Here is a 112,914-nt window from a genome sequence, read left to right as displayed (position 1 = left end):
GGGTTTCAGCGTTGCCTGAGCGAAGAGGGCGGTTTCGATGCCAGCGAAGCGGAGCGCACCTTTGTGCTGGGCCTGCGTGATGGTCTGGAAGGGCAGTTGCTGCCGGCGCTGATGAGCCAGTTCATGGATGAGGCGCCGGGGGTGAAGTTGCAGTCGCTCACCGTGAGCCGCCGGCAAATGGCCACCGAGCTGGCCAGCGGCCGGCTGGACCTGGCCTGCGATGTGATGCTGGCGTTGCCGGAAGCCATTGAGCACCAGGCGGTGCTGCACGGCCCGCTGGTGGTGATGATGCGCGATTCTCACCCGCTGGCCGAAGGCATGGATCTGCCGGCCTACCTGGCCGCCCAGCATGTGCTGGTATCGTCCCGCCGCGAAGGGCCGGGGCTGGAAGATTTCGGCCTGGCCCGCCAGGGCTACCGGCGTCATATTCGCTTGCGGTGTCAGCATTATCAGGCGGCGCTCAGCACCGTGCAGCAAACCGACTTGTTGCTCACCATGCCCGCCAGCCTGGCCGGGCAGCTGCGGCGCCAGGGCCTGGTGCTCAAGCCGTTCCCCGGCGAACTGCCCGGCCTGGAAATGCACCTTTACTGGCACCGTGACCAGAGCGCTGACCCGGCGCACAGCTGGTTGCGCCAGCAAGTGCTGGCGCAGTTGCAAGGCATGCAGAGCGAAATCGAGCTAAGCGCGCCTTCGTTGTAGGTGCTTTGTCGGGTTACGGCTACGCCTCTCTGTGCCCTTGGGTAAACACGACCTACCTAAAAGGGAGTTTTTGGTAGGTCGAATTAGCCTAAAAGGCGTAATCCGACAAAGCCGCGCGGTGCCCGTAAACGCGACGCTGTTCCTGCTTTGAAACATTTTCATAAGGTTCCGTTTATTGCTTCTCTTGCCGGCTTGCTAGTGTCAAACGGCGCTACAACGTTTGAAAAACTGATAAGAAGTGAAAAAGGGAGAGTAATGAAACATTCAATCAGCAAGTGGCTGCCGGGTGCTCTGGCAGTAACCGCCTTGTTCGGGTGTCAGACCGATCTGCCACCGCCGCCTCCGGCCGAAGCCATCTGGTTCAATGGCCCGGTCATCACCGTTAACGATAACGCCCCCGAGGCCCGCGCCGTTGCGGTGCGCGATGGGCGCATTGTGGCCGTGGGCGAGAAAGACACGGTGCTGCGTTATCAGGGGGACAGCACCACCCTGCACGATCTGCAGGGCAACACGCTGCTGCCCGGTTTTGTGGATGCCCATGGCCATGTGTCCTTTGTCGGTTTTCAGGCCATGAGCGCGAACCTGTTGCCGCCGCCGGATGGTGGCATCAGCAGTGTGCCGGAGCTGGTTAATACCTTGCAGGCCTTCGCCAAAACGTCGGAGCTGAACAAGCAGTTCGGCATTATTTATGGCTTCGGTTACGACGATTCCCAGCTGGCAGAGCAGCGTCACCCCAGTCGCGCAGAGCTGGATCAGGTCAGTGCCGATACGCCGGTATTGATCGTGCACCAGAGCGCCCACTTCGGTGTGCTCAACAGCGCCGCGCTGAAAAAAATCGGCATCACCGCCGACAGCCCCAACCCGCCCGGCGGTGTCATCGTTAAAGACCCGAAAACCGGCGAGCCCACCGGCCTGCTGGAAGAAAATGCCTTCTTTATGGCACTGGGAAAGTTGTTCCCGAAAATGAACGGCGAGCAAGCCGTGGCCATGCTCAAGGAAGGCGAGCGGCTGTACACCCGTTTTGGCTACACCACCCTGCAGGATGGCCGCAGCTCGCCGCAGCACGTGAAGGTGGCCATGGGTGCCGCCCAGGCCGGCGTGCTGAAAGCCGATATCGTCTCCTACCCGGATATCCTCAACGAGGGCGTGGACGAATTGATGGTGCCGCCGTTCTACCACAACGTGGACAGCACACCGCAGTACCATAATCATTTCCGCATCGGTGGCATCAAGCTGACCCTGGACGGCTCCCCCCAGGGGAAAACCGCCTGGCTGACCGAGCCCTATTACCAGCCGCCCCACGGCAAGGCCGATGACTATGCCGGCTACGGTGTGGTCAAGGATGGCAAGGTGGTAGAGGTGTACACCAAGGCCCTGGAAAACGGCTGGCAAACGCTGACCCATGCCAATGGCGACCGGGCCATCGACCAGATGATCATGGGCTGGGAAAAAGCGGAAGCGGCGGTGCCCGGTGTGGATGTGCGCCCGGTGCTGATCCACGGCCAGACCTTGCGCAAGGATCAGGTTGCCGAACTGAAAACCCTGGGCATCTTCCCGTCTCTGTTCCCCATGCACACCTTCTACTGGGGTGACTGGCACCGCGATTCCGTGCTCGGCCCGGAGCGGGCGGAAAACATTTCACCCACTGGCTGGGTGCAAGAAGCGGGCATGCGCTTTACCACCCATCACGATGCGCCGGTGGCCTTGCCCGATTCCATGCGGGTGCTGGATGCCACCGTGAATCGCACCACCCGCACTGGCAAGGTGCTCGGTGAAGCGCAAAAGGTCAGCGTGATGACGGCGCTTAAAGCGATGACGCTCTGGTCCGCCTATCAGCACTTTGAAGAAGCCAGCAAAGGCTCCATCGAAGTGGGCAAGCTGGCGGATTTTGTGGTGTTGTCGGATAACCCGCTGACGGTGGAGCCGCAAACACTGCACTCACTCACCGTGCTGGAAACCATCAAGGAAGGGGAGTCTATTTATCAGCGCAGCGAGGATGAGGCTGCCGCTGCGGCCACTGCGTTAGTGGCGCCGCCGCTGGGCGTGTCCATGGCGCAGGCGCAATGGCCGGCAAGTCATGGCCATTACGGTGCCGATGGCTGCTTCGGCCCGGCTCTAGAGCACATCTTCCATGCGCTGAGCGGCACCGAGCACTGAGCTGCTCAATGTTGGGTTACGGCCTTCGGCCTAACCCAACCTACAGGGGGCAATGTCGGGTTACGGCTACGCCTCTCTGTGCCCTTGGGTGAACACGACCTACCTGAAGCGTGGTTTGGTAGGTCGTATTAGTCCGGAGGACGTAATCCGACAAAGCCTCTTAACCCGCCTGGGTCGGCAACAATGTCCCGGCCCAGTGCGGGTTCTCTTCCAGCCGAATATCCCTGGGCTCCACGCTCTCACCGCAATGGCCGCATTGCAGTTTGGCCTCCAGCGGTTCGCCGCATTGGCGGTGCACGCGGGTCAGTGGTGGGCCGGCTTCGTCGGCCAGGTATTTGTCGCCCCACTGGGCCAGGTGGGCAATCACCGGGTAGAGGTCGCGGCCCATGGTGGTCAGCCGGTATTCGTGGCGCAGGGGGCGTTCCTGGTAGGCGACTTTCTCCAACACTCCGCCCTCGGCGAGCTTGCGCAGCCGGTCGCTGAGCACATGGCGGGTGACGCCCAGCCGTTGCTGGAAATCATCAAAACGGCGCACGCCGAGAAAGCAGTCGCGCAGCACCAGCAGCGTCCAGTTATCGCCAATAATGGCCAGCGAACGGGCCAGTGAGCAGGGCTGTTGGTCGATGTCTTGCCAGCGCATAGTAAACCTCCGGGAACATTTTCTGATCATACCTGCTTGACGGGTTCCCAAAAAGAACCGACTATCAGTTCCTAATTGGAACTAACTGTTTGTAGAACGAACCTGTTGGAGGCCCCATGCCAGAATCCGCCGTAGTGGTAATCGGTGCCGGTGATGCCACCGGCGGCGCCATCGCCAAACGCTTTGCCCGCGAAGGCTACACCGTCTGCGTCACCCGCCGCAGTAAAGACGCCTTGGCGCCGCTGGTGCAGGAGATCGAAGCCGCCGGCGGCAAGGCTCGCCCGTTCGGCTGTGATGCCCGCGATGAAGACCAGATGGTGGCGCTGTTCGACACCATCGAAAAAGAGGTCGGCCCGGTGGAAGTGGTGGTGTTCAACATCGGCGCCAACGTGTTCTTCTCCATTCGCGAGACCACTGCCCGTGTCTATCGCAAGGTCTGGGAGATGGCCGCCTTCGCCGGTTTCCTCGCCGGCCGCGAAGCCGCCCGCGTAATGGTGCCGCGCAACAAGGGCACCATTATCTTCACCGGCGCTACCGCTTCATTGCGCGGCGGCAAGGGTTTCTCCGCCTTCGCCGGTGCCAAGTTTGCCCTGCGCGCGTTGGCGCAAAGCATGGCACGGGAGCTGGGGCCGGAAGGCATTCATGTGGTCCACCCGATCATCGATGGTGCCATCGACACCGCCTTTATCCGCGACAACTTCCCGGCCAAGTATGCCCAGAAAGAACAGGATGGCATTCTCAACCCGGAACACATCGCCGACACCTACTGGATGCTCCACCAACAACCCCGCGACGCCTGGACCCACGAAATCGACCTGCGCCCGTGGATGGAAACGTTTTGAAGAACGCAGCACGCAACAAAAAGCAGTTACAAGTTGAAAGTTCAAAGTTAAAACGCGAAGTCCGCCCAAGATCACTCAAAGGCCTTGGCTTCGCGCTCAAACCGTTTGAAGCGCGGGCACGATATAAAAGAACATGGTGATTCTTCTCGCGCTTTTGAACTTTGAGCTTTGAACTTTTAACTCCGCCCATCGCGCCGCGTACCCGCAGTGCACAGAGAGCGTCGCTCCTACATGACAATCAGAAAGGACAAGAACCATGACCCAAAAAATCGAATTCCTCTTCGACGTGGGCAGCCCCACTGCCTACCTGGCCTGGAGCCAACTGCCTGCCCTGTGTGAGCGCACCGGCGCCGAGCTGGTGTATGTGCCTGTCCTGCTGGGCGGCATCTTCAAGGCCACCGGCAACAACCCGCCCGGCGCCGTGCCCGCCAAGGGCATGTACATGATGCGCGACCTGGCCCGCTACTCCGCGCGCTACCAGGTGCCGCTCACCATGAATCCGCACTTCCCGGTGAACACCATCACCCCCATGCGCATCGTCACCGCCGCCATCGGCACCCCGGAACAGGACGCCGTGATCACCGCCCTCTACAACGCCATGTGGCGCGAGCCCTGCAAACTGTCTGAGCCGGAAGAAATCACCCGCGTGCTCACCGCCGCCGGCCTGGATGCGCAAGCCTGGCTGGAAAAAGCCGCCAGCGACGAGGTGAAAGAGCAGCTCAAGGCCAATACTGAAGCCGCCGTAAAGCGAGGCGTGTTTGGCGCGCCGACCCTGTTCGTGGGCAATGAGATGTTCTTCGGGCAGGATCGGCTGGATTTTGTGGAAGAAGAATTGAAAGGCAGTTAATAGTTAACAGTGAATAGTTAATAGCGAAAATCAAAAACAGGAGTCGAATGTCCGGGGCGGACACAGCTTGCATCTGTAGGAGCTATGCTTGCATGGCGAACCGGCGACCCGATAGATGAGGCCGCAAACAGCAATCCCACCATCGCCGTTTGTGGCCGGCCCTTAACCTTCCATCAGTCCCGGCCAACGTCGCGCGCACCCATTGCGATGCCTTGCCTGCAAAATACGCAATTATTTGCTATCGTCGCCGATCTTTTGTCGCTGACGGATGCGTGCTGATGCTGAAATGGATTTATGGTGTGTTGATTGCGGCGTTTGTCGCGATTGTGGTTGGCGGTGTGGTCACCAAGGCCAAGGATTCCTGGCAGGCGCATCAAAATGCCATCGCCTCCATGCAGGAAAGCCAGATCAAGCACCGCCAGAAGCGCGATGAAGTCCGTGATCGCATTGCCCGCACCCAGGCCAAACCCACCCTCAGCGATCATGATCGCTGGCTGATCGCCCATCTGGGAAAAGCCCTTGATCGCCTGGACAAGGTCGTCGAGGGTCAGAAGGCCAACTCTGGCTTTGTTCACCGCAATATCCTGCGCAGTTGGGCAGGATATGGAACGCTGGCCCTCGCCATGCTGGTCTTCGCGTTCTGCCTCCTGCGCCCCGGCAAAGGGCTGACCCGTGAAGAGCGGCAGTGGCTGGCGGGACATCCGCGAGATATCCCCGGCCTGCTGCTCGACCCCGGCGCCTACCGCAATACCGCTGCCCCCACCCGCGGTGGCAGCAACTTTGTCACCGGTCGCATCCGGCAGGTCAAACCCGACGTGTTGCGCGTCACCGGCAGCCGGGCACTCAAGGGCATGGGGCTGGCCTTTCTCATTGCCCCGCAGGGCGGCCTGGCGGTAGAGCTGTACTATATTGTCGACGCCCTGTTCGTTGTCGGTATTCCCTTCGAGCAAATGAAATGGGGCGGCACCATGCAGACCCTGATGCTGTCCATCTCCTTCACCCTGGCCGGCCTGTTCGTGCTGTTCTCCACCACCAGCAACGCCCGCCTGGACCGTCGCCAGCAAACCATCACCCTGCCCGGCGACAACCGCACCCTGGCGTTCAATGAAGTGGAATCCGTCCAACTCAACCAGGTGCTCACCACCGGCGAGCGCAGCTTCGTAAACAGCCAAATCCAGCTGAACCTGCGCAACGGCGAATCCCTGTCCCTGCTCAGCCACGCCGGCAAGGAACAGATCTACGTGGACCTGATCCGCACCGCCCTGTTCCTGGATAAACCGGCGGTGATCCCGGAAGCTTGATTGGAGATTGATAGTGCTGGCTAACCTGGGGTTGGTTGTCGCTATTAATTATTCACTATTCATTATTAATTGCTTTTCAGCTCGCGCGTTTCCTTATACGCAAATATTGTGTAGATTCGGAACGGGATCACAAATAAAACCGGTCAGCCAGGGTGGCATGGCCTGCGAAAGCGAATCGGGGGAAGGGATGCCTGTTTGTTTATCCTTATGCTGGCCTGGAGCTGGCTTCTGCAATGTTTCCCTTCTCTGGCTCGATGCACGAGGCAATCTCCCAGATTTCCGCAATTTGATAAAATATTATGTGCTTTGGAGTAGGAGGTAACGGACAGGTGATTACCGAAATTCGCATGGATTCAGTGGCGAGTTTTAAGCAAGCTACGTCGCTCGTTACGGATAAGAAAATAAATCTTATCTATGGACTAAACGGAACTGGAAAATCAACAATCTCCAGTTTCCTGTATGAGCCCAGCAATCCTGCATTTACCTTGTGTAAAAAGGTGTCCGAAGAATCGGTTCCAGTTCTCGTTTACAACCAAAATTTCATTCGAGATAACTTCTATGTTGCGGATAATTTAAAAGGCATATTCAGTCTTTCAAAAGAGAACAAAGAGGCTGAGAAAAAAATAGCCAATGCGACAAAGAAGCAAGAGAAGATTAAGCAGGATCTACAAGGGAAGCGCAATGAAAAGGAATTAGTAAAACAGGGATTTTTGCAACAAAAAAATCAGGCTATAGAAAAAGTTTGGGACATCAAGAAAACTTATGCTGGTGGTGATCGAGTTCTGGAATACTGTCTCGAAGGTCTAAAGGGACAAAAAGACAAGCTTTTTTCCTATCTTCAAGAAATTCCGAAACCAGCCAGTGAACCGAAAAAAGACGTTCAAACAATCCGGCAGGAAGTAGAAGCACTCAAAGGTGATGATGCTCAGCCGCAACCACGCCTGGCAAACCTGTCTTTTGCTGCTCACAGCGTCGAGTCTGACCCAGTGTTCGGAAAATCCATCCTGGGGAATGCCGATAGTGAGGTTGCGGCTCTAATTGAGAGGTTAGGGAATTCGGACTGGGTAAAGCAAGGTCTTTCATACTTTCCAGAGAGCGTAGGTGATTCAAATGCGCAATGCCCCTTTTGTCAAGAAGCAACGATTTCGGAGAAATTTATCGACAGCGTGAGGTCGTACTTTGATGTGACCTACGAGCAGAATCTAAACGAGCTTTCACAACTTCTAAAGGCGTACCGAGATGCGGTTGACTCATTGCCAGGGATGAGTTCTTTTACCGACCATCCATTTGTAAAATACCGCAAGGACTTCATAACCAACAAATATAATTTGCTTGTAGACGCACTGCAGGATAATTCTCGCAAGATTGAAGAAAAGTTAAAGAGCCCAAAGGTTCCGGCTACGTTATCCGACACGACAGGATTGATAGCCGATTTAAACTCAGTAATCGATCAGATTAACTCTGAAGTCGACGAGTACAACGATAAGCTCAAGAACCGTGAATCTGCTCTCGAAAACTTACGCAACGAATTTTGGCAATTGATGCGGTGGCAGTATGACCAAACAATGGCAAGGTTTGATGCGGACTGGCGGGATGCTAATCAGAAATCGAAAGGCTTAGATATAGAGATCGGGAATATTGATGATGAGCTGGCTAAGATCAGGAGAGAAATTGCGGATGCACAAAAGCAGACTGTGAATATTGATCAAGCGATTACTGCTATCAATGCAGGTTTGAATGACCTAGGCATAGATGACTTCAGCGTACAGAAGCACTCTGACAATCTCTATCGCGTGGTGCGCGCTGGTGATTCCAAAGACGCATTTCACTCTCTAAGCGAGGGAGAGAAGATGATGATTAGCTTCTTGTACTTCTGCGAGCTGTGTAAGGGTAAGGCTAGTGCAGAGGATACACACGCTAAGCGCATCGCGGTAATAGATGATCCAATCTCGAGCCTTTCTCATGTATTCATCTTCAACGTAGGGCAGCTCATTCGTTCGATATTCTTCAAGGGGGAGCAGTTCAGTCAGGTTATTGTCCTGACTCATAGTCTCTACTTCTTCTACGAGATGACAGATCCGAATCACGAGCGCCGTAAGGAAACACAGAAATTGTTTAGGCTTTCAAAGCCCTCTTCTGGAAGCGTCATCCAGGAGATGAAATACGAGGAAATTCAGAATGACTATCAAGCGTACTGGTCCGTTGTTAATGACCAGTCTCAACCGCCAGCACTTATCGCAAACTGTATGCGCAATATAGTCGAGTACTTTTTCAACTTTGTTCGAAAGAAAGACCTGAATAAGGTTTTCCAGATGCCGGAACTCCAAGATGCGAAGTACCAAGCCTTTTGCCGGTACATCAACCGGGAGTCGCATTCACTTGGCCAGAACATCATAGATATGAAGGAATTTAACTATGACGTCTTCAAGGAGGGTTTGAGGTTGGTTTTTGATAAAACGGGCTACCTGGACCACTATAAAGCCATGTCTAAATGCTAGGGTTACGAGGTTCAGGTCTTACCCCGTGCGCTCCAGAAAACGATGATTTTTCATCAGTGAGGGTTGTTGCGAGAAATTGATGAAGCATCAGATTGACGAGGTGGTGCTGGAAAGATACCAAAAGCGAGTCGAAATCACCTCGGCCTGTGTCTTCTTTGTCGCCGCCGTTCTTCTCTACCTGATGACAGACAGTTTCTGGGCTGTCTCTGTCATTCCCCTCTATCCCCTGGCTGCCAAAATATTCTGGGAAGCATTGACCGCCTATCTCGATGATGTGGATGAGTGGCGCGACTGGGAAATAGAGAGAACACCCCAAGGGTTGCGTTTCCACTACAAGCATACGGGAAGCAATGTGCTTTTTTCTGACCTGTCAAAGGTAAAGGTCGATTCAAAGAATGGTGAGATTACGGGCCTGACACTGACATTGAAAAACGGGCAGCGTATCGGCGTGAACTGGTACAACGATATGAATGCCCTGTATCAACACCTGCTTTTCGGTGTCGACAAGAGTGTGGAAATTATAACCTGATTTTTCGTCTTCGCCGGCGTCCATCTATAAGAATGCCCTTGCTTCCAAAGAAGACAAGGGCATTCTTTTCGCAACTCGCAACTCGCAACTCGCAACTCGCAACTCGCAACTCGCAACTCGCAACTCGCAACTTTTAGCCTTTTATCGCCTTCTCCATAAACGGCGGCAACACCAGCGCCCCTTTATGCTGGGCGGCAGTGTAGTACTTCGTCTCGAACCCTTTCCCGGTCGCATCCCCTTCGCGGAACTGGCTCACGTCGGTGTTCTTGCCGGCCAGGGTGCAGCTCCACCAGCCGCTGGGGTAGACCGGCTGCGGGAAGGGCAGGGTCTGGGTGGAATCGAACCCGGCTTCGCGCATGTTCTTGTGAAGATCCTTGATGATGGTATCGCTGTGCAGCAGCGGGGATTCGGACTGCTGCACGATGATGCCGCCATCGGCCAGTACGCGGTGGCAATCGCGGAAGAAGTCAGCCTTGAACAGGCCTTCCGCCGGGCCCACCGGGTCGGTGGAATCCACGATGATCACGTCCACGCTGCCGTCGTCACAATCGCGCATGTATTGCACACCGTCTTCGAACAGCAGTTCGGCGCGGCTGTCGCCGTTGGACTCGCACAGTTCCGGGAAGTATTTCTCGGAGTAGCGGGTGACCATTTCATCGATGTCGATCTGGGTGGCTTTTTCCACGCTCGGATGCCGCAGCACTTCACGCAGGGTGCCGCAGTCGCCGCCACCAATAATGATGACGCGCTTGGGGTTGGCGTGGCTGAACAGCACCGGGTGCGACATCATCTCGTGGTAGAGGAAGTTGTCGCGGGTGGAGAGCATGGTGGCGCCATCGATGGTCATCAGGTAGCCGAAGGTGTCGGTTTCCCACATCTCGATGTGCTGATACTCGGTCTGCACTTCTTCCAGCTTTTGTTTCAGACGCAGGCCGAAAGCGGTGCCGGCGGTGTCGAAGTGCTCGTAAAACCAGTTGTTCTTGGGGGTGCTCATGGGCGGTTCCGGTGGAGGCAAATGGGGGTGTTCGACGGGTGAACGATAGTCGCGATTGTAAGTCCTATCGTGCGCCTGTCAAAGCAGGAAAAAGGGGTGCGAGTGCGGCGCCCCGGCAGGCATAATGCCCCCAGATAACTCCTTTATTCAGGACCCGTAATGACCGACAACTCTCCCTTGCCCGCCAGCGACATCTATAACGTGGATCGCTGGGGCGACAGTTACTTCCGTATCGACCACTTGGGCCAGCTGTGTGTGCGGCCCAATGGCGAGCAGGGCGGCCAGGCCACGCTGGAAGCGGTGCTGGAAAGCTGCCGGGCGGCCGGGTTGCGGGCGCCGGTGCTGGCGCGCTTTTCCGGGATTTTGCGCCAGCGGGTGAAGCTGCTGGCCGGCGCCTTCCGTGAGGCCATCGATAGCCAGCAGTATCAGGGCGACTACACACCGGTGTACCCGATCAAGGTGAATCAGCAGCGCCGGGTGGTGCACGAGATCCTGCGTGCCCGTGATGAAGGTGAGCGGGTGGGCCTGGAGGCGGGCTCCAAGCCGGAGTTGCTGGCCGTGCTGGCGTTGTCCAACCCGGGCGACACTATTGTCTGCAATGGCTACAAGGATGCGGAGTACCTGCGCCTGGCGCTGATGGGTGAGAAGCTGGGCTTCCGCGTGCATATCGTGGTGGAGAAAATGTCCGAGCTGCCGGCGCTGCTGGCGCTGGCGGATGAGCTGGGCGTGTCGCCGCGCATTGGCCTGCGGGTGCGGTTGATGAGCATCAGCAAGGGCAATTGGCAAAATACCGGTGGCGAGAAATCCAAGTTTGGCCTGAGTGCGCCGCAGCTGATGGCGGCCATCGAGCATTGCCGTGCCGCCGGGCGGCTGGACTGCGTGAAACTGCTGCATTTTCACCTGGGCTCCCAGGTGGCGAATATTCAGGATATTAAAGCCGGCATGCGCGAAGCGGCCCGTTACTACACCGAGATGCGCGCCCTGGGCGCGGCGGTGGAAACCGTGGATGTGGGCGGTGGCCTGGGGGTGGACTATGAAGGCACCCATTCGCGTTCCTATTGCTCCATGAACTATGGCGTGGCCGACTATGCCCGCCATATCGTGCAGACCCTGCAGCAGCAGTGTGCGGAACACGGTGTGCCGGAGCCGAACATCATTTCCGAATCCGGCCGGGCGCTGACTGCCCACCATGCGGTGCTGCTGGTGAATATCACCGACCAGGAGCAGATGGCCCCGGTGGCAGTGGATGCGCCAACCGCCGATGACGCGGCGGAGCTGCAACAACTGTGGGAACTGCAGCAGGCGCTGGCCGGTGAGCCGGGCAATCTGCTGGAGCGCTTTTCGGAAGTGACCGGTGCCTGGCAGGACATTCACCAGCGCTATATTGCCGGCGATCTGGGGCTGGCCACCCGCGCCCGTGGCGAGCAGCTGTATATCAACTGCCTGCTGGCCCTGCGCGGCCGCCTGAATCCGCTGCGCAAACAGCAGCGCGAACTGCTCGACAGCCTCAACGAAACCCTGGCGGACAAGTTGTTCGTGAATTTTTCCGTGTTCCAGTCGGTGCCGGATGTGTGGGGTATCAGTCAGGTGTTCCCGGTGCTGCCGCTGTCGGGCCTGGACAAACCCGCCACCCGCCGGGCGGTGATTCAGGACATTACCTGCGATTCCGATGGCCGCATCGACCAGTTTGTGGATGGCGAGGGCGTGGAAGCCACCTTGCCACTGCCGGAACAGCTCAACGGCCACCTGGGTATTTTCATGGTGGGCGCCTACCAGGAAATCCTCGGCGACATGCACAACCTGTTCGGCGACACGGATTCCGTGGATGTGGACGTGGATGACAACGGCAACATCGTGCTCGACCATGCCATTCACGGCGATACGGTGAGCTCGGTGCTACGCTATGTGAACTACGATACCGACAAGCTGCTGGCGTCCCTGGAGCAGCACTGCCGCCAGGCGCATTTGAATAATGCCGAGCAGGAAGGCTTTATCGAGCTGGTACGCGAGGGGTTGGCAGGGTATACGTATCTGGAGTAGCGAAGCGCCGTTCATGTAGGAGTTCCCTTCCAGGGGACGAACCTCGCGAAGCGAGGCGACAGAGGATTCAGGGATTCCGCAATGCCATGAATGAAGTCTGTTGTGTGCGGTAGGCCTGATCGCCCTGCGGGCGATTTCCTTGCTGCGCAAGGTTCGTCCCCTGGAAGGGGACTCCTACAGGTGCTTCGTAGCTAGCGGCTAGCAGCTCGTAGCTAGAAGCTAGATTTTTTTCAGCCAGCAAGGAGAGCAGCATGCGTTATGAACTCTGTGCCAGCCAGGATCTACCGGAAGGACAAAGCCGTGCCATGAAGGCGGGGGACACCAAGTTGGTGGTGTACCACCTGAGTGATGGCTTCTACGCCACCCAGGCCCGCTGCACTCACATGTTTGCCTCACTGGGCAAGGGCAAGATCCTCAAGGACCAATGTGTGCAGTGTCCGCTGCACCGGGCGAAGTTTGATATCCGCACCGGTGAAGTCTCCGAGTGGGCGAATTTCCCGCCGGGGGTACAGATGCTGAATGTGGTGCGGGGTGAGAAGGCCCTGGAAACCTGGCCGGTAACCGAAGAAGACGGCCAGCTGTACGTGGAGATCTAATGGTAAACCCGAGTAAGGCGCAGCAGGAAGCTGCGCTGGCGCGACTGGAAAAATTCAGCCGCTTCACCGACAGCAGTATTGGTATTCCCTTTACCAAGTTTCAGATTGGCGCCGAAGCGATTATTGGCCTGGTGCCGATCGTTGGTGATGCGGCGGGCCTGGTGCTGGGCAGCTATGTGCTGGTGGAAGCTCACCGCGCCGGGGCCAGTAAGGGTGTGAAGCTGCGTATGCTGCGCAATATGGGCATCGACTTCGTGGGTGGCTTGCTGCCGGTGGTGGGCGATGCCTTTGATGCCATCTATAAGGCCAATACCCGCAACACCAAGCTGCTGAAGAATTACCTGGAGAAGCAGCTGGAAGTGGAGCCGCCACCGCCGCCGTTCCCCTGGTGGACATTGATCTGGTTAACGGTGCTATTTGCCATAATCACCGGCGGTTTAACCCTGATTCTGTAATCACAGGCCGGCGCGCCCGCGCCGGCATTCCCGTTTTTTCTCTGCCTGGGCAGGGGGGATAAGGGGCGGGCTGTCCGACAATAAGTGGCCCGAAATAACCGGGTTTGTTTGCGCTTGCTTACCGTGCAGCCCTTTATTATAGATAAATCCTCTTCTTTCTTGTGCCTTTATGCGGGTCTTTCCTTGCCGGGGAATCAATCCGAATTGAATCCGAACAAGCATTCGCTTTATTGTGTCATCCATTAATGTAACGGTGGGCAGGGTAAGCAATGCGTTGCCTGCTGCTGCCGCTCCCTTTTTGTATTGGCTGGCGTTGGCCTTACGTGGACAGGTGACCTTTATGAGTACTGCAACCATTCATCAATACGCGCCGAAAACCGCCGGGAAAGCCCCCGAGGTGCCCATCCGGCATATGGATTTCAAATTTGATGCCAAGGATCTCGACACCACCTTCTTTAAAGATACGGAGTTTGCCACTGCGTACTTTCAGGCGCTGTCTATCTTCCTGACCTTTGGCGAAGAGCTGGTGATCGATACCGCCCGTTATCACCGTCAGTTTCTCAAGGACCCGGTGTTGAAGCAGCGAGTGACGGCGTTGATTGGCCAGGAAGCCATTCATTCCAAAATGCACGACGAGTTTAACGATACCCTCGCCGAGCATCGCTACCCGGTGGCGCTGTACCGTTTCCTCGCGGACAACGTGTTCGAGTACGGTTTCAAGAAACTGCCTAACCGCATGCAGCTGTCCCTGATGGCGGGGATTGAGCATTTCACGGCGGTGCTGGCGGAATACATGATGAAGAATGAAGAGGTCTTCTACGAAACCGGTGATGAAAAGCAGCGCGCCCTATGGATGTGGCACATGCTGGAAGAGTCCGAGCACAAGGACATTGCCTATGATGTCTACGAGACTCTGTCCGGTAACTACCCGCTGCGGGTGAGCGGCTTTGCGCTGGCGGCTTTTACCATCATGTTCCTGGTGCCCCTGGGTGGCGCCGCCATTCCGGTGTATCGCAAGCCGACCAAGTTGCTCAGCCTGCGTTACTGGAAAGACGTGAAAACCAGCCTGGTGTTTCTGGTCGGCCCGAAAGAGGGCGTTTACGGCAGTACGGTTAAACACATTCTGGATTACCTGCGCCGGGACTTTCACCCCAATGACCACGACACCACGGCCTACCTTGAGTATTACAAGGAGAAGCTGCTGAACCCGAAAACCGGGCTGCTGTCGCCGTATCTGGTCAAGGAATTCGTGCCGAAACTGCGCGCCTGATTTCCGTGGCGCGCCCGGTTCGGGGCGTGCCGCCGATAACCTGTTGAGATAATTGTGATGATGACTTTTTTGAAGCAGCGTTTTGCCAAGCCAAGCAAAAACGCCTACGCAGTGGTGACCGGTGCCGGTAGCGGCATCGGCCGCAGTTTTGCACTGGAACTGGCCAAGCGTGGCGGGGCCGTGGTTTGTGCGGATGTGAATCTGGAAGCGGCACAGGAAACCGTGGCGCTATTGGAAGCCCAGGGCGCCAAAGGTTTCGCCATTCACTGTGATGTGGGTGAGGCGGAACAGGTTAAAAAGCTGGCTGAGGAATCCGAAGCCTTGTTGGGGCACCCGGTGACCATGGTCATTAACAACGCTGGAGTGGGCTTGGGTGGCAAGTTCGATGAGTTGAGCCTGGATGACTGGAAGTGGTGCATGCACGTGAACCTGTGGGGCGTGATCAATGGCTGCCACTACTTTGTACCCGGTTTCAAGAAACAGGGGCATGGCGCCATTATCAATGTGGCATCGGCGGCGTCGTACACGGCGGCACCGGAAATGAGTGCCTATAACGTGACCAAGGCCGGTGTGCGTGCCCTGTCCGAAACCCTGTTCTCGGAATTGGCCAGGGACAACATTCGCGTGAATGTGCTGTGCCCGACGCTGGTGCCGACCAACATTATCAAGAACGGTCGCATCCCCGGCCGTTACTCCAAGCTGGCGGACCATGCGTTGATGAACTACGCCATGACCACCAGTGACGATGTGGCCAAGCTGACCCTGAACCGTCTGGACAAGGGCGAGCTGTACACCACGCCTCAGGTGGATGCGAAGTTGTTCTGGATGATGAAGCGGGCGTCGCCGAACTTTTACGCCAAGTTCCTGGGTTTCTCTTATCGCTTTGTCAGTAACAAGGGGGCATAACCATGGCCGCTGCAAAAAAGACCAAGACCACGGCGCGAAAGGCGCCGGCAGAAAAAATTTATGATTCCTTTATCGTCGGTGCCGGCATTTCCGGTATCGCCGCAGCGATCAAGCTGAAAAAGGAAGGCTATAACGATTTCAAGATTATCGAGAGGGCAGACCGCGTGGGCGGCACCTGGCGGGAAAATACCTACCCGGGCTGTGGTTGTGATGTGCCGTCCTCGTTGTATTCCTATTCATTTGCGCTGAGCAGCAAATGGAGCCACCTGTTTGCCAAGCAGCCGGAAATTCTCAGCTATCTGGAAGATGTGAGCGCCAAGTTCGGCATCACCCGGCTGATTCAATTCAATACCTCGCTGGACGGCGCCACCTGGGACGAAAGCCGCCACCTCTGGGTGCTGGATACGTCCAGCGGTCAGTACCTGGCACGGACCGTTATTTTCGCCACCGGGCCGATTACCGAATCCAAGATTCCCGCGCTGCCCGGGCTGGAAAGTTTCACCGGCGAGATGTTCCATTCCGCCAAGTGGAACCATGATTACGATCTGACCGGAAAGCGGGTGGCGGTGATTGGTACGGGTGCCTCGGCAATCCAGTTCGTGCCGCAGATTCAGCCCAAGGTGAAAGAGCTGTTCGTATTCCAGCGAACCGCGCCGTGGGTGCTGCCCAAGCCGGACCTGCCGCTGGGCGACAGAAGCAAGCGCACCATCGAAGCGTTGCCGGTGATTCAGCGTGGCTGGCGCAAGGCGGTGGCCACTTCGTTGAATGTGATCAACTTTGGTCTGCGTAATCCCAATGTGTTGAAGCCCATCAGCACGGCGGCGAAACAGTTGCTGCGGGTGCAGGTGCGTGACAAGGCTCTGCGCAAGGCGGTAACGCCGGACTTTACCCTGGGCTGCAAACGTATTCTGTTTGCCAACGATTACTATCCGGCGTTGCAGGCGGATAACGCTAACCTGATTCCCCATGGTCTGGTGGAAGTGGATGGCAATACGGTGGTTGCTGCCAATGGCGAGCGCCACGAAGTGGACGTGATTATCTGGGGCACCGGTTTTGAAGTGTCGCACCCGCCGATTGGTAGCAAGGTGGTAAATGCCAACGGTGATCGCCTGTCGGACCTGTGGAAAGACACGTCACCGGAGGCGTATCTCGGTGCGACCATGGAAAATACGCCGAATGCCTTCCTGGTACTGGGCCCGAACGTTCTGGTGTATGACTCCTTTATCGGCCTGGCCGAGGCGCAGCTGGACTACATCATCGATGGCCTGAAGAAAGTGAAAAACAAAGGCATTGGTAAAGTCACCATTCGCCCGGATGTGCTCAAGCAGCACAACGACAAGGTGCAGAAGTACCTGAAAGGCACGGTGTTCAACAGCGGTGGCTGCAAGAGCTACTATCTGGACCAGAACGGCCGCAACTTTGCCGCCTGGCCCTGGTCACTGGCGGAGCTGAAGAAAAAGCTGAGTGCCTTTGAGCTGGATGACTATGAAGTGACGTACCTCAATGAAGAGGTGCTGCGCAAGGCATCCTGACAGCACGGTATTGGTAAAAAGATAACGCACGGTCTTCGGGCCGTGCGTTTTTTTGTGAGTGCGATGTCGGATTACGGCCTTCGGCCTAATCCGACCTACAAAAAACTCGCATTCTTATTCGTAGGTCGTGTTAGGGCGTAGCCGTAACCCGACATCTGTCTGTTGGCATTCGTCTAATTCGACCCACAAAACACAATGCCTATCCGTAGGTCGGATTTACCCAGGGCACAGAGAGCCTGAAAGCCGTAACCCGACATCTTGATTTCAATGCATGGCCTGCCCGAGCTTTTCCAGATACTGGCGCATGCCGCTGAGTAGCGGTTCGTCCAGTTGTTCGGTTTGCGCCTGCATGTGATTGAGCCATTGTCCCTGGTGGTCGTTGTGGTGCCACTGGTGGTAGCAATACACGTGCAGCAGGAAAGCCTGCAGGAAGGCGGGTTTTTCCAGGTCTTCCTCGTTGGCCAGCGGAATGCGCGGGAACAGTTCGTGGAGCTTGCGGGCAAAGGCGCCGGAGGCCATGCCGATCTGTTGGCCCTGGGGGTTATGCACCGGGGTGCTCAGGTAGCCGCAACTGGGCGAGCGGGCTTTCAGCACAAAACCACTCAACGGTTGTTGCAGGGTGGCAGCCACGTTTTCCAGGGCGTCGGTGACATCCTGCTGGGGCTGGTCCACGCCCCGTACCCGCAGTTGGTCGTCGAGCTGCACCACCTGAATGGGCGGGCGCGGCACAGGCAAGCCAATGGCCACCTCCGGGCAGGTTTCCCGAAAGCGCAGCAAGGGTCCCAGCTGGTGGACCAGAATAGCGTTGTGTTTGTGGTCGCCGTCGTAGCGCACTTTCTGCCCGGTGAGGCAGGCGCTAACGCCGACAACGGGTTTTTCCCATTCCTGCTGCGGCAGGTCGAAGCCCATTTTTCCCAGCAAATCCGTTAGCATGGCAGGTCTCCCTTCTTCCCCAAAGGTGACAGGTTATGCAAGGCGTTTTTCTGGATACCGATACTCTGGTTCCCGACGAGCTGGACTTCACCGCCTTCGACAATATGTTGTCGTGGACGCTCTACCCGCAAACCCGCCCGGACCAGCGTGTGGCCCGGCTGGACGGTGTCCAGGTAGTGGTGACCAACAAGGTGGTGCTCGATGCCGCCACGCTGAAAGCCTGCCCGTCCCTCAAGCTTATCTGCATTTGTGCCACCGGTACCAATAATGTGGATCTGGATGCCGCCGCCGCCCAGGGCATCACCGTGTGCAATGTGACCGGTTATGCCCGCGCGTCGGTGGCGCAGCATACGATGGCGCTGTTGTTGTCGCTGGCGGCCCGGCTGGTTCCCTACCATGAGGATGTGCGTTCGGGGTGCTGGAGTCAGGCGCCCCAATTCTGCCTGCTTAACCATCCAATGACGGAATTGGCCGGGAAAACCTTTGGGGTGATTGGGTATGGGGATCTGGGGCGTGAGGCGGCCCGCCTGGCGGAGGCCTTCGGCATGACGGTGCAGGTAGCTGAATCGTTTCAGGCCGCGGGGAATCAGTCTGGCCGGGTGCCGATGGCTGAACTGTTGCCGGCGGCGGATGTGATCAGCCTGCATTGCCCGTTAACGCCGCAGACGGACAAGCTGGTGGATGCGGCGTTTCTGTCGCAGATGAAACCCGGCGCCTTGCTGCTCAATACCGCCCGCGGTGGTTTGGTTGATGAACCGGCGCTGGCGGACGCGCTACGCAATGGCCAGCTCGGTGGCGCGGGCCTGGATGTGCTCAGCAGCGAGCCGCCGCCGGCGGATCATCCGTTGCTTGCCGACGGCATCCGCAACCTGCTGATTACCCCGCACAACGCTTGGGGCACCCGCGAATCCCGGCAGCGGGTGCTGGATGGCGTGGTAGAAAATATTCGGCAATGGCAGGCGGGCTCGCCCATTAACGTGGTGAATTAGAAAGATAGTGACGAGCTGCGAGAAGCGAGTTTCGAGAGGCAAAAAAGCGGGGTTGAAGTTTTTTATTGTGAATTTCGCGACTTGCTTCTCGTCACTCGATCCTGCCTTTAACGCTTTTTCTTTAACCGGTTGGCGAGCATTTTATCCATGCCGCGAAACAGGGGTTGCGGCAGGCGCGTGACTGGCCCCGGTGCGGCGGCAAGCAGGACGCTGCCAAGCTTGCCCATGGGGCGGGCGATACGCGCCGGGCGTTTTTCGCAGGCTTCCACGATCCAGCCCGCCGCTTTTTCCACGTGCATCATCGGCATGTATTTATAGATGGCCGTGCGCGAGGACATGGGGGTGCGCACCATGGGGAAGTACACCACGGTGGTGCTGATACCTTGATGGCCCATCTCCGCTTCCAGCGAGCGGGTGAAGGATTCCAGTGCGCTCTTGCTGGCCAGGTAGGCGGAAAACAGCGGAATGGGAATCTGCGTGGACAGGCTGGAAATATTCACCACATGGCCGTGGCTCTGCTGCGCAAAGCGGGGCAGGAATTGCAGGGTCATGGCCACGGCGCCGATATAGTTCAGCTGTATGGTGCGCTGGTAATCGTGCAGGCGGTTGAAAGATTGCTCGATGGGGCGGCGAATGGAATGGGCGGCGTTATTCACCAGCGCATCAATGCGGCGGTGCTCCTCAAGAATACGTGCCGCGCAGGCTTCAATGGCCGTGTTGTCGCTGAGGTCGCAGGGATAGATAAAGGCGGTGCCGCCCTGTTCCTGAATGGTTTGCTGAACCTCTCGAAGCTGCTCTTCCCGGCGCGCTACCAGGCACAGCGTGGCGCCTTTTCTTGCCATGATCCTGGCCGCTTCCGCGCCGATGCCACTGGAGGCGCCGGTGAGTACAATGGTCTGGCCTTTGAGTTTCATGCATACCCCTTGAATGCTGTGCGGTAAAAATACAGACCGTCGAGTCTGCCGTGTTCGGCATTAGGGGCCAAGGTCTAAAGGGGACGAAGATGTGGTTTCAGGACATTGTCACGTTGCCGGCGCAACGGCGCGGTTGCCATCTGGTAACGCGGGAGGTGGTAACTGCCTTGCCGGTGCTGGCGGAGATCGAGGTGGGCTTGCTGCATCTGTTTATTCAGCATACCTCCGCCTCGCTGACCATCAACGAAAATGCGGACCCGGATGTGCGCGGGGATCTGGAGCGACACCTGAATGTGATGGTGCCGGAGAACGCGCCGTACTATGAACATACCCTGGAAGGGCCGGATGATATGCCCGCGCATATCAAGAGCGTACTTATCGGCCCGTCGCTGACAATCCCGATCCGGGCCGGGCGGCTGGCGCTGGGGACCTGGCAGGGCATTTATCTGTGCGAGCACCGCGACCACGGTGGTGCACGGCGGGTCGTGGCGACCATTCAGGGGGAGTGAGGGAAAAAGCAGTCTCGAGCTACGAGCTTCGAGTTGCGAAAATCAAAGAAAAAACCACTGCGCCCGTGAGGGGGCGGATTCTGCTCTTCGAAACTCGAAACTCGAAACTCGAAACTCGAAACTCGTTTTTCGTTATTCCGCAATCCATTGCAGGAATTCGCGGCGTTCTTCTGCGGTGGCCTGTTTCCACTGGGCTTTCAGGGTGTCCAGGTAGCTGGCTTCCGGGGCCACGGTGGTGCTCTTTTTTGCGCTGGCAGCGGTGGCGCCGGCGGCGGCACCCGCTGCGGCCTGGGGGGCCACGCTGTTAGTGCTGGCGGTAGTGACTTCTTCGCCGGTGATCGGGGCCAGGAAGCCGCGATTGAGGATCAGCCCGGATTCTTTGGCGTCTACTCGTTCGCCGGTCTTGGTGTTTTCCGCCCAGCCGTAGAAGCTGTCTTCCATGGCGCGGGCCTCTTCCACGTCTTGTGGGGTGTTGAAGCCCAGTTGCCATTGGTCGCCACCCTTGCCGTCGATGACAAAGTTGGCCGGGTTGGTTTTCACGATTTCGTGGTTGTCTGCATCCAGCTGCCACAGTTCCTTGTAGTAAGCGAGGATTTCATAGCGACCGGGGGCCAGTTTCAGTTCCTTGAAATCGCTGGCGAAGAAGGTGTTCACACCTTCCACTTCCTTGCCGTTGATGGTGAACACTTCAATTTCGCTGGGTACCTTCACGGTGAGCACCTGGCTGTCGGCTTTGGCCGGGCCGTCGTACAGCTGGACTACCGGGCTGCGGGCACAGGCTGCCAGAAACAGGGTGCAGAGGGTGAGGGTAAGCAGGCGCAGGGACAACATGACTTCTCCTTGGGAGCGGGTTGAGGGGCGCGAGCCGGCCAGTCTGGCCGGCATCTGTGTCATTTATGTGACAAGTGGGGCCGGTGTGGCATCAGAATCCCCAGGTGTCGATCTTGCCGGGGGGCTGGTTGCGGTTCAGGGCGGTCAGGCCCCGGGCGCAGCGTACGATCCACCAGATGGTGATTACCACCATCAGCAGCCAGCCAATCAGGGCCAGGGTGGTGATGCCGGCGATGAACCAGTACAGCAAGCCGATCCAGAAGGTGCGGTACTGGAAACGAAAGTGCTCGCGCAGTGGTGGCGCGGCGTCGCCGGCATGAAGGTGGGCAATGATGACGCCGACGATGGCCGTGAGCCCGCCGGTGATCAGGCCGACCAGGTGCAGGACGTAGACGATACGTGCCAGGCTGGCGGTGCTGGTGTTACTCATTGTTGGGCCTCTTTGGTGGCGGATGTGCTGGCGGGGGCGCCCTTGGCGGGAGCCGGCCTGCCGGTGGCATTACAGGCCTGGGTGCAGCCCTCCAGGGTTTCAAACGGCACGCTACCCTTGCAGCCGCCCCAGATAAAGGCCTGACAGCTGCCGCTGTCGGCATCGTAGTAATAGCGCTGGAATGCGGCTTTGCACATGCCGGATTCCGGTGGCTGGGAGCAGGCATCCGGGAGTGCGGCGGTGCCGGGCTCCTGATTGTTCTGGCAGCCACTGAGCAGGGTGGCTGCGGCAATCAGGGCGGTAATGAGGGGAAGCAGCAGGGGTCGCATGGCAGTTCCTTTATGGGTTTCCGGTTCCCTCCGTGGGGCCGGGTATTCTCCGTTGCTGCTACTTTACCGGACTCTGAAAGCGGCGGTAACCGGTTCATGTTCTCGGTGGAAAATCTGCACTATGCTGGTGCTGTCAATGTGTTGCGCAGGGGAAGAGCGGTGAGACAAGGATTGCGGATTATCAGCCTGGTGGGTGGGCTGCTGGCGGTGCCGGCCTGGGCACAGGATGCTCAATACATGTTCCTGCAGGCGGGCAAGCTGCAACTGAATGATGAGGACACCACGGTGACCGCCAATGGCGCCACGCTGGATGGGGACTACGATGATCTGCCGTTCTTCACCGGCGGGGTGCAGAAGATTCTGGGAGGCGGCGATCGTTTCCGTTACGGCTATGAGGGCGGTGCGGTGATCAGCTGGCAGAACGATTCGGTGAATTATTCGGGGGTGGTGAATGGTGGCGCCACCGTGAATATCAAGGTGGACAACGAGATGTTTCTGTTTGGCACCATGTTGGGTGGTTACGGGGATATCAATTTCAGTGACCGAGCGCGGCTGTTTTTGTCCGGTGGCCCCATGTTGCTGATGGGCTCCCTGAAACAGGAGCAGGATCGGCCTTACCCCCAGCCGCTGAGTACGGCGGTGGTGGTGAACGGGGATGACCGGGATTTCAGTTTTGGCTATGGGGCTTACGCCTCGCTGGGGCTGATCTTTTCCGTGGGTAGCACATCCGAGTTTGGATTTGTGGTGCGCGAACAAACGGTAGAGATGGACTTCAACGATGCCATCGCGGATTTCCCCTACGATGGCACCCAGTACATGCTGAGTTTTGGCTACAAGATGTAGTTACGCGTTTTCTACGGAGTTGCTGTAGGAGCTTGCTTGCAAGCGAATGCCGGCTTTGATCTGGCCAACCCGGTTCGCCTGCAAGCAGCCTCCTACAATGATCAACAGCCTGTTGAGAGCCGAGCGCAGCGAATAAACGCCTTCCAGGGTGCGAACCGCACAGCGTTCGCAGTACGATCCATCTTCTTACCAACTTCAAGCCTGTCTGCCGAGGGTGGAACCTGGGCGCTTGCCGCCTCGCTGCGCTCGGTTCGTCCCCTGGAAGGGAACTCCTACAGGGGGCGAATGGAACGCAGCGAGAATGTTCTGTGCCGTGCGGTCCAAAGGGAGCACGGGCCGAGCATTGTGACCGTTAATCCGCCCGCATGTGTTTCTGGTCCCGGGGCAGGGTGTCGCCGCGCAGGCGGATCACGGCTTTTTGCAGCAGCAGGTTGTTGGGCAGGGTGTAACGGTGGCCCAGCTCATCCTGAATGGTGATGAAGATCAGCCCCATGTGACGAATCTGCCCGGTGACGGTGTTGTCGCCGTCCAGCAGGCGAATGCGGTCGCCCACTCTGTAGGGTGCGCTGAAGAACAGAATGATGGCGGCGGTGGCGTTGCTGAGCATGGACCAGCTGGCAAACAGGGCCACGCCGAGCAGTGCCATCAGCGAGGTGGCAAACACCATCAGGCCGTCGCCTTTCAATCCCCACAACACCCCAATGGCTATCAGGCCGATAATCAGGCAGGCGCTGTTGATGACCACCGCTGTCTGGAAGATACGGGCGCGGGAGTAATTGCGGCGGCGACCCAGCCGCTTGGTGATGCCGCGCAACAGGATGGACAGGGCCCAACCCAGAATCGCGATGACGACGGTGAGTCCCCATTTCATTACTACTGAATCCATGTTCTATCCGTGCTTGCCTGAAACAAAGGGGTTGTGGGTGCGTTCGTGGCCGATGGTGGACATGGGCCCGTGCCCGGGAATAAAGGCGACGTCGTCATCCAGGGTCAGCAGCTGTTCCTTGATGGCGGTGATCAGGGTGTCGAAATCCCCCTTGGGGAAATCGGTACGACCAATAGAACCGTTGAACAGCACATCACCGACCACGGCCAGTTTGCTTTCACGCTGATAGAACACGACGTGGCCGGGGGTATGGCCGGGGCAGTGGCGTACTTCCAGCTGGGTGCTGCCCACCGTGACGGTGTCGCCGCCTTCCAGCCAGCGGTTCGGGGTGAACGGTGGCGAAGGGGCAAAGCCCATCATCTGCGCTTGCTGGGGCAGCATGTCGATCCAGAACTGGTCATCCCGGTGCGGGCCTTCAATGGGCAGCCCCAAAGTTTCGGCCAGCTCGGCCACGGCGCCCACATGGTCCAGATGGGCGTGGGTCACCAGGATCTTCTCCGGGGTGCCGCCCACCTGCTTCAGGGTTGCCAGTATCTGGTTCAGGTCGCCGCCCGGGTCGACGATGGCGACCTTGTCGGTGGCTTCGCACTTCAGGAAAGAGCAGTTCTGCTGAAACTGGGTGACCGGCAGGATGGCGTATTTCATGGCTGTCTGTGCGGTGGAAAATGAGCCCGTAGTATAGCGTTAATCCGCCGGGGGATTCATTCCCCTGCGGGCAATGGGGCAAGGGTAAATATTGGCAAATTCTGACGTAGTGACGGTTTGCGGCTGACGTCTTGGTGGTATTTTAACGGTCTACATAACTCACTAAGGAAGGGAATCATGGATATGGAGCAAATCCAGCCGTATCTGGACAAGGCAATCGAGCTGAGTATGGCCTATCTGCCGAAGGTGGTGCTGGCGGTGGTTACGCTGGTGGTCGGCTTCTGGGTCATCAAGCGGGTGATCAAGGGCATGAACCGGGTGCTGGGCCACAAGGCGGTGGACGACACCCTGCAAAAGTTCATGACCAGCTTTATCGACGTGCTGTTGAAAATTCTGTTGCTGGTGGCTGTGGYGGGTATGGTCGGGGTGGAGACCACCTCGTTTATTGCCATGCTCGGTGCCATTGGCCTGGCGGTGGGGCTGGCGCTGCAGGGCAGCCTGGGCAACTTTGCGGGCGGGGTGCTGATTCTGTTCTTCAAGCCGTACCGCCTGGGGGACATTATCGAGGCGCAGGGATATACCGGGCGAGTTTGGGATATCCAGATCTTCAACACCATCCTGATTACCTACGACAACCAACGCATCGTGATCCCTAACGGTCTCATGTCCAATGGCTGCATCAAGAATATTTTTGTGGAGCCGCAGCGGCGGGTGGATATCGAATTTGGTATCAGTTACGGCGATAGCATTGAGCAGGCCCGGGCGGCGATTCAGACGGTCATTGATAATGACGACCGTATCCTCAGCGGTGAGCAATTCGACCCGAATATTTTTGTCTCCGCCCATGCGGACAGCAGCATCAATATGCTGACGCGGGTGTGGGTGAATTCGGAGGATTACTGGCCGGTGTATTTCGGTTTGTTCGAGCAGGTGAAATACGCCTTTGACAAGGCGGGCATCACTATTCCGTTCCCGCAGCGGGATGTGCATTTGTTTCAGCAATCATAAAGGCAGCTTCGAGCTACGAGCTGTCAGCTTTGAGTAAAAACTCGTCGCTGGTAGCTCGTAGCTGTAGGCGAAGCCGTGCTGATTTATCGCTTCTCCAGTACCACCGGCAATCCATCCTTCGGCATGATCAGCGGGACCTGCTGGGTAGGCAGTTCGTAGCCGGGTTTGACGCTGACGCGGTAACGTCTCAGGAACTGGAACAGGAATGTCTTGGTTTGCAGTTCGGCAAAGTTCAGGCCCAGGCATTTGTGGTGGCCGCCGCCGAAGGGAACCCACTGGTAAAAGTGCTTCTTGTGTTCGGCGCGTTCGTCGCTGAAGCGTTCCGGGTCGAAGGTGGTCGGGTTGCTCCAGTACTCTTCCATGTAATGGGTGTAGAGCGTGGACACGTTGACCATGGTGTTTTTGGGCAGGGAGTAGCCCTGGTATTCCACATCCTTGACGGTGCGACGGGGGAAGGTGGTCAGTGCCGGGCGCATGCGCAGGGTCTCGCGGAATACCCAGCCGGTTTTTTCCATTTTCCCCAGGTCGTCATAGTCCAGGGTGTCCTTGCCCAGCCCTTCCATTTCCTTGACCAGTACATCCTGCCAGTGAGGATGTTTGGCCAGCATGTAGATAATGGAGCACAGGGTGCTGGTGGTGGTGTCGTGGGCGGCGAACAACAGGAAGATCATGTGGTTCATTACGTCCTGATCAGAAAGGCCGCCTTCCTCGTCGGCCGCCTTGCACAGTTCGCTGAAGAAATCCGGGGTATCGCTGGCGCGTTTCTGGGGGATCAGTCCGGTAACGAAGTTTTCCAGGTAGCGGCGGCCTTTCATGCCGCGGTGCCACAGCAGCCCGGGGATTGGCAGGCGCACCACCGCCAGTGAGGCGTCGGTGGCGTCGATAAAGGACTGGTTCACCTTGTCGGATTCCGGGCCCATTTCCAGGCCGAAAAAGATTTGCGCGCCCACGTCCAGTAACAGCGCCTTGATGTGATCCAGAAACTTCAGGGTTTCTCCGGTTTGCCAGCCTTCAATCTCGCTGCCTATATGGCTGTTCATGCGGTCCAGATAGCTGGCCAGTGCCGGCTTCTTGAATGCTTGCTGCATGATGCGGCGGTGAAATTTATGGTCGGCAAAGTCGCGCAGCATCAGGCCGTCGGTAAACAGTTTTTCCAGAATCGGGTTCCAGGCGGCGCGGCTGGAGAACGCATGCTCCGGATCCTTGAGTACAAATTCGTTGGCATCCGGCCCGAGCAGGGTGACGCCGCGCTGAAACAGTACCGACCCCTTGAAGATCAACCCATATTTGGCGGCCTGATCGTTGACCAGTTTGTGATAGTCCTTGAGAAAAGGGACCGTAGAGCCAAGCAGAGGCCAGCCATAATCACCCGGTATGTCTTCCAGCTTTCGCTGGGGCATGCGAGGAAGGTTTGCGGCCTCTTGTTGGGCAGCTTCCATACGGTTCATGACGTTCTCCGATAAACATCTTGTATTGATCCGTTTCCATGGTCTCTGCGCGGCGCCTGGCACAAGCCTTCACTACCACAGAACACCTTCTTTCATCGGAAGTAGACCAACAACACCTCTCTTGCAGAAAATGTCCTGTGGCAGCAAATTCATGCGCCATGCATCCACGCAGATACCATGGAAACGGGTCCATTGAATCTACCCCCCGGATGTAATGCAGAACAGAGGCTGTCGGCAACGGTCAAATCGTGCTGTGCTGTCCAGCCGCCCTGGCATGGCACGTGCTAGCATTGCGGCATTGTTAAGGAGAGATGTGTATGTCCAAACCTGCGGCTGAGTTCGAGCCCCTGGCGCTGGCAGTGCTGACGGTGAGTGATACCCGCACCCCGCAAACCGATACCTCTGGTGACCTGTTGGTGCAGCGCCTGGAAGGCGCGGGCCATACCCTGGCCGCTCGCCAGATCGTCAAGGACGATGTGTACCAGCTGCGCAAGGTGGTATCGGACTGGATTGCCGACGAGAACATCCAGATTATTCTCACCACTGGTGGGACCGGATTCTCCGGCCGGGATTCCACCCCGGAGGCACTGGCGCCGCTGTTCGACAAGACTATCGAAGGGTTCGGTGAGCTGTTTCGTCAGGTGAGCGTGGAGGACATCGGTTCTTCTACCATCCAGTCCCGCTGCCTGGCCGGGCTGGCCAATCGCACGGTGATTTTCTGTTTGCCCGGTTCCAACAATGCCTGCGCCACCGGTTGGGACCGCATCATTCAGGAGCAGCTGGATGCCCGCCACCGCCCCTGTAATTTTGTGGCCCAGGTGCGCCGATAAAACTGCCGCTGCGACGGCACCATGGAGGAAACGTGCAGGAATCCAAACAGACATTGATGCCGGTGGCAGAGGCGTTGGCGCGCCTGCTGGATGCGGCGCGCCCTTTCCGGGCGGTCCGGGAGATCCCGCTGGCGGATTGCCAGGGGCAGTATCTGGCTGAGGCGGTGACCTCCCAGGTGGATGTGCCGGCGTTTGATAACGCCGCCGTGGATGGTGTAGCGCTGCGTTATGCGGACCTGGACGAGCCGGGGCTGACCCGGCCCATGCCGCTGCGGGTGGCGGCGGGGGATACGCCGGCGACCCTGGCGCCGGGGCAGGTGGCGCGCATTTTCACCGGTGCCCCGGTACCCGCCGGGGCAGATACCGTATTGATGCAGGAAGACTGCGAAATCGCGGAAACTCGGGTGCGGTTGCCGGGCAAGGACACGGTTACTGCCGGACAGAATATACGCCCGGCGGGGCAGGATGCCCACTGCAATGAGGTCGTGATGCAGCGTGGCGAACGGCTCACGCCCCAGGCGGTGGGCCTGATTGCTTCGGTGGGGATCGCGGCGGTAAAAGTGAATGCGCCGCGGATACTGGTTCTTACCAGCGGTGATGAAATTCAGTCGCCGGAAGAAACACCGCTGCCGGGAAAAATTTTCGACAGCAATGGCCCGCAGCTGATGCAGCTGTTACAGCAAAGCGGGTTTGTGAATGTGCAGCGCGAGCACCTGCCCGATGATCCGGCCATTATCCGCAATACCCTGACCCGGGTACTCACCGATTCAGTGCAGCGCCCGGATGTGATTATTTCCACCGGTGGTGTGTCCGTGGGTGAAGAAGACCATTTGCGTGCGGTGCTGGCGGAGCATGGCGAACTGGATTTCTGGCGGCTGGCGATAAAGCCGGGTAAACCGTTTACTTACGGCCGTATTGATGACATTCCATTTTTCGGTTTGCCGGGCAATCCGTCCGCCGTGCTGGTGTGTTATCTGATGCTGGTGTTACCCACCCTTCGGCGCGCTTGTGGTGCCGATGTGGTGTTGCCAACCGCCATGCCGTTACCCGTGGATTTCGCCATCAACAAACCGGCCAGGCGGCAGGAATATCTGCGCGTGCGTTGTGTGTCTGACTCCGGCCAGCTGATCCTGCAAAAACATCCCAACCAGAGCTCCGGCATGCTCAGTTCTGCAGTGTGGGCGGACGGCCTGGCGGTGGTGCCGGTGGGCGGCACGGTATCGTCGGGCGATACGTTGGCGTTTTTTTCGTTTTCAGGATTGTTGGCGGGGTAGTGCGGGTGTTGTCGGGCACCAAACCACTGCGTCCCGCTCCGCAGCCATCAAATCCGCTATACTGCGCGCTCAATAAAGGAGTGTTACATGACCCTGGAATCCTCGTTGCTTGCCCGTGCCGATTCATGTTGTGAACTGTGTGGTGCGGGTAATGCCCTGGCGGTGTATGCGGTGCCGCCGGAATCGGATGGCACTGCCGAGCAGAGTGTGCTGTTGTGTGAAACCTGCCAGACCCAGCTGGATAACCCGGGTAATGAAGACGCCAACCACTGGCGCTGCCTGAACGACAGCATGTGGAGCCCGGTGCCGGCGGTGCAAGTGTTGGCGTGGCGTATGTTGACGCGCTTGCAGGCAGAAGGTTGGCCGCAGGACCTGCTGGATATGTTGTACCTGGATGACGACACCCTGGCCTGGGCCCAGGCCAGCGGTGAAGGCCAGACGGAAGACGCGCGGGAATTGCACCGCGACAGCAATGGCGCCGTGCTGGAAGCCGGTGATTCGGTCACGCTGATCAAGGACCTGAATGTGAAGGGGGCTAATTTCACCGCCAAGCGGGGCACCGCCGTGCGCAATATTTCCCTGGTTCAGGATAACCCCGAACACATCGAAGGCCGGGTAGAGGGTCAGCGCATTGTGATCCTGACGCAATTTGTGAAGAAAAACTGATGCCGCACAGTCTGATTCTCGGCGGCATTCGTTCCGGCAAAAGTTCACTGGCGGAAAACCTGGTCAGTGAGCAACACGATCCGGTGGTGTATGTGGCGACGGCCACCGCCGGTGATGGTGAAATGAGCGACCGTATTCGTCGCCATCGTATGCGGCGCCCGGCGAGCTGGGGGTTGGTGGAAGAGCCGTTGCATCTGGGCGCCTTGCTTAACCGCCAGGCCACGTTGTCACCGGTTCCCTGCGTCTTGGTCGATTGCATGAGCCTGTGGGTGAGTAATTTGCTGCATGCCGGGGACGCGGCGTTTGTCCGGGAGCGGGACAGTTTTCTTGGGGCGCTGGGGCAGTATCCCGGCAATGTGGTGGTCGTCAGCAATGAAGTGGGGCTGGGGACCATTGGCATGGACCCGTTAACCCGTCGTTTCGCCGATGAGCTGGGCTGGCTGAATCAGTCGCTGGCAAAAAAATGCGATACGGTGCTGCTGTCAGTGGCAGGGATTGCGCAGACGTTGAAAGGTTAAGCAGTAAAAAGTTGAAAGTTCAAAGTTGAAAAGGAAAACCGGCGATGATGGTTGTGGGAAGCGATGCTTGCATCGCGAATATAGACCATCAATCGCGGGTAATACGCCTTTAAAGTGGAAGGGACTTGTCCGCGTTTCAACTTTAAACTTTCAACTTATCCCCCGTGCCTTATAAGACAGCTCAAGGTGCCAAATTCGGTTTGATCCAGTCGTATCGTCGAACGACATGCGTAGGGCACCTGGAAGCCGGCCATGGCTTTGCTGGGGGCCATGCTCAGTACGTGGGCCAGCACCATGCGAATGACGCCGCCGTGGCAAACCAATAGCACGCGCTGACCTTTCAGCGTTTCCTGCCATAGCGCCCAGGCTTCACCAATGCGTTGATGAAAATCCTGAACGGTTTCCGCATTGCTCGGTGGGTGGCTTTCTGCATCGCGCCAGAAGTTGGCCTGATGATCGCCGTATTCCTGGGCCACCTGTTCACGGGTTTTGCCTTCCCAGTCACCGAAGCTGATTTCCTTGAAATCATGGGCCACGGTGAAAGGCAGGTTTTTTTCGCGGGCCAGTTCGGCGGCAAATTCCCGGCAGCGTAACAAGGGTGACGTGAGGATGTGATCCCACTGATCCTCCACCTGAATGGCGTCACGCATTTGCTGCCAGCCCAATTCGCTCAGAGGGTCATCCTTGTGGCCCCGATACATCTGACCGCCAGCCGGTTCACCGTGGCGAATCAAGTCAAAAAAGGTGGTGCTCATTGGTATCTGTTCCCGCTAACGTAGGTCGTATTAGGCGTCGTCGTAATCCGACAATTTATCCGTTTTGATTGCTTACACTGGCGTCGGCAAAGGTGGCCATCCGGTTGTGCAGCGCGCAGGCACTGCGTAATAACGGTACCGCTACAGCAGCACCACTGCCTTCACCTAATCGCAAGGACAGATCCAGCAAAGGCTTGGCATCCAGTGCTTGCAGCAGGCGCTGATGTCCGGGCTCCTGTGATTGGTGAGCGAACAGCAGCCAGTCCCGTAATTCCGGGCGGAGTCGGCAGGCGGCGAGGGCCGCAGTGGAGACAATAAAACCATCCACCAATACCGGGATGCCACGGACCGCGCAGCCAATAAAGGCACCGGTCAGAGCGGCGATTTCAAAGCCGCCCAATGAGGCCAGTGTCGCCAACGGTTCGGATTGTTTTTCGTGACGTGCCAGCGCCTGTGTAATCACTTCGATCTTGTGGGACACCCCTTCCGGTGTCAGCCCGGTGCCGGGTCCGGCGAGGACGGCCGCGTCTTCGCCCAGCAGTGCGCAGGCCAGGGCAGCGGCGCTGGTGGTATTGCCAATCCCCATTTCACCCCCGATAAACAGGTCGGCCTGGCGGTCGGCAGCCCGTTGGGCGGCGCGGTCCCCGGCGGCCAGAGCGGCGTGCAACTGCGTATTGGTCATGGCCGGTTGGCGGGCAAGGTTGGCCGTGCCCGGGGCGACGTGTTCATCGATGACGCCGTCTTCGATGGGCGGTGGTGTGACGGTGCCCAGATTGATGACTTCCAGCTCGGCGCCGAGCTGTCGGGCCAGCACGCTGATGGCGGCGCCGCCAGTGACAAAGTTGGCAATCATCTGCCCGGTGACGGCCTGGGGAAAGGCGGAGATGCCTTCTTCGCAAACGCCATGGTCGGCGGCAAAAACGGCCATGCTCACTTGTTCTGCCTGGGGCTGGTCCGTGGCCTGCAAGCTGGCCAGCTGGACGGCCAAAGACTCCAGGCGACCCAGGGATCCGGCGGGCTTGGTGAGCTGGGTCTGGCGGTGCAGGGCGGCGTGCCGATGGCTTTCGCTGGGGGCAGAAATGGGCTGTTGCCAGGGCAAAGGCGTGCTCACGGGTGTCTCCGGTCGGGGCGGCACAGGGCCGGAAAGCGGCAAATCCTCTGCCCCGCGACCGGGAGTGTCAAGTACACTGCCCCGCATCGATGCCGAGCAATGACACTGAAATCATGCTTTCTGTTTCCCTGATTAGCGCTGCGGTGGCGGCGGTTTTGCTGGATGCGCTGGCGGGCGAACCGCGTTGCGGGCATCCGCTGGTGATGTTTGGCCGGTTGGCCGGGTGGCTGGAGTTGCGCTGGAATGCGGACGCATCGGGCGGTGTGCTCCATGGGGCTGCTGCGCTGTGTCTGTTGGTGACGCCGGTGGTGTTGTTGATTGTGTTGCTATTGGTGGTACTGCCGGGATGGGCCGGCTGGCTAATGCAGGTGGTGGGGCTGTGGCTAGTGATTGGCGCGCGCAGTTTGGCCGACCATGGCCGTGCGGTCGCCGCACCGTTACGGGCGCAGAATTTGCCCGTGGCGAGAGAGCAGGTGGCGCGGATTGTCAGTCGCGACACGCAAGCGCTGGATGCCAACGGGGTGGCACGGGCGGCCACCGAATCCATGCTGGAAAACGGTGCCGATGCGGTGTTCGCCAGCCTGTTCTGGTTTGTGCTGGCGGGCTTGCCCGGCGCGGTGCTGCACCGGTTGGTGAATACGCTGGATGCCATGTGGGGCTACCGCACCGAGCGGTTCGAACGGTTTGGAAAACCGGCGGCGAGGCTGGATGATCTGCTTGCCTGGCTGCCCTCGCGGCTGACGGCACTGAGCTATGCGCTGGTGGGCGGATTGCACGGGCGCTGCCGGTTGGCGTTGCGCTGCTGGCGGCAACAGGCCGCTGCCTGTGATAGCCCCAATGCGGGCCCGGTGATGGCTGCCGGCGCTGGCGCGTTGGGGGTGCAGCTGGGCGGCGGTGCGCCGTATCACGGCGGCTGGAAAGACAAACCGTTGCTGGGTGAAGGCCGCACAGCAGATGCGGACAGTATCGATGCGGCCATTGTGCTGGTGCGGCGTAGCCTGGTGCTGTGGCTGGTGGTACTCATCGCGGGGGCGTTGCTGTGAGTGTGTCCCCGCAAGGCTTGGAGCACGGTGGGCGCCTGAATCAGGCGGTACGGCAGTGGGGCATTCCCCGCAGTGACTGGCTGGATCTGTCCACCGGCATCAGCCCGTATGGTTATCCCGTGCCGGCCATTCCTGAGTCGGTCTGGTTGCGCCTCCCGGAAGAGGATGACGGCCTGGACGCGGTGGCGCGTGATTGGTTGGGGCTGCCTGCGGGTGCCGGTTGCCTGCCGGTGGCGGGGAGCCAGGCCGCGCTGCAAACCTTGCCGGCCCTGCGATCGCCCTGCCGGGTAGGCGTTGTGGCACCGGCCTACGCCGAGCACGCCAGCGCCTGGCAACAGGGTGGTCATGAGGTGGTGTTGCTTGGTGTGGAGGAGGCTGAGGTGACGCTGCCGAGGCTGGACGTGCTGGTGTGCGTGAACCCGAATAATCCCACCGGAACCTTGTTGCCGGCCGCCACACTGCGGTGCTGGCACCAGCAGCTGGCCGCCCGCGGTGGCTGGCTGGTGGTGGATGAAGCCTTCCTGGAGGCCAGCAACGGCAAGTCGTTGGTGGGGGAGGCGCATCAGGCCGGCCTGATTGTGCTGCGGTCGTTGGGAAAGTTTTTTGGCCTTGCCGGATTACGCGCCGGGTTGATGGTCGCTGAACCGGCGCTGTGCCTCGCCTTGCAGCAGGCATTGGGGCCTTGGGCCATGAGCCACCCGGCGCGGTATGTGATGGCGCAGGCGATTCAGGATCAGGCCTGGCAGCAACAGCAGCGCCAGCGGTTGCGTGAGGATCGCCAGCGCCTGGATGGGTTGCTGAGTGCCGCCGGGCTGTCCCCCCAGGGTGACAGTGACCTGTTTGCCTGGTGTCCCGGCGACCAGTCGCAGGAGCACTTCGAGGCACTGGCAAGGCAGGGCGTGCTGGTGCGGTATTTTGCCGAGCCGCAAGCCCTGCGGTTTGGCCTGGCAGGGGGCGAGGCGCAATGGGAGCGTTTGCGCTACGCTCTGTCTGCGTTGGCTTGAGAGTTTACTCAAGCCAACGTGAGCCCCTTTCATAAAACGTTTTTGTGTTTGCTTGTTCCCCCGGCCATTGGTATTTTCGCGCCACCTTCCGGTGCCTTCCCTGAACGCAGGGCGGGTTAAACGGGAAGTCGGTGAGAGTCCCTGGCTCTAAATCCGACGCTGCCCCCGCAACGGTGATTGAGTGAACGACAGTCGAAACGCCACTGTGCTTTTGCATGGGAAGGCGACTGTCGAGAGGTTGCTCCTCGCTCATCAGCCCGGAGACCGGCCAGAAGGTAAGGAAGTCCGCTGCGGCTTCCAACCAGGTGTTGCGGTGGGCGATGCGGGGTGCGTTGGCGTGATGGCGCCTGTCTCCCTGTGCTTGTTCTGCTGCGGCTAAATCCAGGCCGTGCGGGTGGCACGGCAGAGGGGGATCTTCCAATGTTGTTTCGTTCCGTTGCGGCCTGCGCCGCGATGTCTTTGTCTGTGTGGCCGCTGCTTGCCTATGCCGAGCCCGCACAGTCCGATGATTCTGCTGCCCTGCAGGTTTCCATGCTCGATCCGGTGGTGGTCACGCCCACGTTGACCAGCCGCACTACGGAGGCTTCGTTGTCGTCGGTGACGGTGATCGATGAAAAGCAATTGCGTGAGCGCCAGCCGCAGGACATGACCGAGATGCTGCGTGGGCAACCCGGGGTGGATATCACCGGTAACGGCGCCTTCGGGAAAGCCACCAGCGTGTACCTGCGAGGAACCGGCAGCAGTTCCACCTTGCTGATGGTCGATGGGGTGCGGTTGCGTTCCGCCACCGCCGGCAGCCCCTCCTGGCAGTTTTTGCCCACCACCCTGATTGACCGTATCGAAATCGTGCGTGGCCCCCGTGGCAGCCTGTATGGCGCCGATGCGGTGGGTGGCGTGGTTCAGGTCTTTACCCCGGGTGCCCGCCATCTGAACAATGAACAAAGCGGCTGGATGGAATTGGGCGGTGGTTCCTTCAATAGTCGCCGGGTCGCCGCCGGTGCCCAGGGCGAGCAGGATGGCACGCGCTATAACGTGGCCGTGGACCGCTTCGATACCGATGGCACGGAAATCCGTGAAGGCAGCGAAGATCGCGGTTACGACAATACCTCTGCGGTGGCTCGCCTGACCCACCGTTTTGATAACGACGCGGAAATCGGCGTGTTCGGTTTTCGCGCGGCGGGCAGTACCGAATTTGAAGGCAGTACCCCCGAGCAGGAAAAAGTGACTGACTACGCCATGCAGATCGCCGGAGTGAAAGGGCAGCTGTGGGTGACGGAAAACTGGCTGAGCAAACTGATTCTCAGCGATGCCCGTGACGACAATGAAAACTTCACCGACGGGGACCGGGACAGTATCTTCAACACCCGCAGCCGGGCAGCGAACTGGCAGAACGTTTTTGCCCTGGGGGATCACCAGCTCGTGGTAGGTGCCGATTACTTGCAGGACCTGGTGGACAGCACCACGTTGTATTCAGAAGAGGAGCGTGAAAACACCGCCGGTTTTGCCCAGCTGTTGCTGAACTTTGGTGCCTTCGATGTGCAGGCCAGCGGGCGCTACGATGACAACGAAGCCTACGGCAGTGAAACCACCGGTGGTCTGGCGTTGGGCTACAAGCTGGATGCGCATCACCGTCTACGGGCCAGCTATGGCACCGCCTTCCGCGCACCGACGTTCAATGACTTGTACTTCCCGGGCTTTGGTAATGATCAACTAGACCCTGAAAGTTCAAAAAGCACCGAAGTGGGCGCAAGAGGCCAGTACCGGTATTGGTACTGGGACATTGCGGCCTACCAGACCGACGTGGATGACCTGATTGCCTATGCCTTGCAAGGGGGGCGTTACGCACCGTTCAATGTGAACCGGGCGCGTATTCGGGGTGCCGAAGTGGCCGTTGGGGTGGATATCAACCAGTGGCGTGCCGGCGCGGCCTTTACGGCTCAGGATCCCGAAGACCGGGACACCGGTTTGGTGCTGCAGCGTCAGTCCCAGCGCAGTTTCCGTTTTGACCTGGACCGGGCCCTGGGCGAGTTTTCCCTGGGCGGTAGTGTGGTGCTACAGGGCCACCGTTATAACGATGCCGATAACGACGTGCGGCTGTCCGGTTTTGGTCTGCTGGATTTGCGGGCGGGCTGGAATTTCGCGCCCAACTGGTCCACACGTCTGGCGGTGAAAAACGTGCTCGACAAGGAATACACCACCGCACAGAACTTTGCTGGGTGGAACTATATGAACGCAGGGCGTTCGGTAATGTTGAGCCTGCGCTACGATAGGTAGTGCAGAGGTTCTCAACATCAGATGGAGTGAGTGGATGCGAGTATTACGCTGGGGGGTGTTGTTGCCGATGCTGGCCCTGTTTCATACGGCAATGGCGGCGGTGTGTGTCACCGACGATACCCAGCGCGAGCTCTGTCTGAAAAAACCGGCCAGCCGCATCGTGGCTTTGTCCCCCGGTGCCACCGAATTGCTGTTTGCGGCGGGCGCGGGCGGACAAATGGTCGGGGCGGTGAGTTTTAGTGATTACCCGCCAGCGGCGAAAAAGTTACCGCGGGTAGGCAGCTACAAGCGCCTGGATCTGGAGGCGGTGTTGGCGCTGAAGCCGGACCTGATTGTGGCCTGGCACAGTGGCAATCCGTTGCCCCAGGTGGAGCGTCTGCAGGCCCTGGGTCTACCGGTGTATTACAGCGAACCGCGCCGGTTTGCGGATGTGGGTACCACGCTGGAGCGGTTTGCCCGGCTGGCGGGGACGGAACAGGTTGGGCAGGGCGCGGCGGATGCGTTCCGTGCCGGCATTGATGCCCTGCGTGAACGTTACGCCGATGCGTCAAAAATCAGTGTGTTCTACCAGGTGTGGGAAGAGCCATTGATGACGGTGAATCGTGAGCATCTGATCAGTGAAGCGATTCAGATATGTGGCGGCGTAAACGTGTTTGCCGATCTGCCCACGCTGGCGCCGCGTATCAGCAAGGAGTCGGTGCTGGAGAAAAACCCACAGGCCATCGTTGCGGGTGGCATGGGCGAAGATAATCCCGGTTGGCTGGATCCCTGGCGGCAATTTGCCACCTTGCAAGCGGTGAAAAACGACAATCTGTTTTTTGTCGCGCCCTCCACATTGCAGCGGCCCACGCCGCAAATGCTGACCGGTGCCCGTACTTTGTGTCGGCATCTGGACTCTGCCCGTGCCCGTCAGTAAGCAGCGGGCAATTCCCGCCCTGTTGGGGCTGGCCAGTCTTGGGCTGTTGGCGTTATTGCTGTCGGTGGCGGTGGGCAGTGTGTCGATTTCGCTGCAGGACCTGTGGGCGGTAGCCACCGGCGGCGGCAGTGAACTGTACCGGGAGCTGATTGTGTCGCTGCGGATGCCCCGTGCGTTGGCAGCCTTTTCTACCGGGGGGTTGTTGGCGTTGGCCGGTGCCCTGATGCAGGTACTGTTGCGCAATCCGCTGGCGGATCCCTATGTGTTGGGTATTTCCGGTGGTGCGGCCGTTGGTGCGCTGGGGGCCATGCTGGTTGCTGGTGGGCTGGCGCTGGTGTCCGGTTCAGCGTTTGCCGGCGCCCTGTTGTCCACCTTGCTGGTATTTGGGCTGGCGCAAGGTGGTGGCGGCTGGACTCCCACGCGCCTGTTGCTGACCGGCGTGGTGGTGGCAGCCGGCTGGGGCGCGGTGATTACGTTCATGTTGACCATGAGTCCGGCGGATCGGCTGCCGGGCATGCTGTATTGGCTGATGGGTGATTTGAGTTATGCCCGTGCGCCCTATGGGGCCTGGCTGGTATTGATTCCGGCGGTGCTGCTCACGCTGCCGCTGGGGCGCAGTCTTAATGTGCTGGCGCGGGGGCCGTTACAGGCGGCGGCGCTGGGCATTGCGGTAAAGCCGCTGGAGTGGCTGGTGTATATCCTCGCCAGCCTGCTGACCGCAGTAGCGGTGACCACGGCGGGCAGTGTGGGCTTTGTCGGCTTGATTGTGCCGCATATGCTGCGGCTGTTGCTGGGCAATGATCAGCGCATCATCCTGCCCGCCAGTGTGCTGGCCGGCGGTACCTTGCTGACCGTGGCCGATACCCTGGCGCGCACGGTGATGGCGCCGGAACAGTTGCCGGTGGGGGTGATTACTGCCCTGTTGGGGGTGCCCACTTTCCTGTTTTTGCTGCATCGAAACCGCTGATGGATTGGCAAAGGCATTGCCCGGAACCTGTGTCACCAAACGGAGAGCGCCATGGCGGTGCTGGACATTGAAAATCTGATTGTCGATATCCCGGGCCGTGCGGATGGTGAGCCTCTTGGTTTGCAGGTGAAATCCGGCCAGCGTTGGGGCGTATTGGGGCCGAACGGGGCGGGCAAAACGTCATTGCTGCATACCCTGGCGGGGTTGCGGCCACCCCGACGTGGCCGGGTAAGTCTTAACGGGGAGCCCTTGGAAAATCTGTCGCGGCGCCAGATTGCCCGGCAGGTGGCGGTGGTGTTCCAGGAGCGCCAGGACAGCTTCCCTGCCACGGTTATGGAGACCGTGCTGATTGGTCGCCACCCTTTTTTGTCTGCCTGGCAACGCGAGAGCGCCGAGGATATTCGTTTCGCTCAAGAGGCCTTGTCTGCGTTGTCGCTAAACCTGCTCAAGGATCGCCTGGTGAGTACCTTGTCCGGCGGCGAGCGGCAGCGGGTGTCCATTGCCACGGCGCTGACCCAGCAACCAACGATCTGGCTGGCGGATGAGCCCACCAACCATCTGGACTTGCATCATCAGGTAGCCGTTATGGAATTGTTGAATCAACAGGCGGATAACGGTGCGGCGGTGTTTATGTGCCTGCACGATCTGAACCTGGCCGCCCGCTGGTGTGATCACCTGCTACTGCTCTATCCGGACGGCGAGCTGTGCTTCGGCCCGGCGCACACCATGCTGGTGCCGGAGGCGCTGGAACGTCTTTACGATCAGAAGATGGTGGTGGCGCAAGTCAATGGTGCGCCGGTGTTTGTCCCGGGCTAGCGCAGCCAGCGTAGCTGGAAAATCAAACGTAAATGAGTCCTACGATGGCAACCTTATTAAATGCCACGGTGCCCGCGGCGCTGATTAGCGCACCGGGTTCCGGGCAGGGTAAATCCCTGATTACCGCCGCGCTGGCAAGGCTGCACCGCAATGCGGGGCGCCGGGTTCGCGTGTTCAAGTTCGGCCCGGACTATCTGGATCCGATGATTCTGGAGCAGGCCAGTGGCGCGCCGGTGTACCAGTTGCAACCGTGGATGACCGGGGAGGATGAATGCCGCTGGCGGCTGGCGCAGGCTGCGCAAGAGGCCGATCTGATTCTGGTCGAGGGTGCCATGGGGCTATTCGACGGCACGCCATCCAGTGCGGATCTGGCGGTGTTGGCGGGTATCCCCGCCTTGCCGGTGATCGACGCCTGGGGCATGGCGCAAACGTTCGGTGCCGTTGCGTTGGGGCTGGCCCGTTATCGCGATGATCTGGTGGTCAACGAAGTGATTGCCAACCGGGTGGCCAGCCAACGTCATGGCGATTTGTTGCAGGAAGGTATGCCTGAGGACGTGACTTTGCTGGGCTCGGTGCCCCGGCATCCGGCCATGACCTTGCCCGAGCGTCATTTGGGATTGGTGCAGGCCAGTGAGCTGGCGGATCTGGATGCGCGTCTGGATGAGGCGGCAGCCGTATTGCAGGGGGCAGGGCTGGACCGGTTGCCGCAGCCGGTGCGTTTTTCCGCAACAGCGCCTGAGCCGTTGCCGCCCCTGCTGGACGGATGCCGTATCGGCATTGCCCGTGATGCGGCCTTCGCCTTTATCTATCCGGCGAATCTGGATGCGTTACGTCAGATGGGGGCAACCCTGACGTTCTTTTCCCCATTGCAGGATGCCGCGTTGCCCCAGGTGGATGCGCTATGGCTGCCGGGCGGTTACCCGGAACTACACGGAGAAGCCTTGGCCATGAATACCGCCATGGGCGACGCCATTCGCGACCACCACGCGGCTGGCAAACCGGTTCTGGCGGAGTGTGGCGGCTTGATGAGTTGCATGGCAACCCTGATCGATGGTGATGAAAAACGCCATGCCGGTTTCGGGCTGTTGCCGGGTGAGGCGGCGCTGACGAAAAAATTGCAGGGGCTGGGTATGCAGGCGCTGGCAACCCCCCAGGGTGAACTGCGTGGGCATACTTTTCACCACGGCTGTCTGACCACACCGTTAACGCCGGCGGCTTTCAGCCAGAAGCAAACCGGTACGCAAGGCGAGCCGGTCTATCAGGATCAGGGCCTGGTGGCGAGTTTCTTCCACGGTTATTTTCCGTCGGCCCCGCAAGTGGTGGCGGATATCTTTAACGGCCACTTTCGCGCTGAAGTGATTTTTTCAGATCAGGATCCCCTTTCCCGCACAGGAGAAGACCATGCGTGACGATGCGAAAACCCCGGAGCGCCATGCCTGGCGCATGGCCAAAAAACAGGAAATCATGCGCGATCGTATCGCCAATGCCGACAAGGATCAGGGCATCCTGCTGGTCCTGACCGGACCGGGAAAAGGCAAGAGTAGCTCTGGCTTCGGGATGGTGGCTCGGGCGTTGGGGCATGGCATGAAAGTGGGCGTGGTGCAGTTTATCAAAGGTGCGTTCAGCACCGGTGAAGAAGCCTTTTTTCGCGACCTGCCCAATGTGGATTACCACGTCATGGGTGAAGGCTATACCTGGGACACCCAGGATCGCGATCGCGATGTGGCCGCGGCCCGGGCGGCCTGGGAGATCGCCAGAAAGATGTTGCAGGACGACAGCTACCACATGGTGTTGCTGGATGAACTGAACATTGCCCTGCGCTACGACTACCTGGACCTGGATACCGTCCTCGATGACCTGCAAAGCCGCCCCGCCATGCAACACGCCATCGTCACCGGCCGTTACGCGCCGCAAGAACTGATCGAACTGGCTGACACGGTGACAGAAATGAAAGTGGTGAAGCATGCGTTCAAGGATCTGGGGGTGCGGGCGCAGAAGGGCGTGGAACTTTAGTTGACAGTTGATAGTTGGCAGTTGACAGCGAAAGGCAAAAAAATGGGAAGGTGCTGAGGGTGATGTGTTGAAGGCGGGGAGTGAAGCGGGTTTTAACTGTCAACTGTCCACTATCAACTGTCCACTGACATTGATGGTCCAGGGCTGTACCTCCGATGCGGGGAAGAGCACGGTGGTGGCGGCGTTGTGTCGGTGGTTTGCGAAGCGAGGATATTCAGTCGCGCCATTCAAGCCGCAGAACATGGCATTGAACAGTGCGGTGACAGTGGACGGCGGGGAGATTGGTCGCTCTACTGCTTTGCAGGCGTTGGCCTGTGGTGTTGAACCGCATAGCGACATGAACCCGGTGTTGCTCAAGCCCCAGACAGACATGGGCGCGCAGGTCATTATTCGTGGCAAGGTGCTGGGCAATATGCAGGCGCTGGATTATCACGCTTATAAAAAGACGGCCAGTGAAGCGGTGCTGGCGGCCTGGAAAGATTTATCGGCACGCTACGACGTGATTATTGTGGAAGGGGCAGGGAGTCCGGCTGAGATCAATCTACGCGAAAATGATATTGCCAACATGGGCTTTGCCGAGATGGTGGATTGCCCGGTGATTCTGGTTGCCGATATCGATCGCGGCGGTGTCTTTGCCCATCTCACCGGTACGCTGGATTTGCTTTCCGAGAGCGAACAGAAACGCACCCTGGGGTTTGTCATCAACCGTTTCCGTGGCGACCTTTCCTTGCTGCAAGGCGGACTGGACTGGCTTGAAGATCGCACCGGTAAACCCGTGTTTGGCGTGCTGCCCTATCTCCATGGCCTGACCCTGGATGCGGAAGATGCGGTGGATGAGCAGGGCGAACACGAAAGTGATGCACTCAATGTGGTGGTGCCGCTGTTGCCGCGCATGAGCAACCACAATGATTTTGATCCTCTGCGCCTGCATCCGCAGGTCAACCTGCGTTTTGTGAAAATGGGCGAGCCCTGGCCGGCGGCGGATCTGGTGATCCTCCCCGGCAGCAAGGCCACCCGTGCGGACCTGGCCTTCCTGCTTGAACAAGGTTGGGACAAGCAGATCGAAAAGCACCTGCGTTACGGCGGCAAGGTGCTGGGCATTTGCGGTGGTTTTCAGATGCTGGGCCAACAGATTGATGATCCGGATGGGCTGGAAAGTGATGCGGGCAGCAGCGTGGGGCTGGGCTGGCTGGACATGAGTACACGTCTGGTTGCTGGCAAGCAGTTGCGTAGCGTTGATGGAATTTTTCTACCTGCGAACACCTCTATCCACGGCTATGAAATTCATAATGGCGTTAGTCAGGGAGCGGCCCTGTCACGGCCCATGCTGCAACTGGGTGACCATGAAGACGGCGCGATCAGTAAGGATGATCAGGTGATGGGGTGTTATTTGCATGGTCTGTTCGACAATGCTGGCGCTGCCAAAGCGATTTTGCAGTGGGCCGGGCTGTATAGCCACGAGGCTGTGGACTATGACGGCCACCGACAGCGAGACCTCAACCGGTTGTGCGCCATGCTGGATGCGCATGCAGACATGGCGGGATTGCTTGCAGCGATGAATAAGCCGCCAAATAAATAGGCGTGTGAAATCTGGCGTTTCCCCTTGCTGGTGGTTGTGCTAAAACAATCAAAGCTCAAGGATCGGGTGCTCGCTTACTTCACCTCTGGAGATATTGATGCACAAGGACGCGGTGCATGCAGGGCAGTCTGCCTACACGCCATTTTCCCTGAAGCTTTATGACCAGGCTGTTCTCGGCCTTTCCTGTCGCTGGGTATGGAAATGCCCATCCCGCTCCCTTCTTGTCCATTATCAGGAAAACATTAGCGCTAATCATCTGGATGTGGGTGTTGGTACCGGATATTTTCTGGATAAGGTCCGCTTTCCTGTGCCCTCGCCGCGGGTGGTGTTGATGGATCTGAACCCACATAGTCTGTCCTGCTGTGCGCAACGTATAGCGCGTTATCAGCCGCAGATCCTGCAACGCAATGTACTGGCTCCCATTGATTTTGACGGCCCGAGGTTTGATTCCCTGGCCATGAACCTGTTGTTCCATTGTCTGCCTGGCAGCTTGCCTGGAAAAGCCGTGGCGCTGGATCATCTTTTGCCGCTATTGAATCCGGGAGCACGGGTGTTTGGTGCCACTCTGTTACAGGGGCGTGTGCCCCGCTCTTTGCCGGCCAAAGGGCTGATGTCGCTGTATAACGCCAAGGGGATTTTCTCCAACCGCAACGACAGTGCGGCGGCCCTGTGTGAGGCGCTGGAGTCGCGGCTGGATGAGGTTCAGGTGCGTGTTGAAGGTTGTGCGGCGTTGTTTTCGGGGCGTCTGCCCACGTAAACGTTGATAGTGAAACCATGCATGGGCAGGCGAGAGACAGTCCTGCCCGGACCAAAGGAGAAGGGACATGATGAGAAAAACGGGTGTGCTGGGCGCGGCTATGGTGCTGGGGCTTGCCGGTGTGGCTTCCGCCCAGGAAGCAGGCAATGCGGCGGCCCAGGCCAATAACCCGCTGGCCAACATGACGGCCTTTAATATCCAGGACTACTACATCGGCGAACTGACCGAATCGGATGAAAGCGCCAACCAGGCCTGGTTTCGCTTTGCCAAGCCGTTTTCGGTGGGGGAAACCAACTGGATCATGCGGGCGTCACTGCCTATCAGCACCCTCCCCACGCCTCCCCGGGGAGAAAAGGAAACCGGCATCGGTGACCTCAATGCATTTGCTGCCTATTTGATTGATACCGGTAACCCGGCAGTGAGTTTTGGTATCGGGCCGCAGATCACCGCCCCGACCGGTAAGGAAGAAGTGGCCAGTGAAAAATGGTCGGCCGGGTTTGCCAATGTGCTGTTCAATGCCAGTTCGCCGAAATTCCAGTATGGCTATCTGCTGACCTGGCAAGAGAGTTTCGCTGGCGATGATGATCGTGCTGACGTGAATATGGGGGCCTTCCAGCCTTTTGCCATCTACCAGCTTGGCAAGGGTAACTATCTGCGTTCCGCGCCGATCTGGGTGTACAACTTCGAAAACGACAATTACAGCGTGCCCCTGGGGGTTGGGGCGGGCAAGGTTATCAAGAAAGGGAAGACCGTCTATAACCTGTTCGTGGAGCCCCAGTTTTCGGTGGCGGATGACGGCCCCAATCAACCCGAGTGGCAGGTGTTTCTCGGTTTCAACATGCAGTTTCTTTAGGGAAAAGCCCGGGCGTTATCTGCCTGGTACACAGTCAAGCACAACGAAAGAGAGGATGTGATGAAGAATCTGGCCTTGTTATTCAGCGCTGGTGTTGTGGCCAGCCTGGCGGCTTGTAGCCATAACACAACAGCTGAGGCGCCTCCCCAGCCGGCACCGGTGGTGGAGGAGTCGCAGCAGGAAGCCCAGCCTGATCATTATTCCATGCTGGCGGAAGTGCCTTTCAATGGTGGCTACCCCTCCGACGAGGCGGCCAGCACCCTGAATGACGAACTGTTTTTCCAGCGAGCGGTACAAGCCTATCTGTGGGCGTTGCCGGCGGTGAACATGTTCGCCATGAAAGAAGGGTTGGGGAAAAGGTTTGGTGAGGGTTACAACGTGATGAGCGTGTTTGAAAAGCGCCTCAAACCCAATACCGTGATTACCACGCCCAATTCCGATGTGATTTATGGCCTGACATTTGCAGACCTGAGCAAGACAGGGCCGCTTGTTATTGATGCGCCCCCCAAGTTGCAGGGGTTGATGGATGATTTCTGGCACCGTCCGCTGGAGGGGCCAACAATGGGTGACAGGCAGTTTCTGGGCGATATCGGCATTCCCGGCCCGGACAAGGGGAAAGGCGGAAAATACCTGATTGTGCCTGAGGACTACGACGGGAAAATCGATCGCGACAAGTACTTTGTTTATACCAGCAAGACCAACGGCGTCTTCATTTTCCTGCGGGGCTTTTTCTCATCCGTGGATGACCTGCAACCCGGCGTTGATGCCGTTGAGGGTATCAGCATCTATCCCCTGGAGGGCGAGCGTAAGGCCATGAGTTTTGCCCGTGCCTCGGATGTGCCCTCCAATGCCTTGTTTGCCCATGATGCCAGTTATTTTGACATGCTGGACCGCTTGATCCAGAGCGAGCAACTGGACCAGGTCGATCCCTATATGCATGGGGTGTTGGCGGAGCTGGGTATCAGCAAGGGCGAGTCGTTCTCGCCCTCTGCCGAGCAGCGCGAGTTGCTGGACAAGGCAGCGATGACCGCCTGGAAAATGGCCAAGAACATTGCCGCCAACTTTGACCAGGAAAAAGATGCCCTGTGGTGGGACGATCGCCAGTGGGTAGCACACGCCAAGACACACCAGGATGATTTCTGGCATACCCTGCTGGATGAAGAGTATCGCAACCGGGAAACCGGTTATACCGATGTGGATGCCAAGGCCCATATGTTCATCAACCACTACTCCATGAGCAGCGGCATGATGTCATCGATTCCGGGGCTGGGCGCGAAATATGGCAATGCCTACAAGGATAGCGAGGGCAATTACCTGATGGGGGAAAATACCTACACCATTGATCTCCCTGCGGATGCTCCGGCAAACCTGTTCTGGTCGCTGACACTCTATGATGCAGAAACCGCATCGGGGGTGGATGCAGAAGGCCAGGTTTATCCGTCGCTGAACTCCATGAATGACCTGGAGTACAACGATGATGGCTCAATTACTTTCCACGTCGGCCCTGAAAAACCAGCTGATAGCAAGAACTGGCTCAAGACAGTCCCTGGTAAAGGCTGGTTTGCCATCATTCGCTGGTATGGCCCCACGGAAGCCTTCTTTAATCGTGAATACAAGCCGGGCGATTTCGTGAAGGTAGACTGACATACCTGTCTGCCCGGCCAGTTGATGGCTGGCCGGGCATTATCTAGTTGTGGAGTAGCACCATGGGAAAGAAAGTGATCTCAAGCATGGCTGCGGTTGTGCTGGCGTTATGGATGAGCGGTTGTAATGACAAGACAGAAGAAGCCGCTGGAGAGAAAGCGGCATCATCTTCGGGGGAAATAAAGACTGAAGGTGCAGTAGAGACGGATACTGGAGTGGGCAAGAATGGCATAGCGTTACCCAGTAGTCCGGCCTTCGTATCCGAGGGAGGTGAAGTGGCCACCATGGACAACGTGGTGCGTGCTGAAACGGCAAAATACCTCGCAGCAGAAACCATACAGAGCGGCCCGAATACCTTCCGCCATGAGCGCGAGGGGATTGATCTGGACAACCAGACGGTGATCCGCTCCAACTTTGACGCCATTTATTCCTATGGGGTGTTTGATATCTCTGATGGGCTGACCATTACGATCCCGGACTATGACCTTCTGCAGTTGGTTCAGGTACTGGATGAGAACTCCGTGACCATTGGCGTGGCCTATCCGGGGGATACCCTGACGCTGGACAAGAGTGATGTGTCCTACGGTGATCATGTCTACCTTTTCATGCGCACCCAGCCGCGTAGCTATGACGAAAAGGGGATGGAGGAAATGCGTCAGCGACAGGATGCCGTAACGGTAAAAGCCGGTTCAGCGAAGCCGTATGTCTCGGAAGTGAAATACGATGTGGATTCCTTCAACAAGCTGCGCGGGGAGCTGATCACCCGGGCGGTCACGGAAGGGGTTATCGAGGAAGGCTTTATTGATGACATCAAGGATATCAAGACGCCACAGTACCAGATGATCAATCTGGCCGGTTGGGCGGGGCTTCCCGCCAAGCATGCCTACTACTTTGTGGTACTGCCCGGTGATGAAGCGGCAAAGAATGGTGAGCCCAGCAGCGTGACCTTCATGCCGCCCAATTTGCGTTACGAGGACTCGGGTTACTGGTCGATCACCATCTACGATGAAAAAGGCTGGGTGGTGACAGAGCCTTTCAATACCAACAGTAACAAGGCGAAGAAAAATGCCGACGGTTCTGTCACTCTCAACTTCAATGGCGCAGAGGGTGTAAAAAACAACATCCAGGTGAAGGAAAACTGGAATGCCCTGTTCCGTTGCTACCTGCCGGTGTCAGTAGAGGAAATGGTGGAATACCGGAAGCACTTCACCACCCAGAACAAGGTGCTTGCCGTCGATTCCTGACGTTGTTTGAGGCGCCCTAGCGCATGGGGTGGACGGTGACTCGTTCGCCCCAGAGTTCAGAGAGCTGCCGGTGAGCCAGGGACGGTTCGGCGCTGCTCCAGAACGTGGCGCTGCCTGCTTGTGGGCTATCGGATAGCAAATTGTGCATCTGCAGTCGCCGCACGGTTTCGCGGGCGACTGCCATATCGGTATTGACTACTTCCACGTGGGCACCCGCTGCCCGGCGAATCAGCGGCGCCAGAAACGCATAGTGGGTGCAGCCCAGGACGATATGATCCGCCCCTTTCTGGATCAGTGGCTGTACATAGCGGGCGACCAGGGTTTGGGTCGCTTCGCTGTCCAGCGCCAGCGCTTCGATCTGTTCAACCAGTCCGGGGCAGGGCTGGATTTCCACGCGTACGTTTTCCGAGAACAGCCGGCTCAGGTTGTTGAACGATTCACTCTTCAGTGTCTGGCTGGTGGCCAGTACGCCAATAACCCCACTTTTACTTTGCAGGGCGGCGGGTTTGATACCTGGCTCGACGCCGATGATGGGCAAGGTGTAATCGGCCCGCAGCTGCCGGATAGCAGAGACCGTGGCGGTATTACAGGCGACCACGATGGCTTTTGCCTGGTTTTCCATGAGAAACTGGGTAACCGCGTCCGCTCGTTGCCGAATGTAGTGCTCGGACTTTTCCCCGTAGGGCGCGTGGATGGAGTCCGCCACGTAGAGCAGGTTTTCGTTGGGCAACAGCTCACGAATACGGCGGGCGATAGACAAGCCGCCGATGCCGGAATCAAAAATGCCAATGGGGCCGGGGTGGGTCATACGACTATTCGGATGGAAACGAAGGCCCAAGGATATACCAAGAAAGGCTGGTATAGGAGGGTAGAGGGTACGCCGAAGTCAGCCTTTCCATGACGAGGGCATCTTTATGCTCGCAGGCGTGAGGGGGGTTGAGTGGAACCTGTTGCAGCCGCGGAGCGGCACAAAAAAGGCTCCCGAAGGAGCCTTCTATGCGAGCTGTCAGCGATCAGTGATCGTGACCTTCCGGGCCATGTACGTGGCCGTGCTCTTTTTCTTCGTCGGACGCTTCGCGTACGTCGGTCACTTCCACGGCGAAGTTCAGGGTTTCACCTGCCAGCGGGTGGTTGCCATCGACGGTCACTTCATCGCCTTCAACGGCAGTGATGGTGAAGATGCGCTGGCCGGCTTCGGTCTGCGCCTGGAACTGCATGCCCGGTTGCAGGTTGTCTTCGTTGCCTTCAAACGCGGTTTTCGGCACTTGCTGAATCAGCTGCTCGTGACGCTCGCCGTAGCCTTCTTCCGGAGTCACGGTGACGTCCAGCTTGTCGCCCGCGGCCTTGCCGACCAGAGCGTTTTCCAGGCCCGGAATGATGTTGCCGGCGCCGTGCAGGTACGCCAGGGGCTCGCCACGCTCGACGGAAGAATCGATGGTTTCACCGGCGTTGTTGGTCAGGGTGTAGTGGATGGACACTACGGCATTTTCAGAAATTTGCATGGAAACCCTTTAGGGGTAGATGAATTCGGAATAAGAGGCGTGGCGGTCATGACGTTTTTCATGTCCTGACCGCGCCCTGTATTCAGGTCGGCGGCCATTCTAACAAGACCGGCAAGGGCCTGACCAACTGGAGCCGGGCTGGCCCGACAGGCGTAAGGGGGCGCCGATTCTCCGGGTTGGCCCTGCATTTGCTACAGTACCGGCATGAAGCCTGATGTTTACACTGATAAGCCGGTACTGCAGGACCGATTCGGGCGCACGATTGATTACGTGCGCTTGTCGGTGACGGACCGCTGTGATTTCCGCTGTGTGTACTGCATGGCGGAGGATATGACCTTTGTTCCCCGCGCTCAGGTACTGACCCTGGAAGAGATGGGCAGGTTGGCACGGGTGCTGGTGCAGCTTGGGGTAAAGCGTATTCGCCTGACCGGTGGAGAGCCGCTGGTGCGCCGGGATGTGGCGCGGTTGGTGCGCGATATTGGTGCCATTGGTGGGCTGTGTGAACTGAATATGACCACCAATGGCGCCGGCTTGCCCCGTCACGCGCAGACGCTGAAAGCCGCCGGAGTGACGCGGCTCAATATCAGCCTGGATTCCCTGGACCCGGCACGTTTCCGTGCATTGACCCGAACCGGCGATCTGCAGCAGGTGATTGCCGGTATCGATGCGGCACGGGCCGCCGGCTTTGAGCGGATCAAGCTCAACAGTGTGATCATGCGCGGCCGTAACCAGGATGAAGTGCCGGCGCTGGTGGATTTTGCTCTGGAGCGGGGGCTGGATATCGCGTTTATCGAGGAAATGCCCCTCGGGACAATCAGTGAACACGACCGGGAATTGGCGTTCGTGTCCTCGGCAGAACTGCGCGAACAGCTGTCGGAACGGCTTACGTTGGTGCCGCTGGTGGAAAAAACCGGGGGGCCAGCGCGTTATTGGCAGGTGCCGGGCAGTGGCAGCCGCATTGGCTTTATTTCCCCCCACTCACAAAACTTTTGCCATTTGTGTAATCGGGTGCGGATCACCGCCGAGGGGCGTATGCTTTTGTGCCTGGGCCATGAGCACAGCGTGGATCTGCGCGCGGTGCTGCGCGCCTACCCGGATGACGATACCCCCCTTCGCGAAGCCATTGTGGATGCCATGGCCATCAAGCCCGAGCGCCACGATTTCAGCCTGGATCCGGGTGAGCAATTGGTCCGATTTATGAATATGACCGGTGGTTAGACCGGTGGTTAGCGTGCAAGTGAGTTGCAAGCTGCGTGAATGCATAAATGCGTAAATGAAGCGAGAGACCATGAAATCCCTACCTGAACTGTTTTCCAACAATGAAAAATGGCGCCACGAAATCGAAGAGCGCCACCCCGGCTTCTTCAAGGCGCTGGGTGAACAGCAGAACCCGGAATATCTGTGGATCGGTTGTGCCGATTCCCGGGTGCCGGCTAATGAAGTGGTGGGCATGATGCCCGGTGAGCTGTTTGTTCATCGCAATGTGGCTAACCTGGTCAACCACACCGACCTGAATCTGCTGTCGGTACTGCAATTCGCCGTGGATGTTTTGAAGGTGAAGCACATCATGGTGGTGGGCCATTACGGTTGTGGCGGGGTGAAAGCCTCCATGGAAGATGAGCCCCATGGTTTGATCGACAACTGGCTTCGCCAAGTGCGGGAACTGTACCTGCGCAATCGCAAGAACCTGGCCGAGCTGCCGGATGACCAGGCGCGCCTGGACAAGATGTGCGAGCTGAATGTGGCCCGACAAGTTATCAATGTGTCCAATACCACGGTGGTGCAGGAAGCCTGGCGCCGTGATCAGGAACTGACCATTCACGGCTGGATTTACGGTATCGGTGATGGCCATCTGCGGGATCTGGATATCCAGATTCAAAACAATGGTGAGCTGCGCAGCCTGGAAACGGACGAATACGATAATTGTTCCGGTTAGCGGTTACGCCTGGCCCTCGTCAGGGCCAGGCGGATGATTGCTGTTTGTGGTGCTGTGTTTGATGGTGTAAATGGTGGTGTTAGTGATGGTGCCCGGCGCCACCATGGCCGCTGCTTCCATGATCATGCCCGGTTGGCGGCCTGTCTGAGTCGCCCAGCAGTGCCTGCCAGTCGCTTTCGCTCAGGGAAGGCAAGGCGCTGAGTAAGGCCACCATGTCCCACAGGCTTTGTTCATCGTGGCTTTTGCCCCAGGCGGGCATGCCGCTCATTTTGATGCCGTGCTTGATGACCCAGTACGCGCCTTTCGGGTCATGAATGCCGTGTTCCGCCAGTGCAGGCGGTCGCGGATACATGCCTTCACGCAGTTCGCTCTCCTCGATCCCCGGCGCCAGGTGGCAGCCCACGCACATGGCCTGGTAGTGCTCTGCGCCGCGGTGAATGCGTTGCGGGTCGTCCAGGTCGTTGGGCACCGGAATATGTTCTGCACGCAGGTCAATAGCGCGGTGGCGAGCGCTACTGATGATTCTCTCGGTCACGTTCCAGTGCGGTTCGTCGGCCGCAAAGTTGTAGCTGCCTGTAACAATGACCATGCCGATGATGGCGGCTGCAAGCAGCGCGATAACCAGCAGCGTGCTAATGACGGTTTTCATCGTGTTCTCCCTGACAATGAAAAAGTGGGAGGATGCGCCGGCCATGGCGGCCGGGCACATCCGTGGCAAGATCAGAACCAGAAACGGATGCCGGCAACAAGGGTGCCTTGTTCCGTTTTCCCGCCGACAGCCCGTGTCATGTCCGCCGTGTCGCCGTACTGTTTTTCCCAATTGACGCCGATGTAGGGGGCGATTTCACGGCGAATTTCGTAGCGCAGGCGTAGCCCGGCTTCGATATCCGTGAGGCCGTTACCGAGGCCCAGTTCCTTGTCTTCCTTGCCGTAAAAATTGGCCTCTATTTCCGGAACCAGCACCAGCTTTTGGGTGAGCAGCAGTTCGTACTCTGCCTCGACTCGCAGATTGGTGAGCCCGTCTTCACCCACGAACAAATTGGCGTCCACTTCGAAAAGGTAGGGCGCGACGCCCTGAACACCGACGCTGGCCCAGTCCCGGTTGGGGTCGTCCGGTTGCCAGTCCCGCCGCACACCCAGCTGCCAGTCCCAGAAGGGCGCAAAGGCCCGGTTCCAGGCAAGGCGGGTTTCTGCGCCCTCGGTACCGGCATCCTCGTCGTCGTGCTCCGGATCCATTAACCGCTCGCCTTCGGTGCTGAAGTACAGCTTGTTCAGGTCGCCGCCATGCCAGGCGCTGGCTTCCCAGGCCATGACGGTGCCTTCATCGCTGTCACGGGCTTCCAGCTGATCGACGATGACACGGGTGAAACGGGGTTCGTTTTTACTCATGGCCAGGGCTGGTGAGGTGGCCGCCAGTGTGAGGCTGCCTGCCAGGAGCGTCATCAATGTTTTCATGAGCGGTGCCCTCCATGATCTTGGTTATGTGTGCCGTGCATGCCTTGTGCCTGAGTGTCAGGCGTCGACGCAGCGGCGGGGCTGGTGCTGCCATCAACCACGCGCACTTCCCGGAACATGCCTGCTTCCATGTGATAGAGCAGGTGGCAGTGATAGGCCCAGCGCCCAAGGGCATCGGCGCGTACCAGGTAGCTGAGTTTTTCGCCGGGTTTGACGGTGATGGTGTGCTTGCGCAGCAGTTTCCCGTCCCCCAGTTCCAGGTCGCTCCACAGGCCGTGCAGGTGGATGGGGTGGGTCATCATGGTGTCGTTCACCAGGGTGATGCGTACACGCTCGTGGTGGAACAGTTCCAGGGGCACGGAATCGGCAAACTTGATGCCGTTAAAACTCCACATGTACCGGTCCATGTTGCCGGTCAGGTGCAGCACGATTTCCCGGTCCGGTTGAAGACTGTCGATGGGGTTGTCGGGAGTGCTGCCGAGGGTTTCCATGTGGGCATAGGTGAGCACTTTCCAGGGCCGGTCACGCAGGCCAATACCGGGATCGGAAAGCATGTCGCCGGGCGCCATGGCGCGCATGTCGACGCCGGGGCCGAATTCACTGGCGGGATGTTCGATGGCGCTGTCACGCGGTGGCAGGTCCGGGTTGTTGCTGTCGACGGCAAAAGGAACGGGGTCGGCATGGGCGGTGCCGTGGTGCGCCATACCCCCCTTAGTCATATCGCCATGGCCCATGCCGTGATGCTGCATGTGGTCATGGTTCATGGTGTCCTTGTCCATGGCCTTTTTATTCATGCTCCCATGGTCCATCGATTGATGGTCCATGGCGCCCATGCCCATTTCGGTGTGACCCAGCGGCGGGGGCGCGTCCATCTCAGGGACCACAGCGGAAAGGGCAGCATCCGGTGTTAGCGTACCGCGTACGAAGCCACTGCGGTCGATACTCTGGGCGAACAAGGTGTAGGCCTGATCGGCTTTCGGGGCCACGATCACATCCAGGGTTTCGGCCACGCCCAGCCGGCATTCATGGAAATCCACCGGTTTTACCGGTTGGCCGTCCATGGCGACCACGGTCATGTCGAGGCCGGGAATGCGAATGTCGAAGAAGGTCATGGCGCTGGCGTTGATAAAGCGCAGGCGGATGCGCTCGCCGGGTTTGAATTGGCAGGTCCAGTTATTGGCGGGGCTCTGGCCATTCATCAGGTAGGTATAGGTGTAACCGGTCACGTCCGCCAGGTCGCTCTGGCTCATGCGCATGGTGTTCCACATGTGCCGGTCCTTGAGCGTTTCGATTACCCCTTTGTTGCGGAAGTCACTCAGCGTGTCGAATACGGTGCGTTCATTGAAATTGTAGTAATGGCTGAGCTTTTTCAGGGTGGCGTAAATATGCTCAGGGTCTTCATCGCTCCAGTCAGAGAGTAAAACCACTTCGTCACGGTCCGCTGTGTGTGGGTCAGGGGCGCGCGGATGAATGACAATGGCGCCATAGATCCCGGTTTGCTCCTGAAAGCCGGAATGGCTGTGGTACCAGTAAGTGCCGCTTTGTTTCACGGTGAAGCGATAGGTGAAGGTTTCACCGGGGGCGATGCCATCGAAAGAGAGCCCGGGTACGCCGTCCATCTGGAAGGGCAGAAGAATGCCGTGCCAGTGGATGGAGCTGGTCTCAGGCAACAGGTTGGTCACCTTGAGGGTGATGGTGTCACCTTCATTCCAGTGCAGGGTGGGGCCGGGGATGCCGCCATTAATGGTGGTGGCCGGGCGGGTTTTACCGGTGATATTGACGTCGACGCCGCCCAGGGTCAGGTGAAACGTATCACCGGTGAGAATCGGGGCGCCGGTGTGGCCCTGGCTGGCCAGTAGTTGACGGGCGTTGAGTCCGAGCCCCAGCCCGGCGGCACCCAGTGCCAGGCCCTGCACGAAACGACGTCGTGGCAGGGAAATCTGCGATTGCGTTTTCATTGGAATACTCCTGTTTGTTTGAGAAAAAAATCAGCTCAAACAGACAGGGACGGTGGGCGTAACGGCAGGCGATGAATACCGGCGTGAATCGTTGTAATGAGGGAGTCCGTGCCGGGGGGCGAGGGGATAAAGGCATTCGCCACAAAGGCAGCGTCACTGGCGGCGGTGATCTGGCACAGGGTAATGCACTGGCAGCTGTCGCTGTCTTCGCAGCCGTTCATCTGCATCTGCATCTGCATCTGCATCTGCGTCATGTCGTGGCCGGCGGTCATGTCACCATTGGCCGTGTCGGCAGAGTGGTGACAGTGTGTCATGGAGGAGGGCGGCATGGGGCTGTCGGTAGCCGTGGACATGGCCATGGTGAGTGTATTTGCAGACAGCAAGCTGCTCACCACCATCAGGGTGGCGGCGAGTAAGGTGGCGATAATCGCCCGGCTCTGTCTTTTCAATACACTCGACATACTCGCATTATTGACCCTGGGGTTACCCCAAGGTCAAGCGGTTCTGGGTCAAGGTGTTGATGACCACGCTGGCAGAAATGATCACCAGTAGCACGGCGGTGGCGCGCTCCACCCAATGGTGGTGTTCACGTAACCAGGGCAGCAAGCGGCTGCGCCCCAGCATGATGGCCACCAGAATGTACCAGCCGCCATCGATGAACATGGCGGTGAGTACGATCTGGACCCGTGCAGCGTGGGCCATGTCTGCTTCCAGGAACTGGCTGAACACAGCGAGAAAAAACAGCGCGACTTTGGGATTGAGGAAGGCCACCAGAAAGCCATCCCGGGCGGCGCCATGAAGCACGTTGCTGCGCTCGCCTGAATCGGCGGGGGGCAGGGGCACGCGGCCTGCCTGCCAGCTTTTCCAGGCCATCCATAACAGGAACAGGGCCCCGGCCAGGGAAAAAAGCTGCTCCAGTACCGGGTAGCGACGGAACAGGATGGCCATGCCGGTGACGGTGGCTGCCGCCCAGATGCCGATGCCCAGGGCGTGGGTCACGCCTGCGATCGCGCCGGCCCGATGGCCTCCGTGTAGGGTATGGCGGGTCACCACCGCCAGGCTGATGCCGGGGGCCATGGCCCCCAGGGCACAGATGCTGGCCAGCAACAGCCAGTCGTAAAAAGGGAGCATTCAGGATCTCGTTACACGCAAAGCAGACACTTTAGAGGGTTGCCATGACAGGTTGAAGAGAGGGGGCAGCTTCGAGCTGCCAGCGTTGAGCTACGAGTGAAAACAGCACGATCTTAAACACTTCTGGGTCGCGGGCAGGGCCCAGGCTTTATAGCTAGACCCTCCCGCGACTCGAAGCTGGTAGCTCGCAGCTAGAGGTTCCTTAATTCCCCGGATGGTGGCTGAACACCTCGGTGCCGTTTTCATCAAACAACAGCACGTCGTAGGCGTCTTTGCGGTCGCCCATTTCCATGCCGGGTGAGCCCACCGGCATGCCGGGGACGGTGAGGCCTTTGCCTTCGGGGCGTTCTTCCAGCAGGCGGTCCACATCGGCTGCAGGCACGTGCCCTTCAATGGCGTAGCCGTCGATAAAGGCGGTATGGCAGGAGCCCTGGCCGGGCAGAATGCCGGCTTTTTCCTTGATGGATTGCAGGTTCTGTTGCTCATGCACGTTGACCGCGTAGCCGTTAGCTTCCATGTGTTCCACCCAGGCGCCGCAGCAGCCACAGGTGGGGGATTTATACACTTCCAGCACCTTGTCAGTGGCTGCTACCTGTGCGGCCGGTTGGCCGGCAGAGGGGGGTTCTGCCGGTGCCGTCGCTTCTTCGCCACAGGCAGCCATCAACAGGGTAGTTAAAACAACCAGTATTTTTTTCACGGCAAGTCCTCATCATTGTTTGCGTGTTGCGTGTTGCGTGTTGCGTGTTGCGTGTTGCGTGTTGCGTGTTGCGGTCAGTCTACTATCAGTGTGCCTTGGTACATCTGCATTTGGCAGGTGAATCGGTACGTTCCCGCCGGCAGATTATTCAGTGTCAGCGTGGTGGTTTTGCCTGTTTCCAGAAATTCACTGGTGTCGAGCCCCTGAAATATTACTTGCTCCGCGCAGGGTGATGGATCGCGCCGTTCGAAATGCAGGGTTAGCGATTCGCCGGCGTTGGCGCGAATCGATGCCGGAGTATAGACCCCGTCTTCGACAATAATGGTGGCTTCGTGGGTGGCTGACGGTGCGGCGGTTTTGCGCCGCGATAACCAGAACCACCAGACCACCAGCGCCATCAACATCAGGCCGGCCAGATTGACGAGAATATTCATGGTGTCGCCTCCCGGGGTTTGTGGGCGGTGAGTATGACGGACTGCTTGTGCATGGTGTCGCCGAGTACATTGACGCTGTCTTCCGCGAAGGTGGCCAGCGTGGTGTCGATAAACCCGGCTTGTTCCAGGGCGTGCTGCAGCTCTGGTCCGTGGTAGGTGGAAAAGCCATGCTGGAATACGGGCAGGCTGGCCATGCTGTTGTGATCACGCAGGCCCAGCACCAGGGTGCCGCCGGGGCGCAGCAGCAGGAACAAGGCGTGCAGGGCCGGTGCGAGCGGTTGCCAGAAATACACCACGTTCACCGCAACGATGCGGTCCATGGAGGCGGGCGCCAGGGGCGCGTCGGTGAGCGCGCCGTGGATAAAGGCGGCGCGGGTTTCGCCCAGGTAACGTTCCCGGGCGCGCAGCACCATGTCGCGGGAAGCATCCAGTCCGGTGTAGTGCAGATTATCCGCCTGCGCCAGCAGGCCGGGAAGGTGGCCGGCTCCACCGGGACCAATTTCCAGAATCCGGTCCCCGTCGGCGGGGGCCAATGCCGCATAGGCGGCGAGAATCACCGGACTGTTACGGTCATCCATGTTGTCTGCGACTGTGTTGCCTTCCTCGCCGTTGGGGTGGCGTAGTTGGGCGGCAAGTTGTTCCGGCGTCATGGGGGCGTCCCGTTCGTGTGTTTGGGTTTGAAAAACCGCAACCGGTTGGCGTTGGTGACCACGGTGACGGAGCTTAGCGACATGGCGGCCCCGGCGATCACCGGGCTGAGCAAGCTGCCGGTGAGGGGGTAGAGTATGCCGGCCGCCACGGGCACGCCCAGGCTGTTATAGACAAAGGCGCCAAACAGGTTCTGTTTGATATTGCGTACCGTGGCTGACGAGATCGCCATGGCATCGGCCACGCCATGCAGTGAGCCCCCCATCAGGGTGATGGCTGCGGATTCGATGGCCACGTCGGTGCCGGTGCCAATGGCAAAGCCCACATCCGCCTGGGCCAGGGCCGGGGCATCGTTGATGCCATCGCCGACCATGGCTACGTTGCGGCCTTCGCCCTGCAGGGCCTGCACTTTTTTGGCCTTGTCTTCCGGCAGCACTTCCGCCATCACCTCATCCACGCCGGCTTGTTCGGCAATGGCGTTGGCGCTGGCGGCAATGTCGCCGGTAATCATGATGACCTTTAGTCCCTGTTCCTTAAGCCGGGTGATAGCGGCTTTGGAGTCGTCTTTAATACGATCCGCGACACCGATGATGCCGAGCAGGGTTTTATGCTCCGACAAGAACAGCGGCGTGGCGCCCTTGTCGGTGAGGGGCGTGCTGTCGAGGTTGATGTTCACCCCTTCATTCTCCAACCAGCGCCGATTGCCCAGTCGATACGCCTTGCCATTGAGGGTGGCAGTGACTCCCTTGCCGTTCAGGGCCTGAAATTGAGTGACGTCGTCCAGCGATACTTCTCGCTGTTTGCTCTCGTTGAGAATCGCTGTGGCCAGCGGATGTTCCGAACCGCTTTCCAGGCTGGCCGCAAGTTTGAGCACGGTATCTTCCTGTTGCCCCTCTGCGCAGATGATATCGGTGACGGCAGGTTTGCCTTCGGTGATGGTGCCGGTCTTGTCGAGAACGATGGTGTCCAGCTGGCTGCTGGTTTGCAGGGCTTCCCCCTGACGAATCAGGATGCCGTATTCTGCCGCCTTGCCGACACCCACCATTACGGACATGGGTGTGGCCAGGCCCAGCGCACAGGGGCAGGCGATGATTAGCACGGTGGTGGCGCTGATCAGCATGTGTGTCAGGCGCGGTTCCGGGCCCACATTGAACCACACCAGCGCGGCGGCGATGGCGATCAGCATGATGGTGGGGACAAACACCGCCGATACCTGATCGGCGAGGCGGCCGATCGGGGGCTTGCTACCCTGGGCTTTTTTTACCAGCGTGACGATTTGTGAAAGGGCGGTGTCTTTGCCCACGGCGGTGGCGGTGTAGAGCAAGGAGCCACCTTCATTGAGTGTGCCGGCGCTGACGTTGTCGCCTTCACTTTTACTGACGGGCATGGGTTCGCCGGTGAGCATGGATTCATCGATGCGGCTTTCGCCTTCTTTCACCGTGCCGTCCACGGCGATTTTTTCACCGGGCCGAACCCGGAGAATATCGCCGGTCTGAACTTGCTCCACGGGGATGTCCCGCTCTTCGCCATCGCGGACCACCCGCGCGGTTTTGGCACCCAGATCCAGCAGCCGTTTCACCGCAGCGCTGGTTTTGCCGCGGGCGCGCACTTCCAGTGCCTGGCCGAGATTGATCAGGCCGATGATCATGGCGCTGGCTTCGAAATACACATGCCGGGCCGCTTCCGGCAGGGCGCCGGGCAACAGGACGACCACCATGGAATAGAGCCAGGCCGCACCGGTGCCCAGTGCGATCAGGGTGTCCATGTTGGCGTTGTGGTTTCGAAATGCCTTCCAGGCGCCGACAAAAAAGTGGCGGCCGGCGGTGGCCAGCACCGCCAGAGTAAGCAGGCCGATAGCCAGCCAGATCCACTGACTGGTTTGCCCGGCGCGGACCATCATGTCGCCGCCCAGCAAGCCCCAGGCCATCAACGGGACACCCAGGCCAAGCCCGAGCCCCATGTGGCGAAGAAGGGTGTGGTAGTGGGCCTGTTCGCGGGCCTCCTGCTGTTCCTGCTGATCTGCGCTGTTATCCAGCAGCTCGGCGCCATAACCGGCATCGGTTACCGCGCTGATCAGCGTCTCGGTGCTGGCGGTGCCGCTGACCTGAACGGTGCGATCGGCAAAATTCATGTCGGCCTTGTCGACACCGGGTGTGTTGCGCAGGGCATTTTCAATGGTGCGCACACAGGAGGCGCAGGTGGCGCCGCTGATGCTGAGTCGCACCGATTGGGCGGGGGTAACAGCGGCCTTTTCCGGTTTATCGCGACAGTGTGCGTCCTGATCATGCTGATCGTCGTCGGTGCCGTAACCCGCCTGTACCAGTGCGTCCAGAAGAGCGCTTCTGGAGGCGGTTCCTGTCACGGTGACCTGCTGGGCATGCAGATCCACGGTCACGCTTTCTACACCGGTAATCTGTTCCAGTGCCGCGTTGATGGTGCGGCTGCATCCCTTGCAGGTGGCGCCACTGACAGGCAGGGTCTGTGTCCGTGTTGGCATTGGCATGGTGGCTCCTGTGACGCGGTGTGATGCCAGAAGGTGATGTCAGTTTGTATTGTGAACCTGTGGGTAACCCCAAGGTCAACGACATGCTATAAATTGCTGGTTACATTGAAAATTTTTATAAAAACGTCATAAAGGCGGAACCATAACAACGCAAACCGCTCAATAAGACCACATAGTGTGGCCATCTTGGATGCCGAATTTTTCGATATCAGTGAGGACGATTTATGTTTAAGAAAACATTGCTTGTGTCAGGTATTGCTCTGGCAGTTTCTGCCCCGGCCATGGCGGCGCAACAAACTTCCGCCGTCCGTGATAACGGTTTTTCCTACAGCTACGGCCAGTTGGCCTATGATCGCTGGGACCTGGATAACGATGTGGACGTGGACGCGCTGAGTGCGGAAGGCTCCTTCGCGCTGGATGAGCACTTGTTCCTGCGTGGTAGCCTGGGTTTCTTTGATGGCGACTATGGTCGCAATGGTGATCTCGACGGTAGCCAGATTTCTGGTGGTGTGGGCTTCCACACTCCGTTGCAGCGTGGTCTGGACTTCGTGACCAGCGCCGACATTATTTATGATGATCGTGATTATGATCCGGGCAACAACGACGATGAGATCGGTTTCGAAGTGCGTGGTGGTGTGCGTCATGCCACTACCGACAAGCTGGAACTGTCCGGTGGTCTGGCGTATCAGGATCTCTATGATGATGACCTGGGCGTTTACGGCCAGGGCCTGTTCAAGGTAAGCCAGGCGGTTGACCTGGGTGCACGCGTCATTGTTGGTGGCGATCGTGACACCTATGGCGTGTTCGGCCGCTACAACTTCTAAGCTCCGTTCCCGGACAGTCTGTCTGGAAGGTAAAAGCCCCGCCGGGTGAGAGCCCGGCGGGGCTTTTTTGTGTTTACCGTATGGCCCGGCTCGCCCGCCTTCTTGGGGCGATGTTACCCGCGCAAGATCTTCAGCCGAATAATGTCGAATTACGCCTTAATTCGGGCTGCCCTTGCCGGCGTCAGGCATCTGGCGGGTGATGCTGACTGTGGTAAGCCAGGCTTTAATCGGGGCCCAGCCTTTCTCTTCGCTTTGCTTGATTGAGCCGGCGATGCCCGGGTTGATCTGGTCCCAGCGGGCTATAACAGCGGGATCCATGGCCTGCACTGCATCGAGCAACGCGGTTTCATTAACGGCGAGGCTGAGAGCGGGGACCAGCAGCCCGTCTTCCTGTTCGCTGGTCAGGTCGTGCAGTTGTTGCCAGTGCGCCAGGGTCTGCATCAGGCCGCATTGCAGTGCCAGCCCGTTCAGGGGGCGGTTCAGCAACAGCTGCTGATGGTCGGCCAGCAGTTGTTCGCCGGCCAGTTTCAGGTACTGGCGCCGCCGGGCGGGAATGCCTTCTTCACCGGTGAACGCTGCCAGCGCTTTGGGGCTTTCGGTGGTGCCGTTGAGTACCACGCTCAGGGCGGCAAAACCGAGGCTGGCTTCCGCCGGGTCGGTGGCGCCGTGTTGGCGGCGCAGGTTCTGGCGGGTCAGCTCCAGATAGGGATCACTGATCAGCCCGGATTCCGGCCACTCGGGCAGGGCATCCAGATAGCCGGGGTATAGCGGCCAGCTGTCCAGCCGGGCCAGGGTCGCCTGCCGGTTAGCGCTCCCGTCCTGCTGGCAGGCACGGCTGGCCAGCAACAGATACTGGCTGGCAAAGCTCTGGTACCACTGCGCCAGGGCGTCGCGCAGTGCGGTCAGGTTTTCCTCGTTCGGGCTTTGCTCGAACCGGGTTAGTGTCTGTTGCCAGGCTGTTGCAGTGGTCGTGAAACGCTCGTCAGCCTGTTGTTGCCACTGTGCAGCGGGAATCTCTGTCAGGGCGCCGTCACTGACTGGTCGAGGTGCAGACCCGGCGTCGTCACTGGTGTTTTTGTCGCAGGCCAGCAACAGGCTGGCCAGTAATGCCATAAAGAGAAAACGCATAAACAATTCCGGTTAGCGCAGGCTGATCACGGGCCAGCCCTGTTCCCGGGCTTCGCGCTCAAGGGCGCTGTCCGGGTCCACGGCCACCGGGTTGTCGACCTTGCGCAGCAGCGGCAGGTCGTTATGGGAGTCGCTATAGAACCAGCTGTTCTCCAGGGTTTCATCGTTGGCGTTCAGCCATTCCGCCAGCCGCTCCACCTTGCCTTCGCGGTAGCTGGGGGTGCCGGCCACGTTGCCGGTATAGCGCTCGCGGCGGCACTCTGCGACGGTGGCAATCAGGTGGTCCACACCCAGCCGGTCCGCCAGTGGGGCGGTCACGAAGTCATTGGTGGCGGTGATGATCATCAGGGTGTGGCCCTGGTCGCGGTGTTTCTGCAGCAGGGTTTCGGCCTTGGGAAGCCACATGCTGTCGAGCTTTTCGGCGAGAAACTGTTCACGCCAGAAATGCAGCTGGGCCATATCGTTGTCGGCCAGCACTTTCAGGGAAAAACGCAGGTAAGCCATGATATCCAGACGGCCATTCTGGTAATCCACGTAGAACTGGTCGTTGGTTTCCTTGTAGAGCTGCTGGTCAACAATGCCTTTCTCTACCAGCCAGTCTCCCCACAGGTGGTCGGAATCGCAGCCGATCAGGGTGTTGTCCAGGTCGAAAATCGCGAGTGTCATGGCCTCTCCTTAAATGAAGGGGTCATTTTATGCGAAGCCGATGACAAGTCATACCGGCGGATTCATTGAGTCCGGGGCTCCCTGCGTTTGTTTTGGTGCGTTTGTTGCACGGTTGTGCATTGATCGCAGGTTGCCCGGCAAGGTTTAATGGGCTGACAAGGAGCCAGAGTCCACGATTGCGCGTGGATTCGAAGAGACAACATGACAGGCATTATTGATGACAAAGGGTTTCGGCTGAATGTCGGGATCATTATTGCCGGCCAGGATGGCCGGGTTTTCTGGGGTCGCCGGGTGGGCAACCGTGACGCCTGGCAATTTCCCCAAGGTGGCATGATGCCCGGGGAGTCCCCGGAAGAGACGCTGTTTCGTGAGCTGGAAGAAGAAGTGGGGTTGTTGCCGGAACATGTGGAGATTATTGCCAGTACTGAAGGCTGGCTGACCTATCGTTTGCCGCGCCGGTTTCTGCGCCGGCCCCGTAATCGTCCGCATTGTATTGGCCAGCGGCAGAAGTGGTTTTTGCTGCAGCTGACGGCGGAGGAGCAGGCCATCGACCTGTTCGCCAGCGATAGTCCGGAGTTCAAGGACTGGCGCTGGGTCAACTACTGGTATCCGATTCGCAAGGTGGTGCATTTCAAGCGCGGGGTCTATGCCCGTGCCTTGCGTGAACTGGCTCCGGCCCTGAAGAAAGGGACGCCAGGCGGGCGTTCCCCGAACCCGTCTACCTCTGGAGACTCGTCCGATGCTTGAGACCCTGCGGCGTATTGTTCAGGAAGTGAACAGCGCGGCGGACATCCCCAGCGCGCTGGATTTGATGGCCAAGCGGGTACGCGATGCCATGGGCACGGAAGTGTGCTCCATCTACCTGCGCGACGAGGAAGAGCAGCGTTATGTGCTGATGGCCTCGGAAGGGTTGAAGCAGGAAGCGGTGGGCAAGGTGAGTCTGGGCTTGTCTGAAGGGCTGGTGGGGCAGGTGGGTCTGCGTGAAGAACCGATCAACCTGGAAGACGCTTTTACTCACCCCAAATTCCATTATCTGGCGGAAACCGGGGAGGATGCCTTCCATGCTTTCCTGGGTGTGCCGGTGATGCATCACGGCAAGGTGCTGGGGATCATGGTGGTCCAGCAGCGCGATGTTCGCCGTTTCGACCAGAGCGAAGAAGCCTTTCTGGTGACGATCTCCGCCCAGTTGTCGGCGGTGATTGCCCACGCCCACGCGTCAGGGGTGCTGTTCGATCAGTTGGGCGGGGGCGCCGATCTGCCCAGTTTCTATGACGGCCTGCCCGGTTGCCCCGGGGCGGCTATTGGCCATGGCGTGTTGCTGTTTCCGGAGGCGGACCTGGCTTCCGTGCCGGATCGGGTCGTTGCTGATGTGAGCGATGAAATTTCCCGGCTGGACGATGCGCTGGTGCGCGTGCGTCAAGAGATCCGTGATTTGGCCGAGCGGGCCTCTCGCTCGCTGGGGGCTGAAGAGCAAGCGTTGTTTGATGTCTATCTGCGCATGCTGGATCGCCACGCCCTGCCGGCGGAAGTGATTGCCCAGATCCGCGAAGGGCAGTGGGCCCAGGGCGCCTTGCGCACGGTGGTTGATGCCCATGTGCGTAATTTCGAAATGATGGATGACCCCTACCTGCGTGAACGGGCGGCGGATGTGCGTGACCTGGGCCGCCGGGTGCTGGCTCAGCTGCAGAGCCAGACCCGGCGCCATGTGATTTTTCCGGACGAGTGCATTCTGCTCGGCGAAGATATTTCTGCGCCCATGCTGATGGAAGTACCCCGTGAACGGGTGCGCGGCATTGTTACCACACGCGGGTCACGGAATTCGCACATGGCCATTGTGGCCCGTGCCATGGGTATCCCCACCGTGGTGGGGGCGCAGAATCTGCCGCTCAAACAAATGGATGACAAGGAAATCATCGTCGATGGTTTCCGTGGCCGGGTGGTGGCCAATGCCTCCCCGGAGCTCAAGCAACAGTTCCAAGGAATCATTGCCGAGGAAGAGAGCCTTCAGGCCGGGCTGGAAAAGCTGCGTGACGAACCGGCGCAAACCCTGGACGGCTCGCGGATCAAGTTGCAGGTGAATACCGGTCTGATGACCGATATCAACCGGTCACTGGAACGGGGGGCCGAAGGGGTGGGGCTGTACCGCACGGAGATTCCGTTCATGGTGCGCGACCGGTTCCCGTCGGAAGACGAGCAGCGGGTGATTTATCGCGAGCAGCTGGCGGCGTTTGCCCCGCATTCGGTGACCATGCGCACCCTGGATATCGGTGGTGATAAATCCCTGAGTTACTTCCCCATAGAGGAAGAAAACCCTTTCCTGGGCTGGCGGGGTATCCGTGTCACCCTGGACCACCCGGAAATTTTCATGGTGCAGGTGCGCGCCATGATCAAGGCCAGTGAAGGGCTGAACAATCTACGCATCATGCTGCCCATGATCACCAGTGTGATCGAAGCAGAAGAGGCCCAGCATCTGATCCACCGTGCCTGGCTGGAAGTGCGCGATGAAGGGCTGGATGTGCCCATGCCGCCGGTGGGAGTGATGATCGAAGTGCCGGCTTCGGTGTATCAGGCCCGCGCCCTGGCCCAGCGGGTAGACTTTCTTTCTGTAGGGACCAACGATCTGACGCAATACCTGCTGGCGGTGGACCGCAACAACCGCCAGGTGGCGGCGCTTTATAATTCCTACCACCCTGCGGTACTGCATGCCCTGCTGCATGTGGTGGAGCAGGCCCGCGAAGAAGATACGCCTGTGTCGGTCTGCGGGGAGATGGCAGGGGAGCCCAGTGCGGCCCTGTTATTGATGGCCATGGGCGTGGACGTGCTCTCCATGAATGCGTCCAACCTGTTGAAGGTAAAAGCCGCTATTCGTCAGGTGAATATCAGCTTTGTCCGCCGCCTTCTCAATGAAGTACTGGCCATGGATAACGGTGAGGTGATTGCCTCTTACGTGGACTTGCAGCTCACCAAGGCCGGGCTGGGCGATTTGTTGCGAAATCGCAAGGTGTTGTCCTGATACACCGAGAGTGTCGGCGTTAAAACAATAAACCGGGAGAGAGTCATGAAGCGCGCGTTCTTGTTGATCGTGGTGGCGTTACTTGTATTGCTGGCGGTGCTGTTGTTCAACACCTTGAAAGTAAAAGAGCCCAACGAAACGGTTATCCCGCTGCCGGTTTTTGAATCTGGATTGAACGAATCCGAGATGACCGCACGTCTCTCCCGTGCCCTGCGATTTGCTACCTTGCCGGATCAGCCGCAAGCCTTTGATGGTCTTCATGACTTTCTGCGTGAGTCTTTTCCCCTGACCCATGCAAGACTCACCCTGAAAACGTTCGGCCATAGCCTGCTCTATCACTGGGATAGCGGAAAAGACTGCGCGCCGACGTTGCTGTTGGCCCATCAGGATGTGGTGCCGGTGTCATCACCGGACGCCTGGGAGCATCCGCCTTTCGCCGGTGTGGTGGATTCACAGTTTGTCTGGGGCCGTGGTGCCATGGATGACAAGGGCAGCCTGATGGCGATCCTGGAAGCCACCGAAGCCTTGTTGGCGGACGACCGTGCACCGGCCTGTGATGTGTGGCTGGCGTTTGGTCACGATGAAGAAACCGGTGGCAGTGAAGGCGCCAGCCGCATGGCGGACTGGATGACAGAGCAGGACCTGCGCTTCGGCCTGGTGCTGGATGAAGGCGGCATGATGTTGCCCGGCAGCACCCTGGGCATTGAGCAACCTGTGGCGCTGATCGGCATTGCCGAGAAAGGCTACATGACGGTGACGCTACAGGCCCACGCCGAACCGGGTCATTCGTCCCGTCCGCCTGCGAAAACCGCAGTGGGGGATCTGGCCAGGGCGATTGCCACCTTGCAGGATAATCCTCGCCCTGCCGGGTTGAGCGAACCTACCCGCAAAATGCTGCAGCAGGTAGCGCCGTACCAGCCGTTTGCCAAGCGAATGGTGTTTGCCAATCTATGGTTGTTTGAGCCCTTGATCGTCAAACAACTCTCCGGCAAACCGGAAACCAATGCCCTGGTTCGCACCACCATGTCGCCGACGCTGTTGCGTGCCGGGGTCAAGGATAATGTGCTTCCCGCCACTGCCGAAGCGACCATCAATTTTCGCCTGGCGCCAGGGGAAAGCCGGGAATCCTTGTTGGCTTATCTGGAACAGCAGTTGCCGGATTCGATCACCGTGACGCCCCAGGACACCTTTCTGTCTGAACCGTCAGCGACCAGCGATATTCCTTCACCCGCCTTTGAGCGTCTGGCGGGCCTCGCCCGGTCTTTGCCGGAGCAACCGGTGGTGGCGCCTTTTCTGTTGATCGCCGGCACGGATGCGCGCCATTACCAGGCCGTGTCCGATCAGATTTTCCGCTTTATGCCGGTTGCCCTGAACCAGGATGACTTGCCACGCTTCCATGGCCACAACGAGCGCCTGTCCAGAGCACAGTATCCGCGAATGGTGAGCTTTTATGCCGGGGTGATGTTGGGCGCGGAGTAAGGGCAGGCCGGTTTCAGGACCGGCCGGCAACAATGACAGTGGCTAAGCGTTGCTGAAACTGTGATTCGGATTGCCAGCGGCGTGGCCGTCCGGTTGCCACACCTGTTCCAGCATTTGCGGCCCCTGTTCACGGTCCAGAATTACGGCGCTGCTGGCGCGGGTGCCGTAGGTTTCCGACTGGATAAAGACGGGCGCCACCAGCCGCTCAAGCTCCACCCCGACGCCGGTGTCAGGCAGTTCGCTGTCGCTGGGCTGATAATGATCGTTAACCACCTGCAACAGCTGCTGCAGATTTCCGCCCGCGGCGATGGCGTCGGCCAGGTTCTGTTTGGCCCGCTCCACCTTGGGCCAGGGATCGTCCAGCAGGCCATTGCTGAGGCCGTGAATCCCGGGCTGGACCGCCTGCGGCGCCGCGCCACGGTTGCCCAGATACCAGAGGCTGTCGCGGGTGCTGTCTGCGCTTACCGTGCCCACCAGCAGGTTGAAGGCGCCGTAGTGATGCTGCTCTTCTGCGAGGGTGTGGCTGAACTGTTCCGGGCTTTGCTGCCCTTCCAGAAAAGCGAAAGGCAGCAGGCCCCGGGAGCGTTCGCCGGGCTGGCGGTCGGTGATCGGCTCGCGGTAATTGGTGACCACGGCAAAGCGGCCATTACGGTGGATGCCCAGCCAGGTGCCGCCGGCGGTTCGGTCCAGCCCGCAGAAGATATCCCCGCGCCAGCGCGCCGCTTCCGCCGGCCGCGCATGAAACTCATCCCGATTGGCGGCGACTTTTAATGGTGTGTTTGATTCAGGCTGCCAGTCGAGCAGAACAATGCACATGGGGTTTCCTTCTTTTGTCTCTCGCACGCCTGACGCCAGCAACGCGGCTGGGTTGTTGTTTCAACGGTTGGGTCCCTGACGGATTTCAGCATCGGGCCTCGAGCGCCCGGCGTTCAGCGTTCCACCGTGCTAGCATACCTGCCTTGCCACGAGTTGTGTTGGAGAGGCTGTGCTGGAACTGTTTTTGATCTGTCTGGGCGTGGGGGTGGGCGCTGGCCTGCTGGCTGGGGCGCTGGGCCTGGGCGGTGGCGTGGTCATCGTGCCGGCCCTGATTTTCCTGTTTCACGGCCTGGGGTTTCCTGACGAACTGGTCGCCAAAATGGCGGTGGCCACGTCCTTGAGTACCATCATCATTACCTCCATCAGTGCCGTGCGCACCCACCATAAAGCCGGCTTCGTGCGCTGGCCGGTGGCATTACGTTTGGGGGCAGGCATTGTGCTGGGTGCCTTCGCCGGGGCATTCATTGCCGATGCCATGAAAGGGGAACTGTTGACCCGTCTGTTCGGTCTGTTTGCCATGCTGATTGCCCTGCAGATGTTGCTGGTGGGGCGTAAAACGGTGGATGAAAGCCTGCCGCAACGGGTGCCCGGGGCGCCGGGGCTGGGCCTGGCCGGGTTACTGATTGGGACCGGTTCCGCCATTTTCGGTATCGGCGGCGGCTCGTTGACGGTGCCGTTTCTGAGTTGGTGTCGATTGAAAATGCAGGAGGCGGTGGCTATTTCCTCCGCCTGCGGGCTGCCCATTGCCATTGCCGGCACGCTGGGGTTTGCGGTGGCTGGCTGGAATGAGCAGCACCTGCCCGATGGCGCCCTGGGCTATGTGTTTTTGCCCGCCACAGCCGGTATAGTGCTCACCAGCTTCCCGTTTGCGCGCCTGAGTGCGCGGCTCAGCCACCGGCTGCCGTCCGCCACCTTGAAGAAGGTCTTCGCTCTGGTGCTTTTTGTGCTTGGCCTCAAACTGGCTTTTGGATAACAACCTATGGAATTCCCGCAGATCGATCCGGTGGCATTCGCCATCGGCCCCCTGAAAGTGCATTGGTACGGCCTGATGTATATGTTCGGCTTCGCCGCCGCCTGGTTGCTGGGCATGTACCGGGCGAAGCAACCGGGGTCCGGCTGGACCAGGGATCAGGTGGGCGATCTGGTGTTTTACGGTGCCATGGGCGTGATCGTCGGTGGCCGGCTGGGCTACGTGTTCTTCTATAATTTCGACAAGTTCCTGGCCGACCCGCTGTGGCTGTTTGCGGTGTGGACCGGGGGCATGAGTTTTCATGGTGGCGCCATCGGGGTGCTGGTGGCCTTCTGGCTGTTCGCCCGCAAAACCGGCAAACGGTATTTTCAGGTGGCGGACTTCATGGTGCCCATGGTGCCCATCGGGCTGGCCACCGGGCGCTTTGGCAATTTCATGAATGCCGAGCTGTGGGGCCGCGCCAGTGATGCCCCCTGGGCCATGGTGTTCCCCACCGACCCACTGCAGATCGCACGGCATCCTTCCCAGCTTTACGAAATGCTGCTGGAGGGTGTGGTGCTGTTTCTGGTGTTGTGGATCTATTCGGCCAAGCCTCGCCCGGCGGGGGCGGTGACCGCCCTGTTCGGTATCGGTTATGGCTGCGCGCGCACCTTTGTGGAATTCTTCCGGGAGCCGGACGCCCACATTGGTTATCTGGCTGGCGGCTGGTTGACCATGGGCATGTTGCTGAGCATTCCGATGATTATTCTTGGTATTGCCATGCTGGTTTGGGCGTATCGAAACGATGAGCGAGGAGTGAAGTCATGAAGCAATATCTTGATCTGCTTCGTCACGTCCGCGAGAACGGCACCTACAAGCAAGACCGTACCGGTACCGGCACCTATGCGGTGTTTGGCTATCAGATGCGCTACGACCTGAGCCAGGGTTTTCCCATGCTCACCACCAAGAAGCTGCACCTGCGCTCGATTATTCATGAGCTGCTGTGGTTCCTGTCCGGTGAAACCAATATCCGTTACCTGAAAGAAAACGGGGTATCCATCTGGGATGGCTGGGCGACCCCTGAGGGCGAGCTGGGCCCGGTGTATGGTGAGCAGTGGCGTAGCTGGAAAACCCCGGACGGCGGGGTGATTGACCAGATCAGCGAGGTGCTGGAGGAAATCAAGCGCAACCCGGACTCCCGGCGCCTGGTGGTCAGCGCCTGGAACCCGGCGGTATTGCCGGACCCGTCCATCTCGCCGGATGCCAATGCGGCGGCGGGCAAGCAGGCGCTGCCGCCGTGCCACTGCCTGTTTCAGTTCTATGTGGCCGACGGCAAGCTCAGCTGTCAGCTGTATCAGCGCAGCGGCGATATCTTTCTGGGGGTGCCGTTCAATATTGCCTCCTATGCCCTGCTGACGCTGATGATGGCGCAGGTGTGTGATCTGCAGCCGGGCGATTTCGTGCATACCCTGGGCGATGCGCACCTGTACTCCAATCATCTGGAGCAGGCCGACACCCAGCTGGCCCGCACTCCCGGTCCGCTGCCGACAATGACGCTGAACCCGGCGGTGAAGGATCTGTTCGCGTTCACCTTTGACGATTTCACCGTCAGCAATTACGAACCCGCCGCGCACATCAAGGCGCCGGTGGCGATTTAAGAGACGCCTCACGCTTCACGCAACACGCCAGCACGCGTGATGCATGAAGCGTGTTGCCTGCTGCGAGGTTTAAATGCCCATTCGACTTTCCATGATGGTCGCCAAGGCCAGCAATAATGTCATCGGCCGGGATAACAAGCTGCCCTGGTATTTGCCCAATGACCTCAAGTACTTCAAGCAGGTTACGTTCGGCAAGCCGGTGATCATGGGCCGCAAGACCTGGGAGTCACTAAGGGGGCCGCTGCCCGGGCGCACCAATATCGTGATTACCCGCCAGCCGGATTATCAGGCCGAGGGCGCCAAGGTGGTGGCCACCGTGGAGGACGCCATCACCATGGCGGAGAATGTGGCATTCATCGAAGGGCAGGAAGAAGCGGTGATCATGGGGGGGGCCGAAATCTATGCATTGGCGTTACCGCAGACCCAGCGACTCTACCTCACCGAAGTGCATGCCGAGGTAGACGGGGATACATTTTTCCCTGAGTACGAGGCCTCCGAGTGGCAAGAAATCGGCCGTGAAGATTTCGCCGCGCAAGGGCCGAACCCTTACGATTATTCCTTCGTGGTCTACGAGCGAAAATAGCGGCGCGCTTGCTGCGAAGCGACCCTCACCAGGGTTCTCCCACTCTCAAACGACAAAACCCCGCCGAAGCGGGGTTTTTGCGTGTTGCCTGAAGCAGGCAGCGTGAAGCGTCTCTTGCTTACTTGCGCTTCATGGAATCGAAGAATTCCAGGTTGGTCTTGGTCTGCTTCATGCGGTCGATGAGGAATTCCATGGCGCCGATCTCGTCCATGGGGTGCAGGACCTTGCGCAGAATCCACATCTTTTGCAGCTCGTCTTCACTCACCAGGCGCTCTTCACGACGGGTGCCGGATTTGCGGATATTCATGGCCGGGAATACGCGCTTCTCTGCTACCTTGCGGTCCAGGTGCAGTTCCATGTTGCCGGTGCCTTTGAATTCCTCGTAGATCACTTCGTCCATCTTGGAGCCGGTGTCGACCAGGGCGGTGGCGAGGATGGTCAGGCTGCCGCCTTCCTCGATATTCCGCGCGGCGCCGAAGAAACGCTTGGGTTTTTCCAGGGCGTGGGCGTCAACACCACCGGTGAGCACCTTGCCGGAGCTGGGCTGTACGGTGTTGTAGGCACGGGCCAGACGGGTGATGGAATCCAGCAGAATCACCACGTCCTGTTTGTGCTCCACCAGCCGCTTGGCTTTTTCGATCACCATCTCGGCCACCTGCACGTGACGGGCCGGTGGCTCGTCGAAGGTGGACGCCACCACTTCACCGCGCACCGTCCGTGACATTTCTGTCACTTCTTCCGGGCGCTCGTCGATGAGCAGTACGATCATGTGGGTTTCGGGATTGTTGCGGGCGATGGACTGGGCGATGTTCTGCAGGAGCATGGTCTTACCGGCTTTCGGCGGGGCGACGATGAGGCCGCGCTGCCCTTTGCCGATGGGGGCTACCAGATCAATCACCCGGGTGGTGATGTCTTCGGTGGAGCCGTTACCGATCTCCATGACCAGCCGCTGGGTCGGGAATAGCGGGGTCAGGTTCTCGAACAGGATCTTGTTCTTGGCGTTTTCCGGGCGGTCAAAGTTGATTTCGTTGACCTTGAGCATGGCGAAGTAGCGCTCGCCATCCTTGGGGGGCCGGATTTTCCCGGCGATAGTGTCACCGGTACGCAGGTTGAAGCGACGGATCTGGCTGGGAGAGACGTAGATGTCGTCCGGGCCGGCCAGGTAAGAGCCTTCAGCGGAACGAAGGAAACCGAAACCATCCTGCAGAATTTCCAGCACACCATCGCCGTAAATGTCGGAGCCATTCTTGGCGGCGCGCTTGAGGATGGAAAAGATAACGTCTTGTTTGCGGGTTCTTGCCAGGTTCTCGAGGCCGAGTTCCTTGGCAATGTCCAGAAGTTCTCCAATCGGCTTCTGCTTCAGTTCAGAAAGATTCATTGGCGTCTAATTTGGTGTCTTTGGATGAATTGAGAGGATGCACCACCGCGGTGCTGCAGTTGTTTTGATAATCCGGTTTATTCGGAATCTGGCCCGGCAAGCCAAAAGAGGGCCATAAGGAAAATAGGTAACCAGAGGTTCCGAGGACTAACTAAAGGGGGTGCTTTATTAAAGCTGGTTCTGGAATCTATCACTGTGGGGACCCGCATGCAACACGCAACATGTAACACGCTGCAAGCAGGAAAACCCTCCCCTGAGGGGGAGGGTTGGGGCGTGTCGGCTTTCTTAGAGGGTGCTGTCCAGGAATGCGGTCAGCTGGCTCTTGGACAGAGCGCCCACTTTGGTGGCTTCCACGTTGCCGTTCTTGAATATGGTCAGGGTGGGGATGCCACGCACACCGTACTTCTTGGGCGTTTCCGGGTTGTCATCAATGTTGATTTTGGCAATGGTCAGCTTGTCACCGTACTCGCCGGCCAGTTGCTCAAGGATCGGCGCGACCATTTTGCAGGGGCCACACCACGGAGCCCAGTAATCGACCAGCACGGGGCCGTCTGCGTTGATGACCTGGGCTTCGAAGTCCGCGTCGGTCACGTTGATAATCTCGCCGCTCATTGAATTCTCCTGATATAAAGGTTTCAGAGACCCGGGACGGTTGCCAACAGGCCTCTGCGATGGGGAATAATATCAGGTTGCGGGTGATGAATTTCAAGCGAGGCAGTTAATTATCGCTGTAGTTGCTGCCTATGACATCGTAACGCCATGATTTTTGGATAGAATCGGCCCAAAGGAAGGAGTGACTATGGAGCATGGCGAACATCTGGCGGCCATTGATTTGGGGTCGAACAGTTTTCATATGGTGGTAGCCCGCCAGGCGCAGGGGGAAGTACAGATCCTCGACGGGCTGTCTGAAAAGGTGCAACTGGGGGCGGGTCTGGACCGGGAAAACCGCCTGGACGCGGATACCCAGGAGCGGGCGCTGGAGTGCCTGGGCCGGTTTGCCCAGCGCATTGCGGGGATTCCCCGCGGTAGCGTGCGGGTGGTGGGGACCAATACCCTGCGCCAGGCTCGCAATGCCCGCGAGTTTATCCGCCGCGCCGAAGCGGTTTTGGGTCACGATATCGAAGTGGTGGCTGGCCGTGAGGAAGCGCGCCTGATTTATCTGGGGGTCGCCCACACCCTGGCGGACGACGCGGGGCAGCGGCTGGTGGTGGATATCGGGGGCGGCTCCACCGAGCTAATCATCGGGGAGCGATTTGAATCCACGGAAACCGAATCGCTGCATATGGGCTGTGTCAGCTTTGCCCAGCGCTTTTTCCCCAATGGCGAGATCACCGAAAAAGCCTTTGACCGGGCGGTGACGGCGGCACGCCAGGAGGTGCTGTCGATTCATGCCAATTACCGGCGCCTGGGCTGGCAGCAGGCGGTGGGTGCCTCCGGCACGATCAAGGCGATCAGTCAGGTCTGTGTGGACAACGGTTGGTCGGAATTCGGTATCACCATGGAGGGCATGAAAAAAGCCCGTAAGCGGGTGATCAAGGCGGGTGCCGTGGACAAGCTGGATCTGAAAGGCTTGCGTGAAGATCGTCAGCCGATTTTCGCTTCCGGGCTGGCCATTCTGTACGGCATTTTCGAGCAGCTGGACATCCAGCAGATGGATGTCTCCAGTGGCGCGCTGCGGGAAGGGTTGCTGTATGACCTGCTGGGGCGTTTCGGCCACGAGGATGTGCGCGACCGCAGTATTCAGGCGCTGATGAACCGTCACCATGTGGAAAGCAGCCAGGCCGAACGGGTCTGCGCCACGGCGCAGGCGCTGTATGGGCAGGTGGCCAGTGATTGGCAGATTGAAGGTAATGAGGCGGCCGACACGCTGCGCTGGGGAGGGCTGCTCCACGAGGTCGGGCTGGCGGTGTCGCACAGTCAGTTCCACAAGCATGGCGCTTATCTGGTGACCAATTCCGACCTGCCGGGTTTTTCCCGTCAGGAACAGCAGATGGTGGCGCTGATGGTGCGTGGTCACCGTCGCAAGGTGCCGTTGGCGGCGCTGGCGGAATTGCCGGACGATGAGCAGACCGGATTGTTGCGGTTGTGTCTTGTGTTGCGTTTGGCGGTGCGTTTGCACCATGCACGCAGCGATGAAGATGTCCCGGAGATTCGTTTACAAGCTCGTGATGAACGGCTTGCCATCACTTTCCCGTCGGGTTGGCTGGAGGAGCACCCGCTCACCCAGGCGGACCTGGAGCAGGAACACGACTACTTCCAGGCGGCAGGCTACCAGCTTGTATTGGCGTGAGAATAAAACAGCTATTCAAGAGGGGGTCCCGCTTCGGGCGGGGCACCCTCTTGAAAGCTAGACGCTAGACGCTAGAAGTCGTCTTACCCTCCCAGCGTATCCAGCAGGTCCTGTTGAGCAATAAAACGCTCTTCCCCGTCTTGTGGTTGCGCCCGCTGGTAACTGCCATCGGATTGCAGTTCCCAGGCGCGGGTGTTGTCGCGCAGATAGATATGCAGGCCCTGTTCCAGAATCTGTGCCTTGAGTGCCGGATCATTCACCGGGAAACAGGTTTCCACCCGGTTAAACAGGTTGCGGTCCATCCAGTCGGCACTGGAGCAATACACCAGGTCGTCACCGCCATGGTGGAAATGGTAGATGCGGGTGTGCTCCAGAAAGCGGCCGATAATGGAGCGTACGCGGATGTTTTCCGACAATCCGGGGATGCCGGGTTTCAGGCAGCAGATGCCGCGCACGATCAGATCAATCTCTACGCCCGCCTGGCTGGCCCGATACAGGGCCTGCATGATGTTTTCTTCGGTCAGTGAATTGAACTTGGCAATAATGCGCGCCGGTTTGCCGGCCAGTGCCTGTTCCGTTTCAAACTCGATCCACTCGATAACAGAAGGGTGCAAGGTGAACGGCGAATGCTTCAGCTGCTTGAGCCGTGCCGCCTTGCCCATGCCGGTCAGTTCCTGAAAGATCTTGTGCACGTCCTGGCCCATGCTTTTTTCACAGGTCATCAGGCCGTAATCGGTGTACAGCTTGGTGGTCTTGGTGTGGTAATTACCCGTCCCCAAGTGCACATAACGTTTGATGCCATCACCGTCACGGCGCACCACCAGCAGCATTTTTGCGTGGGTCTTGTAGCCCACCACGCCGTACACCACGATGGCGCCGGCTTCCTGCAGGCGGCGAGCGCCTTCGATGTTGGACTCTTCATCGAAGCGAGCGCGCAGCTCCACGATGGCGGTGACTTCCTTGCCATTGCGTGCGGCCGTTTCCAGGTGGTCGAGAATTTCCGACTTGGTGCCGGTGCGGTACAGGGTCTGCTTGATGGCCAGCACCTTCGGATCCCGCGCGGCTTCGGCCAGCAGGTTGATGACCGGCTGGAACGATTCGTAGGGGTGGTGCAGCAGGATGTCACCCTGGTCGATGGCGTCAAAAATGGTTTCATTTTTTTTCACCGCCGGCGCCAGCTTGGGGGTAAAGGGCGGGTAGTGCAGGCGCGGGCGATTGACGCTGGTAAACATGCGCGCCAGGTTTACCGGGCCGTTCACTTCGTACAGGTCTTCCTCGGTGAGTTCGAACTGTTCCAGCAGATAATGCATCAGGTGGCGCGGGCAGTTGTCGGCCACTTCCAGGCGCACTTCATCCCCGTAACGACGAGATAACAGCTGGCCTTTCAGGGCGCTGGCCAGGTCTTCGACTTCTTCGTCCACTTCCATATCGGCGTTGCGGGTTACCCGGAACTGGTAGCAGCCGGTGGCCTTCATGCCCGGGAACAGGTCGGATACGTGGGCATGGATCATGGACGACAGGAACACGAAGTTGTCGTCGCCACCCTCGCTGATGTCATCGGGAATACGAATCAGGCGGGGCAGGGAGCGAGGGGCGGGCACAATGGCCAGGCCCGTGGAGCGCCCGAAGGCATCCTTGCCGTCCAGGGGCACAATGAAATTCAGGCTCTTGTTGACCAGGCGCGGGAACGGGTGTGACGGGTCCAGTGCGATGGGCGTGAGCACCGGGTAAATCTGCTCACGAAAATATTTTTTGACCCATTCAGCCTGGGCTTCGGTCCAGTCTTCGCGGCGAAGAAAGTCCACCCCTTCTTCACGCAGGGCGGGGAGCAAGACGTCGTTGAGGATGCGGTACTGGCGATCCACTGCTTCGTGGGTAATGGCACTGATCGCTTTCAGAAGCTCATCGGGCAGCATGCCATCGGGGCCGGGCTGGCCGGTATGGGTTTCCAGTTTGTTCTTCAGGCCGGCCACGCGAATTTCGAAGAACTCATCCATGTTGCTGGAAAAAATCAGCAGAAAATTCAGCCGTTCCATTAATGGATGGTTTTCGTCCATGGCCTGCTCAAGGACACGCAGGTTGAACTGCAGCAGGCTGAGCTCCCGGTTCAGGTAGTAATCCGGGTTGTTGAGGTCGTCGTTGTTGAGGTCGGTGACGCCGTGTTCGCTGACGCCCTGTTCACTGGAGAAAGAATTCATGGTGTCGTCCTGACCGGAACCTTTGAAGATGGGCCCTTATTCCATGACATTAATGTGACACGGTGATGACAGGGGGCGAAGAATTCCGAATACCTTCACAGTACGCCTGATCCGGGCGGGCGCAAATAGCGGGGATGAACGCTATTCATCGGCGAGGGGCGTGGGTGGGAGCGCCGGCTCTTCCTTGAATGGGTATATGTAAATATAATGCGAATCATTATTGTTCGCTTTATATTTGGAGTTTGCCGATGGTTTGTCAATACCGCGCGATTTGGGGTGCGCCGCTGGTGGGAGCGTGCCTGCTTTCACTGATCCCTCTGGCTGTACAGGCTGAAGAAACCTCTGAAGCCAATGTGATTCCTGCGGTGGAGGTGAATGCCGATGTCCAGGAGGGTGACGGCTATATTACCGAGGGAAAAGCGGCGACAGCTGGAAAGCTGGATGTGGCGGTAGAGAAGACTCCGTACTCCATTACCGTAGTGAATGAAGAATTCATCAAGGATACCGGGGCCAAGAATATTCAGGATGCCCTGGTCTATTCTTCCGGTGTTTATTCTGGTGCGTTCGGGTTTGATACCCGTGGTGACTTTGTGAAAGTGCGCGGTCTCGACGCTTCTTTCTACAAGGATGGGCTGCGTTCCCTGTACGGCAGTTACAACAGCGTGCGTCCGAACATTTATGCACTGGAGCAGGTGGAAGTCCTGAAAGGACCGTCTTCTGTTTTGTATGGACAGGCGGAGTTGGGGGGTATTGTGAATACTGTCTCCAAGCTGCCAAAGGCCCGGCAACAGGGCGAGATCTGGGCCCAGGTGGGCTCCTATGACCGAAAGCAGTTGGCGGCAGACATCACTGGCCCCATGTCAGAAGATGGCAAGTTGCTGTACCGGATGGTAGCGCTGAAACGGGAGAGTGGCACCCAGGTTGATCACGTGGATGATAATGGTTTCCTGTTTGCGCCTTCCTTTACCTGGCTGCCCACGGACAACACAACCATCTCCCTGCTCATCAATACCCAGGAGAACAATGGCGGGATCTCTGCCCAGTTCCTGCCCGCAGAGGGGACGCTATTGCCGGGCGTCAAAGGGGATATTCCGGTTAACACCTTTGTGGGGGAGCCAAGTTGGGATCGTTATGATCGCAGGCTGAATGAAGCGACCCTGTTTGTAGATCAACGCCTGAATGACCATTGGAACATGGCACTGACCGCCCGCCATTCCAGTTCTGAGACCGAAACCCGCGAACACTGGGCGGCTATCGGAGCCGGGGTTGCCAGTGATGGGACAACGAATCGGACCATCCATATGGCGGACCGGGAAACGAGCATCAGCAACTTTGATGCTCGCATGGAAGGTAACTTCGGTTTTGCCGGCACTTACCACACTCTCGCGATTGGGGTGGATTACCAGGATGCGCTCTGGGAGGAAGGTAACTATGAATCCACCCTGGGCTCGCCAATCAACCTCTATGATCCGGTGTACGGCAACGTGGATTATAGTGCACTGACACCTGAGGACCGCAATGACAACGCCATTCGTCAAACTGGCGTGTACCTGATTGACCATATGGAGATTGGTAATGTGGTGGTATCCGGCGCCCTGCGCCACGACGAGTCCACCAACAAGGTCTATGTGGTTAACGATAACAACAATGAAAGTGATGACAGCGAAACCACCGGCCGTCTTGGCTTGATGTACCAGTTCGATTTTGGCCTCTCTCCCTATGTGAGTTACTCCGAGGCCTTTGTGCCGAATCTGGGGACTAACGATGGCAGCAGCCTTGCAGCCACCACTGGCGAGCAGCAAGAGGCCGGTTTCAAATACCTCAACGACTCGGGTGATCTTTCTGTCACTGCAGCCTATTTCTACATTGAAGAAACCAACCGTGTGGTGCAGGGAAGCAGCCCCAACACCGTTGACCAGGTCGGCGCTAAATCCGAGGGCTGGGAACTGGAAGTGAAGAAGCGCCTGGGGAATCTTGAGCTGCTGGCCAGTTACACCGACCAACGTGTGGTGGATGACCAATCTGGTGAGCGTCTGCCGTACCTTGCCGACCGTCTGGCCTCTGCCTGGGGTAAGTACGAACTGGAAAATGGTCTGCGCTTTGGTGCCGGTGTGCGTTATGTGGGCGACAATGTGGGCTTTGATTATGCCGGCGATGCAGATGGTGTGGGGGCCAACCCGAAGGTTCCCTCTGTCACGCTGTATGACGCGATGCTCGGTTACGCTGTCAGCGACTGGGACTTCAGCCTCAACGTGCGCAACCTGACAGACAAGGAATACGTCTCCTGGTGCCGCGGTCAGTTGGGTCCCCAAGTGTATGACTGTGGCTACGGTGAAACCCGCACGGTGACCGCCGATGCTCGCTACCGCTTCTGATCAGAGCGTGATCATAAAAAACCGGCGCTTGCGCCGGTTTTTTATGTCTGCTTATCGGCTTTCTTCAGCCCTGAAAAATCCAGGATTGCTGCACGATATCCAGTTGTTCCATTTCTTCTGCGGTGGGTGCGCGGGCATCGGCGATGGCCACGGCAGACACAGCAAGACCCAGTACCAGCATCAGGGTACGCATAATAATCACTCCTCGGGCCATAGGCCCAATATAAAAGAATCAGCGAAAAGCGGCGGGATCATAGCGGTTCCGCGTGAATTGCCATTGGCTTGAGCCCCGTCTGTTGATGCTGTTTCAGCCATCAAGCTGATGAAGAATGCTTGATTTTCTCTTTAAAGTGTAAATACACTAAAAGAAAGAGGCAATAGCCTTGGGCCCTGGGTTGGCTCGTGACATCAGGTTTAGTGTATATGCATCAAAAGGAGAGGAATGATGATGAAGCTCTTTGTGATTGCCATGGCGGTGTTTAGCCGTCTTTTTCCTGGAAGAGCCGGCAGGTTGGCACTGGATATGATGACCACGCCGCGCCGATTTGCCCTGGATGCAGGGGCCGGTGTGGTGCCGCCGGAGCGGATTGTGCCGGTTGGCTCCCGAGCCCGTTTACTGGTCTGGCCCGGTGGTCCCAGGCGGGTGCTGCTGGTTCATGGCTGGTCCGGCCATGCGCAGCAGTTTCAGCCGCTGATGACGGAGTTGGGCCGGGCACGGCATACCTTTTATGCCCTGCAGATGCCGGGCCATGGCGATGAGATGGATGGGGCAGCCCATGTGGGGGATTTCATTATCTCCATTCGCCAGGCGCTGGATGAGATCGGCGAGCCGCTGGATCTGGCGGTTGGGCATTCCATGGGAGCGGCGGCCCTGGCGTTTGTGCTGGCCGAACGCACGGATGTACCCAGGGCCATTCTGGTGGCCCCGCCGACCAATTTCCGGGCTATGGTGTCGCGGATGGCGCTGTTTCTGCGGTTCGGGTCGAGTGCTCGGCAGCATTTGCTGGAGGGAATGGCCAACCGGGTCGGTATTGGCTATGAGGTGCTGGATATTGCCCGGCGCGGCCGGCGTATCAGTTGCCCTGTGCTTTTGGTACACGATATGACGGACCGGGAAGTGCCGTTTGCCGATACCTTGCGTTTGCATCAGGCCGTTGCAAAGGCACAGCTGTTTCAGACCTCGGGTCTTGGCCATCGCCGTTTGCTTGCCGAGCCGAGTGTTCTGAAAGCCATCCACGGGTTTGCGGATGAGCCTGCTACAGAGGTTAGAGCGTCTGCTTGACCTGCCGGCTGAAGCCGCGCAGCTCCCGGGATATTTGTTCCCAGTTAGCGGCGCCCACCAGCGATTCAAAATGTTGCTGGGCATCCTGCCAGCCGTGCAGGGCTTGTTGGTAGGACGTTTCGCCCAGGGGCGTCAGGGTCAGCCCAAGGGAGCGTTTCTTTCCCGTGGGCTGTGTTTCCACCAGGCCTTTCTCGATAAGTTTATCGACGGTGCGCTGCAGAGAGGTGCGTTCCATGCCCAGTAGTTCGGCCAGCTGGTAGATGGATTCCGGCGGCCGCGCCTTGATGGCATTGAGCACGGAAAATTGGGTAATGCGCAGGCCACTATCTGCCAGCCTGTTATTGAACAGGCGCGTCACCAGGCGGGAAAACACCCGGGAGTGCAGGGCGGCGCAGTGCAGGCCGATCTCTTCGGGGGCTGGTGCAGGCGGGGTGGTTTGGCTGCGGGTCGTCATGCACGCGCTCCTTTATAGTGTGTATGCATTATAATTCCGGCTGTGCCCCCTTCCGCAAGCCCGCTGGTAGCGGTTTAGCCTTTCAGTTTCTGCGCTGCCGCTTTGGCGAAGTAGGTCAGGATGCCGTCGGCCCCGGCCCGCTTGAAGGCCAGCAGGGATTCCATCATCACCTTGTCCTGGTCCAGCCAGCCATTCTGGAAGGCGGCCATGTGCATGGCGTACTCGCCACTCACCTGGTAGGCGTACACCGGCACCTTGAATTCGTCTTTTACCCGGCGCACCACATCCAGATAGGGCATGCCCGGTTTCACCATCACCACGTCGGCACCTTCCGCCAGGTCCAGGGCGATTTCGTGGAGGGCTTCGTCGGCGTTGGCCGGGTCCATCTGGTAGGTGGTCTTGTCCGCCTTGCCCAGGTTGCCTGCGGAGCCGACGGCATCGCGGAACGGACCGTAGTAGGCGCTGGCGTATTTGGCGGAGTAGGCCATGATGCGGGTGTGGATATGGCCGTGATTTTCCAGCGCTTCCCGGATGGCGCCGATGCGGCCGTCCATCATGTCGGAGGGGGCCACCATGTCAGCGCCGGCGTCGGCGTGGGAGAGGGCCTGTTTAACCAGGGCCTCCACGGTGACATCGTTGAGTACATAGCCGTTGTCGTCGATGATGCCGTCCTGGCCGTGAGTGGTGAACGGGTCCAGTGCGCCATCGGTGATCACGCCCATTTCCGGCACGGCCGCCTTGATGGCCCGTACCGCACGTTGTGCAAGCCCTTCCGGGTTCCAGGCTTCGCGGCCATCCAGGGTCTTTACCTCGGCCGGAGTGACCGGGAACAGCGCCATGGCCGGGACGCCCAGCTCCGCCAGTTCGCGGGCTTCTTCCACCAGCAAGTCGATACTCTTGCGTTCCACTCCGGGCATGGAGGGCACAGCTTCGGTCTGGTTGCTGCCTTCCAGCACAAATACCGGGTAGATCAGATCGTCCACGGTGAGGGTATGTTCGCGCATCAGCCGGCGAGAAAAATCATCGCGGCGCATGCGGCGCATACGCGTGGCAGGCCAGGGGGCTCGGGTGACAGACATGCGCAGGGTTCCTCTAGTAATATGGGCGCGCCCGGGCGTCTACAGAAAAGCGTGTCACGGGCGGAATCACGAGAGTTTAGCAAGAGCAGCGAATGATGGAAAAACAACCGGCCTTTCATCTGGCCTTTTTGGTAAACGACCTGGAAGACGCCGCCGACTTTTATTGTCGGGTGCTGGGTGCGCGCCGAGGCCGTGATGCGCCCAACTGGATCGATATCGACCTGCATGGTCATCAGCTCTCTTTGCATAAAGGCGAAGATCTGACGCCGATCCAGGGCTACAGCGAGGTGGATGGCCACCCGGTGCCCATGCCGCATTTTGGTGTGGTGCTGGATTTTGCCACCTGGGAAATGCTGGTGGAGCGAATTTACGAGCACGACTGGCCGTTTCTGCTTAAACCCCGCGAGCGGTTTGTGGGGCAGCCGGCAGAGCAGGGCACCTTTTTCGTTCAGGACCCCACGGGCAATACGCTGGAGTTCAAGGGGCTGCGCGAGCTGCACCGGATCTTCGAGGTATAACCCATGGGCCGCTGGCGACCAAAGGGCACTCCCGCCTCCAAGTACATCACTGTCGAGGGCTACCATAAGCTCAACGATGAGCTGCAGTACCTGTGGAAGGAAAAACGTCCGGTGGTTACCCAGGCGGTGCAGGAGGCGGCGGCCCAGGGAGATCGCTCGGAAAACGCGGAATACATCTACGGCAAGAAACAGCTGCGTGAAATTGACCGGCGTGTGCGCTTTCTCAGCAAGCGCCTGGATGACATGACGGTGGTGGATCGGGTGCCGGATGACCAGAGCCGGGTATTTTTTGGCGCCTGGGTGGAACTGGAAAACGACGCCGGTGAGACCGAAATCTACCGGCTGGTGGGGCCGGATGAAACCGATGCGGCAAGAGGCTATATCAGCATCGACGCGCCGCTGGCACGGGCCTTGCTCAAGAAACAGGTGGATGACGAGGTGGAGGTGCGAACCCCGGCCGGAGAGCGTTGTCTGTTTATCAACCGCATCTGGTATGAGTGAGGCGGCACGCAATACACTCCACGCATCATGCAAAAACAACGCAATTTTTTAGCGTGTTGCGTCATTTTATTTATTTAGGGGAAAACCGATGAAAGGTTCCAGTCGTATCTGGTTCTTTATCCGCAAGTCGCTGCTGGGTGGGCTGACCATTCTGCTGCCCATTTCCATTATCGTGTTCTTCTTTAAATGGATTTATCAGACGGTCACCGAGCTGATTTCGCCGTTTACGTCGGTGTTTATCAGCGCCTTCGGGTTGCCCAAGTTTGTGGCGGACTGGTTGTCGGTGCTGGCGGTGCTGGTGCTGTGTTTTCTGGTGGGCACGCTGGTCGCCACGCGACTGGGAAGCTGGGCCTGGCAGCAGTGGGAAGAGCATGTAATGACACGTCTTCCCGGTTACACCACGGTGCGTGAAGTGATTGCCCAGCTGATGGGCAGCAGTGCGGACAGCCCGTTCAGCCGTGGAGAAGTGGCACGGGTCTGGTTATATGGCCGGGAGACGGACGTGTCGGTGACCGCACTGGTCACGTCTCGCCACGCGGATGGCCATGTCACCGTTTTTGTGCCCACCGGCCCCAATCCTACCAGCGGATTTATCTACCATCTGGATGCGTCTCTGGTGGAGTTGCATCCGGAAATCGGGGTGGAGAGCATGATGAAAACGGTGGTTTCCTGTGGTGCGGGTACGGCGTCGCTGTTCAAGACGGACAAGCAGGAAGGCTGATCAGTCCCAATAGGAAGCCGCTGTAGGAATTCCCTTCCAGGGGACGAACCTCGCGCAGCGAGCCGACCGGAGGGAGGCTTTTCTTTTGAGACCTGTCGAGCACGGAAATGCCTTATCGCCCTTCGGTCGATTCCGTGCTACGCACGGTTCGTCCCCTGGAAGGGAACTCCTACAAGGGGGGCGCCTACGCGCTCAATCTCACCTTTTGTTCCGCCAGCGCGCCTTTCATAAAGTCCCGCATGGCTTTCAGGTATAGCCCCTGATCCAGGTGCAGCAGGTGGTTGCCCGGGAACCAGTGCACATCGCAATTATTCCAGTGTTGGCGCAGCAGGTGGCTGTGCTTGGGCGGCGCGAAGCGATCGCCGGCACCACCGATGATCATGCGCCCGCTTTGTGGTACCTGGCAGGGCCAGGTTAACGGCGAATGCAGGGCGGTAATTTCGCGAAGGCCGGCGGTGTTGGTGTCGTAGACCTGATTCAGCAGCTTCACCTGCTGGTTGATCGGGAACCAGCTTTTCATCAAATCGATCACGCTCACCAGCGGTACATTGGGAATGGCAAAGGCCAGGTCCTTTTCCAGTGCCGCCAGCAGGCCGGTGGTGTAACCGCCCAGGGAAATGCCGGTGGCGCCGATGGCGGGTGAGCCTTGCTCGCGCAGCATCCGCATGAACAGGCGCAGGTCATGAATGGCGTGGGCAAAGGTTTCGTTGAGCGCGGCCATGCCCTGGCTGAAAAATTCGGCGCCGCTGAACGGAGCGAAACGGCTCTTGCGGCGGCCATGGAAAGGCAGGGTGTAAAGCAACACATCGAAGCCCTGCTTGTAGAACCAGGGCAGCGCCAGCCAGCGGGTATTGAGCCAGTACGGGTCGGCCACGAATCCGTGAATCATCACCAGGGTGGGGCGCGGGCCGTCGTGGTGGCGCCAGTGTTGCGCCCAGGCGGTGCCGTTGCGGGTGTGATTCAGGTAGCGATCTTTCAGGGCCGGATTTTTCGGTGTGAATGGCGACGCAAAATGCAGGGTGTGGGCGTCGCCATCCTCGGGCTGAAAGTGGTAGCTGGAGACCGGGCTGCGTTTGATCTCCACCTGCGCGGCGGGCGGGGTGAAGAACGCATTGGGATCGCCGGCCGCCAGGAAGGGGCGGTAGAAGTCTGCCAGTTGCCGTTCTTCACGCTGCCGGGCGGCGTTCAGGGTGGCGGGTAGCGCCGCTGCACCGGCCATGCAGGCCAGGCCTGTACGAGCCAGAGTATCCACGGCGGCAGTGCTGCTGATGCGCCAGCTTGTGTCGCTGTCTGCCAGGAAGTGATCCGGCATGGCGTGGAAGTCGGACGGCAGCGTCTGCCACCAGGGTTGGCTGAGGGTGGGCAGATCTTCGTTGCAGTAATCGTCCGGGTGAATACGGGGCAGTAATTCGCTCATGCCGCCTCCTTTGGGTGAACCCCAGTAAAGAATGTCGGGTTTGGGCCGGCAATGGCAGAAACGCTCAATGCCCTGCGGTCAACGCCGGATGCCCAATGCCGGATGCCAGACGAAAATAACTGGCGTCGGTTTAACGTCCGGCTTCGGGCGTTCGGCATCCAGCAACGGCGGTGTTTCGGGCACCCTTGCGATCAATCCGGCACAACCGGTGTTTTCACGCTAACTACAGGCCCTAATAAAGGCGACAACCCGTTTCAGGTCTTTGTTCGCTTCCGGCAGGAACGGCACCATGATGGGCCATACATGGAACACGCCGGGGCGCTCTATCCATTCCACTTTTACACCGGCTTGTTCGGCTGCGCGGCGTACCCGTTTGCCGTCGGCGTATAGCACTTCATCGGTGCTGGCGGTAATGAGTAGCGGACAGATACCGGTGTAGTCGCCCAGGCAGGGGGACGCGTAAGGGTGGCTGCGGTCATCCGGGTTGGGGAGATAGATATCGATCACGGTGCGAATGATATCGGCAGACAACATGGCATCGCTGGGGTCCAGCGCATCCAGGATGGTGTCGTCAGGAAAGGCGTTGCTGGCGGGTGAAAAGGTTACTGCGCAACGGGGTTGTTCCAGCCCCTTGTCGCGGATGTGCAGCAGGGTGGCCAGGGTCAGTCCGCCCCCGGCGGAGTCGCCGGCAATGACAATGTCCTGGGGGTGTTTGCCCAGGCTTAACAGATATTCGTAGGCTTCCATTACCCGGTTCACGGCGGCGGGGTAAGGGTGTTCCGGTGCGAAGGGGTACACCGGCAAGTAGACATCCGCTTGCAGCTTTTTGGCCAGCCGCCCGGCCAGGTTGTGGTAGGTCTTGGTGATGCCACCGATGTAGGCGCCGCCGTGCAGGTACAGCACCGTCATTGAGGGTTGCTTTACGCTGATGCGGTCCCCGGTAAACCCGTCCTGCTCCACGCGGCTGAGTGTCACGCCACGAGGCAGCAGTGTCAGCACGGGCGTGTCGTTGAAGACCTTGCGAAGGTGGCGTACCAGTTGCTGTTCGTTAAGGCCAGAGCGCTTGATGGTGCGCCGGGTCACGGCTTTGATAAGGCGGGCCTGGAGGCTCATAGGGCTGTCCGTTGTTTTGTTGTTGTGCCACCCAACCATAATCGGTCAGGCGGCGTGTGGGCAGGGTTGATCGGGCCAGTCGGGCTGGCCCGTGAGCGTTAAGGGCAGGGCGGTTACTCGCCGGACGCTTTGGCCTGCTCCGCGGGTGACGGCTGCTGCAGGCCGCCATCGCCGGTGGCGCTCATGGCGGGGATGCCACCGGCGCCGTAGTACTCGTCCTTGGTGAATACGTCCACTTCGATGGCCAGCAGGCAAGCCTCGGTGGCAGCATTCAGGGTGGCCAGTTCCGCATCGGAAATCACGCCCTGTTCAGCGGCCTGGGACGCCATGGCTTCCACTTTGCCTTTACCCAGTTTGCGGGCTTTCTGTGCGGCACGGATCTTGGCGCGCACCGGTTCGGCTTCGGTGGTCAGGCGGAAGGCCTTGAGCAGGCGGCCGAGCCCCTCGTCGCTTTCTTCCGGCATGTAGTTGCCGCCGACCAGACGCTTGTACTGGTCGCCATAGCTTTGCAGGGCCAGTGCGGCCTGGTGGCTGAGCTGGTCGTTGGGCAGCTTGGCCAGCGGGTTGATGCCCAGGCCGATACGGCCCACGGTTTTCAGGATTACGCCTACCGGGCCGCCAAAGTTCTCGTAGATGCCTTCGAAGGCCTGCTGGATCTGGGTCAGGCCGTATTCACCGGCGTATTGCACCAGCGCCAGGTCTTCCGCCTTGCGGCCTTCTGCTTCATAGCGGCGCAGGGCAGAGGTGGTGATGTACAACCAGGCCACCACATCGGCGTAGCGACCGGTGAGGTTGCCGCGTGCCTTGAGTTTGCCGCCCACGAAGAACATGGCCAGGTTGGTGAGCAGGCCGAAGCGGGTGGCGGCCCAGCCCAGGCGGCGGTAGATGCTTTTGGTTTTCGGCGCCACGTTGGGCACTTTCACGGTGAAGAAACCGCGGGTTACGCCGCGCACCAGGCTCATCACGAAGCCCAGCAAGAACTGGATCATCCAGCCGGTCAGGTTTTTGCGGAAGGCGCTCACATCATTGTCTTCCACCGCCTGCACCACGTTGTAGGCGTAGGGGTGGCAGCGGGTGGCGCCCTGACCAAAGATCATCAGGGTGCGGGTCATGATGTTGGCGCCTTCCACGGTGACGCTCACCGGGGCGGAATTATAGAGGCGACCCATGGTGTTGTTGGGGCCTTGCATGACGCCGTAACCCGCGGTCACGTCCATGGCATCGGTGCCGGTGTCGCGGCCCATTTCGGTGGAGTAGGCCTTCATGATGGCGGAGGTCACCGGCGGCTGGATGCCTTTATCCACGGCGGAACAACCAAACACGCGGGCGGCATCAAAGGCATAGGTCATGCCCGCGGCCTTGCCGATTTTGTGCTCCACCCCTTCCATGCGACCCACGGGGATGCCGAACTGCTGGCGCACCATGGAATAGGCGCCGGCGATCATGGCGCCGTGGCGAATGCCGCAGATACCGGTGGCGGGCAGGGACACCATGCGTCCGCCGGCCAGGGCTTCCATCAGCATCTTCCAGCCCATGCCGGTGTATTCCACGCCGCCCAGCACGTTGCTGGCGGGCACGATTACATCGCGGCCGACGATGGGGCCGTTGGGGAAGTGCTCGCCAATGGGTTGGTGATGGTCGCCGATGTGCAGGCCGTCGAGGCCTTTTTCCAGCAGCACCACAGTGATGCCGGCATCCTCACCTTTGCCCAGCAGGTTTTCCGGATCGTGCAGGCGTACTGCCAGGGAGATCAGATTGGAGACCGGCGCCAGGGTGATGTAGCGCTTGCGGAAGTTGAGCTTGAATTTGATCTCGCCGTCGCTGTCTTTGAACACTTCGCCTTCTGCCTTGATGGAGGCAGCGTCGGAGCCGGCGGTGGGTTCGGTCAAACCGAAGCAGGGAATGAACTCGCCGTTGGCCAGTTTCGGCAGGTAATACTGCTTCTGTTCATCGGTGCCGTAGTGGCCGAGCAGCTCTGCCGCACCCAGTGAGTTGGGAATCACCACCATGGCGCTGAGCAGGCCGGAGTGGGAGCTGACCTTGGCCATGATGCAGGACTTGGCCTGGGTGGACATGGGGTTGCCGCCGTATTCCTTGGCGATCTGCATGCCGAAGAAACCGTTCTCGGCCATGAAGGTGAACAGTTCATCTGGCAGTTTGCGGGTGCGCGACAGCGTATAGGCATCGGCCCTTTTCAGCAGTTCTTCCACTGGGCCATCGATATAGGCCTGTTCGTGTTCGGAAAGCTGATCGTAGTTTTCGGCGAGGATGCTTTCGAAATCCACCTTGCCGCCGAAGAATTGGCCGTCGATCCAGACGTCACCGGCTTCCAGGGCCTGGCGTTCGGTGTCGGAAATTTGTGGCAGGATCTTGTTATCCCGCATCCAGTTCATCAGTAGGTTAAACATGTTGCCGTCATCCTGTATGTGATTGCATTGATTAAGCGGGTTATTCGGTTTCCAGCACCATGGCGGCACCGATGCCACCGGCGGCGCAGGCGGTGGTCAGGGCCAGCCCGCCGCCGCGGTGTTGCAACTCGTGCAGCGCCTGGCTGATCACCCGGGCGCCGGTGGCGCCGAAGGGGTGGCCATAGGCAATGGAGCCGCCGTTCACGTTGAGCTTGCTGCGGTCGACTTCGCCAAGGGCGGCGAGCCCGGTCTGGCTGCGCACGTAATCGTCATCAGCCAGGCCGCGCAGGTTGCAGGCCACCTGGCCGGCAAAGGCTTCGTGCATATCCACCAGTGTCAGGTCACTGAGCGCCAGCCCGGCCCGGGCCATGGCGGCGGGGGCGGCCAGTACCGGGCCCATTAACAGGTCGTCCTGTGGGGTGCGGGCCGCGAAGGCGTAGGAGCGGATATAGCCCAGCGGGGTGTAGCCCAGGGCGGCGGCTTTCTTTTCGCTCATCATCAGCAGGGCGCCGGCGCCATCGGTGAGCGGGCTGCTGTTGCCGGCGGTCACGGAGCCGGTCTCCCGGTCGAACACCGGGTTGAGTTTGCTGTAGCCCTCGCGCTCGGAGTGTTTGCGCACCAGGTTGTCGTCTTTCAGAGTGTTGCCGTTGGGCAGGTGGGCGGTCATGACCTGGCGGTCCAGGCGGCCTTCGGCCCAGGCGCGGGCCGCGTTGCTGTGCGACGCATGGGCCAGATCATCCTGCTCCTGACGGCTGACGCCCCACTTCTTCACCATTTTCTCGGTGCTTTCCCCCATGGTTTCGCCCACCGAATATTCGGTGATGGACGGCGCCTGGGGCAGCAGGTCGCGGGCCTTGAGCTGGCTGAGCAACTTGATGCGATCTTTCAGTGTTTTGGCAAAGCTCACGTCGCGCAGTACCGCGCTCAGTTCCGATGACAGCGGCACGCGGGCACTGCTGGTAGAGTCGGTGCCACCGGCAATGGCCATGTCGGTGTAGCCGGCAACGATGTTGTCGGCCACGCTGGCGGCAGTCTGGAAACTGGTGGCGCAGGCGCGGGTAATGGAATAGGCATCCACTGTGTCCATGCCCAGCGCCAGGGCGATTTCGCGGGCAATGAAGGGGGCCTCGGGAATCATCACCGTCATCCCGAATACCAGCTGCTCGATTTCATGCTGGCTCAGGTTGTTGCGGGCCATCAGTTCCTTGACGGCCATGGCGCCCAGGTCGATGGCATTGAGGTCCCGGTAGTGGGTGGCGATGCGGGCAAAGGGGGTGCGCAGGCCATCGACGATGGCGACGCGGCCGCCCCGGCCGGCCAACTTCATTTTGCGAACAGGCATTGCAGACTCCTTGCAGGGTGCCGGTCACAGTGTAATCATTATTACACTTAATGTGACATTGATTGGTGGTAACGTGGCCCGAGCCTAGAAGGCTGCGGTGAGTGAGTCAATTGCCGGGGAGACACTGTCCGACACGAGTGTAAGATAAGTTACAGCTGCGCATCGTGCATGCGAGCCTGTGTGGATCAGTGAAGTGAGTTTTAGCTATGCAGAAAACGACCGAAGCAGTGCCGATGTCCCGGCAGGATCCGGCGGTGCGGGAGCGGATCGAGTGGGCGGCGGTGCAGGTCTTCGCCGATTCGGAATTCCACCATGTGACCTTGCAACAAATCGCCCGGGCCGCCCGCTGCAGCCTGCAAACACTTTACCGTTACTACGGGGATGACGCGCAGGGCAGCAAGGAGGCGCTGCTGAGCGCCTGTTTGCATCACGGCCTGGAGCAACTGGCCGAGCGGATGCTGGACCATCTTGCCGGTATTGATACGTTCCGCGACCGGCTCAGCAAGGTGTTCTGGGTGGTGCTGGATTTCTTCGACCGCAACCCGCAGATGGGTCGCATGATGATCAACTCGGTCTATCCGGGCCGCTGGGGCAGTGACACCACCCCGGGCCAGCAACGGTTGACCGAGCTGTTTCTCAGTGTGCTGCATGAGGGGCAGGAGGCCGGCATCCTCAATGACCAGGTGGCCAGCCCGATCCTGCTGGATTTTTTCTATGGGGTGTTGCTGCGTATTTCCCAGATGCATTTGTTGCGGGGGCGTCCCGGGCGGATGGCGGACCAGCACGGGGTGTTGTTTGATATGTTGTGGCGGGCAATGACCGTTTGATCGGCTGAACAGGCCAATCGCCGCGCAATTTCTGTGCTGGCGCTTGAGGTTTGTGCCGCCCTTTTCTATGTTGATTCATTGGCAGTGGCTCCATCACGGCACTGCACCACAAGAACAAGCCAGTACAAAGGGTACGCATATGCAGTCAGGCACGGTCGCCAGTAACGGAATCGAGCTTTTTTATGAAAGTCGTGGCCCGGAAAACGGGGAGCCCATCGTGTTCGTCATGGGGCTGTCGGCGCAGATGGTGTTCTGGCCGGATTCGTTGCTGGATTCACTGGCAGACAAGGGATATCGGGTTATCCGTTTTGATAACCGGGATGTGGGCAAGTCCACCCGAATTCGCAAGCCTATCAAACAGGGGCCGCTGTCCGCGATCCTGCGCAGCATGGTGGGCTTGTCGGTGGAGAGCGCTTACACCTTGCACGACATGGTGGCCGATACGGTGGGGTTGCTGGATGCCCTTAATATCGAACGGGCGCATTTTGTTGGCGCCTCCATGGGCGGGATGATCAGCCAGTTGATGGCGGGCACGCACCCGGAGCGGGTGTTGTCTCTGACCTCGATTATGTCCAGTAACAACAGCCCGCTGTTGCCACCGCCGAAACCGGCGGCGCTGAAAACCCTGGTGGCGCCACGGGTGAAAGTGGAAACCGAAGAGCAGTTTGTGGCCTTTGGCCTGGAGATGATGGCCAAGCTGGGCGGCACCTTGCCCCAGGGCAAGGAGGAGCTGGCCGCCATGTATCGGGCCTCCTGGGCACGGGGCATCAATCCGCGCGGTATCCGCAACCAGTTCCTGGCCATCATGGCCACCGGGTCGCTGACCAAAACCCTGAAACAGATCCAGTGCCCGACCACCGTTATTCACGGTGGCGCCGATCCACTGATCCGTCCCGCCGGCGGTAAAGCCTCGGCCCGGCATATTCGTGGCGCCAAGCTGGCCATCATTCCCGGCATGGGGCACGACTTCCCGCCATCGGTTATTGATCGCATCGGTGAACTGATTGCCGAGACCGTCGGGCGGGCCAATTCGGTGGTGCAGACGGCGGTGGCCTGAATGAGTCGTTGATGATGAACCGTGAATAGCTCGCGGGAGCGAGTGTCGATTCAGAAAGGCAAGAGGCCGCGTTCAGCGATTGGACGCGGCCTTTTTTGTGCTCAGTGACCGACTGCCGGTCTACTGTCGCGGTTCGATCCGCACCTCACTTCTCACCGACTGGGCGATGAAACACTTTTCGTGGGCACGCTGGTGCAGGGCCTGAATGGTGGCGATGTCCGGTTGCTCACCGTTAAAGGTGGCCAACGGTTGCAGGACCATGGTCTGCATATAAATCTTTGCCTGATCGTTCTGCCCCAGTACGCCCTGGGGATCATCATCGTAACTGGCCACCGACAGCCCTTCGCGGGCCGCTTCGGTGAGGAACGAGAGTAAGTGACAGCTGGCCAGGGCGGCCAGGAAGGCTTCTTCCGGTTCCATGAATTCCTGATGACCGTGGTGGCCATCGACCACGCGCACTTCATTGCCGTCTGGAAGATGCCAGAGGTAATGTTCCCGGTCGCCGTGGGCGGCCCAGCTAAGATGCATGGTGTGTTGTGGCACGAAATTTCCCCGGTTGATGCGTCGTCGTCAGATGGCTGTCAGGCAGCCTGTCTGATGAGTATGCCATCAAAATCCGCTCTTGCCATGACGACTTGGAGCGAATGTACCTGTTTCGGGTCAGGTCGCGGTCGGTAACGGTCAGCCTGGGTTGGCCGAATCGCCTTGTTGGCTCAGCGACCAGTAGCGGAACACCGCAATATTGACCAGCGCGCTGAGCAGTGAAACGGGCAGCGCCGCCAGTAACGAGGCCGCGGCGGCATGGCTGACCACGCCAAGAATGGCACTGGCCACCAGGCTGCTCATCATCAGGTACGCGAGAAATACCAGCACCAGCACCAGCAACAGCGGCCATTGCTGGGCCTGGGTCATCTGGAAAGAATGGCGCAGGGCGTCGACAGGATTTTGCTGCTTGAGTATCACCAGCAGAGGGGCGAAACACAGGCGGGTGTAGACCCACACCGCCGGGAAAAACAGGGCCATCCAGCCTAAAGACACACCAATGGCCATCAGCGCATAGGTGAGCAGCAGGGGTGGGTAAACCAGTAGTGCCGGGGCGATACAGGCCAGCAGGCCGCGGGGTTTGCCGTTGCTGCTGGCGGACAGTTGCACATACAGCGCACCTTCCGCCAGTGGGCGCACCAGTAAAATAATGGCCAGGCTGATGCCGCTGAATTGCAGGGCGGCCCCTTCGGTTTCCGGTAGCATGAACGAAGGGCCGAAGATCCACTGGGTGGCTTCAGTGATCAGGGCAAAGGGGGCGGTGACCAGAAACAGCGGGCCAAGGTGCCGCCACCAGAAAATGAAAATTTCGCGAAAACGGTGTCCGATCATGGTGGGCCATCAATTCAGTTGACGGCGCAACCATACGACAGCGCTGCGTCCATTGCCAGAACGCAGCGCCATGCCAAGGTTACCACCAGTATTTCCCCCAGTTTTCCGGGTTGGCCCAGAAGCGCGGGTTATTCCATTTGCGTTCGAAATTGTAGTTATCCAGGTCGTAGCTGTAGATGTTCAGTTCACGACCGTCTTCAGCAAAATGCCCCTGTTCGCGACAGCCCAGTGCCAGAAACCCGTTAGCCGGCCAGCGCAATTTCTGCGGTGCCAGGGTGGGTTGGTACACGGCCACCATGGAGTCGGTGTGCAGGTTGCGGAGCAATCCCAACAGTGCCTCGCCATCATGCTGGGGCATGTATTCCAGCTGATCCGCCACGATAGCGATATCCACCCGGTTGATGTCATCCAGGGCGGGGAACGGGTTCTGTTCCTGGATTTCCACCAGCGTGCAGTTGTGGTCTTTGCACCACTGGGCAACGACGGGGATGGGGTTGAGGCTGACAGTGAGAATGGAGGTGGGCTGGTGGCTATCGAGAATAGCGGCCAGACGTTCCTGCGGGGATTCGGTCATGGAGTGTGCCGTCGCAATATTCATGATTTCAGTCTAACGCCATTGTGGGTGGCTTTCGATAGGGGGTTGGGTAGCGTTTTGCAGTTTTTGATGCATCGCCGTTATGGCTTCCCGGGTGGTCTGCTGGGGGTGTGTTTTGGGCAGGGTGCCGGGAGAGTTTGACTGGTGCGCCATAGGGCTGGGCCACTGAAATGAGATCTTCATCAGAAAATAAGAAACAGGCATTGACGACTGTCCAATCAATAATGATAATGATTCTCATATAGGAAAAGGAGGTCAGCATGTCTCAGGTAAAGAAAAACGTTGCCACTACCACCCGTCAGGTCGCCATCAATGCGGAAAGCAGTGTGGCCAGCGGTTTGCTGCTTAATCACCAGGGCAAGTTGTGGATCGAGCATGCCGGCGAGCGTTACCAGCTGCGCCGTACATCCAACAACAAGTTGATCCTTACCAAGTGACGCTGCACGCAACACGCTTCACGCCACAACGCGATTCGCTGATTGTCGGTTTTTAAACGCCTTGCCCCGCGCTCACGTTTTTACGCGGGGTTCGGATCTTGAAAATCAAAAGTGCTTTCTGCGTGTTGTTGCGTGGAGTGTGATGCAAGCAGCGTCTCTTGACCGTTCTCCCTGACGTGGATCGCCAGCCGCAGCCAGCTTTCCACACCTAATTTAAGGCTCTTCGGCATGCAGCATGTTGTCTGCCCAACGCGCAGGATCTGTTGTCATTATGTTGTCTGCCAGCCGAGGCCGCCCTGTCGGCGCGGCGGCAAGCGGCAATAGTCATGACCCTGTCAGCGCGTTGTGGCTGAAGCATGTTGTCTGCTGCGCTATTTTTTGGAGGCAGTATGTCTGTCATGACATGGCCCGCGACCCCGGTCACATCCCCGCTGTTGAGGCAGTGTGGTGCTGCGCTCGGTGACCGCGTGCTGCGGTTGCAGGATGAACCGCTGGCAATTCTCAAGGCGTTGTACCGCTTGGGTTCACTGGTGGTAACCACCTTCTCCAGTGGGTCGCGCATTTCCCAGAACATGCATTACCCGACCCTTCAGGACGGCGAATCCGGGGCACCCGGTGAATGGTGGCTGGAGTCCGTAGGGGAGCGTTGCCGGTTGCGTCAGAGCTTGCAGGTCGGGCAGTGGCATTCGGTGTTGGCGGTGCTGGAACCCACCGGCGCCTTGCCGGCTCGCAGCCTGGTCTTTTTTGACCGTCATGGGCAGCCGCTACAGCAGATGGCGGTGGCGCCGGACAGTGGCGGGTTGGCGTTCGAGGAACTGGTGTGCGCCATGCTTCACCCGGATCAGCAAACCCTCAACCTGCCGTCGGTGTTGCCGCGCGGGGTGGCGGGTGAGCTCGGTTCGCTCAGTCAGTTGGAGCGTGACTGGGCGAGCAGCACGGACGACGAAGAATTTGCCGGATTATTGCAGCGCTGTGCTCAACAGCGCGACGTCTTGTACCGCTCAGTGCGCGACAGCTTTGCCTGCCAGGTGCGGGTGGAAACATTGCCGGCGGTGTTGGCAGAAGCGGCTGTGCGGGACACGGTAACGACCCTGTGTGTGGGCAATCAGGGGGTGCGCCTGTGCATGACCGCGCCCTGGTCGTCGCCTCGCTGGCAGGGAAGCCATTGCCATCTGGCCCATAACGGCGCTTTGGTGTCGCTGGACATGGCAAAGATGGACAGCCTGTGGCGGCTGCGCAAGCCCGGCGATGGGCAGGTGGTTACCGCCCTGGAAGCGTTGGATAACCGGGGTCAGTGGTTGTGGACTCTGTCCGCCGGTGACGAGGAAAGCCTGTGGCGAGCGCTATTGCGCGACAGCATCATTCGCTGACGCTGGTGTCTCCGTAGAATGTTGCCCTGGAACGCGAGCCGTTGCCGGCTTACCCCGGCCCCAATGAAAGCCATGGGGAATATGGTAGGGAAAGGTAACGGCTGGGCCGGCCGCTGTAGCGGTGATCGAACTGCGGGAATTCACAGCCGGCCAGGCAGGGCTGGGGGCGATACTGGTGTTGCCCGGTGTGCAGATTCAGGCGCAATTGCCCGGGTTCACCGGCGTCATCCTGGTGGTGGGTAAAATATTGCCCAGGGCGTCGGTCACCGAGAAATCGTCAAAGTGCACCAGTTCCACGACCCGTTCATCACCTTCTTCGCGGTAATTGCCGAAATGAAAAACGGCAAAAGGGCCCGGTTCAAATAGACGATGAGCCTAAAAGTGATCGTCGAACTGTTTCAGCAGCTGGATGATCTGGCCGGTTTCCTGCTCCATGCCTTTCAGGGCTTCCTCTGCCATGGGGGCTATATCGCACTGCCCGGGCAGGGGGTGGTCCGCTTCCAGAATGGCCCGGAAGCGGGCGATGAAAACCCACTGTAGCCATTCGCTGAAATTCATGGTGTCCGCAAAAAACGGCGTGCTGCTATTGAAGGCGGATGGCGCAGGCGGTTGTGGAGCCCACAGACCTTGCTGGTCCAGTTCCGTTTGCAATTCATTGAGCAGCGAGGCGAGTTGGGTGCGTTGGCTCATGGGGGAAATCATCCGCAGTCAGTCATCGAAGAGCGGCACCAGATCCGGTAGCTCATGCAGATTGTGGATATGGTGATGGGGGCGGTCCAGTTCAACCGGCCAGGGCAGATCGATAAGGTTGGCCCAGACGGCATGCATGCCGTGTTCGCGGGCAGCGTGCACATCTTCCAGCGGGTGGTCGCCCACGTGGACGGCCTGGTGGGCCTGAACCCCGGCGGATTGCAGGGCGGCATGGAACATGTCCGGGGCGGGTTTGCGCTTGCCGATGGTTTCCGCCGAGTGATGGAACGCGAATAGTTCGGCGATGCCAATCTGGCGCAGGTCGGCGTTGCCGTTGGTGAGCGCGCCCAGCTGGTAGCTGTCGGCCAGGGTTTCCAGCACGTCGCGGGCACCGGGAAAAAACGATACCTGGTTGCGGGCCTGATGAAAGACCGCAAAAGCGTCCAGGGCGATCTTGCGGGCTTCCGCGTTGCTGAACCCGGCGTCCATGAAGGCGCGGGTCATGGCGTCCTGGCGCAGGGCAGTCAGGTTGTCCAGGTAACCGGGATTTTCCTTGAGCAGGGCGGTACGCACCATGCGGACCCGCTCCGCGTCGAGGGCGCGGGCAGCATCCGGATGGCGCTCAGCGATCCAGTCACTACAGGCTTTCTCGGCCTTGCGGATCACTTCATCCACGGGCCACAGCGTGTTATCCAGATCGAAGGTAATCAGCTTGAGTGTGCTCATGGACGGTAGTTTATCGTAAAACCGTTAATGGCAGCACACCGCTTTATTCGCCTCGGGCATTGGGTGTCCTGCGTCAGGCGCCAAGGATTACTCGTCTTCGTCCTTGCGGCGCTGGGCCCTTGGGTGGGCGCCATCGTAGACCTGGGCCAGATGCTGGAAGTCCAGATGGGTGTAGACCTGGGTAGTGGCCAGATCGGCGTGGCCGAGCAGTTCCTGCACCGCACGCAGGTCGCCGGAGGATTCCAGCAGGTGGGTAGCGAAAGAGTGGCGTAATTTGTGCGGGTGCAGATGGTCGTCGAGACCGCGCTCCAGGGCGTGTCGCTTGAGCCGTTGCTGCACGCTGGAAGGCGACAGGCGACGGCCGTTCTTGCTGATAAACAGGGCGGTTTGCTCGCTGCTTTTGATCAGCAGGGGGCGGACTTTCAGCCAGCGCCGTACGGCGGTGAGGGCGGGTTTGCCCACCGGTAGCTGGCGGGTCTTGTTGCCTTTACCGGTGACCAGTAGCTGGCCGTCGCGCAGGTCGATGCTGTCCAGATTCAGGCTTAGCAGCTCTGCCAGCCGCAGGCCGCAGGCGTAGAGCAGCTCCATCATGGCCTGATCGCGCAGGGCCAGCGGTTCGCTGCTGTGGGTGCCGGCATCCAGCAGGTGGCTGACCTGGTCCGCGTCCAGCGCCTTGGGCAGGCGTTTGCCGCTTTTCGGGGCGCGGATATCCATGGCCGGGTTATCACGGGCCAGCCCTTCGCGCATCAGGTAGCGGAAAAACGTGCGCAGTGTGGAGAGCATGCGCTGGATGGTCTTGCCGCTTTTGCCCTTGCGGTGCAGTGAGGCGGCCAGGCTGCGAATGTCGTGCACGGACAGGGTATCCCAGGGCTGGCTGCCCAGCACTTTTCGGGCTTCGATCAGGTCCCGCTGATAGCTGCTCACGGTGTGCGGGGAAAGGCGGCGCTCGCTGGCCAGATGGGTCAGGAAAGCGTTGATAGTGGACGGTTGGCAGTTGGTGGCTTGGGAGAGGTTTTTGCTTTCGCTGTCCACTGTCAGCTGTCCACTGTCAGCTTGGTCTTGTTTTGGTGGGGGTATTGACGCACTACCTCATGCAGGCGGCGGCTCAGCACCTGGCCAATATGGGTAATGAACAGGGTGCCCAGGGAGCTGCGGAAGTGCATGGCGCTTTTGCTGCCGATGGCCAGCAGGCCCAGGCGACCCTGGTATTCCAGCGGCACCATGGCGGCGGAGCGAATGTCGGTGGCGTTGTCCTGGAACAGCGCTTCCATTTCTTCCGTGCGCATGGCGCCGCACACCGCCTTGCCGCTGCGCAGCAGGTGATTCAGGGCGCTGGGCAGGGCGTCGCTGTCCACGCAACGGATCTGGTTGCGCAGGTCGCCAAGAATAGGCACTTCCCGGTCGTACAGCATCAGCGCCACCTGGTCGCAGTGGAAGTCTGTGCTCAGGCTGGTGAGGAGATTGCGGAACAGTTTTTCGGCGCCGCGGGCTTCCAGCAGCGACAGGGTCAGGCGGCGGGTCTTGTCGAACAGGTGATCATTTTCCCGGGCCACATCCAGCAGGCCGTTGAGCCGGTCGCGCAGCTCGGTGTTGCGCTCGCGCAGAATCGACGCTTGGCGCTCCAGCAGCGATACCGCCTCGCCTTTGGAATCGGGCAGACGTAACAGTTCCAGCAGTTCCGGGCGATGCTGAAAGAAATCGGCATGTTCACGCAGGTAGGCGGCGACCTGGTCGGCGCTGGCTGGAGTCTGATCCGTCATCAATCCTGTCCTTTGTCATCATTCGGGTCAGTCGGCACTGACATCGCCGATGTTCGTAATCGCCTGCTAAAGAGTGATTTCAATAGCGCCATCATAGACATGGCTGGCGGGGCCTGTCATCTGGATGCCGCCCTGGCCATCGTAGCAGACTTGCAGGGTGCCGCCTGGCAGATGCACGGTGACGGCGCTATCCAGCCAGCCCCGGCGCTGCCCGATGACCACCGCGGCGCAGGCGCCGGAACCGCAGGCCAGGGTTTCGCCGGCGCCCCGTTCGTAGACGCGCAGACGGATTTCGTTGCGGCTGACGATCTGCATAAAGCCCACGTTGACCCGCTCGGGGAATTGCTCATGGCTTTCCAGCAGCGGGCCGGCGCTCTCCACTGGCGCGGTATCAACGTTTTCTACCAATAAGGTGCAGTGGGGGTTGCCCAGGCCCACGGCGCCCACTTCCCAGGCCTGTGTGCCGGACACCAGGAAGTAGCTGTCCGCTTCACTTTTGGCGGTCATGGGAATGGCGTCCAGCGCCCAGCGAGGTGCGCCCATGTCTACGGTGACCTGCTCATCATCGGTGACGGTGAGGGTCATCTGGCCGGCGGCGGTTTCCACCTGTATTTCACGCTTGTCCGTGAGCCCCTGTGCGCGCACAAAGCGGGCAAAGCAGCGGGCGCCGTTGCCGCACTGACTCACTTCGGAGCCGTCGGCATTGAGGATGCGGTAGCGGAAATCAGCATCAGCGGAACGGGCGGGCTGTACGATCAGCATCTGATCGAAGCCCACGCCAAAGTGGCGGTCGCCCAGGCGCCGGATTTCATCCGCAGGCATCGGCAGGCCGGTTTCCGGCAAGGTCTGGCGAATGCCGTCGATCACCATGAAATCGTTGCCCAGGCCGTGCATTTTTGTAAAGCGCAGGTTCATGCGGAATATCCGGTGCGACTAAAAGGCCATTGTACTGCCTGGAAACCATAGCGTCAGTCTCGTGTAGGCAAAAGATTACAGACATACAGGGAAAATGCTTGCCTGCCACTTCCCCAGGTCTGCTCTACAATCCAGCTCGCAAGAGGGTCTGTTTCTATTCTATGGAGAGAATTATGCGAATCTGGGTGAGTCGACTGCTGATCATGTCGGTGGTGGCCATGCTGGCTGCCTGTGGTGGTGGCGGTGGTAGTGATGGGTCCGGGAATAGTTCGGGTGGCGGTGACGGGGCATATGATCCCGCTCCGGGGAACGTGGCAAAGCTGGCGTTTGTGGACGCCAATAACCAGCCTCTGGCGAATGCAGAAATCAAGCTGGTTTCGGAAGCCGAGGCCAAGAAAACCAAGATGGCCAAGAGCGCCGGATCGGCGGGGCTGACATTTCCTTCGGCATCCACGTTTCCTGATTTCAGCGCAGTGGCTGGACTGTTTCTGGATGAAAAGGGTGAGCTGGATATCAGTGAAATTGTGCCGGGGATTTACTTTGTCCAGCTGACACACAATAGCGTGCAGGTTTATCACATTGTTCAGATCGCGGCGGGTAATGCTGTCGTGCTGTTTTCCATCACCATGCCGATCAGTTGTGATTTGTCCAGCTGCACGGAGGTAGATTCAATCGTCGGTTCGTTGTCAGGCATGGTTTATGACGATAAGGGTCCCATTGAGGGGGCACAGGTATCGCTTGGGGCTGGTGCTGCTACTAATGGGGCCTATGCGGTTACCACGACCAACGCTGAAGGTGAGTACTCTCTGAGTTTTAATGTGAGCAAGGATCTGGCTGAAACCCTGGCCACGTCGACCCTCCGGGCAGTCGCGCCGGGGTATCAAACCTCTTCCCAGGCTATCGAGGTCAATAGCGGCAGCCTGGCAGGCGTGAACATCAAGCTGGAGAAAGCGGAGCAGGATCAGGGGAGCGTGCTCTGGCGGGAGACATTTGAAGCGGATTCTGCAACTCGTGACCTGTGGCAGAAGGAGGGAGGCCTTGCGGAAACTCGCTGGCAGTACCTCAACGCGGGGCATGGAATCAGCAATAATCTGGTAGGCAGCTATGTGAAGCTTGCCCCCGGAGATCTGTCGGCGGGGGCCTTGCCTCAGGCGCTGCAGGGGCAGGTGTCTTACTGGTATGGGGATGTGACACAAGGCAACTTCATTGGTGAACGAGATCAGGATGGCAGTGTAAATGATGATGGCGGGCTGTCCGTATCTGAGCATCAGGGAGGGCTGGTCTCGCCTTCCATTGATCTCTCTGAAGAATCCGTGCCGCTTGCTTTGAGCTTCAGGGCCTGGTGGGAAATCGAGTCGGTGAATCCGAATGAAAACGGTTTCGACCTGATGATGGTCCAGGTCTCAACTGATGGCGGCAGCAGTTTTGAGAATCTGGCACGGCTCAATCCGTTGGCCGATCCTGAGTCCTCACTGGAGCGGGATGCAATCCCCTATTCCAATGCGGGTTTTAATGCTCCGCCCGTCAATGCACAGCAGGAGCCCATTTCTCTGGATGCTTACGCAGGTGAGTCGGACGTTGTGCTGCGTTTTGTCTTCTCTACGGAAGATGAGCTTTATAACGGTTTCCGTGGCTGGGTACTTGACGATGTGGTCATCTCTCGTACGGAAGGTTCTTTCCCGTTGTATGAAGGCGATGGCGAAGACGAGGTGGGTGGCATGGAGCCCATGGCCAAATCAGGCTTGGCTGGCACAGGCAAAAGAGTGTCCAGATAGAGGCTCCCCGCCAAGAAGCCAGGAATGTAAACCGCCCCTCGGGGCGGTTTTTTATTGCCATAAGGGCTGGTTGTCCTACACTGCCGCTTTCAGCTCATTCTGGATGTATGTCATGTTGTCCTACCGCCACAGCTACCACGCCGGCAATTTCGCCGATGTCCTCAAGCACATCGTGCAGATGGCAATCATTGAATACCTGAAGAAGAAGGACAAACCCTTCACGGTGCACGACACCCACGCCGGTGCAGGCAGCTATGCCATCGCCAGTGAGCACATGCAGAAGACCGGTGAGTACCAGGAAGGGATTGCCAGGTTGTTTGGCAAGCGCACCGGGGTGGGGGTGATTGACCAGTATGTGTCGCTGGTGGAAAAGCTGAACCCGGTGGGGCGGCTGACGGACTATCCCGGTTCGCCGCTGATCAGCGCCCGCCTGCTGCGTGAGCAGGATGTGCTGCAGTGCACGGAGCTGCACACCACTGACTTTGCCCTGCTCAAGCGTGAGTTCGCTGACGACAAGCGGGTGCAGGTGCTCAAGGAAGATGCCTGGCAGGGGCTTAAGGCATTGCTGCCGCCCCAGCATCGGCGCGGTCTGGTACTGATTGATCCGTCCTACGAGATGGAAGCGGATTACAACGGCGTGCTGCCTGCGGTGCAAATGGCCATGGAGAAATTTGCCACCGCCACCTATGCCATCTGGTACCCGGTGCTGGACCGCAACCGCACGGAAAGCTTTATTCGCCGTTTTGTGAAAGCGGGGATTCCCAATCTGTTGCGGGTGGAATGCTGCGTGCGCCCGGATGCTTCCGGCCGCGGCATGACCGGTACGGGCATGTTGATCATTAACCCGCCTTACACGCTGGCCCAGCACATGGCTCAGGCCATGCCGTTATTGAAAGATGCGCTCTGCGATGCCAATGGTCATACCCTGGTAAAGCAGCTGACCGGTGAAACGCCGGAATGACCGTTGTTCTGCGAGACGCCCGGCGTGGGGATGTGGCGGACTTGTTGCGCCTTATCCGTGATCTGGCGCGCTACGAAAAAGCCGAGGATCAGGTGAAGGCCGATGCACAGCAGCTGGCTGCTACCCTGTTTGGTGAAGGAGCAACGGCCCATGCCATGGTGGCCGAGCAGGATGGCCTGATCGTTGGGCTGGCCATCTACTTCTTCAATTACTCTACCTGGCAAGGCCGCAACGGCCTGTATCTGGAAGACCTGTTCGTGGAGCCGGAACAGCGAGGGGCGGGCATCGGCAAAGCCCTGCTGGCCCGGCTGGCGGCTTTGGCCGTGGAGCGTGATTGCGGGCGTTTCGAGTGGAGCGTACTGGACTGGAATACGCCCGCCATCGATTTCTATGAAGGCCTGGGCGCACGCCCCCAGTCAGAGTGGGTGCGCTACCGTCTGGAAGGCGATGCCCTGAAGGCACTGGCGAATACCGCCTGACGCGCTGTCTTGTTGGTGCCAGCTGCGCCTGTCGTGTGGCCGTTTTCGGTTGCCGTTTGCCGAGTGAAACTCCGACGACCGGTGATGCCGGTCTGTCGCTGCACTGGTAGACTGCGCCGCTTTCTGTACAGGCGGTAAGTGCTTACTTGCGCTTGCTCACGTATAACCGAACGTTCTGTCGCCCACTGTTGCCGCCATGACTGAATCCCGACACCGCCGTCCCTCCCTGTTTGATGCCTTGCTGCCGATTGTCGTGTTGGTGGGCCTGCTGGCGGCGGCGGTGTACCTGTATGGTGACAGCGCGTCTTCCGGGCCTAACCAGATTGCCCTGTTGTTCTGCGCCGGCCTGGCCTCATTGATCGCGTTCAAGAACGGTCTGACCTGGCGGGAAATCGAAACCGCCATGGTACAGGGAATCTCGGTGGCGCTGGGTGCCATCCTGATTCTGCTGATGGTCGGCGCGCTGATTGGCACCTGGCGGCTGGCGGGCATTGTCCCGTCGCTGATCTATTTTGGCCTGGAGCTGATGAACCCGTCGCTGTTCTACGCGGCGGCCTGCCTGATCTGCGCGATTATTGCCCTGAGTATCGGTTCCAGCTGGACTGTGGCGGCCACCGTGGGCGTGGCGCTCATCGGCGTGGCCAGCGGGCTGGGGCTGTCCCTGCCGGTGGCCGCCGGGGCAGTGGTGTCCGGGGCCTATTTCGGTGACAAGATCTCGCCCCTGTCCGAAACCACCAACCTGGCGCCGGCGGTGGCCGGTTCCGAACTGTTCGAGCACATTCGCCTGATGCTGTGGACCACGGTGCCGTCCATTGTCATCGCCCTGCTGATCTTTCTGGTGATGGGGATGCATACGGACATTCCCGACACCGGTGTGGATCGTATTGCGCCCCTGCTGGCAGGGCTGGAAAGCCAATTCCATGTTTCCCTCATTCACTTGCTGCCGCTGGGGCTGTTGTTGTTTATGGCGCTCAAGCGCATGCCGGCGCTGCCTGCCATTTTCATTGGCGCGCTGGTGGGTGGTGTCTGGGCGTTGCTGTTTCAGCAGGAGGCCATCGCCGTGCAGGCAGGGGTAGCCAACCCGGACTGGACGCTGACCCTGCAGGTGATCTGGCAGACTTTCTTTGCCGGGGTTACGGTGGATGCCGGCGATGCGGCTCTCAATGACCTGCTCTCAGGCGGTGGCATGGCTTCCATGATGAACACGGTCTGGCTGATCATGTGCGCCATGACGTTTGGCGCAGTCATGGAAAAAGCCGGGCTACTGGCGCGTTTGATCGAGGGGCTGCTGGGGATGGTCAAGGGCGCTGCCGGGTTGATCACCGCGACCCTGGCGACCTGCTTTGGCAGCAATATCCTTACCGCCGATCAGTACATCTCCATCATCATGCCCGGGCGCATGTTCCGCGAAGCCTATGAGAAAAAAGGGCTGGCCCCGGTAAACCTGTCCCGTGCGCTGGAAGATGGCGGCACCATCACCAGCCCGCTGATCCCCTGGAATACCTGTGGAGCCTACATGCAGTCGGTGCTGCTGGTGCCGGTGACCGATTACCTTTTCTATGCGTTCTTCAACCTGATCAACCCGGTGCTGGCGCTAGCCTATGCCTGGCTGGGGATCAAGGTACTGCGGTTGACCCCGCCGCAAGCAGTGGCCACTACTCCTCGTTGAACAACAGCACCAGGGTGCCGCCGCGCAGCACGCTACCGTAGTTCAGGTTGATGCCGATGCCCACGTTGTCCACGAAAGGGATTCCCCTTTTTCGCAGGTCCAGTAACCAGCCAACCCCGGCTTCGTAGTAATAGTGGTTACCCAGCGGACCATCCAGATCGCCGCCCAGATCATACCGTGAGGCCTGCAGCCAGACATTCTGGCCGGACAGTATGCGGGTGACAAAGGGGTGGCGCCAGCGGACGCCGTTGGACCAGTACCAGGCTTCCGGTTGCACATCGTGGGCGGATTCTCCGGTGTTATAGGTGCGCCCATGCATGTAGTGAAAATCACTGATCAGCTTCAGTTCTGCGCCGCGCCCGTCGACAAACCAGGTGGCACGAACATGGGGTTCGGCCTGCCAGGCATTGGCGCGATAGTTGGTTATCAGCCCATCGGCCAGCGGTGCCAGGGCCTGGGATTCCGGGGTGTTGAAATCCGTGTCATTGCGGTAGCGCTGCCAGAGCAGGTTCATGCCTGCGGCTAGGCCGACATGATCATTCATCCGGTGACGGACTTCCCCACCCATGGACAGTGTGGTCACTGAGCCGTCGATCCTGTCCTCCACGCGTTGGTCGGGGCTGACCAGTCGGGTCTCCTGTTGCTGGCCGAGGTAAGCGGCCTTCACGCCAAGCACCAGGGTATTGCTGTCTTCCCCCAGTGGCCTGCTCCAGGTGTAGGGGATGGACAGGGTGGTAAGGCGCTGGCGAAGTTCCTGGGCTTCCAGTGAACCCAGGTTTTCATCCTCGAAACCGATGTAGTTGTTGGGATCGAAATCCCAGAAGCCGAAGCGTACGGCATTGCCGCCGGTGAGAAGGGCGGCGGTGACATAGTTTTCTGCCAGGCTCAGACGGACGGCCTGGTCCAGTGGCGTGGCCGCTTGGGACGGTGCGGTAAAAACCGCGAGAACAAAAAGCAGGAGCGCGTGTCGGGCCATGACCGTTTCAGGTTGCCACTTTGGATCTAGTTAACCACAAAATTCGCTCCCACAGGTGAGCTTCGCGGCGGCAGAAAAAAGCCGCCCCGACATTCGTCTGGCGCGGCTTTTTGTGTTCACTCTATCTCCCAGCCGCTTTCGCGTTGTTGCCCCAAGCGTGTTGCGCGCAGCGTCTCTCGTTACGGCAGCAGCGACTCCAGCTTGAGCTGTTCGTCATAGGTTTCCCGCTGACGCACCACAAAGGCCTGGTCGCCATCCACCATGATCTCGGCGGGGCGGTTGCGGCTGTTGTAGTTGCTGGCCATGGCGAAGCCGTAAGCGCCGGCGCTGCGCACGGCCAGCAGGTCGCCGGTTTCCAGGGACAAAGCGCGGTCCTTGCCGAGGAAGTCGCCGGTTTCGCACACCGGGCCGACGATATCCCAGTTACGGCAATCGGCGTCATGGGGTTTCACCGGCACGATATTTTGCCAAGCGGAATACAGGCTCGGGCGAATCAGATCGTTCATGGCGCCGTCGACGATGGCAAAGTTCTTGTGCTCGGTGGGCTTGAGGAACAGTACCTGAGTAATGAACAGGCCGGCGTTGGCGGCAATGGAGCGGCCCGGTTCGATGTGTACGGGCAGCTCGCCGGGGATGTGCTTGAGCAGGGCCTGCACATACGCTGAACGGTCTGGCGGAGTCTCGTCATCGTAGGTGACGCCCAGGCCACCGCCCAGATCCAGATGATGGATTTCGATGCCGTGCTCCTGCAGCTGGGCCAGCAGCTTTAACACCCGCTCTAGCGCATCTTCAAAGGGCGCAAGCTTGGTCAGCTGGCTGCCGATATGGCAGTCGATGCCGAGGATGCGGATGTGCGGCATCTCGTGGGCGCGCTGATACAGGGCCGGCGCCTTGGTGATGTCCACGCCGAACTTGTTGTCTTTCAGGCCGGTGGAAATATAGGGGTGGGTCTGGGCGTCCACATCCGGGTTCACCCGAATGGCGATGGGCGCTTTGCGGTCCAGTTCGCCGGCCACCAGATTGAGCAGTTCCAGCTCGGCGGCGGATTCCACATTGAAGCAGTGGATGTTGGCTTTCAGAGCCGCGGCCATTTCATCGGCGGTTTTGCCCACGCCGGAAAAGACGATCTTGTCCGGGTCGCCACCGGCGCGCAGCACCCGCTCCAGCTCACCACCGGAAACGATATCGAACCCCGCTCCACACCGGGCCAGCACATTCAACACCGCCAGGTTGGAGTTGGCTTTCACCGCGTAGCACACCTGATGAGGGTGGTCGCCGAAGGCTTCATCGAAGGCCAGATAGTGACGCTCCAGAGCCGCACGGGAATACAGGTAGAGCGGCGTGCCGAAGCGATCCGCCAGCTGTTCTACGGGAAGATCTTCGGCGAATAGCTGGCCGTCACGGTACTGAAAGGGATCCATGATTATTCCTGTGCGGACGCGTTGGCGTCGTCTTCGTCTTGGGTGTCGTCACTGTCTGTGGCGTCGGCTTGCGCCGCCTGGGCGTTGCCTGTCGGAGCGGCGGCGCTGCGTTCCTGGTCAAAATACAGCGGACCTTTCTGGCCGCAGGCGGCCAGTAGCAGGAACAGTAACAGGCTGAATGGGCGCATGGGATACTCCGTTTGCTGGAGGGGGAGTATAACGGTTCGGTACTGCAATGGCAGCCTGCGCCCTCCTGCGGTTTGGGTGTCCGATAACGCCGCTTGAGAAAAAAGCGGTCCGGTTTACTATCAGTGAATAGTCTGCCCCGCGTGGACACATTTCTGCTGATCTTTTCGCCCCTTCACTCGTACTTGCCCTGCCTGAGCCTGGATACCCCGGCACGCGGGTAGACGTGTATGCGTGGGGCATTTAACCCTGTAAGGAGAAAGCCATGGCGTTACCGGCCATTACCGTTTCACGTTTGGATGTTGCGCGCTTGGAGGCATTATTAGCGACCGCCCATGGCGAGGTGGCCGAAGGCCTGGAAGAGGAGCTGTTGCGTGCCACGGTGGTGGCCCCCGAGGCAATGCCGGCGGATGTGGTGACCATGAATTCGCGGATTCGCTGCCGGGAACAGGGGCGTGGGCGGGAAATGAGCCTGACGCTGGTGTATCCGCAGGATAGCGGGCCGGAGAAAGTGTCCGTGTTGGCGCCGGTGGGGGCAGCGCTACTGGGGTTATCGGTGGGGCAAAGCATTGACTGGCCGGCGCCCAACGGCAAGACCCTGAAACTGGAGATTCTCGCCATCGAGTATCAGCCAGAAGCCAACGGTGAAGATCTGGCGTAGCACGGGGCAGGGACTGCTGTGCGGGTGTGCTAACGGCTACGCCGTTGCCCGGAACGAAAACGCCACCGGCTCCAGAGAGTCGGTGGCGTTTTTTTATCGTACGGCGCCTTCCGAAGAAAGCGCTCGTTGCGGCGCGTTAGTGGCTGGTGTTGTCCAGCGCTTCCCGGGCGCGGGCCACGGCGGCGCGGACCTGGTCGGGGGCGGTGCCGCCGATGTGGTTACGGGCGCTGACGGAGCCTTCCAGGGTCAGCACCTCGAAGACATCCTCGTCGATCTGGTCGCTGAATTGCTTGAGCTCGGACAGGGACATGTCGCCCAGATCCTTTTTCTTTTCTACGCCGTAGGCCACGGCCTTGCCGACGATCTCGTGGGAGTCGCGGAAGGCGATGCCCTTGCGCACCAGGTAATCGGCCAGGTCGGTGGCGGTGGCGAAACCACGACGGGCGGCTTCGCGCATCACTTCCCGGTTGGGTTCCAGGGCCGGGATCATGTCACCAAAGGCGCGCAGGCTGCCCTTGAGGGTATCCACGGCGTCGTACAACGGTTCCTTGTCTTCCTGGTTATCCTTGTTGTAGGCCAGCGGCTGGCTTTTCATCAGGGTCAGCAGGCTAATCAGGTGGCCATTCACGCGGCCAGTCTTGCCGCGCACCAGTTCCGGCACATCCGGGTTCTTCTTCTGCGGCATGATGGAGCTGCCGGTGCAGAAGCGGTCGGGCAGGTTGATGAAGTTGAACTGGGCGCTGGTCCACAGCACCAGTTCTTCGCTGATCCGCGACAGGTGGGTCATGGTCAGGGCGGCCAGGGCGCAGAATTCGATGGCGAAGTCCCGGTCGCTCACCGCGTCCAGCGAGTTTTCGCAGACGCCGTCGAACCCGAGCAGCTCGCAGGTGCGCTCCCGGTTGATCGGGTAGGTGGTGCCGGCCAGGGCGGCGGCGCCCAGGGGCATGCGGTTGACCCGCTTGCGGCAATCCAGCAGGCGCTCGCGATCACGTTTGAGCATTTCGAACCAGGCCAGAAGGTGGTGGCCAAAGGTCACTGGCTGGGCGGTCTGCAGGTGAGTAAAGCCGGGCATGATGGTGGCCGCTTCGCGCTCGGCCAGGTTCAGCAGGCCGGTCATCAGGTACAGATACTGCTCTTCCAGAATCAGCAGTTCGTCGCGCAGCCACAGGCGGATGTCGGTGGCCACCTGGTCGTTACGGCTGCGACCAGTGTGCAGCTTTTTGCCGGTGATGCCGATCTTGTCGGTGAGCCGCGCTTCGATGTTCATGTGCACATCTTCCAGGGCCACGGACCACTCGAACTCGCCGTTTTCGATTTCCAGCTGAATTTCACGCAACCCCTGGATAATGGCATCGCGCTCCTCATCGGTGAGCACGCCCACTTCGGCCAGCATGGTGGCATGGGCCTGGGAGCCATAGATGTCCTGACGGTACATGCGGCGGTCGAAGTTCACACTGGCAGTGAATTCCTGCACGAACTGGTCGGTGGACTCGCTGAAGCGGCCGCCCCAGAGTTTGTTCTGCTGCTTGTCAGTCATCGTTCTTGCTCAACGCTTGGTTTGCGGGGGCGCAAGTATAGCAGGGGGAGACTATTCCTTGGGAGTGGCGGTTGGTTCAGGTATAACATCTTAATAATTAAGGGTCTTAGGAAGCAAATCACTCAATTGGACGCTCCCTGAGCAGTTTCAGCAGCCGCTTGTAGATATCCTCTCGGCGGTTGTTGAACCTGAATTCTGTCTCTTTCAAATGTAGATAAAACGTGTGTTTTGGCAAGCCCTTAAAGCGGCTCAGTCGCAGTTTCGCGTAGGCCCAGAAGGACTCAATGCCATTGATGTGGTTGCTGCCTTGTCCAACGAATTCGTTATCTGCATGCTGGACCCGGTAATGCTTCTCATAGCCGAGATCCACTAGTCCATCATAAGCACGCCAGCCATCTGTATGGACAACGCTATCCAGCGTCACTCTGCCTCTAACCACTTGTAATAGCGTCTTTTTCTTGGCGTCTGGAACGATCTCGGTGTAGACGTGCCCGTTGCGTTTGAACACGCCAAAAACGATTGTCTTGCCGCCTGCACCTCTGCCTCTCTTCCCTCTGATTCGTCTCGGGCCGAAATAGGATTCATCGAGTTCGACCTCACCAGAATACGGCGACTGCTCCTCGCAATATGCAGCGACCCGCCTTCGTATTTTGAGGTAAATGGCGTTCACAGAACGGAGACTTATACCGGTCAGCCTGGCAGCATCTGAAGCCGTCAGATCCATCGCAAACGCTCTCAGGAGACGCCGAAATCGGGCCTCACTGATCTTGGAAAATTTGTAGTAGCGGTTTTTACCTGTATTCATAGGCGCAAATGCATATTAGCATGCGATTTGCTTCCTAAGACCCATAATTAATAGCGAAAACCAACACAACATCCAAAAGCATGCATGTCTTAGGCTACACTGCTTCCGCAACTCGTTTTTCAATTATTCATTATTAACTATTCATTATTAATTTACTCTCATGCCTCTCACTTACTGGCTCGGCGTCGATACCGGCGGCACTTTTACTGATTTTGTTCTGCTGGGCGACGGTGAACCGCGCATCCACAAAGTACTGTCTACCCCCTCATCCCCGGAACGCGCCATCCTGCAGGGCATCACGGAGCTTGGCCTGAGTGATGCCATGGCCAGCGGGCAGTTAGCCATTGTTCACGGCACCACCGTGGCCACCAACGCGGCCCTGGAAGGCAAGGGCGCCCGCACACTGCTGATTACCAATGAAGGGCTGGAGGACATTCTCCGCATTGGCCGCCAGAACCGGCCAGAACTCTACAATCTGACGCCCCCCAGCAACGCCTCTGCGGTCAGCCTGCTGCCCGCGCTCGGCTGCCCGGCACGGCTGGATGCCGCCGGCCACCCCGTGACCCCGCTCACCGACGGTCACATTGCCACCCTGTTGAGCGCCGTCCGCGAGCTGGACCCGGAATCCATCGCCCTGTGCCTGCTGTTCAGCTACCTGAACCCGGAGCACGAACAACGGCTCAATGACGCCTTGCGTGATGCCGGCTTTGCGGTGAGCCCATCACACCAGATACTGCCCACCCGGGGCGAATACGAACGGGGCATGGCCACCTGGCTGAATGCCTGGCTGGCCCCCCGCGTCGCCGACTACTTGCAACGCCTGCAACAGGCCACGGCCCCCGCGCCACTGGCTATCATGCAATCCCACGGTGGCACCATTGCCTCTCAGCAGGCGGCCGATCTGGCCGTCAACCTGCTGCTGTCCGGCCCTGCCGGCGGGCTGGCCGCTGCCCAGCGACTGGGGCAGCAGCTGCAGCAACCGCAGCTGATGACCTTCGACATGGGCGGCACCTCCACCGATGTGGCCTTGCTTGATGGCGATATCCGCCTCACCCAGCAGGGCCACATTGGCCCCTATCCGGTGGCCGTTCCCATGGTGGACATGCACACCATCGGCGCTGGCGGCGGCTCGCTGGCCTATGTGGATGACGCGGGCCTGCTGCATGTGGGCCCGCAATCCGCTGGTGCCGACCCCGGCCCCGCCTGCTACGGCAAAGGCGGGCAACAGGTCACCGTCACCGATGCCAATGTGGTGCTGGGCCGGCTACAGCCGGACTTTGCACTCGGTGGCTCACTGGCGCTGGATGTGCCCGCCGCGGAACAGGCCATGGACAGGCTCGCCCAAGCCCTGGGCCTGACGCGCCAGCAAGCCGCCGACGGGGTACTGGCCCTGGCCAACGAACACATGACCCAGGCGCTGCGGGTGATCTCCATCCAGAAAGGCTTCGACCCCGCAGACTTCGCACTGATGAGCTTCGGTGGCGCCGGCGGCCTGCATGTCTGCGCGCTGGCCGACAACCTGGGCATGACCCAGGCCATCGTGCCGCAACGGGCAGGTGTCCTGTCCGCCGAGGGGCTGGTCTACGCCCCGCGCAAACGGGAAATGCTGCAGGCTCTGCCAGCACAGGTGGACGAATCCCTGTTGGACGAGCGTATTGCGCAGCTGCAACAACAGGGCCAGACAGAACTGATGGCCGAAGGCGTCAGCGCAGACCGGATTCGCCACCGGGTATTCGTGGACATGTGCTACCGGGGGCAATCTTCCGTCCTGCAGATTGACTGGGGCCCCACGCTGGCCGACCGGGAAAGCCGCTTCCATACCGCCCACCAGCAACGCTTTGGTCACCAGCTGGGGCTCCCCGTTGAGCAGGTCAACCTGCGCGTCCAGAGCCAGGCCCAAAGCAACCCGCCAACCCAGCCGGACCGCCATACCCGGAGCGCGTCAGCAGAACGCCACATTACGCTACCAGGCATGCACACAGCGGCGGCCGTGTATAACCGTGAATCACTGGGCGCCGGCCAACGCATCACCGGGCCCGCCCTGATCTACGAAGCCGTGGGCACCACCTGGCTGGCCGCAGACTGGCATGCCACCGTCGATCCCCAGGGCCACCTGTTGTTACAGCGCAACGCATAACGGCCGCAGCAGCCATCCGTCAGTCAACAGGCACCTTTGGGACCCTGATTGGCCGTAAAGTCCGAATTTGACCCATTTAGTGTCTTATGCCCGTCATCCCGGGTAGGGCACAATAGCGGCTCCGTCTTTTTACTGTGCGACATCTATGCTGAATTATCTGAGTGAGGGCCTGCTGGCTCCGAGTCTCGGTGCCCTGGTGCTGATCACCCTGGCCATGACCCACGTGACCATTGTCAGCGTCACCGTCTACCTGCACCGCTATTCCGCGCACCGGGCGCTGGACATGCACCCGGTGCTCAAGCATTTCTTCCGTTTCTGGCTGTGGCTCACCACCGCCCAGAACACCCTGGAGTGGACCGCCATCCACCGCAAACACCACGCCAAGTGCGAGACCGAAGAGGACCCGCACAGCCCGGTGGTGAAAGGCATTCGTAAAGTACTGAGCGAAGGGGCCGAACTGTACCGCGAAGAAGCGGAAAACGAAGAGACCCTGAAGAAGTATGGTGCTGGCTGCCCGAACGACTGGGTGGAACGCAACGTCTATTCCCGTTTCCCCATGGGCGGCATTGCCCTGATGGCAGTCATCGACCTGCTGCTGTTTGGCGCCGCCGGCATTACCGTGTGGGCCGTACAGATGATCTGGATTCCGCTGTTCGCCGCTGGCGTCATCAACGGCCTGGGCCACTACTGGGGCTACCGGAACTTCGAGTGCGCCGATGCGTCACGGAACATTTCGCCCTGGGGCATCCTGATTGGCGGCGAAGA

General features: G+C 59.3%; 111 protein-coding genes and 1 riboswitch (2 of these 112 running past the window's edge). Of the genes, 61 read left to right on the top strand and 50 right to left on the bottom strand.

The window, feature by feature from the left end:
- Together COA55_RS03060 and COA55_RS03055 are read left to right on the top strand one after the other, a co-directional pair.
- On the top strand, positions 1-699 hold the 3' portion of the coding sequence (locus tag COA55_RS03060) for a LysR family transcriptional regulator (RefSeq protein ID WP_290500593.1). Its footprint begins 234 nt before the window's first position; 699 of the gene's 933 nt are visible here — the last part of the coding sequence; its start codon lies off the left edge, out of view; the stop codon is at positions 697-699.
- Positions 700-954: 255 nt separating this feature from the next.
- On the top strand, positions 955-2,856 hold the full coding sequence (locus tag COA55_RS03055) for an amidohydrolase (RefSeq protein WP_290500592.1): 1,902 nt from the start codon (positions 955-957) through the stop codon (positions 2,854-2,856).
- Between the two features lie 160 nt (positions 2,857-3,016).
- Here COA55_RS03055 and COA55_RS03050 read toward each other — a convergent pair whose 3' ends face one another.
- Complete coding sequence (locus tag COA55_RS03050; RefSeq protein WP_290500591.1) at positions 3,017-3,496, bottom strand: helix-turn-helix domain-containing protein; 480 nt, start codon at positions 3,494-3,496, stop codon at positions 3,017-3,019.
- 116 nt (positions 3,497-3,612) lie between these two features.
- Between COA55_RS03050 and COA55_RS03045 the strand changes: the two genes are divergently transcribed.
- The 5 genes from COA55_RS03045 (at position 3,613) to COA55_RS03025 (ending at position 9,513) form a co-directional block, all read left to right on the top strand.
- A complete protein-coding gene (locus COA55_RS03045) occupies positions 3,613-4,338 on the top strand; it encodes an SDR family oxidoreductase (protein WP_290500590.1) in 726 nt (241 codons plus the stop codon).
- A gap of 256 nt (positions 4,339-4,594) precedes the next feature.
- Positions 4,595-5,185, top strand: a complete 591-nt coding sequence (locus COA55_RS03040; protein ID WP_290500588.1) for a 2-hydroxychromene-2-carboxylate isomerase — start codon at positions 4,595-4,597, stop codon at positions 5,183-5,185.
- Positions 5,186-5,463: 278 nt separating this feature from the next.
- Positions 5,464-6,486 carry a hypothetical protein gene (locus tag COA55_RS03035; RefSeq protein ID WP_290500586.1) on the top strand — a complete coding sequence of 341 codons (1,023 nt, stop codon included), beginning with the start codon at positions 5,464-5,466 and terminating at the stop codon, positions 6,484-6,486.
- A gap of 329 nt (positions 6,487-6,815) precedes the next feature.
- Complete coding sequence (locus COA55_RS03030) at positions 6,816-8,984, top strand: AAA family ATPase (protein WP_290500585.1); 2,169 nt, start codon at positions 6,816-6,818, stop codon at positions 8,982-8,984.
- 79 nt (positions 8,985-9,063) lie between these two features.
- Positions 9,064-9,513 carry a hypothetical protein gene (locus COA55_RS03025; RefSeq protein ID WP_290500584.1) on the top strand — a complete coding sequence of 150 codons (450 nt, stop codon included), beginning with the start codon at positions 9,064-9,066 and terminating at the stop codon, positions 9,511-9,513.
- A 133-nt stretch (positions 9,514-9,646) separates the two neighbouring features.
- On the opposite strand, the gene speE is transcribed toward COA55_RS03025, so the two are convergent.
- The gene (gene speE / locus COA55_RS03020) at positions 9,647-10,507 is read right to left on the bottom strand and encodes a polyamine aminopropyltransferase (protein ID WP_290500583.1); all 861 of its coding nucleotides are present in this window, start codon (positions 10,505-10,507) and stop codon (positions 9,647-9,649) included.
- Between the two features lie 159 nt (positions 10,508-10,666).
- Here speE and speA point away from each other — a divergent pair, with 159 nt between their 5' ends.
- The 3 genes from speA (at position 10,667) to COA55_RS03005 (ending at position 13,598) form a co-directional block, all read left to right on the top strand.
- On the top strand, positions 10,667-12,547 hold the full coding sequence (gene speA, locus COA55_RS03015; RefSeq protein ID WP_290500582.1) for a biosynthetic arginine decarboxylase: 1,881 nt from the start codon (positions 10,667-10,669) through the stop codon (positions 12,545-12,547).
- A gap of 251 nt (positions 12,548-12,798) precedes the next feature.
- Positions 12,799-13,143, top strand: a complete 345-nt coding sequence (locus COA55_RS03010; protein WP_007151020.1) for a Rieske 2Fe-2S domain-containing protein — start codon at positions 12,799-12,801, stop codon at positions 13,141-13,143.
- Positions 13,143-13,598 (top strand): DUF4112 domain-containing protein, encoded by a 456-nt coding sequence (locus COA55_RS03005; protein ID WP_290500581.1) that lies wholly within the window; start codon positions 13,143-13,145, stop codon positions 13,596-13,598. The genes COA55_RS03010 and COA55_RS03005 overlap by 1 nt, the downstream gene beginning before the upstream one ends.
- Here the strand turns inward: COA55_RS03005 and COA55_RS03000 are convergent, their stop codons facing one another.
- The gene (locus tag COA55_RS03000; RefSeq protein ID WP_290500580.1) at positions 13,599-13,955 is read right to left on the bottom strand and encodes a hypothetical protein; all 357 of its coding nucleotides are present in this window, start codon (positions 13,953-13,955) and stop codon (positions 13,599-13,601) included. It lies immediately after the preceding gene.
- On the opposite strand from COA55_RS03000, the gene COA55_RS02995 reads away from it, so the two are divergent.
- Genes COA55_RS02995 through COA55_RS02985 form a run of 3 tightly spaced genes read left to right on the top strand, consistent with a single transcriptional unit; the run spans position 13,939 to position 17,306 of the window.
- Positions 13,939-14,868 (top strand): metal-dependent hydrolase, encoded by a 930-nt coding sequence (locus COA55_RS02995; RefSeq protein ID WP_290500579.1) that lies wholly within the window; start codon positions 13,939-13,941, stop codon positions 14,866-14,868. The two genes, COA55_RS03000 and COA55_RS02995, sit on opposite strands and share 17 nt — an antisense overlap.
- A 57-nt stretch (positions 14,869-14,925) precedes the next feature.
- On the top strand, positions 14,926-15,774 hold the full coding sequence (locus COA55_RS02990; RefSeq protein ID WP_290500577.1) for an SDR family NAD(P)-dependent oxidoreductase: 849 nt from the start codon (positions 14,926-14,928) through the stop codon (positions 15,772-15,774).
- A gap of 2 nt (positions 15,775-15,776) precedes the next feature.
- A complete protein-coding gene (locus COA55_RS02985; RefSeq protein ID WP_290500576.1) occupies positions 15,777-17,306 on the top strand; it encodes an NAD(P)/FAD-dependent oxidoreductase in 1,530 nt (509 codons plus the stop codon).
- A gap of 264 nt (positions 17,307-17,570) precedes the next feature.
- Here the strand turns inward: COA55_RS02985 and COA55_RS02980 are convergent, their stop codons facing one another.
- Positions 17,571-18,239: a DUF523 domain-containing protein gene (locus COA55_RS02980; protein ID WP_290500575.1), complete on the bottom strand. Its 669-nt coding sequence runs from the start codon at positions 18,237-18,239 to the stop codon at positions 17,571-17,573.
- Positions 18,240-18,274: 35 nt separating this feature from the next.
- On the opposite strand from COA55_RS02980, the gene COA55_RS02975 reads away from it, so the two are divergent.
- The gene (locus COA55_RS02975) at positions 18,275-19,228 is read left to right on the top strand and encodes a D-2-hydroxyacid dehydrogenase (RefSeq protein ID WP_290500574.1); all 954 of its coding nucleotides are present in this window, start codon (positions 18,275-18,277) and stop codon (positions 19,226-19,228) included.
- A 107-nt stretch (positions 19,229-19,335) separates the two neighbouring features.
- Here COA55_RS02975 and COA55_RS02970 read toward each other — a convergent pair whose 3' ends face one another.
- Positions 19,336-20,142, bottom strand: a complete 807-nt coding sequence (locus COA55_RS02970; RefSeq protein WP_290500572.1) for an SDR family NAD(P)-dependent oxidoreductase — start codon at positions 20,140-20,142, stop codon at positions 19,336-19,338.
- 89 nt (positions 20,143-20,231) lie between these two features.
- Here COA55_RS02970 and COA55_RS02965 point away from each other — a divergent pair, with 89 nt between their 5' ends.
- The gene (locus COA55_RS02965; RefSeq protein ID WP_063519121.1) at positions 20,232-20,651 is read left to right on the top strand and encodes a secondary thiamine-phosphate synthase enzyme YjbQ; all 420 of its coding nucleotides are present in this window, start codon (positions 20,232-20,234) and stop codon (positions 20,649-20,651) included.
- A gap of 132 nt (positions 20,652-20,783) precedes the next feature.
- Here COA55_RS02965 and COA55_RS02960 read toward each other — a convergent pair whose 3' ends face one another.
- The 3 genes from COA55_RS02960 to COA55_RS02950 form a co-directional block, all read right to left on the bottom strand.
- Positions 20,784-21,482 (bottom strand): DUF2057 domain-containing protein, encoded by a 699-nt coding sequence (locus tag COA55_RS02960; RefSeq protein ID WP_290500570.1) that lies wholly within the window; start codon positions 21,480-21,482, stop codon positions 20,784-20,786.
- Positions 21,483-21,573: 91 nt separating this feature from the next.
- Positions 21,574-21,912, bottom strand: coding sequence for a hypothetical protein (locus COA55_RS02955; protein ID WP_290500569.1), 339 nt, complete (start codon positions 21,910-21,912; stop codon positions 21,574-21,576).
- Positions 21,909-22,241 carry a BPTI/Kunitz-type proteinase inhibitor domain-containing protein gene (locus COA55_RS02950; protein ID WP_290500567.1) on the bottom strand — a complete coding sequence of 111 codons (333 nt, stop codon included), beginning with the start codon at positions 22,239-22,241 and terminating at the stop codon, positions 21,909-21,911. Before COA55_RS02950 ends, COA55_RS02955 begins: the two co-directional genes overlap by 4 nt.
- Before the next feature lie 159 nt (positions 22,242-22,400).
- On the opposite strand from COA55_RS02950, the gene COA55_RS02945 reads away from it, so the two are divergent.
- Positions 22,401-23,084, top strand: a complete 684-nt coding sequence (locus COA55_RS02945) for a hypothetical protein (RefSeq protein ID WP_290500566.1) — start codon at positions 22,401-22,403, stop codon at positions 23,082-23,084.
- 352 nt (positions 23,085-23,436) lie between these two features.
- Here COA55_RS02945 and COA55_RS02940 read toward each other — a convergent pair whose 3' ends face one another.
- Both COA55_RS02940 and COA55_RS02935 read right to left on the bottom strand, forming a co-directional pair.
- A complete protein-coding gene (locus COA55_RS02940) occupies positions 23,437-23,970 on the bottom strand; it encodes a mechanosensitive ion channel domain-containing protein (RefSeq protein WP_063518567.1) in 534 nt (177 codons plus the stop codon).
- A gap of 3 nt (positions 23,971-23,973) precedes the next feature.
- The gene (locus COA55_RS02935) at positions 23,974-24,615 is read right to left on the bottom strand and encodes an MBL fold metallo-hydrolase (protein ID WP_063518566.1); all 642 of its coding nucleotides are present in this window, start codon (positions 24,613-24,615) and stop codon (positions 23,974-23,976) included.
- 177 nt (positions 24,616-24,792) lie between these two features.
- Between COA55_RS02935 and COA55_RS02930 the strand changes: the two genes are divergently transcribed.
- Positions 24,793-25,623, top strand: coding sequence for a mechanosensitive ion channel domain-containing protein (locus COA55_RS02930; RefSeq protein ID WP_290500565.1), 831 nt, complete (start codon positions 24,793-24,795; stop codon positions 25,621-25,623).
- A gap of 83 nt (positions 25,624-25,706) precedes the next feature.
- Here COA55_RS02930 and COA55_RS02925 read toward each other — a convergent pair whose 3' ends face one another.
- Complete coding sequence (locus COA55_RS02925) at positions 25,707-27,071, bottom strand: cytochrome P450 (protein ID WP_290500563.1); 1,365 nt, start codon at positions 27,069-27,071, stop codon at positions 25,707-25,709.
- Between the two features lie 317 nt (positions 27,072-27,388).
- Between COA55_RS02925 and moaB the strand changes: the two genes are divergently transcribed.
- From moaB to cobU, 4 genes are all read left to right on the top strand, one after another.
- Entirely contained in the window at positions 27,389-27,901 is a 513-nt protein-coding gene (gene moaB, locus COA55_RS02920; RefSeq protein ID WP_290500561.1) for a molybdenum cofactor biosynthesis protein B, read from the top strand.
- A 32-nt stretch (positions 27,902-27,933) separates the two neighbouring features.
- Entirely contained in the window at positions 27,934-29,175 is a 1,242-nt protein-coding gene (gene glp, locus COA55_RS02915; RefSeq protein ID WP_290500559.1) for a gephyrin-like molybdotransferase Glp, read from the top strand.
- An 87-nt stretch (positions 29,176-29,262) separates the two neighbouring features.
- Positions 29,263-29,841: an alkylphosphonate utilization protein gene (locus tag COA55_RS02910; protein WP_290500557.1), complete on the top strand. Its 579-nt coding sequence runs from the start codon at positions 29,263-29,265 to the stop codon at positions 29,839-29,841.
- Complete coding sequence (cobU, locus tag COA55_RS02905; protein WP_290500555.1) at positions 29,841-30,359, top strand: bifunctional adenosylcobinamide kinase/adenosylcobinamide-phosphate guanylyltransferase; 519 nt, start codon at positions 29,841-29,843, stop codon at positions 30,357-30,359. Before COA55_RS02910 ends, cobU begins: the two co-directional genes overlap by 1 nt.
- A gap of 155 nt (positions 30,360-30,514) precedes the next feature.
- On the opposite strand, the gene COA55_RS02900 is transcribed toward cobU, so the two are convergent.
- Positions 30,515-31,114 carry a histidine phosphatase family protein gene (locus tag COA55_RS02900; RefSeq protein ID WP_290500553.1) on the bottom strand — a complete coding sequence of 200 codons (600 nt, stop codon included), beginning with the start codon at positions 31,112-31,114 and terminating at the stop codon, positions 30,515-30,517.
- A gap of 55 nt (positions 31,115-31,169) precedes the next feature.
- Complete coding sequence (cobT, locus tag COA55_RS02895; RefSeq protein WP_063538077.1) at positions 31,170-32,225, bottom strand: nicotinate-nucleotide--dimethylbenzimidazole phosphoribosyltransferase; 1,056 nt, start codon at positions 32,223-32,225, stop codon at positions 31,170-31,172.
- Between the two features lie 113 nt (positions 32,226-32,338).
- On the opposite strand from cobT, the gene cbiB reads away from it, so the two are divergent.
- The 13 genes from cbiB (at position 32,339) to COA55_RS02830 (ending at position 47,335) form a co-directional block, all read left to right on the top strand.
- The gene (gene cbiB / locus COA55_RS02890; protein WP_290500550.1) at positions 32,339-33,268 is read left to right on the top strand and encodes an adenosylcobinamide-phosphate synthase CbiB; all 930 of its coding nucleotides are present in this window, start codon (positions 32,339-32,341) and stop codon (positions 33,266-33,268) included.
- The gene (gene cobD, locus COA55_RS02885) at positions 33,265-34,272 is read left to right on the top strand and encodes a threonine-phosphate decarboxylase CobD (RefSeq protein WP_290500549.1); all 1,008 of its coding nucleotides are present in this window, start codon (positions 33,265-33,267) and stop codon (positions 34,270-34,272) included. Before cbiB ends, cobD begins: the two co-directional genes overlap by 4 nt.
- Positions 34,273-34,344: 72 nt before the next feature.
- Positions 34,345-34,560: riboswitch (cobalamin riboswitch) on the top strand.
- A 132-nt stretch (positions 34,561-34,692) separates the two neighbouring features.
- Positions 34,693-36,546 carry a TonB-dependent receptor gene (locus COA55_RS02880; RefSeq protein WP_290500547.1) on the top strand — a complete coding sequence of 618 codons (1,854 nt, stop codon included), beginning with the start codon at positions 34,693-34,695 and terminating at the stop codon, positions 36,544-36,546.
- A gap of 34 nt (positions 36,547-36,580) precedes the next feature.
- Complete coding sequence (locus tag COA55_RS02875) at positions 36,581-37,462, top strand: cobalamin-binding protein (RefSeq protein WP_290500545.1); 882 nt, start codon at positions 36,581-36,583, stop codon at positions 37,460-37,462.
- Positions 37,449-38,429, top strand: coding sequence for an iron ABC transporter permease (locus COA55_RS02870; protein WP_082872342.1), 981 nt, complete (start codon positions 37,449-37,451; stop codon positions 38,427-38,429). Before COA55_RS02875 ends, COA55_RS02870 begins: the two co-directional genes overlap by 14 nt.
- Before the next feature lie 51 nt (positions 38,430-38,480).
- The gene (locus COA55_RS02865) at positions 38,481-39,245 is read left to right on the top strand and encodes an ABC transporter ATP-binding protein (RefSeq protein ID WP_290500543.1); all 765 of its coding nucleotides are present in this window, start codon (positions 38,481-38,483) and stop codon (positions 39,243-39,245) included.
- A gap of 44 nt (positions 39,246-39,289) precedes the next feature.
- On the top strand, positions 39,290-40,654 hold the full coding sequence (locus COA55_RS02860; protein ID WP_290500542.1) for a cobyrinate a,c-diamide synthase: 1,365 nt from the start codon (positions 39,290-39,292) through the stop codon (positions 40,652-40,654).
- Entirely contained in the window at positions 40,647-41,258 is a 612-nt protein-coding gene (gene cobO, locus COA55_RS02855; protein ID WP_290500541.1) for a cob(I)yrinic acid a,c-diamide adenosyltransferase, read from the top strand. The genes COA55_RS02860 and cobO overlap by 8 nt, the downstream gene beginning before the upstream one ends.
- A gap of 133 nt (positions 41,259-41,391) precedes the next feature.
- On the top strand, positions 41,392-42,837 hold the full coding sequence (locus tag COA55_RS02850) for a cobyric acid synthase (protein ID WP_290500623.1): 1,446 nt from the start codon (positions 41,392-41,394) through the stop codon (positions 42,835-42,837).
- A 97-nt stretch (positions 42,838-42,934) separates the two neighbouring features.
- Positions 42,935-43,594: a class I SAM-dependent methyltransferase gene (locus COA55_RS02845; protein WP_290500540.1), complete on the top strand. Its 660-nt coding sequence runs from the start codon at positions 42,935-42,937 to the stop codon at positions 43,592-43,594.
- A gap of 67 nt (positions 43,595-43,661) precedes the next feature.
- Positions 43,662-44,447 (top strand): hypothetical protein, encoded by a 786-nt coding sequence (locus COA55_RS02840; RefSeq protein WP_290500539.1) that lies wholly within the window; start codon positions 43,662-43,664, stop codon positions 44,445-44,447.
- Between the two features lie 60 nt (positions 44,448-44,507).
- Positions 44,508-46,091 (top strand): DUF1254 domain-containing protein, encoded by a 1,584-nt coding sequence (locus COA55_RS02835; protein ID WP_290500621.1) that lies wholly within the window; start codon positions 44,508-44,510, stop codon positions 46,089-46,091.
- Positions 46,092-46,153: 62 nt separating this feature from the next.
- Positions 46,154-47,335, top strand: a complete 1,182-nt coding sequence (locus tag COA55_RS02830) for a DUF1254 domain-containing protein (RefSeq protein WP_290500538.1) — start codon at positions 46,154-46,156, stop codon at positions 47,333-47,335.
- A 16-nt stretch (positions 47,336-47,351) separates the two neighbouring features.
- On the opposite strand, the gene murI is transcribed toward COA55_RS02830, so the two are convergent.
- On the bottom strand, positions 47,352-48,143 hold the full coding sequence (murI, locus tag COA55_RS02825; protein WP_290500537.1) for a glutamate racemase: 792 nt from the start codon (positions 48,141-48,143) through the stop codon (positions 47,352-47,354).
- 205 nt (positions 48,144-48,348) lie between these two features.
- Positions 48,349-48,837, bottom strand: a complete 489-nt coding sequence (locus COA55_RS02820; protein WP_290500536.1) for a peptidylprolyl isomerase — start codon at positions 48,835-48,837, stop codon at positions 48,349-48,351.
- 204 nt (positions 48,838-49,041) lie between these two features.
- Here COA55_RS02820 and moaA point away from each other — a divergent pair, with 204 nt between their 5' ends.
- Entirely contained in the window at positions 49,042-50,055 is a 1,014-nt protein-coding gene (gene moaA, locus COA55_RS02815; RefSeq protein ID WP_290500535.1) for a GTP 3',8-cyclase MoaA, read from the top strand.
- 70 nt (positions 50,056-50,125) lie between these two features.
- Positions 50,126-50,773, top strand: a complete 648-nt coding sequence (gene can, locus COA55_RS02810; protein ID WP_290500534.1) for a carbonate dehydratase — start codon at positions 50,126-50,128, stop codon at positions 50,771-50,773.
- A 79-nt stretch (positions 50,774-50,852) separates the two neighbouring features.
- On the opposite strand, the gene COA55_RS02805 is transcribed toward can, so the two are convergent.
- From COA55_RS02805 to COA55_RS02765, 9 genes are all read right to left on the bottom strand, one after another.
- The gene (locus COA55_RS02805; protein WP_290500533.1) at positions 50,853-51,422 is read right to left on the bottom strand and encodes a cytochrome c; all 570 of its coding nucleotides are present in this window, start codon (positions 51,420-51,422) and stop codon (positions 50,853-50,855) included.
- Between the two features lie 71 nt (positions 51,423-51,493).
- Positions 51,494-52,228, bottom strand: coding sequence for a copper resistance protein B (locus COA55_RS02800; protein ID WP_290500532.1), 735 nt, complete (start codon positions 52,226-52,228; stop codon positions 51,494-51,496).
- Positions 52,225-54,186, bottom strand: a complete 1,962-nt coding sequence (locus tag COA55_RS02795; RefSeq protein WP_290500531.1) for a copper resistance system multicopper oxidase — start codon at positions 54,184-54,186, stop codon at positions 52,225-52,227. The genes COA55_RS02800 and COA55_RS02795 overlap by 4 nt, the downstream gene beginning before the upstream one ends.
- Positions 54,187-54,221: 35 nt before the next feature.
- Positions 54,222-54,635, bottom strand: coding sequence for a hypothetical protein (locus tag COA55_RS02790; protein WP_290500530.1), 414 nt, complete (start codon positions 54,633-54,635; stop codon positions 54,222-54,224).
- A gap of 34 nt (positions 54,636-54,669) precedes the next feature.
- A complete protein-coding gene (locus tag COA55_RS02785; protein WP_290500529.1) occupies positions 54,670-55,317 on the bottom strand; it encodes a LysE family translocator in 648 nt (215 codons plus the stop codon).
- A 202-nt stretch (positions 55,318-55,519) separates the two neighbouring features.
- Complete coding sequence (locus tag COA55_RS02780) at positions 55,520-56,014, bottom strand: DUF411 domain-containing protein (protein WP_290500528.1); 495 nt, start codon at positions 56,012-56,014, stop codon at positions 55,520-55,522.
- Positions 56,015-56,088: 74 nt separating this feature from the next.
- Positions 56,089-56,448, bottom strand: a complete 360-nt coding sequence (locus tag COA55_RS02775) for a cupredoxin domain-containing protein (protein WP_290500527.1) — start codon at positions 56,446-56,448, stop codon at positions 56,089-56,091.
- Entirely contained in the window at positions 56,445-57,098 is a 654-nt protein-coding gene (locus COA55_RS02770) for a class I SAM-dependent methyltransferase (protein ID WP_290500526.1), read from the bottom strand. The genes COA55_RS02775 and COA55_RS02770 overlap by 4 nt, the downstream gene beginning before the upstream one ends.
- Entirely contained in the window at positions 57,095-59,599 is a 2,505-nt protein-coding gene (locus tag COA55_RS02765; protein WP_290500525.1) for a heavy metal translocating P-type ATPase, read from the bottom strand. The genes COA55_RS02770 and COA55_RS02765 overlap by 4 nt, the downstream gene beginning before the upstream one ends.
- A 224-nt stretch (positions 59,600-59,823) precedes the next feature.
- Here COA55_RS02765 and COA55_RS02760 point away from each other — a divergent pair, with 224 nt between their 5' ends.
- Entirely contained in the window at positions 59,824-60,423 is a 600-nt protein-coding gene (locus COA55_RS02760) for a hypothetical protein (RefSeq protein WP_063520171.1), read from the top strand.
- Positions 60,424-60,579: 156 nt separating this feature from the next.
- On the opposite strand, the gene COA55_RS02755 is transcribed toward COA55_RS02760, so the two are convergent.
- On the bottom strand, positions 60,580-61,551 hold the full coding sequence (locus COA55_RS02755) for an imelysin family protein (RefSeq protein WP_290500524.1): 972 nt from the start codon (positions 61,549-61,551) through the stop codon (positions 60,580-60,582).
- A gap of 12 nt (positions 61,552-61,563) precedes the next feature.
- Positions 61,564-62,217, bottom strand: coding sequence for an HAD family hydrolase (locus COA55_RS02750; RefSeq protein ID WP_063520173.1), 654 nt, complete (start codon positions 62,215-62,217; stop codon positions 61,564-61,566).
- 201 nt (positions 62,218-62,418) lie between these two features.
- Here COA55_RS02750 and COA55_RS02745 point away from each other — a divergent pair, with 201 nt between their 5' ends.
- The 3 genes from COA55_RS02745 to COA55_RS02735 are packed head-to-tail and all read left to right on the top strand — an operon-like array spanning position 62,419 to position 66,709.
- Positions 62,419-62,964, top strand: coding sequence for an RNA pyrophosphohydrolase (locus tag COA55_RS02745; RefSeq protein ID WP_363969335.1), 546 nt, complete (start codon positions 62,419-62,421; stop codon positions 62,962-62,964).
- Positions 62,957-65,230, top strand: coding sequence for a phosphoenolpyruvate--protein phosphotransferase (gene ptsP / locus COA55_RS02740; protein ID WP_290500521.1), 2,274 nt, complete (start codon positions 62,957-62,959; stop codon positions 65,228-65,230). Before COA55_RS02745 ends, ptsP begins: the two co-directional genes overlap by 8 nt.
- 45 nt (positions 65,231-65,275) lie before the next feature.
- A complete protein-coding gene (locus COA55_RS02735; RefSeq protein ID WP_290500520.1) occupies positions 65,276-66,709 on the top strand; it encodes a M20/M25/M40 family metallo-hydrolase in 1,434 nt (477 codons plus the stop codon).
- Positions 66,710-66,751: 42 nt separating this feature from the next.
- Here COA55_RS02735 and COA55_RS02730 read toward each other — a convergent pair whose 3' ends face one another.
- Complete coding sequence (locus tag COA55_RS02730) at positions 66,752-67,525, bottom strand: NRDE family protein (protein ID WP_063521231.1); 774 nt, start codon at positions 67,523-67,525, stop codon at positions 66,752-66,754.
- Between the two features lie 169 nt (positions 67,526-67,694).
- Here COA55_RS02730 and COA55_RS02725 point away from each other — a divergent pair, with 169 nt between their 5' ends.
- The 4 genes from COA55_RS02725 (at position 67,695) to COA55_RS02710 (ending at position 70,715) form a co-directional block, all read left to right on the top strand.
- Complete coding sequence (locus tag COA55_RS02725; RefSeq protein WP_156501356.1) at positions 67,695-68,498, top strand: sulfite exporter TauE/SafE family protein; 804 nt, start codon at positions 67,695-67,697, stop codon at positions 68,496-68,498.
- 6 nt (positions 68,499-68,504) lie between these two features.
- Positions 68,505-69,302, top strand: coding sequence for a prolipoprotein diacylglyceryl transferase (gene lgt, locus COA55_RS02720; protein ID WP_290500519.1), 798 nt, complete (start codon positions 68,505-68,507; stop codon positions 69,300-69,302).
- Positions 69,299-70,132: a thymidylate synthase gene (locus COA55_RS02715; RefSeq protein WP_290500518.1), complete on the top strand. Its 834-nt coding sequence runs from the start codon at positions 69,299-69,301 to the stop codon at positions 70,130-70,132. Before lgt ends, COA55_RS02715 begins: the two co-directional genes overlap by 4 nt.
- Before the next feature lie 73 nt (positions 70,133-70,205).
- Entirely contained in the window at positions 70,206-70,715 is a 510-nt protein-coding gene (locus COA55_RS02710; protein WP_290500517.1) for a dihydrofolate reductase, read from the top strand.
- Positions 70,716-70,833: 118 nt separating this feature from the next.
- Here the strand turns inward: COA55_RS02710 and rho are convergent, their stop codons facing one another.
- Positions 70,834-72,093 (bottom strand): transcription termination factor Rho, encoded by a 1,260-nt coding sequence (rho, locus tag COA55_RS02705; RefSeq protein ID WP_290500516.1) that lies wholly within the window; start codon positions 72,091-72,093, stop codon positions 70,834-70,836.
- 285 nt (positions 72,094-72,378) lie between these two features.
- Positions 72,379-72,705 (bottom strand): thioredoxin TrxA, encoded by a 327-nt coding sequence (gene trxA / locus COA55_RS02700; protein ID WP_290500515.1) that lies wholly within the window; start codon positions 72,703-72,705, stop codon positions 72,379-72,381.
- Between the two features lie 187 nt (positions 72,706-72,892).
- Between trxA and ppx the strand changes: the two genes are divergently transcribed.
- Positions 72,893-74,383, top strand: coding sequence for an exopolyphosphatase (ppx, locus tag COA55_RS02695; RefSeq protein ID WP_063521224.1), 1,491 nt, complete (start codon positions 72,893-72,895; stop codon positions 74,381-74,383).
- Positions 74,384-74,466: 83 nt separating this feature from the next.
- On the opposite strand, the gene ppk1 is transcribed toward ppx, so the two are convergent.
- Positions 74,467-76,581 (bottom strand): polyphosphate kinase 1, encoded by a 2,115-nt coding sequence (gene ppk1, locus COA55_RS02690; protein ID WP_290500514.1) that lies wholly within the window; start codon positions 76,579-76,581, stop codon positions 74,467-74,469.
- Between the two features lie 248 nt (positions 76,582-76,829).
- Here ppk1 and COA55_RS02685 point away from each other — a divergent pair, with 248 nt between their 5' ends.
- Positions 76,830-78,956 carry a TonB-dependent siderophore receptor gene (locus COA55_RS02685; RefSeq protein WP_290500513.1) on the top strand — a complete coding sequence of 709 codons (2,127 nt, stop codon included), beginning with the start codon at positions 76,830-76,832 and terminating at the stop codon, positions 78,954-78,956.
- A gap of 64 nt (positions 78,957-79,020) precedes the next feature.
- Here COA55_RS02685 and COA55_RS02680 read toward each other — a convergent pair whose 3' ends face one another.
- Complete coding sequence (locus COA55_RS02680) at positions 79,021-79,149, bottom strand: hypothetical protein (protein ID WP_255343071.1); 129 nt, start codon at positions 79,147-79,149, stop codon at positions 79,021-79,023.
- A 249-nt stretch (positions 79,150-79,398) separates the two neighbouring features.
- Between COA55_RS02680 and COA55_RS02675 the strand changes: the two genes are divergently transcribed.
- Positions 79,399-80,238, top strand: coding sequence for an alpha/beta fold hydrolase (locus COA55_RS02675; RefSeq protein WP_290500511.1), 840 nt, complete (start codon positions 79,399-79,401; stop codon positions 80,236-80,238).
- Here COA55_RS02675 and COA55_RS02670 read toward each other — a convergent pair.
- Both COA55_RS02670 and hemB read right to left on the bottom strand, forming a co-directional pair.
- Complete coding sequence (locus COA55_RS02670; RefSeq protein ID WP_290500510.1) at positions 80,222-80,692, bottom strand: MarR family transcriptional regulator; 471 nt, start codon at positions 80,690-80,692, stop codon at positions 80,222-80,224. The two genes, COA55_RS02675 and COA55_RS02670, sit on opposite strands and share 17 nt — an antisense overlap.
- A 74-nt stretch (positions 80,693-80,766) precedes the next feature.
- Positions 80,767-81,771 (bottom strand): porphobilinogen synthase, encoded by a 1,005-nt coding sequence (hemB, locus tag COA55_RS02665; protein WP_290500508.1) that lies wholly within the window; start codon positions 81,769-81,771, stop codon positions 80,767-80,769.
- Between the two features lie 92 nt (positions 81,772-81,863).
- On the opposite strand from hemB, the gene COA55_RS02660 reads away from it, so the two are divergent.
- From COA55_RS02660 to COA55_RS02650, 3 genes are all read left to right on the top strand, one after another.
- Complete coding sequence (locus tag COA55_RS02660; RefSeq protein ID WP_290500507.1) at positions 81,864-82,289, top strand: VOC family protein; 426 nt, start codon at positions 81,864-81,866, stop codon at positions 82,287-82,289.
- 3 nt (positions 82,290-82,292) lie between these two features.
- Positions 82,293-82,790, top strand: coding sequence for a transcription elongation factor GreB (greB, locus tag COA55_RS02655; protein ID WP_290500506.1), 498 nt, complete (start codon positions 82,293-82,295; stop codon positions 82,788-82,790).
- An 88-nt stretch (positions 82,791-82,878) separates the two neighbouring features.
- Positions 82,879-83,511: a DUF502 domain-containing protein gene (locus COA55_RS02650; RefSeq protein ID WP_290500505.1), complete on the top strand. Its 633-nt coding sequence runs from the start codon at positions 82,879-82,881 to the stop codon at positions 83,509-83,511.
- Positions 83,512-83,695: 184 nt separating this feature from the next.
- On the opposite strand, the gene COA55_RS02645 is transcribed toward COA55_RS02650, so the two are convergent.
- From COA55_RS02645 to fadI, 4 genes are all read right to left on the bottom strand, one after another.
- Positions 83,696-84,928, bottom strand: a complete 1,233-nt coding sequence (locus tag COA55_RS02645; protein ID WP_290500504.1) for an alpha/beta hydrolase — start codon at positions 84,926-84,928, stop codon at positions 83,696-83,698.
- Between the two features lie 219 nt (positions 84,929-85,147).
- Positions 85,148-86,041 (bottom strand): alpha/beta hydrolase, encoded by an 894-nt coding sequence (locus tag COA55_RS02640; protein WP_290500502.1) that lies wholly within the window; start codon positions 86,039-86,041, stop codon positions 85,148-85,150.
- Between the two features lie 113 nt (positions 86,042-86,154).
- Complete coding sequence (locus tag COA55_RS02635) at positions 86,155-88,449, bottom strand: acyl-CoA dehydrogenase (protein ID WP_290500501.1); 2,295 nt, start codon at positions 88,447-88,449, stop codon at positions 86,155-86,157.
- Between the two features lie 40 nt (positions 88,450-88,489).
- Complete coding sequence (gene fadI, locus COA55_RS02630) at positions 88,490-89,791, bottom strand: acetyl-CoA C-acyltransferase FadI (protein WP_290500500.1); 1,302 nt, start codon at positions 89,789-89,791, stop codon at positions 88,490-88,492.
- Positions 89,792-89,997: 206 nt separating this feature from the next.
- Between fadI and COA55_RS02625 the strand changes: the two genes are divergently transcribed.
- Positions 89,998-90,618: a TetR/AcrR family transcriptional regulator gene (locus COA55_RS02625; RefSeq protein ID WP_290500499.1), complete on the top strand. Its 621-nt coding sequence runs from the start codon at positions 89,998-90,000 to the stop codon at positions 90,616-90,618.
- Between the two features lie 139 nt (positions 90,619-90,757).
- Positions 90,758-91,675, top strand: a complete 918-nt coding sequence (locus tag COA55_RS02620) for an alpha/beta hydrolase (RefSeq protein WP_290500498.1) — start codon at positions 90,758-90,760, stop codon at positions 91,673-91,675.
- A gap of 120 nt (positions 91,676-91,795) precedes the next feature.
- On the opposite strand, the gene COA55_RS02615 is transcribed toward COA55_RS02620, so the two are convergent.
- The 3 genes from COA55_RS02615 to COA55_RS02605 all read right to left on the bottom strand — a co-directional run bounded on the left by COA55_RS02615 (position 91,796) and on the right by COA55_RS02605 (position 93,647).
- Positions 91,796-92,218 carry an OsmC family protein gene (locus COA55_RS02615; protein ID WP_290500496.1) on the bottom strand — a complete coding sequence of 141 codons (423 nt, stop codon included), beginning with the start codon at positions 92,216-92,218 and terminating at the stop codon, positions 91,796-91,798.
- A 138-nt stretch (positions 92,219-92,356) separates the two neighbouring features.
- Positions 92,357-93,049 carry a hypothetical protein gene (locus COA55_RS02610; RefSeq protein ID WP_290500494.1) on the bottom strand — a complete coding sequence of 231 codons (693 nt, stop codon included), beginning with the start codon at positions 93,047-93,049 and terminating at the stop codon, positions 92,357-92,359.
- Between the two features lie 79 nt (positions 93,050-93,128).
- Positions 93,129-93,647, bottom strand: coding sequence for a DUF6231 family protein (locus tag COA55_RS02605; protein ID WP_290500493.1), 519 nt, complete (start codon positions 93,645-93,647; stop codon positions 93,129-93,131).
- Between the two features lie 257 nt (positions 93,648-93,904).
- Here COA55_RS02605 and COA55_RS02600 point away from each other — a divergent pair, with 257 nt between their 5' ends.
- Positions 93,905-94,081, top strand: coding sequence for a hemin uptake protein HemP (locus COA55_RS02600; protein WP_007149677.1), 177 nt, complete (start codon positions 93,905-93,907; stop codon positions 94,079-94,081).
- Positions 94,082-94,470: 389 nt separating this feature from the next.
- Positions 94,471-95,451 carry a hypothetical protein gene (locus COA55_RS02595; protein WP_063520620.1) on the top strand — a complete coding sequence of 327 codons (981 nt, stop codon included), beginning with the start codon at positions 94,471-94,473 and terminating at the stop codon, positions 95,449-95,451.
- Between the two features lie 375 nt (positions 95,452-95,826).
- On the opposite strand, the gene COA55_RS02590 is transcribed toward COA55_RS02595, so the two are convergent.
- The 5 genes from COA55_RS02590 to dapF form a co-directional block, all read right to left on the bottom strand.
- Positions 95,827-96,141 (bottom strand): YqcC family protein, encoded by a 315-nt coding sequence (locus COA55_RS02590; protein ID WP_082872270.1) that lies wholly within the window; start codon positions 96,139-96,141, stop codon positions 95,827-95,829.
- Between the two features lie 18 nt (positions 96,142-96,159).
- Complete coding sequence (locus tag COA55_RS02585) at positions 96,160-96,867, bottom strand: HAD family hydrolase (protein WP_063520618.1); 708 nt, start codon at positions 96,865-96,867, stop codon at positions 96,160-96,162.
- 87 nt (positions 96,868-96,954) lie between these two features.
- Complete coding sequence (gene xerC, locus COA55_RS02580) at positions 96,955-97,899, bottom strand: tyrosine recombinase XerC (RefSeq protein WP_290500489.1); 945 nt, start codon at positions 97,897-97,899, stop codon at positions 96,955-96,957.
- Between the two features lie 2 nt (positions 97,900-97,901).
- On the bottom strand, positions 97,902-98,627 hold the full coding sequence (locus COA55_RS02575; protein WP_063519332.1) for a DUF484 family protein: 726 nt from the start codon (positions 98,625-98,627) through the stop codon (positions 97,902-97,904).
- 66 nt (positions 98,628-98,693) lie between these two features.
- Entirely contained in the window at positions 98,694-99,542 is an 849-nt protein-coding gene (dapF, locus tag COA55_RS02570) for a diaminopimelate epimerase (RefSeq protein WP_363969311.1), read from the bottom strand.
- A gap of 98 nt (positions 99,543-99,640) precedes the next feature.
- Between dapF and COA55_RS02565 the strand changes: the two genes are divergently transcribed.
- The 4 genes from COA55_RS02565 to nhaC all read left to right on the top strand — a co-directional run bounded on the left by COA55_RS02565 (position 99,641) and on the right by nhaC (position 104,426).
- Positions 99,641-101,317, top strand: a complete 1,677-nt coding sequence (locus tag COA55_RS02565) for a carboxypeptidase-like regulatory domain-containing protein (RefSeq protein ID WP_290500488.1) — start codon at positions 99,641-99,643, stop codon at positions 101,315-101,317.
- Between the two features lie 112 nt (positions 101,318-101,429).
- A complete protein-coding gene (rlmJ, locus tag COA55_RS02560) occupies positions 101,430-102,278 on the top strand; it encodes a 23S rRNA (adenine(2030)-N(6))-methyltransferase RlmJ (RefSeq protein WP_063519335.1) in 849 nt (282 codons plus the stop codon).
- Positions 102,275-102,757 carry a GNAT family N-acetyltransferase gene (locus tag COA55_RS02555; protein WP_290500486.1) on the top strand — a complete coding sequence of 161 codons (483 nt, stop codon included), beginning with the start codon at positions 102,275-102,277 and terminating at the stop codon, positions 102,755-102,757. The genes rlmJ and COA55_RS02555 overlap by 4 nt, the downstream gene beginning before the upstream one ends.
- 196 nt (positions 102,758-102,953) lie before the next feature.
- Positions 102,954-104,426 carry a Na+/H+ antiporter NhaC gene (gene nhaC / locus COA55_RS02550; RefSeq protein ID WP_063538197.1) on the top strand — a complete coding sequence of 491 codons (1,473 nt, stop codon included), beginning with the start codon at positions 102,954-102,956 and terminating at the stop codon, positions 104,424-104,426.
- Here nhaC and COA55_RS02545 read toward each other — a convergent pair.
- From COA55_RS02545 to COA55_RS02535, 3 genes are all read right to left on the bottom strand, one after another.
- A complete protein-coding gene (locus COA55_RS02545) occupies positions 104,413-105,402 on the bottom strand; it encodes a Solitary outer membrane autotransporter beta-barrel domain (protein WP_290500483.1) in 990 nt (329 codons plus the stop codon). The two genes, nhaC and COA55_RS02545, sit on opposite strands and share 14 nt — an antisense overlap.
- 179 nt (positions 105,403-105,581) lie before the next feature.
- The gene (gene lysA, locus COA55_RS02540) at positions 105,582-106,823 is read right to left on the bottom strand and encodes a diaminopimelate decarboxylase (RefSeq protein ID WP_290500482.1); all 1,242 of its coding nucleotides are present in this window, start codon (positions 106,821-106,823) and stop codon (positions 105,582-105,584) included.
- A 2-nt stretch (positions 106,824-106,825) separates the two neighbouring features.
- On the bottom strand, positions 106,826-107,011 hold the full coding sequence (locus tag COA55_RS02535; RefSeq protein ID WP_290500481.1) for a lipoprotein: 186 nt from the start codon (positions 107,009-107,011) through the stop codon (positions 106,826-106,828).
- Between the two features lie 263 nt (positions 107,012-107,274).
- Between COA55_RS02535 and rnk the strand changes: the two genes are divergently transcribed.
- Positions 107,275-107,670, top strand: a complete 396-nt coding sequence (gene rnk / locus COA55_RS02530; RefSeq protein WP_063519238.1) for a nucleoside diphosphate kinase regulator — start codon at positions 107,275-107,277, stop codon at positions 107,668-107,670.
- Between the two features lie 136 nt (positions 107,671-107,806).
- Here rnk and argH read toward each other — a convergent pair whose 3' ends face one another.
- Both argH and COA55_RS02520 read right to left on the bottom strand, forming a co-directional pair.
- On the bottom strand, positions 107,807-109,207 hold the full coding sequence (gene argH, locus COA55_RS02525; protein WP_290500480.1) for an argininosuccinate lyase: 1,401 nt from the start codon (positions 109,205-109,207) through the stop codon (positions 107,807-107,809).
- Between the two features lie 118 nt (positions 109,208-109,325).
- Entirely contained in the window at positions 109,326-110,012 is a 687-nt protein-coding gene (locus COA55_RS02520; protein ID WP_290500478.1) for an IS1595 family transposase, read from the bottom strand.
- Between the two features lie 160 nt (positions 110,013-110,172).
- On the opposite strand from COA55_RS02520, the gene COA55_RS02515 reads away from it, so the two are divergent.
- Together COA55_RS02515 and COA55_RS02510 are read left to right on the top strand one after the other, a co-directional pair.
- Positions 110,173-112,149, top strand: coding sequence for a hydantoinase/oxoprolinase family protein (locus COA55_RS02515; RefSeq protein ID WP_290500477.1), 1,977 nt, complete (start codon positions 110,173-110,175; stop codon positions 112,147-112,149).
- 145 nt (positions 112,150-112,294) lie between these two features.
- A protein-coding gene (locus COA55_RS02510) for an acyl-CoA desaturase (RefSeq protein ID WP_290500476.1) crosses the window boundary here: on the top strand, positions 112,295-112,914 show its 5' portion. It continues 574 nt past the right edge of the window; the window shows 620 of its 1,194 coding nt (coding positions 1-620); its start codon is at positions 112,295-112,297; the stop codon falls past the right edge of the window.

This window comes from Alcanivorax sp., assembly GCF_002733835.1.
In the GTDB taxonomy this organism is placed as follows: Bacteria; Pseudomonadota; Gammaproteobacteria; order Pseudomonadales; family Alcanivoracaceae; genus Alcanivorax.
Note: the sequence above shows the minus strand (reverse complement) of the source record. Positions and strands in the feature narration are given on the sequence as shown.

Bases quoted from the DNA above. Each gene is read 5' to 3' on its own strand.
- COA55_RS03055 (WP_290500592.1), top strand. From the start codon at position 955: ATGAAACATTCAATCAGCAAGTGGCTGCCGGGTGCTCTGGCAGTAACC.
- COA55_RS03050 (WP_290500591.1), bottom strand. From the start codon at position 3,496: ATGCGCTGGCAAGACATCGACCAACAGCCCTGCTCACTGGCCCGTTCG.
- COA55_RS03045 (WP_290500590.1), top strand. From the start codon at position 3,613: ATGCCAGAATCCGCCGTAGTGGTAATCGGTGCCGGTGATGCCACCGGC.
- COA55_RS03040 (WP_290500588.1), top strand. From the start codon at position 4,595: ATGACCCAAAAAATCGAATTCCTCTTCGACGTGGGCAGCCCCACTGCC.
- COA55_RS03035 (WP_290500586.1), top strand. From the start codon at position 5,464: ATGCTGAAATGGATTTATGGTGTGTTGATTGCGGCGTTTGTCGCGATT.
- COA55_RS03025 (WP_290500584.1), top strand. From the start codon at position 9,064: ATGAAGCATCAGATTGACGAGGTGGTGCTGGAAAGATACCAAAAGCGA.
- speE (WP_290500583.1), bottom strand. From the start codon at position 10,507: ATGAGCACCCCCAAGAACAACTGGTTTTACGAGCACTTCGACACCGCC.
- speA (WP_290500582.1), top strand. From the start codon at position 10,667: ATGACCGACAACTCTCCCTTGCCCGCCAGCGACATCTATAACGTGGAT.
- COA55_RS03010 (WP_007151020.1), top strand. From the start codon at position 12,799: ATGCGTTATGAACTCTGTGCCAGCCAGGATCTACCGGAAGGACAAAGC.
- COA55_RS03005 (WP_290500581.1), top strand. From the start codon at position 13,143: ATGGTAAACCCGAGTAAGGCGCAGCAGGAAGCTGCGCTGGCGCGACTG.
- COA55_RS02995 (WP_290500579.1), top strand. From the start codon at position 13,939: ATGAGTACTGCAACCATTCATCAATACGCGCCGAAAACCGCCGGGAAA.
- COA55_RS03000 (WP_290500580.1), bottom strand. From the start codon at position 13,955: ATGGTTGCAGTACTCATAAAGGTCACCTGTCCACGTAAGGCCAACGCC.
- COA55_RS02990 (WP_290500577.1), top strand. From the start codon at position 14,926: ATGATGACTTTTTTGAAGCAGCGTTTTGCCAAGCCAAGCAAAAACGCC.
- COA55_RS02985 (WP_290500576.1), top strand. From the start codon at position 15,777: ATGGCCGCTGCAAAAAAGACCAAGACCACGGCGCGAAAGGCGCCGGCA.
- COA55_RS02980 (WP_290500575.1), bottom strand. From the start codon at position 18,239: ATGCTAACGGATTTGCTGGGAAAAATGGGCTTCGACCTGCCGCAGCAG.
- COA55_RS02975 (WP_290500574.1), top strand. From the start codon at position 18,275: ATGCAAGGCGTTTTTCTGGATACCGATACTCTGGTTCCCGACGAGCTG.
- COA55_RS02970 (WP_290500572.1), bottom strand. From the start codon at position 20,142: ATGAAACTCAAAGGCCAGACCATTGTACTCACCGGCGCCTCCAGTGGC.
- COA55_RS02965 (WP_063519121.1), top strand. From the start codon at position 20,232: ATGTGGTTTCAGGACATTGTCACGTTGCCGGCGCAACGGCGCGGTTGC.
- COA55_RS02960 (WP_290500570.1), bottom strand. From the start codon at position 21,482: ATGTTGTCCCTGCGCCTGCTTACCCTCACCCTCTGCACCCTGTTTCTG.
- COA55_RS02955 (WP_290500569.1), bottom strand. From the start codon at position 21,912: ATGAGTAACACCAGCACCGCCAGCCTGGCACGTATCGTCTACGTCCTG.
- COA55_RS02950 (WP_290500567.1), bottom strand. From the start codon at position 22,241: ATGCGACCCCTGCTGCTTCCCCTCATTACCGCCCTGATTGCCGCAGCC.
- COA55_RS02940 (WP_063518567.1), bottom strand. From the start codon at position 23,970: ATGGATTCAGTAGTAATGAAATGGGGACTCACCGTCGTCATCGCGATT.
- COA55_RS02935 (WP_063518566.1), bottom strand. From the start codon at position 24,615: ATGAAATACGCCATCCTGCCGGTCACCCAGTTTCAGCAGAACTGCTCT.
- COA55_RS02925 (WP_290500563.1), bottom strand. From the start codon at position 27,071: ATGAACCGTATGGAAGCTGCCCAACAAGAGGCCGCAAACCTTCCTCGC.
- moaB (WP_290500561.1), top strand. From the start codon at position 27,389: ATGTCCAAACCTGCGGCTGAGTTCGAGCCCCTGGCGCTGGCAGTGCTG.
- COA55_RS02910 (WP_290500557.1), top strand. From the start codon at position 29,263: ATGACCCTGGAATCCTCGTTGCTTGCCCGTGCCGATTCATGTTGTGAA.
- cobU (WP_290500555.1), top strand. From the start codon at position 29,841: ATGCCGCACAGTCTGATTCTCGGCGGCATTCGTTCCGGCAAAAGTTCA.
- COA55_RS02900 (WP_290500553.1), bottom strand. From the start codon at position 31,114: ATGAGCACCACCTTTTTTGACTTGATTCGCCACGGTGAACCGGCTGGC.
- cbiB (WP_290500550.1), top strand. From the start codon at position 32,339: ATGCTTTCTGTTTCCCTGATTAGCGCTGCGGTGGCGGCGGTTTTGCTG.
- COA55_RS02880 (WP_290500547.1), top strand. From the start codon at position 34,693: ATGTTGTTTCGTTCCGTTGCGGCCTGCGCCGCGATGTCTTTGTCTGTG.
- COA55_RS02875 (WP_290500545.1), top strand. From the start codon at position 36,581: ATGCGAGTATTACGCTGGGGGGTGTTGTTGCCGATGCTGGCCCTGTTT.
- COA55_RS02865 (WP_290500543.1), top strand. From the start codon at position 38,481: ATGGCGGTGCTGGACATTGAAAATCTGATTGTCGATATCCCGGGCCGT.
- COA55_RS02860 (WP_290500542.1), top strand. From the start codon at position 39,290: ATGGCAACCTTATTAAATGCCACGGTGCCCGCGGCGCTGATTAGCGCA.
- cobO (WP_290500541.1), top strand. From the start codon at position 40,647: ATGCGTGACGATGCGAAAACCCCGGAGCGCCATGCCTGGCGCATGGCC.
- COA55_RS02850 (WP_290500623.1), top strand. From the start codon at position 41,392: ATGGTCCAGGGCTGTACCTCCGATGCGGGGAAGAGCACGGTGGTGGCG.
- COA55_RS02845 (WP_290500540.1), top strand. From the start codon at position 42,935: ATGCACAAGGACGCGGTGCATGCAGGGCAGTCTGCCTACACGCCATTT.
- COA55_RS02840 (WP_290500539.1), top strand. From the start codon at position 43,662: ATGATGAGAAAAACGGGTGTGCTGGGCGCGGCTATGGTGCTGGGGCTT.
- COA55_RS02835 (WP_290500621.1), top strand. From the start codon at position 44,508: ATGAAGAATCTGGCCTTGTTATTCAGCGCTGGTGTTGTGGCCAGCCTG.
- COA55_RS02830 (WP_290500538.1), top strand. From the start codon at position 46,154: ATGGGAAAGAAAGTGATCTCAAGCATGGCTGCGGTTGTGCTGGCGTTA.
- murI (WP_290500537.1), bottom strand. From the start codon at position 48,143: ATGACCCACCCCGGCCCCATTGGCATTTTTGATTCCGGCATCGGCGGC.
- COA55_RS02820 (WP_290500536.1), bottom strand. From the start codon at position 48,837: ATGCAAATTTCTGAAAATGCCGTAGTGTCCATCCACTACACCCTGACC.
- moaA (WP_290500535.1), top strand. From the start codon at position 49,042: ATGAAGCCTGATGTTTACACTGATAAGCCGGTACTGCAGGACCGATTC.
- can (WP_290500534.1), top strand. From the start codon at position 50,126: ATGAAATCCCTACCTGAACTGTTTTCCAACAATGAAAAATGGCGCCAC.
- COA55_RS02805 (WP_290500533.1), bottom strand. From the start codon at position 51,422: ATGAAAACCGTCATTAGCACGCTGCTGGTTATCGCGCTGCTTGCAGCC.
- COA55_RS02800 (WP_290500532.1), bottom strand. From the start codon at position 52,228: ATGAAAACATTGATGACGCTCCTGGCAGGCAGCCTCACACTGGCGGCC.
- COA55_RS02795 (WP_290500531.1), bottom strand. From the start codon at position 54,186: ATGAAAACGCAATCGCAGATTTCCCTGCCACGACGTCGTTTCGTGCAG.
- COA55_RS02785 (WP_290500529.1), bottom strand. From the start codon at position 55,317: ATGCTCCCTTTTTACGACTGGCTGTTGCTGGCCAGCATCTGTGCCCTG.
- COA55_RS02775 (WP_290500527.1), bottom strand. From the start codon at position 56,448: ATGAATATTCTCGTCAATCTGGCCGGCCTGATGTTGATGGCGCTGGTG.
- COA55_RS02770 (WP_290500526.1), bottom strand. From the start codon at position 57,098: ATGACGCCGGAACAACTTGCCGCCCAACTACGCCACCCCAACGGCGAG.
- COA55_RS02765 (WP_290500525.1), bottom strand. From the start codon at position 59,599: ATGCCAATGCCAACACGGACACAGACCCTGCCTGTCAGTGGCGCCACC.
- COA55_RS02760 (WP_063520171.1), top strand. From the start codon at position 59,824: ATGTTTAAGAAAACATTGCTTGTGTCAGGTATTGCTCTGGCAGTTTCT.
- COA55_RS02755 (WP_290500524.1), bottom strand. From the start codon at position 61,551: ATGCGTTTTCTCTTTATGGCATTACTGGCCAGCCTGTTGCTGGCCTGC.
- COA55_RS02750 (WP_063520173.1), bottom strand. From the start codon at position 62,217: ATGACACTCGCGATTTTCGACCTGGACAACACCCTGATCGGCTGCGAT.
- COA55_RS02745 (WP_363969335.1), top strand. From the start codon at position 62,419: ATGACAGGCATTATTGATGACAAAGGGTTTCGGCTGAATGTCGGGATC.
- ptsP (WP_290500521.1), top strand. From the start codon at position 62,957: ATGCTTGAGACCCTGCGGCGTATTGTTCAGGAAGTGAACAGCGCGGCG.
- COA55_RS02735 (WP_290500520.1), top strand. From the start codon at position 65,276: ATGAAGCGCGCGTTCTTGTTGATCGTGGTGGCGTTACTTGTATTGCTG.
- COA55_RS02730 (WP_063521231.1), bottom strand. From the start codon at position 67,525: ATGTGCATTGTTCTGCTCGACTGGCAGCCTGAATCAAACACACCATTA.
- lgt (WP_290500519.1), top strand. From the start codon at position 68,505: ATGGAATTCCCGCAGATCGATCCGGTGGCATTCGCCATCGGCCCCCTG.
- COA55_RS02715 (WP_290500518.1), top strand. From the start codon at position 69,299: ATGAAGCAATATCTTGATCTGCTTCGTCACGTCCGCGAGAACGGCACC.
- COA55_RS02710 (WP_290500517.1), top strand. From the start codon at position 70,206: ATGCCCATTCGACTTTCCATGATGGTCGCCAAGGCCAGCAATAATGTC.
- rho (WP_290500516.1), bottom strand. From the start codon at position 72,093: ATGAATCTTTCTGAACTGAAGCAGAAGCCGATTGGAGAACTTCTGGAC.
- trxA (WP_290500515.1), bottom strand. From the start codon at position 72,705: ATGAGCGGCGAGATTATCAACGTGACCGACGCGGACTTCGAAGCCCAG.
- ppx (WP_063521224.1), top strand. From the start codon at position 72,893: ATGGAGCATGGCGAACATCTGGCGGCCATTGATTTGGGGTCGAACAGT.
- ppk1 (WP_290500514.1), bottom strand. From the start codon at position 76,581: ATGAATTCTTTCTCCAGTGAACAGGGCGTCAGCGAACACGGCGTCACC.
- COA55_RS02685 (WP_290500513.1), top strand. From the start codon at position 76,830: ATGGTTTGTCAATACCGCGCGATTTGGGGTGCGCCGCTGGTGGGAGCG.
- COA55_RS02680 (WP_255343071.1), bottom strand. From the start codon at position 79,149: ATGCGTACCCTGATGCTGGTACTGGGTCTTGCTGTGTCTGCCGTGGCC.
- COA55_RS02675 (WP_290500511.1), top strand. From the start codon at position 79,399: ATGATGATGAAGCTCTTTGTGATTGCCATGGCGGTGTTTAGCCGTCTT.
- COA55_RS02670 (WP_290500510.1), bottom strand. From the start codon at position 80,692: ATGACGACCCGCAGCCAAACCACCCCGCCTGCACCAGCCCCCGAAGAG.
- hemB (WP_290500508.1), bottom strand. From the start codon at position 81,771: ATGTCTGTCACCCGAGCCCCCTGGCCTGCCACGCGTATGCGCCGCATG.
- COA55_RS02660 (WP_290500507.1), top strand. From the start codon at position 81,864: ATGATGGAAAAACAACCGGCCTTTCATCTGGCCTTTTTGGTAAACGAC.
- greB (WP_290500506.1), top strand. From the start codon at position 82,293: ATGGGCCGCTGGCGACCAAAGGGCACTCCCGCCTCCAAGTACATCACT.
- COA55_RS02650 (WP_290500505.1), top strand. From the start codon at position 82,879: ATGAAAGGTTCCAGTCGTATCTGGTTCTTTATCCGCAAGTCGCTGCTG.
- COA55_RS02645 (WP_290500504.1), bottom strand. From the start codon at position 84,928: ATGAGCGAATTACTGCCCCGTATTCACCCGGACGATTACTGCAACGAA.
- COA55_RS02640 (WP_290500502.1), bottom strand. From the start codon at position 86,041: ATGAGCCTCCAGGCCCGCCTTATCAAAGCCGTGACCCGGCGCACCATC.
- COA55_RS02635 (WP_290500501.1), bottom strand. From the start codon at position 88,449: ATGTTTAACCTACTGATGAACTGGATGCGGGATAACAAGATCCTGCCA.
- fadI (WP_290500500.1), bottom strand. From the start codon at position 89,791: ATGCCTGTTCGCAAAATGAAGTTGGCCGGCCGGGGCGGCCGCGTCGCC.
- COA55_RS02625 (WP_290500499.1), top strand. From the start codon at position 89,998: ATGCAGAAAACGACCGAAGCAGTGCCGATGTCCCGGCAGGATCCGGCG.
- COA55_RS02620 (WP_290500498.1), top strand. From the start codon at position 90,758: ATGCAGTCAGGCACGGTCGCCAGTAACGGAATCGAGCTTTTTTATGAA.
- COA55_RS02610 (WP_290500494.1), bottom strand. From the start codon at position 93,049: ATGATCGGACACCGTTTTCGCGAAATTTTCATTTTCTGGTGGCGGCAC.
- COA55_RS02605 (WP_290500493.1), bottom strand. From the start codon at position 93,647: ATGAATATTGCGACGGCACACTCCATGACCGAATCCCCGCAGGAACGT.
- COA55_RS02600 (WP_007149677.1), top strand. From the start codon at position 93,905: ATGTCTCAGGTAAAGAAAAACGTTGCCACTACCACCCGTCAGGTCGCC.
- COA55_RS02595 (WP_063520620.1), top strand. From the start codon at position 94,471: ATGTCTGTCATGACATGGCCCGCGACCCCGGTCACATCCCCGCTGTTG.
- COA55_RS02590 (WP_082872270.1), bottom strand. From the start codon at position 96,141: ATGAGCCAACGCACCCAACTCGCCTCGCTGCTCAATGAATTGCAAACG.
- COA55_RS02585 (WP_063520618.1), bottom strand. From the start codon at position 96,867: ATGAGCACACTCAAGCTGATTACCTTCGATCTGGATAACACGCTGTGG.
- COA55_RS02575 (WP_063519332.1), bottom strand. From the start codon at position 98,627: ATGACGGATCAGACTCCAGCCAGCGCCGACCAGGTCGCCGCCTACCTG.
- dapF (WP_363969311.1), bottom strand. From the start codon at position 99,542: ATGAACCTGCGCTTTACAAAAATGCACGGCCTGGGCAACGATTTCATG.
- rlmJ (WP_063519335.1), top strand. From the start codon at position 101,430: ATGTTGTCCTACCGCCACAGCTACCACGCCGGCAATTTCGCCGATGTC.
- COA55_RS02555 (WP_290500486.1), top strand. From the start codon at position 102,275: ATGACCGTTGTTCTGCGAGACGCCCGGCGTGGGGATGTGGCGGACTTG.
- nhaC (WP_063538197.1), top strand. From the start codon at position 102,954: ATGACTGAATCCCGACACCGCCGTCCCTCCCTGTTTGATGCCTTGCTG.
- COA55_RS02545 (WP_290500483.1), bottom strand. From the start codon at position 105,402: ATGGCCCGACACGCGCTCCTGCTTTTTGTTCTCGCGGTTTTTACCGCA.
- lysA (WP_290500482.1), bottom strand. From the start codon at position 106,823: ATGGATCCCTTTCAGTACCGTGACGGCCAGCTATTCGCCGAAGATCTT.
- COA55_RS02535 (WP_290500481.1), bottom strand. From the start codon at position 107,011: ATGCGCCCATTCAGCCTGTTACTGTTCCTGCTACTGGCCGCCTGCGGC.
- rnk (WP_063519238.1), top strand. From the start codon at position 107,275: ATGGCGTTACCGGCCATTACCGTTTCACGTTTGGATGTTGCGCGCTTG.
- argH (WP_290500480.1), bottom strand. From the start codon at position 109,207: ATGACTGACAAGCAGCAGAACAAACTCTGGGGCGGCCGCTTCAGCGAG.
- COA55_RS02520 (WP_290500478.1), bottom strand. From the start codon at position 110,012: ATGAATACAGGTAAAAACCGCTACTACAAATTTTCCAAGATCAGTGAG.
- COA55_RS02515 (WP_290500477.1), top strand. From the start codon at position 110,173: ATGCCTCTCACTTACTGGCTCGGCGTCGATACCGGCGGCACTTTTACT.